94 protein-coding genes and 3 pseudogenes (1 of these 97 running past the window's edge) are annotated in these 115,343 nt (G+C 72.4%); 58 read left to right on the top strand and 39 right to left on the bottom strand.

The genetic code is table 11. The features are described from left to right. A protein-coding gene (locus IH48_RS0123800) for a GlxA family transcriptional regulator (protein ID WP_030908238.1) crosses the window boundary here: on the bottom strand, positions 1–875 show its 5' portion. Its footprint begins 376 nt before the window's first position; 875 of the gene's 1,251 nt are visible here — the first part of the coding sequence; its start codon is at positions 873–875; its stop codon lies off the left edge, out of view. A gap of 1,240 nt (positions 876–2,115) precedes the next feature. Here IH48_RS0123800 and IH48_RS0123795 point away from each other — a divergent pair. Then, positions 2,116–2,637: a universal stress protein gene (locus IH48_RS0123795; protein WP_030908235.1), complete on the top strand. Its 522-nt coding sequence runs from the start codon at positions 2,116–2,118 to the stop codon at positions 2,635–2,637. A 227-nt stretch (positions 2,638–2,864) separates the two neighbouring features. Beyond that, positions 2,865–3,455: an acetate uptake transporter gene (locus IH48_RS0123790; protein ID WP_030908232.1), complete on the top strand. Its 591-nt coding sequence runs from the start codon at positions 2,865–2,867 to the stop codon at positions 3,453–3,455. A gap of 169 nt (positions 3,456–3,624) precedes the next feature. Here the strand turns inward: IH48_RS0123790 and glmS are convergent, their stop codons facing one another. From glmS to IH48_RS0123735, 11 genes are all read right to left on the bottom strand, one after another. Next, positions 3,625–5,454: a glutamine--fructose-6-phosphate transaminase (isomerizing) gene (gene glmS, locus IH48_RS0123785; protein ID WP_030908229.1), complete on the bottom strand. Its 1,830-nt coding sequence runs from the start codon at positions 5,452–5,454 to the stop codon at positions 3,625–3,627. A gap of 76 nt (positions 5,455–5,530) precedes the next feature. Then, positions 5,531–5,806 carry a hypothetical protein gene (locus IH48_RS0123780; RefSeq protein ID WP_030908226.1) on the bottom strand — a complete coding sequence of 92 codons (276 nt, stop codon included), beginning with the start codon at positions 5,804–5,806 and terminating at the stop codon, positions 5,531–5,533. 134 nt (positions 5,807–5,940) lie between these two features. Further along, a complete protein-coding gene (locus IH48_RS0123775) occupies positions 5,941–7,740 on the bottom strand; it encodes an IucA/IucC family protein (RefSeq protein WP_030908223.1) in 1,800 nt (599 codons plus the stop codon). After that, complete coding sequence (locus tag IH48_RS0123770) at positions 7,737–8,324, bottom strand: GNAT family N-acetyltransferase (protein ID WP_030908220.1); 588 nt, start codon at positions 8,322–8,324, stop codon at positions 7,737–7,739. Before IH48_RS0123770 ends, IH48_RS0123775 begins: the two co-directional genes overlap by 4 nt. Then, positions 8,321–9,649: a lysine N(6)-hydroxylase/L-ornithine N(5)-oxygenase family protein gene (locus tag IH48_RS0123765; RefSeq protein WP_030908217.1), complete on the bottom strand. Its 1,329-nt coding sequence runs from the start codon at positions 9,647–9,649 to the stop codon at positions 8,321–8,323. Before IH48_RS0123765 ends, IH48_RS0123770 begins: the two co-directional genes overlap by 4 nt. After that, positions 9,633–11,090: a pyridoxal phosphate-dependent decarboxylase family protein gene (locus tag IH48_RS0123760; RefSeq protein WP_030908214.1), complete on the bottom strand. Its 1,458-nt coding sequence runs from the start codon at positions 11,088–11,090 to the stop codon at positions 9,633–9,635. The genes IH48_RS0123765 and IH48_RS0123760 overlap by 17 nt, the downstream gene beginning before the upstream one ends. Positions 11,091–12,352: 1,262 nt before the next feature. After that, positions 12,353–13,396: an ABC transporter substrate-binding protein gene (locus IH48_RS0123755; RefSeq protein WP_030908211.1), complete on the bottom strand. Its 1,044-nt coding sequence runs from the start codon at positions 13,394–13,396 to the stop codon at positions 12,353–12,355. Between the two features lie 203 nt (positions 13,397–13,599). Further along, entirely contained in the window at positions 13,600–14,760 is a 1,161-nt protein-coding gene (locus tag IH48_RS0123750; protein WP_030908207.1) for an acyl-CoA dehydrogenase family protein, read from the bottom strand. A gap of 8 nt (positions 14,761–14,768) precedes the next feature. Then, entirely contained in the window at positions 14,769–15,713 is a 945-nt protein-coding gene (locus IH48_RS0123745; protein ID WP_030908204.1) for a hydroxymethylglutaryl-CoA lyase, read from the bottom strand. Continuing rightward, positions 15,710–17,740 carry an acetyl/propionyl/methylcrotonyl-CoA carboxylase subunit alpha gene (locus IH48_RS0123740; RefSeq protein WP_030908202.1) on the bottom strand — a complete coding sequence of 677 codons (2,031 nt, stop codon included), beginning with the start codon at positions 17,738–17,740 and terminating at the stop codon, positions 15,710–15,712. Before IH48_RS0123740 ends, IH48_RS0123745 begins: the two co-directional genes overlap by 4 nt. Before the next feature lie 11 nt (positions 17,741–17,751). Continuing rightward, positions 17,752–19,368: a carboxyl transferase domain-containing protein gene (locus IH48_RS0123735; RefSeq protein ID WP_030908199.1), complete on the bottom strand. Its 1,617-nt coding sequence runs from the start codon at positions 19,366–19,368 to the stop codon at positions 17,752–17,754. Between the two features lie 98 nt (positions 19,369–19,466). On the opposite strand from IH48_RS0123735, the pseudogene IH48_RS0123730 reads away from it, so the two are divergent. Further along, a pseudogene (locus IH48_RS0123730) lies at positions 19,467–20,054 on the top strand (TetR/AcrR family transcriptional regulator); the annotation flags it as partial. Positions 20,055–20,284: 230 nt separating this feature from the next. Next, on the top strand, positions 20,285–21,073 hold the full coding sequence (locus IH48_RS0123725; protein WP_030908193.1) for a phosphatase: 789 nt from the start codon (positions 20,285–20,287) through the stop codon (positions 21,071–21,073). Positions 21,074–21,884: 811 nt separating this feature from the next. Here the strand turns inward: IH48_RS0123725 and tesB are convergent. Together tesB and IH48_RS0123715 are read right to left on the bottom strand one after the other, a co-directional pair. Next, a complete protein-coding gene (gene tesB, locus IH48_RS0123720) occupies positions 21,885–22,763 on the bottom strand; it encodes an acyl-CoA thioesterase II (RefSeq protein WP_030908190.1) in 879 nt (292 codons plus the stop codon). A 35-nt stretch (positions 22,764–22,798) separates the two neighbouring features. Continuing rightward, a complete protein-coding gene (locus tag IH48_RS0123715; protein ID WP_030908187.1) occupies positions 22,799–23,956 on the bottom strand; it encodes an acyl-CoA dehydrogenase family protein in 1,158 nt (385 codons plus the stop codon). A gap of 524 nt (positions 23,957–24,480) precedes the next feature. On the opposite strand from IH48_RS0123715, the gene IH48_RS0123705 reads away from it, so the two are divergent. After that, complete coding sequence (locus tag IH48_RS0123705; RefSeq protein WP_030908184.1) at positions 24,481–28,338, top strand: ABC transporter ATP-binding protein; 3,858 nt, start codon at positions 24,481–24,483, stop codon at positions 28,336–28,338. Then, positions 28,286–29,233 carry an NAD(P)-dependent oxidoreductase gene (locus IH48_RS0123700; protein ID WP_078849976.1) on the top strand — a complete coding sequence of 316 codons (948 nt, stop codon included), beginning with the start codon at positions 28,286–28,288 and terminating at the stop codon, positions 29,231–29,233. The genes IH48_RS0123705 and IH48_RS0123700 overlap by 53 nt, the downstream gene beginning before the upstream one ends. Positions 29,234–30,045: 812 nt before the next feature. Here the strand turns inward: IH48_RS0123700 and IH48_RS0123695 are convergent. Then, the gene (locus IH48_RS0123695) at positions 30,046–30,843 is read right to left on the bottom strand and encodes a sugar phosphate isomerase/epimerase family protein (RefSeq protein WP_030908178.1); all 798 of its coding nucleotides are present in this window, start codon (positions 30,841–30,843) and stop codon (positions 30,046–30,048) included. Then, the gene (locus IH48_RS0123690; RefSeq protein ID WP_051840452.1) at positions 30,840–32,000 is read right to left on the bottom strand and encodes a LacI family DNA-binding transcriptional regulator; all 1,161 of its coding nucleotides are present in this window, start codon (positions 31,998–32,000) and stop codon (positions 30,840–30,842) included. The genes IH48_RS0123695 and IH48_RS0123690 overlap by 4 nt, the downstream gene beginning before the upstream one ends. Before the next feature lie 141 nt (positions 32,001–32,141). Here IH48_RS0123690 and IH48_RS0123685 point away from each other — a divergent pair, with 141 nt between their 5' ends. The 5 genes from IH48_RS0123685 (at position 32,142) to IH48_RS0123665 (ending at position 39,295) form a co-directional block, all read left to right on the top strand. Next, positions 32,142–33,293 (top strand): Gfo/Idh/MocA family protein, encoded by a 1,152-nt coding sequence (locus IH48_RS0123685; protein ID WP_030908172.1) that lies wholly within the window; start codon positions 32,142–32,144, stop codon positions 33,291–33,293. Continuing rightward, positions 33,290–34,471, top strand: a complete 1,182-nt coding sequence (locus IH48_RS0123680) for a dihydrodipicolinate synthase family protein (RefSeq protein WP_030908169.1) — start codon at positions 33,290–33,292, stop codon at positions 34,469–34,471. The genes IH48_RS0123685 and IH48_RS0123680 overlap by 4 nt, the downstream gene beginning before the upstream one ends. A gap of 44 nt (positions 34,472–34,515) precedes the next feature. Next, a complete protein-coding gene (locus IH48_RS0123675) occupies positions 34,516–35,313 on the top strand; it encodes a sugar phosphate isomerase/epimerase family protein (protein ID WP_234434373.1) in 798 nt (265 codons plus the stop codon). Positions 35,314–35,437: 124 nt separating this feature from the next. Next, the gene (locus IH48_RS0123670; protein ID WP_078849975.1) at positions 35,438–37,816 is read left to right on the top strand and encodes an ATP-dependent RecD-like DNA helicase; all 2,379 of its coding nucleotides are present in this window, start codon (positions 35,438–35,440) and stop codon (positions 37,814–37,816) included. Positions 37,817–37,981: 165 nt separating this feature from the next. Further along, on the top strand, positions 37,982–39,295 hold the full coding sequence (locus IH48_RS0123665) for a citrate synthase (RefSeq protein ID WP_078849974.1): 1,314 nt from the start codon (positions 37,982–37,984) through the stop codon (positions 39,293–39,295). A gap of 476 nt (positions 39,296–39,771) precedes the next feature. On the opposite strand, the gene IH48_RS0123660 is transcribed toward IH48_RS0123665, so the two are convergent. The 3 genes from IH48_RS0123660 to IH48_RS0123650 all read right to left on the bottom strand — a co-directional run bounded on the left by IH48_RS0123660 (position 39,772) and on the right by IH48_RS0123650 (position 41,518). After that, a complete protein-coding gene (locus tag IH48_RS0123660) occupies positions 39,772–39,990 on the bottom strand; it encodes a heavy-metal-associated domain-containing protein (RefSeq protein WP_030908157.1) in 219 nt (72 codons plus the stop codon). Between the two features lie 71 nt (positions 39,991–40,061). Next, positions 40,062–40,259 (bottom strand): helix-turn-helix transcriptional regulator, encoded by a 198-nt coding sequence (locus IH48_RS0123655; RefSeq protein ID WP_030908155.1) that lies wholly within the window; start codon positions 40,257–40,259, stop codon positions 40,062–40,064. Between the two features lie 320 nt (positions 40,260–40,579). Then, complete coding sequence (locus tag IH48_RS0123650) at positions 40,580–41,518, bottom strand: sugar phosphate isomerase/epimerase family protein (RefSeq protein ID WP_051840450.1); 939 nt, start codon at positions 41,516–41,518, stop codon at positions 40,580–40,582. 160 nt (positions 41,519–41,678) lie between these two features. On the opposite strand from IH48_RS0123650, the gene iolC reads away from it, so the two are divergent. The 6 genes and pseudogenes from iolC to htpG all read left to right on the top strand — a co-directional run bounded on the left by iolC (position 41,679) and on the right by htpG (position 50,558). Further along, positions 41,679–42,665: a 5-dehydro-2-deoxygluconokinase gene (gene iolC, locus IH48_RS0123645; RefSeq protein WP_051840448.1), complete on the top strand. Its 987-nt coding sequence runs from the start codon at positions 41,679–41,681 to the stop codon at positions 42,663–42,665. Between the two features lie 89 nt (positions 42,666–42,754). Next, the gene (locus IH48_RS0123640) at positions 42,755–43,612 is read left to right on the top strand and encodes a Cgl0159 family (beta/alpha)8-fold protein (RefSeq protein ID WP_030908146.1); all 858 of its coding nucleotides are present in this window, start codon (positions 42,755–42,757) and stop codon (positions 43,610–43,612) included. 382 nt (positions 43,613–43,994) lie between these two features. Then, positions 43,995–44,891: pseudogene (gene iolB / locus IH48_RS0123635) on the top strand (5-deoxy-glucuronate isomerase); the annotation flags it as partial. After that, a complete protein-coding gene (iolD, locus tag IH48_RS0123630) occupies positions 44,891–46,840 on the top strand; it encodes a 3D-(3,5/4)-trihydroxycyclohexane-1,2-dione acylhydrolase (decyclizing) (RefSeq protein ID WP_051840446.1) in 1,950 nt (649 codons plus the stop codon). The pseudogene iolB and the gene iolD, both read left to right, overlap by 1 nt. Positions 46,841–46,895: 55 nt before the next feature. Beyond that, entirely contained in the window at positions 46,896–48,407 is a 1,512-nt protein-coding gene (locus IH48_RS0123625) for a CoA-acylating methylmalonate-semialdehyde dehydrogenase (RefSeq protein WP_030908140.1), read from the top strand. A gap of 195 nt (positions 48,408–48,602) precedes the next feature. Next, a complete protein-coding gene (htpG, locus tag IH48_RS0123620) occupies positions 48,603–50,558 on the top strand; it encodes a molecular chaperone HtpG (RefSeq protein ID WP_030908139.1) in 1,956 nt (651 codons plus the stop codon). Between the two features lie 45 nt (positions 50,559–50,603). On the opposite strand, the gene IH48_RS0123615 is transcribed toward htpG, so the two are convergent. Continuing rightward, a complete protein-coding gene (locus IH48_RS0123615; RefSeq protein WP_030908137.1) occupies positions 50,604–51,176 on the bottom strand; it encodes a TetR/AcrR family transcriptional regulator in 573 nt (190 codons plus the stop codon). A 114-nt stretch (positions 51,177–51,290) separates the two neighbouring features. On the opposite strand from IH48_RS0123615, the gene IH48_RS0123610 reads away from it, so the two are divergent. Beyond that, complete coding sequence (locus IH48_RS0123610) at positions 51,291–52,163, top strand: helix-turn-helix transcriptional regulator (protein WP_030908136.1); 873 nt, start codon at positions 51,291–51,293, stop codon at positions 52,161–52,163. 20 nt (positions 52,164–52,183) lie between these two features. Here IH48_RS0123610 and IH48_RS0123605 read toward each other — a convergent pair whose 3' ends face one another. Beyond that, positions 52,184–52,771: a TetR/AcrR family transcriptional regulator gene (locus IH48_RS0123605; protein ID WP_030908132.1), complete on the bottom strand. Its 588-nt coding sequence runs from the start codon at positions 52,769–52,771 to the stop codon at positions 52,184–52,186. Between the two features lie 176 nt (positions 52,772–52,947). On the opposite strand from IH48_RS0123605, the gene IH48_RS0123600 reads away from it, so the two are divergent. Beyond that, positions 52,948–54,000, top strand: coding sequence for an aldo/keto reductase (locus tag IH48_RS0123600; RefSeq protein WP_030908129.1), 1,053 nt, complete (start codon positions 52,948–52,950; stop codon positions 53,998–54,000). Positions 54,001–54,015: 15 nt separating this feature from the next. On the opposite strand, the gene IH48_RS0123595 is transcribed toward IH48_RS0123600, so the two are convergent. Both IH48_RS0123595 and IH48_RS0123590 read right to left on the bottom strand, forming a co-directional pair. Continuing rightward, entirely contained in the window at positions 54,016–54,228 is a 213-nt protein-coding gene (locus IH48_RS0123595) for a hypothetical protein (protein WP_051840444.1), read from the bottom strand. After that, positions 54,225–54,482: a hypothetical protein gene (locus IH48_RS0123590; RefSeq protein ID WP_051840442.1), complete on the bottom strand. Its 258-nt coding sequence runs from the start codon at positions 54,480–54,482 to the stop codon at positions 54,225–54,227. Before IH48_RS0123590 ends, IH48_RS0123595 begins: the two co-directional genes overlap by 4 nt. Positions 54,483–54,612: 130 nt before the next feature. Between IH48_RS0123590 and IH48_RS0123585 the strand changes: the two genes are divergently transcribed. The 3 genes from IH48_RS0123585 to IH48_RS0123575 all read left to right on the top strand — a co-directional run bounded on the left by IH48_RS0123585 (position 54,613) and on the right by IH48_RS0123575 (position 56,971). Continuing rightward, the gene (locus tag IH48_RS0123585; protein WP_107059357.1) at positions 54,613–55,455 is read left to right on the top strand and encodes a helix-turn-helix domain-containing protein; all 843 of its coding nucleotides are present in this window, start codon (positions 54,613–54,615) and stop codon (positions 55,453–55,455) included. Next, positions 55,436–55,660 carry a DUF397 domain-containing protein gene (locus IH48_RS0123580; RefSeq protein WP_051840440.1) on the top strand — a complete coding sequence of 75 codons (225 nt, stop codon included), beginning with the start codon at positions 55,436–55,438 and terminating at the stop codon, positions 55,658–55,660. The genes IH48_RS0123585 and IH48_RS0123580 overlap by 20 nt, the downstream gene beginning before the upstream one ends. A 264-nt stretch (positions 55,661–55,924) precedes the next feature. Continuing rightward, the gene (locus IH48_RS0123575; protein ID WP_051840520.1) at positions 55,925–56,971 is read left to right on the top strand and encodes a hypothetical protein; all 1,047 of its coding nucleotides are present in this window, start codon (positions 55,925–55,927) and stop codon (positions 56,969–56,971) included. Between the two features lie 42 nt (positions 56,972–57,013). On the opposite strand, the gene IH48_RS0123570 is transcribed toward IH48_RS0123575, so the two are convergent. Beyond that, on the bottom strand, positions 57,014–57,916 hold the full coding sequence (locus IH48_RS0123570) for an SCO6745 family protein (RefSeq protein WP_030908112.1): 903 nt from the start codon (positions 57,914–57,916) through the stop codon (positions 57,014–57,016). 145 nt (positions 57,917–58,061) lie between these two features. Here IH48_RS0123570 and IH48_RS0123565 point away from each other — a divergent pair, with 145 nt between their 5' ends. The 3 genes from IH48_RS0123565 (at position 58,062) to IH48_RS0123555 (ending at position 62,650) form a co-directional block, all read left to right on the top strand. Beyond that, positions 58,062–58,754: a GntR family transcriptional regulator gene (locus IH48_RS0123565; RefSeq protein ID WP_030908109.1), complete on the top strand. Its 693-nt coding sequence runs from the start codon at positions 58,062–58,064 to the stop codon at positions 58,752–58,754. A 201-nt stretch (positions 58,755–58,955) separates the two neighbouring features. After that, the gene (locus IH48_RS0123560) at positions 58,956–61,799 is read left to right on the top strand and encodes an alpha/beta fold hydrolase (protein WP_078849972.1); all 2,844 of its coding nucleotides are present in this window, start codon (positions 58,956–58,958) and stop codon (positions 61,797–61,799) included. Beyond that, positions 61,796–62,650 (top strand): ABC transporter permease, encoded by an 855-nt coding sequence (locus tag IH48_RS0123555; protein WP_030908103.1) that lies wholly within the window; start codon positions 61,796–61,798, stop codon positions 62,648–62,650. Before IH48_RS0123560 ends, IH48_RS0123555 begins: the two co-directional genes overlap by 4 nt. Before the next feature lie 28 nt (positions 62,651–62,678). Here the strand turns inward: IH48_RS0123555 and IH48_RS0123550 are convergent, their stop codons facing one another. Next, positions 62,679–63,143 carry a MarR family winged helix-turn-helix transcriptional regulator gene (locus IH48_RS0123550; protein ID WP_030908101.1) on the bottom strand — a complete coding sequence of 155 codons (465 nt, stop codon included), beginning with the start codon at positions 63,141–63,143 and terminating at the stop codon, positions 62,679–62,681. Between the two features lie 96 nt (positions 63,144–63,239). Between IH48_RS0123550 and IH48_RS0123545 the strand changes: the two genes are divergently transcribed. Further along, complete coding sequence (locus IH48_RS0123545; protein ID WP_030908099.1) at positions 63,240–64,205, top strand: quinone oxidoreductase family protein; 966 nt, start codon at positions 63,240–63,242, stop codon at positions 64,203–64,205. A 112-nt stretch (positions 64,206–64,317) separates the two neighbouring features. Here the strand turns inward: IH48_RS0123545 and IH48_RS0123540 are convergent, their stop codons facing one another. After that, positions 64,318–64,959, bottom strand: coding sequence for a DUF6624 domain-containing protein (locus IH48_RS0123540; protein ID WP_234434360.1), 642 nt, complete (start codon positions 64,957–64,959; stop codon positions 64,318–64,320). A 7-nt stretch (positions 64,960–64,966) separates the two neighbouring features. Then, entirely contained in the window at positions 64,967–65,485 is a 519-nt protein-coding gene (locus IH48_RS0123535) for an ATP-binding protein (RefSeq protein WP_158710342.1), read from the bottom strand. Between the two features lie 170 nt (positions 65,486–65,655). On the opposite strand from IH48_RS0123535, the gene IH48_RS0123530 reads away from it, so the two are divergent. The 4 genes from IH48_RS0123530 (at position 65,656) to IH48_RS0123515 (ending at position 68,508) form a co-directional block, all read left to right on the top strand. Next, positions 65,656–66,525, top strand: coding sequence for a helix-turn-helix domain-containing protein (locus tag IH48_RS0123530; RefSeq protein ID WP_030908093.1), 870 nt, complete (start codon positions 65,656–65,658; stop codon positions 66,523–66,525). Beyond that, positions 66,525–66,758 carry a DUF397 domain-containing protein gene (locus IH48_RS0123525; protein ID WP_030908091.1) on the top strand — a complete coding sequence of 78 codons (234 nt, stop codon included), beginning with the start codon at positions 66,525–66,527 and terminating at the stop codon, positions 66,756–66,758. Before IH48_RS0123530 ends, IH48_RS0123525 begins: the two co-directional genes overlap by 1 nt. 43 nt (positions 66,759–66,801) lie before the next feature. Beyond that, the gene (locus IH48_RS0123520; protein WP_030908090.1) at positions 66,802–67,620 is read left to right on the top strand and encodes an SAM-dependent methyltransferase; all 819 of its coding nucleotides are present in this window, start codon (positions 66,802–66,804) and stop codon (positions 67,618–67,620) included. Between the two features lie 84 nt (positions 67,621–67,704). Beyond that, the gene (locus IH48_RS0123515; RefSeq protein ID WP_030908088.1) at positions 67,705–68,508 is read left to right on the top strand and encodes an aminoglycoside adenylyltransferase domain-containing protein; all 804 of its coding nucleotides are present in this window, start codon (positions 67,705–67,707) and stop codon (positions 68,506–68,508) included. A gap of 190 nt (positions 68,509–68,698) precedes the next feature. Here IH48_RS0123515 and IH48_RS0123510 read toward each other — a convergent pair whose 3' ends face one another. Then, positions 68,699–69,388, bottom strand: coding sequence for a hypothetical protein (locus tag IH48_RS0123510; protein ID WP_030908085.1), 690 nt, complete (start codon positions 69,386–69,388; stop codon positions 68,699–68,701). 166 nt (positions 69,389–69,554) lie between these two features. On the opposite strand from IH48_RS0123510, the gene IH48_RS0123505 reads away from it, so the two are divergent. From IH48_RS0123505 to IH48_RS35915, 11 genes and pseudogenes are all read left to right on the top strand, one after another. Continuing rightward, the gene (locus IH48_RS0123505) at positions 69,555–70,796 is read left to right on the top strand and encodes an FAD-dependent monooxygenase (protein ID WP_030908084.1); all 1,242 of its coding nucleotides are present in this window, start codon (positions 69,555–69,557) and stop codon (positions 70,794–70,796) included. Positions 70,797–72,047: 1,251 nt separating this feature from the next. Continuing rightward, entirely contained in the window at positions 72,048–73,472 is a 1,425-nt protein-coding gene (locus IH48_RS0123500; RefSeq protein WP_158710341.1) for an ATP-binding protein, read from the top strand. Continuing rightward, positions 73,469–73,900 carry a roadblock/LC7 domain-containing protein gene (locus tag IH48_RS0123495; protein WP_051840434.1) on the top strand — a complete coding sequence of 144 codons (432 nt, stop codon included), beginning with the start codon at positions 73,469–73,471 and terminating at the stop codon, positions 73,898–73,900. Before IH48_RS0123500 ends, IH48_RS0123495 begins: the two co-directional genes overlap by 4 nt. After that, positions 73,897–74,277 carry a DUF742 domain-containing protein gene (locus IH48_RS0123490; protein ID WP_030908077.1) on the top strand — a complete coding sequence of 127 codons (381 nt, stop codon included), beginning with the start codon at positions 73,897–73,899 and terminating at the stop codon, positions 74,275–74,277. The genes IH48_RS0123495 and IH48_RS0123490 overlap by 4 nt, the downstream gene beginning before the upstream one ends. Positions 74,278–74,386: 109 nt before the next feature. After that, positions 74,387–74,962 (top strand): GTP-binding protein, encoded by a 576-nt coding sequence (locus tag IH48_RS0123485; RefSeq protein ID WP_030908075.1) that lies wholly within the window; start codon positions 74,387–74,389, stop codon positions 74,960–74,962. Continuing rightward, positions 74,959–76,266, top strand: coding sequence for a cytochrome P450 (locus tag IH48_RS0123480; RefSeq protein ID WP_051840432.1), 1,308 nt, complete (start codon positions 74,959–74,961; stop codon positions 76,264–76,266). Before IH48_RS0123485 ends, IH48_RS0123480 begins: the two co-directional genes overlap by 4 nt. Positions 76,267–76,422: 156 nt before the next feature. Further along, positions 76,423–77,514 carry a polyprenyl synthetase family protein gene (locus IH48_RS0123475; protein WP_051840431.1) on the top strand — a complete coding sequence of 364 codons (1,092 nt, stop codon included), beginning with the start codon at positions 76,423–76,425 and terminating at the stop codon, positions 77,512–77,514. Positions 77,515–77,659: 145 nt separating this feature from the next. Continuing rightward, the gene (locus IH48_RS0123470; protein ID WP_158710340.1) at positions 77,660–79,255 is read left to right on the top strand and encodes a prenyltransferase; all 1,596 of its coding nucleotides are present in this window, start codon (positions 77,660–77,662) and stop codon (positions 79,253–79,255) included. A 48-nt stretch (positions 79,256–79,303) separates the two neighbouring features. Next, positions 79,304–80,773: a cytochrome P450 gene (locus IH48_RS0123465; RefSeq protein WP_051840429.1), complete on the top strand. Its 1,470-nt coding sequence runs from the start codon at positions 79,304–79,306 to the stop codon at positions 80,771–80,773. Then, positions 80,770–81,717 carry a terpene synthase family protein gene (locus tag IH48_RS0123460; protein WP_158710339.1) on the top strand — a complete coding sequence of 316 codons (948 nt, stop codon included), beginning with the start codon at positions 80,770–80,772 and terminating at the stop codon, positions 81,715–81,717. The genes IH48_RS0123465 and IH48_RS0123460 overlap by 4 nt, the downstream gene beginning before the upstream one ends. Before the next feature lie 104 nt (positions 81,718–81,821). Continuing rightward, a pseudogene (locus tag IH48_RS35915) lies at positions 81,822–81,995 on the top strand (NAD(P)-dependent alcohol dehydrogenase); the annotation flags it as partial. Positions 81,996–82,096: 101 nt separating this feature from the next. Here the strand turns inward: IH48_RS35915 and IH48_RS0123450 are convergent. After that, entirely contained in the window at positions 82,097–82,876 is a 780-nt protein-coding gene (locus IH48_RS0123450) for a VOC family protein (protein ID WP_030908062.1), read from the bottom strand. Positions 82,877–83,299: 423 nt separating this feature from the next. On the opposite strand from IH48_RS0123450, the gene IH48_RS0123445 reads away from it, so the two are divergent. After that, on the top strand, positions 83,300–83,713 hold the full coding sequence (locus IH48_RS0123445; protein WP_030908060.1) for a VOC family protein: 414 nt from the start codon (positions 83,300–83,302) through the stop codon (positions 83,711–83,713). Positions 83,714–83,750: 37 nt separating this feature from the next. On the opposite strand, the gene IH48_RS0123440 is transcribed toward IH48_RS0123445, so the two are convergent. Beyond that, positions 83,751–85,181, bottom strand: coding sequence for a M1 family metallopeptidase (locus IH48_RS0123440; RefSeq protein WP_030908058.1), 1,431 nt, complete (start codon positions 85,179–85,181; stop codon positions 83,751–83,753). Between the two features lie 192 nt (positions 85,182–85,373). Here IH48_RS0123440 and IH48_RS0123435 point away from each other — a divergent pair, with 192 nt between their 5' ends. Then, positions 85,374–86,072, top strand: a complete 699-nt coding sequence (locus IH48_RS0123435; RefSeq protein WP_199809990.1) for a 4a-hydroxytetrahydrobiopterin dehydratase — start codon at positions 85,374–85,376, stop codon at positions 86,070–86,072. Between the two features lie 51 nt (positions 86,073–86,123). Here IH48_RS0123435 and IH48_RS35910 read toward each other — a convergent pair whose 3' ends face one another. After that, positions 86,124–86,618 (bottom strand): MarR family winged helix-turn-helix transcriptional regulator, encoded by a 495-nt coding sequence (locus tag IH48_RS35910; protein WP_158710338.1) that lies wholly within the window; start codon positions 86,616–86,618, stop codon positions 86,124–86,126. Between the two features lie 131 nt (positions 86,619–86,749). Between IH48_RS35910 and IH48_RS0123425 the strand changes: the two genes are divergently transcribed. From IH48_RS0123425 to IH48_RS0123405, 5 genes are all read left to right on the top strand, one after another. Continuing rightward, positions 86,750–87,811 carry an LLM class flavin-dependent oxidoreductase gene (locus IH48_RS0123425; protein ID WP_030908052.1) on the top strand — a complete coding sequence of 354 codons (1,062 nt, stop codon included), beginning with the start codon at positions 86,750–86,752 and terminating at the stop codon, positions 87,809–87,811. Next, on the top strand, positions 87,808–88,440 hold the full coding sequence (locus tag IH48_RS0123420; protein WP_078849968.1) for an NAD(P)H-dependent oxidoreductase: 633 nt from the start codon (positions 87,808–87,810) through the stop codon (positions 88,438–88,440). Before IH48_RS0123425 ends, IH48_RS0123420 begins: the two co-directional genes overlap by 4 nt. Positions 88,441–88,489: 49 nt before the next feature. Continuing rightward, entirely contained in the window at positions 88,490–89,143 is a 654-nt protein-coding gene (locus IH48_RS0123415) for an isochorismatase family protein (protein ID WP_030908049.1), read from the top strand. 198 nt (positions 89,144–89,341) lie between these two features. Continuing rightward, entirely contained in the window at positions 89,342–89,986 is a 645-nt protein-coding gene (locus tag IH48_RS0123410) for a ScbR family autoregulator-binding transcription factor (protein WP_030908047.1), read from the top strand. A gap of 149 nt (positions 89,987–90,135) precedes the next feature. Beyond that, positions 90,136–90,711: a CGNR zinc finger domain-containing protein gene (locus IH48_RS0123405; protein WP_324604329.1), complete on the top strand. Its 576-nt coding sequence runs from the start codon at positions 90,136–90,138 to the stop codon at positions 90,709–90,711. A gap of 12 nt (positions 90,712–90,723) precedes the next feature. Here IH48_RS0123405 and IH48_RS0123400 read toward each other — a convergent pair whose 3' ends face one another. Then, complete coding sequence (locus IH48_RS0123400) at positions 90,724–91,590, bottom strand: LysR family transcriptional regulator (protein ID WP_030908042.1); 867 nt, start codon at positions 91,588–91,590, stop codon at positions 90,724–90,726. 410 nt (positions 91,591–92,000) lie between these two features. Between IH48_RS0123400 and IH48_RS0123395 the strand changes: the two genes are divergently transcribed. The 6 genes from IH48_RS0123395 (at position 92,001) to IH48_RS0123365 (ending at position 99,761) form a co-directional block, all read left to right on the top strand. Next, positions 92,001–92,474, top strand: a complete 474-nt coding sequence (locus IH48_RS0123395) for a cobalamin B12-binding domain-containing protein (RefSeq protein ID WP_051840428.1) — start codon at positions 92,001–92,003, stop codon at positions 92,472–92,474. Further along, the gene (locus IH48_RS34505) at positions 92,471–95,668 is read left to right on the top strand and encodes an FAD/NAD(P)-binding protein (protein ID WP_051840425.1); all 3,198 of its coding nucleotides are present in this window, start codon (positions 92,471–92,473) and stop codon (positions 95,666–95,668) included. The genes IH48_RS0123395 and IH48_RS34505 overlap by 4 nt, the downstream gene beginning before the upstream one ends. Next, entirely contained in the window at positions 95,665–97,284 is a 1,620-nt protein-coding gene (locus IH48_RS0123380; protein WP_030908033.1) for an AMP-binding protein, read from the top strand. Before IH48_RS34505 ends, IH48_RS0123380 begins: the two co-directional genes overlap by 4 nt. 40 nt (positions 97,285–97,324) lie before the next feature. Next, positions 97,325–97,699, top strand: a complete 375-nt coding sequence (locus IH48_RS0123375) for a cupin domain-containing protein (protein ID WP_030908030.1) — start codon at positions 97,325–97,327, stop codon at positions 97,697–97,699. A 227-nt stretch (positions 97,700–97,926) separates the two neighbouring features. Then, on the top strand, positions 97,927–98,409 hold the full coding sequence (locus tag IH48_RS0123370) for a cupin domain-containing protein (protein WP_051840423.1): 483 nt from the start codon (positions 97,927–97,929) through the stop codon (positions 98,407–98,409). A 44-nt stretch (positions 98,410–98,453) separates the two neighbouring features. Continuing rightward, positions 98,454–99,761 (top strand): MFS transporter, encoded by a 1,308-nt coding sequence (locus IH48_RS0123365; protein WP_051840422.1) that lies wholly within the window; start codon positions 98,454–98,456, stop codon positions 99,759–99,761. On the opposite strand, the gene IH48_RS0123360 is transcribed toward IH48_RS0123365, so the two are convergent. The 5 genes from IH48_RS0123360 to IH48_RS0123340 all read right to left on the bottom strand — a co-directional run bounded on the left by IH48_RS0123360 (position 99,745) and on the right by IH48_RS0123340 (position 107,441). Further along, positions 99,745–102,765 (bottom strand): alpha-mannosidase, encoded by a 3,021-nt coding sequence (locus IH48_RS0123360; protein WP_030908021.1) that lies wholly within the window; start codon positions 102,763–102,765, stop codon positions 99,745–99,747. The two genes, IH48_RS0123365 and IH48_RS0123360, sit on opposite strands and share 17 nt — an antisense overlap. Positions 102,766–102,832: 67 nt before the next feature. Further along, positions 102,833–104,086, bottom strand: coding sequence for a glycoside hydrolase 5 family protein (locus tag IH48_RS0123355; protein ID WP_030908018.1), 1,254 nt, complete (start codon positions 104,084–104,086; stop codon positions 102,833–102,835). 96 nt (positions 104,087–104,182) lie between these two features. Continuing rightward, positions 104,183–105,028, bottom strand: coding sequence for a carbohydrate ABC transporter permease (locus IH48_RS0123350; protein WP_234434372.1), 846 nt, complete (start codon positions 105,026–105,028; stop codon positions 104,183–104,185). Between the two features lie 71 nt (positions 105,029–105,099). Then, a complete protein-coding gene (locus IH48_RS0123345) occupies positions 105,100–106,110 on the bottom strand; it encodes a carbohydrate ABC transporter permease (protein ID WP_030908012.1) in 1,011 nt (336 codons plus the stop codon). 20 nt (positions 106,111–106,130) lie between these two features. Continuing rightward, positions 106,131–107,441, bottom strand: a complete 1,311-nt coding sequence (locus IH48_RS0123340) for an ABC transporter substrate-binding protein (RefSeq protein WP_030908008.1) — start codon at positions 107,439–107,441, stop codon at positions 106,131–106,133. A gap of 303 nt (positions 107,442–107,744) precedes the next feature. Here IH48_RS0123340 and IH48_RS0123335 point away from each other — a divergent pair, with 303 nt between their 5' ends. Beyond that, positions 107,745–108,794, top strand: coding sequence for a LacI family DNA-binding transcriptional regulator (locus IH48_RS0123335; RefSeq protein WP_030908005.1), 1,050 nt, complete (start codon positions 107,745–107,747; stop codon positions 108,792–108,794). Between the two features lie 26 nt (positions 108,795–108,820). Here the strand turns inward: IH48_RS0123335 and IH48_RS0123330 are convergent, their stop codons facing one another. Continuing rightward, positions 108,821–110,920: an ATP-binding protein gene (locus IH48_RS0123330; RefSeq protein ID WP_030908001.1), complete on the bottom strand. Its 2,100-nt coding sequence runs from the start codon at positions 110,918–110,920 to the stop codon at positions 108,821–108,823. A gap of 262 nt (positions 110,921–111,182) precedes the next feature. Here IH48_RS0123330 and IH48_RS0123325 point away from each other — a divergent pair, with 262 nt between their 5' ends. Genes IH48_RS0123325 through IH48_RS0123315 form a run of 3 tightly spaced genes read left to right on the top strand, consistent with a single transcriptional unit; the run spans position 111,183 to position 114,669 of the window. Continuing rightward, on the top strand, positions 111,183–111,845 hold the full coding sequence (locus IH48_RS0123325; protein WP_078849964.1) for a response regulator transcription factor: 663 nt from the start codon (positions 111,183–111,185) through the stop codon (positions 111,843–111,845). Continuing rightward, on the top strand, positions 111,842–112,522 hold the full coding sequence (locus IH48_RS0123320) for a DUF4255 domain-containing protein (RefSeq protein WP_030907995.1): 681 nt from the start codon (positions 111,842–111,844) through the stop codon (positions 112,520–112,522). Before IH48_RS0123325 ends, IH48_RS0123320 begins: the two co-directional genes overlap by 4 nt. Then, complete coding sequence (locus tag IH48_RS0123315; RefSeq protein WP_051840420.1) at positions 112,519–114,669, top strand: ATP-binding protein; 2,151 nt, start codon at positions 112,519–112,521, stop codon at positions 114,667–114,669. The genes IH48_RS0123320 and IH48_RS0123315 overlap by 4 nt, the downstream gene beginning before the upstream one ends. A gap of 60 nt (positions 114,670–114,729) precedes the next feature. Here IH48_RS0123315 and IH48_RS0123310 read toward each other — a convergent pair. Beyond that, positions 114,730–115,343: RICIN domain-containing protein (locus IH48_RS0123310; protein ID WP_030907990.1), on the bottom strand; the 614-nt coding region annotated here is incomplete at its 5' end.

The following is a 115,343-nucleotide window of genomic DNA, read 5'->3' as shown; positions in this document are numbered from 1 at the left end:
AGCAGCCGCTGCGCCTGGAGCACCCGCTGGGTGATCAGCCACTGCAGCGGCGCGCTGCCGGTGAGCGACCTGAACCGGCGGTCGAACGTCCTGCGGCTCATGTACGCGCGGGCCGCCAGCGTCTCCACGTCGAACTGCTCGTGCAGGTGCTCCAGCGCCCAGGCGACGACCTCGGCGAGCGGGTCGGAGCCGATCTCCTCCGGTAAAGACCTGTCCAGGTAGCGCTCCTGCCCACCGCTCCTGCGCGGCGGCACCACGAGCCGCCTGGCGAGCGCGCCCGCGGCCTCGGAGCCGTGGTCCGTGCGGACTATGTGCAGGCACAGGTCGATTCCGGCCGCGGTGCCGGCGGACGTGAGCACGTCGCCGTCGTCGACGAACAGCTCCCTCGGGTCCACGTGGACCGACGGGTAGCGCTTGGCCAGCGTCGGCGCGTACATCCAGTGCGTGGTGGCGGGGCGGCCGTCGAGCAGGCCGGCGGCGGCCAGCACGAACGCGCCCGTGCACAGGCCGACGATCCGCGCGCCCTCCTCGTGCGCCCTGCGCAGCGCCTCCAGCGCCTCGGGCGGCGGCGGGGCGGTGATCGACCGCCAGGCAGGCACCACGACCGTGCCGGCCCTGCTGACGGCGTCGAGGCCGTAGGGCGCGGACAGTTCGAGCCCGCCGGTGGTGCGCAGCGGGCCGTCCTCGCCCGCGCACACCAGCAGGCGGTAGCGCGGGACGCCGGCGTCCTGCCGGTCGATTCCGAACACCGAGAGCGGGATCGAGCTCTCGAAAATGGGACCGCCGCTGAAGAGCAGCACTGCGACGACTTCCCGGCGGCGACGCCCGGAAAGCTTCCGTACTGACTCCTGTGTTGCGGTGGAGTCCTGGCTCATGGCGCTAAGCCCCCCTCGGTGTTCGCGTCTCCCCGTTCCTGTCCGGCCTCTCGCTCCTGCACGATTCCCCTCGGTCTTGCACGGATCCCCGGCCTTCGATGCTCATGATCGAATCTACTGTGTTCCGTGGTGCCGGCGTGACCAGATCCCCAGCCGCCGTTATGTCGACATGGCAACTTGGCGTGAAGCATTCGATCACGAAGCGTTGCACTCGCGAGCCCCTCAGGGAAGTACGCCTTCGGCCCATGGCCCGTCCGGGCGGGCGGGATTGGCGGGACGAAAGACGTTCGTGCCTGGTGGCGCGCGGGTTGGCGGGTGATTTCGCCAAGGATTCGGCAAGGTCCACAAGTTGGCTGAAAAGAGTCGGGTGAGCAGGTGTGAACTGCTCAATCCCCCGGAGTAGGACGATCAAACGCGTGTGAGCCCTCGTGCATTGGTGCGCTGGTCCATGCCCCCTTGTGCGCCCCCGTGCGCCGGGGGTCGGACGCGCGTTCCCGCGGCGGCGCGGCCGGCTCGGCGCGGCTTGATACGTACACCGGGCCCGCGTGCGCGTCCCCGGGGCGTCGCGGGAGGTTCGGCAGGAGCCGGCACGCGGCGGCCACGACGGCGAGGCACGCGGCCGTGGCCAGGCCCGCATACGGGGCACCCGCGCGCAACGTGCCCGGTACGTGGTGAGCGCGAGCAGGGCCGGCAGGCAGCACGGGACGACCCACCGCAGCAGCGCGTGCGCGCCCCCGACGCGGGCTCGGGCGCGTGCGGGGCCGTGGCGCGCAGCGGCCCCCGGGCACGTGACGCCGCGCGGATGGTGCGCGGCCCGCGGGCGCGGCTCCCGTGCGCCTGCGCCCGGGGGCCCCGCGGGCCGTGGAGGCGGCGCCGGCCTGGCGCGCCGTGGGTACGGGCACGGTGGCTCCTTCCGGGCGGCGACGTGACCGTCGGCCGACGAGCGGCGGGCCGTACGGACACCGGCCGTGCGCGACGGCGTCACCCGCGTGGGGCACAGGTCAGCTGTAGTGGCCATCGGGCATTGCGTTGCGCGGCGTGCTCGTGCATGCTCCCTGCAACGCCGCGTGCGAGCCGTGTGCGAGGCGTCACGTGTGGAATGCCGAAGCCTGGGCAGGAGAGGAGTGACGCCGTACCTTTGGGGTAAGGACCGGGAAAGACGATTCCCGGACACACCGCTCCCCGCCCTTCTTCGCCGCCGTTGTTCCTTCCCACGAGGACTTCCTTCGCCGAGACACCCATGGCCGGTCACGACATCCCAGAACCCGCTGACCGCAAGCAGCTGGCCGACCCCCTGGCCGAACTGCTGGCGGAGGAGCAGCCGAGCACGGCCTGCGACCCGGCCTTCCGCCACGGAGTGGTGGTCGGGTTCGACGGCTCGACGTCGAGCGAGCGAGCCCTCGCCTATGCCATCGGCATGGCCGTGCGCCTCGGCTCCGCGCTGATCATCGTCCATGTGGCCAACAGGCTCCCGACCACGGTGTGGGCGGGGTGCGAGCCCCCCGTGTTCGTGGACGTGCCGGACCACCGCACCGAGGTGCTCGGCCTTGAGCTCGCCTGCGCCGAACACCTCTCCGAGGTGCCATGGATCCTGGTCGAGCGCGGCGGGGACATCTGCCACGAGCTGGAGGAAGTCAGCCAGGAGTACTCGGCGGACGCGATCGTCGTGGGCTCGACCCACGGCCTCGTGGGCCGGATCTTCGGCTCGGTCGCAGGACGGCTCGCGCGTCGCGCGCGGCGACCCGTGGTTGTCGTCCCCTAGCGCTCGCCGCCCCGTTCGGCGGCCGGGCCCGTGTGCCCACGCCGGGTCACCCACAAGTGCCACTCGGGCCACTGGTGTTGCTCTGCGGCCCATCTGCGTGACTCCACGTCAGTAGTCCTGTACACGACGTGAATTCGCCCACCTCAAAAGGTGAATTGTGCCTATGTGAAGGGTACATAAACAGTGCTGGGACACAGCACCACCGCGCACAGTGAAGGGAGCCCGCCGTGGACAACGACGTCTCTGCGGGAAGCGCACCATCCACATCCACTTCCGCCCTCGGCCATCTCGCACTCGGACTGACCCTGCTCGCCTTCGGCCTCGGGCACACCGGGGTCATCTCCGGCGTCTCGGCGGCTGACGCCGTGACACTCGCGCTCTACGTGGGCGGAGTCGCCCTGTTCGTCGCCGGGCTGCTGGAGTTCAGGTCGGGCAGCGCGCTCACCGGCACGGCCTTCGCCGGCCTCGGCGCGTTCTGGTTCACGTGGGGCACGGCGTTCGGCGACCACGCGTCGGCGCACGCCGCCGGACTCTTCCTCGCCCTGTGGGCGCTGCTGGCCCTGACGCTCACCCTGGCGGCCAAGAGCGCGGGCGCGCTCGTGCAGGGCGCGTACGGGCTGCTGTGCGTGGCGCTCATCCTGCTCGCGGTGGCCGAGTTCGCCGGTACGAGCGGCATCGGCAAGGCCGGCGGATGGTTCGCCGCGGTGTCGGGCCTCGTGGCCTGGTACGCGGCCGCCTCCGCGCTCGCCAAGTGGCCGACGGCCCTGCCGGGTCGTGGCGCCCGCACCGCGCGGCGCGGGGCGACGGCAGCCGGCTGAACCGGCGGCCACCCGCCCGCCGGTCGCGTGCCAGGGGCCGGTGTCCAGGGCAAGCACCGGCCCCTCCGGGGGGCGCGGCGCCCGGTGCCAACGGGTGGCACCACCGGCCGCCGCGCCCCCGTCCAGCCGTGGACCGGGGCGCGGCGGCCCATCGGCCGTCCGGCTACGGCTACTCGACGGTGACGGACTTCGCCAGGTTCCGGGGCTTGTCGATGTCGCGGCCGAGCGAAAGCGCCGTGTGGTAGGCGAGCAGTTGCAGCGGGATGCCCAGCAGGATCGGGTCGAGTTCCGTCTCGTTCTTCGGCACCACGATCGAGTGGTCGGCCTTGGGCTGTTCCCGGTGCCCGACCGCGAGGATCCGGCCCGCGCGCGCCTTGATCTCCTCCATCGCCGCGCGGTTCTTCTCCAGCAGGTCGTCGTCCGGCACGATCGCCACCGTCGGCATCGCCGGTTCGATCAGCGCGAGGGGCCCGTGCTTGAGCTCGGAGGCCGGGTAGGCCTCGGCGTGGATGTACGAGACCTCCTTGAGCTTCAGCGACGCCTCGCGCGCCACCGGGTAGCCGCGCACGCGCCCGATGAACATCATCGACTTCGCCTGCGCGTACGACGCCGCAAGCTCGGCGATCCGCTCCTCGTCGCGGAGGATCTCGTCGATCTGCGCGGGCAGCCGCCGCAGCCCCTCGATGATCCGCTTGCCGTCCGCGACCGAGAGATCCCTGATCCGGCCCAGGTGCAGCGCGAGCAGCGCGAACGCGACCACCGTGTTCGTGAAGCACTTCGTGGAGACCACGCACACCTCGGGGCCCGCGTGCACGTAGAGGCCGCCGTCCGTCTCCCGGGCGATGGCCGAGCCCACCACGTTGACGACTCCCAGCACGCGCGCGCCCTTGCGCTTGAGCTCCTGCACCGCCGCCAGCACGTCGTAGGTCTCGCCGGACTGCGAGACGGCCACGTACAGCGTGTCCGGGTCGACCACCGGGTCGCGGTAGCGGAACTCGGACGCGGGCTCGGCGTCGGCCGGGATGCGCGCGATCTCCTCGATCATCTGGGCGCCGATCATGCCGGCGTGGTACGACGTGCCGCAGCCGAGGATCTTGATGCGCCGCACCCCGCGCGCCTCGCGCGCGTCGAGGTTCAGGCCGCCCAGGTGCACCGTCGAGAACCGGTCGTCGATCCGGCCGCGCAGCACCCGGTCGACTGCCTCGGCCTGCTCGGAGATCTCCTTGTGCATGTACGTGTCGTGGCCGCCCATGTCGTACGACTCGGCCTCCCACTCCACGAGCGTCGGCGTCGCCGAGGTGAGCGAGCCCTCCGTCGTATAGGTGCGGAAGTCGTCGGCCTTGATCGTCGCCATCTCACCGTCGCCGAGCGTCACGACCTGCCGGGTGTGGGAGACGAGCGCCGCCACGTCGGACGCGACGAACATCTCCTTCTCGCCGATGCCGAGCACGACGGGCGAGCCGTTGCGCGCCACCACGATCCGGTCGGGGAAGTCCGCGTGCATGACGGCGATGCCGTACGTGCCCTCGACGAGCTGGAGTGCCTGGCGCACCTTCTCCTCCAGCGTGGGCGCCTGGGAACGCGCCACCAGGTGTGTCAGCACCTCCGTGTCGGTCTCGGACAGGAAGGCGACGCCGTCCGCCTCCAGCTTCACCCGCAGCTCGGCGGCGTTGTCGACGATGCCGTTGTGGACGACCGCGACCCGGTTGTCCGCGTCCATGTGCGGGTGCGCGTTGGCGTCGCTCGGCGAGCCGTGCGTGGCCCAGCGGGTGTGCGCGATGCCGGTGGTGCCGGCGAAGCGCTTGGGCACCTTGGCCTCCAGGTCGCGCACCCGGCCCTTGGCCTTGACCATCCTCAGCGCGGCGGCCTTGCCGGCCCCCGGCTTCCCCGTGATCACGATCCCGGCCGAGTCGTACCCGCGGTACTCGAGCCGCTGCAACCCTTCGAGCAGCAGCGGGGCGACGTCGCGCTTGCCGATGTATCCAACGATTCCGCACATGTCAGGCTCTGCCCCTCCTGGTTTCCTGTGTGCCCGCCGTACGGGTGGCGCGACCGCCTCCCGCCGGTGCCGGCCGTCATCCGTAGACGATGCGGCGCAGCTGTCTCAGCGAGAGTTCCGGCGGCGCCACCGCGCGGTGCGGCAGCTCGGCCGCGATCCGCTCGAAGATCACCGGGTTGGTCTCGCCGCCGGCCTGGAGTTCCCGGTGACGGCGGCGGACGAACTCCTCGGTCGTCTCGTCGAAGTACGCCAGCACGTCGAGCACCACCCGGGCGGCCTCACCGCGCCGCAGCGCGGTGGAGGCCACCAGGTGGCCGATGAGGTCTTCGTGGGACGCGTGGCGATCGAGCACTCGTTGATATTGCAGATACTCGGAGGGTTACGCAACATCCCTGCCCGGAATCGGGCAGGATTCGCGCCGTTCTCGTGCGCCCCGGGGTCGAGCGTGTCCTTTGCCACATGCCGGCCCAGGCCCGGCGGCCTGGCTCAGAACGCGGACAGCGGGTTGCTGAGCGTGCCGGCGAGCTGGAGGGCGCCCGCCGGGTCCTGGAGGTCCACCATCTGCTCGTTGTCCCGCAGCTGCAGGCGGTTGAGACAGGACAGCGCGAACTCGTCCGCGAACAGGGAGTGGCGCGCGAACCTCGGCGCCAGCTCGGGGGACGACGCCTGGTAGGCGCGGACGCATTCGGCCACGGTGCGCCAGAACTCGTCCTCCTCCAGCACCCCCTCGCCGACGAGCGCGGGGGAGAGGAAGCGCAGGAAGCAGTCGAGCACGTCCGTGAAGACCGAGAGCAGCCGCATGTCCTCGGGCACATCGGCCCTGATGCGCTCGACCTCGGGCGGCAGCGGCGTGTCCTGCTCCATCACCGCTATCTCCTCCGCGATGTCCTTGAACACCGCGCGCCGCACCACGCCGTCCTCGATCACGAGGATGACGTTCTCGCCGTGCGGCATGAACACCAGGCCGTAGGCGTAGAAGCAGTGCACCACCGGCACCAGGTACGCGTCGAGGTAGCGGCGCAGCCACTCGGTGGGCGCGAGGCCCGACTCCGCGATCAGCGCGGCGGCCAGCGATCCTCCGGCGCGGTCCGTGTGCAGCAGGGAGGCCATGGTCGCGAGGCGCTCGCGGCCGGTGAGGGACGGCACCGGGCTCTCCCGCCACAGCGCGGCCAGCATCTTGCGGTACGGGGAGCCCTTCCCGGTGGCCGCCTCGTACGCCCGGTGGTGGTAGCCGATCGCCGCGCGCTCCCTGATGATCGAGAACCGGGCGGCACGCAGCACGCCGTCGCTTTCGATCAGCCCGGCGAGCCAGTCGTTGATGGCGGGCGTGGCCACCATGTAGGCGGCGGACAGGCCCCGCATGAACCCCATGTTCAGGACGGACAGCGCGGTCTTGACGTAGTGCTTCTCCGGATGGCTCGTGTTGAAGAAGGTGCGGATCGACTGCTGGGCCAGGTACGCGTCGTCGCTCTCGCCGAGGAACACCAGGCGCCGCTGCGCGATCTCGGCGGCGAACGTGACCGACAGCTTGTTCCACCACTGCCACGGGTGCACGGGCAGCAGCAGGTAGTCCGCGGGGTCGAGCCCCGCCTCGGTGAGGGAGGCCTGGAACCGTCCGTACTGGCCATCGCCCAACTCGCCGCGCATCAGGCGCTCGTGGTCGATCCCAGCTCCGGCCGTGAAGGTGGCGTGGTCGCGGTGCGCCGCGAGCCAGACGAGCCGTGTGCCGGCGGCCGCCTCCGGCGCGAAGGCACGGTACTCGTGCACGCCGAAGCCGAGCCGGCCGTTGTTGGCGACGAAGCAGGGGTGGCCCTCCGTCATGCCGGTCTCGATGTCCTGGAAGCCGGCGGCGGCCAACTCGGCCGCTGTGGACGGCTTCTTCGTGAGCTTGAAGGCGGTACCGGCGAGTGTCGCGGAGATCTCCTCCAGGTACACCGGGAGCACCGCCTCGCTCAGGCCGAGGGACGCACGTAGCTCGGTGACGAACTCCAGTGCGTCCAGGGGTATTTCGACGCCGCCCCGGTGCCGGGTGATGGACTCGCCCTCGACCTGCCAGTGGTCGAGGGCGAACCGCCGGGCACGGAAGCGGTACGAGGTCGCGCCGTCGTCGCTGACGACGCGGTACGCGTCCCCGCCGAGCGGCTCAGGAGCCAGGAGCCGCTCGTGTGAGAACTCGGCAAGTCCCTTGCGCACGAGCGCGCGCGTCGCGTCGGCCCAGAGCTCCGGGGCGAGGTGGGCGACGGCCCCGGCCGGCTGCCCGGGGTAGGGGGAAACGGGGTGGTTCATCGGGTGCCTCCCTGGGCGGCTGCCATGGTGTCCTGGAACCGCGCACGGGTGCAGAAGCTCAGCAGGGCCTCCTTCTCCGGCTTGGCGATCTTCCCGGCCACCTGGAAGCCCACCGTTTCGTTGAGCGCGTGCACGGCGGTGTTGCGCACATCGGGCTCGACCACCACGCGCCGTATCCGCTCGTCGGCGAAGAGGAAGGCCATCACGGTGGTGAGCACCGCCCTGGTGAAGCCGTGCAACGGACCGCCCGCGGGCGCCGGGTCGACGAGGAAGTGCATGCCGATGTCTCCCGGCTCCGCCGGGTACAGGCCCTTCAGCTCGACGTGCGCCGGGTCGTAGCGTTCGACGAGGAACGCCGGCACGCCCTCGCGCAGCCCGACGTACGCGTCGTGGTGCGCGGAGGCGGCGATGGACATGTACTCGCGCTCGACGTCGGTGAGCGAGGCACCCTGCATCAGCCAGAACCGCGCCTTGGGGTGGGTGACCCAGCGGTGCAGGGCCGGCGCGTCGGCGAGCGGGTCCACATCGCGCACGGCGAACGTGCCGAGGCGCGGATCGGTGCGGGTGAAACGGGTGTCGGTCATGCGGCGGTGCCTTCCGGGGCGGCGAACTGCTGGAACGCGATGGCCTTCTCCACCGGGTAGTGGGCGCGGCCGAGCAGTTCGCCGATGATGTACGCGTTGCGGTAGGGGCCCATGCCCAGGTCGGGCGAGGTGATGCTGTGCGTGTGCACGCCGCCGTTCTGGAGGAAGATGCCACGCCCCGTGGTGTCGATGGAGTAGTTGCGCGCCACGTCGAAGCGGCCGTGGCCGTCGAGCCTGATCCGGTCGGCGACGGGGGCGAGGAAACCGGGCGCCGTGTACCGGTATCCGGTGGCGAGGATCAGGCCCTCGGTGGTCAGCGAGAAGTCGCGGCCCTGCTCCTCCTGGCGCAGCCCCAGCGTGTACGTGCCGCCCTCGGCGCCTGCCGGGCCCACCTCGGCGTCGTAACGGGCACTGACAAGGGCGGTGTTGGTCATCAGCCTGGTGGCAACGGGCCCGTCCAGGCTCTTCTGGTAGAGCAGGTCGAAGATCTCGTTGACGAGCGCGGCGTCGATGCCTTTGAACAACCCCTTCTGCTCGCCCTCCAGGCGGTAGCGGGTGTCCTCGGGCAGCGCGTGGAAGTAGTCGACGTACTCGGGCGACGTCATCTCCAGCGTCAGCTTGGTGTATTCGAGCGGGAAGAACCGCGGCGACCTGGTGACCCAGTCGAGCCGGTAGCGGTGGCCGTCGATTTCCGACAGCAGGTCGCGGTAGATCTCCGCGGCACTCTGGCCGCTGCCGACGAGCGTGATGGACTCCTTGGCCTGGAGGTCCTTCTTCGCCTGCAGATAACGGGAGTTGTGGATGAGGTCGCCTCCGAGCCCGGCGCAGCACTCCGGCACGTACGGCGGGGTGCCGGTGCCGAGGACGAGCCGGCGCGCACGGTAGGCCTCGCCGGTCGAGGTGCGCACCGTGTACAGGCCGTCGGCGTCCTCGTACGTCACCTCCGTCACCGTCCGGCCGAACCGGACGGAGCGCAGCCGCGCGGCCGCCCAGCGGCAGTAGTCGTTGTACTCGGTGCGCAGCGGGTAGAAGTTCTCGCGGATGTAGAACGAGTACAACCGCCCCGATTCCTTCAGGTAGTTGAGGAAGGAGTACGGGGAGGTGGGGTCGGCGAGTGTGACGAGGTCGGACAGGAACGGCGTCTGGAGGTGTGCGCCTTCGAGGAACATCCCCGAGTGCCACTCGAAGTCGGGCTTGGCTTCGAGGAAGACCCCGTCGAGCTCCCCGATCGGCTCGGTGAGGCAGGCGAGGCCCAGGTTGAACGGGCCGAGCCCGATGCCGACGAAGTCGTGGACGGTGTGACGGGCTTCAGGAGGCGTGGGCAAGGTGCTCTCCGTTCTCGGTCGCGACGTACGCCTCCGCGTGCTCCGCGATCAGGTCGAGCACGGCGGCGATGTCCCGGGCGGTCGTCTCGGGGTTGAGGAGCGTGAACTTCAGGTACTGCCTGCCGTCCACGACCGTGCCGGCGACGACCGCCTCGCCGGAGGCGAACAGGGCCTTGCGCGCGTACAGGTTGGCCCGGTCGATCGTGGCGGGCGACGTGATGCGGCGCGGGACGTAGCGGAAGACCAGCGTGGAAAGCCGGGGCCGCACCACCACGTCGTAGCGCGGGTCGGCGGCGAGCAGCCGCCATCCCTCGGCGGCGAGGTCGCACACCTCGTCGAAGAGCTGCCCCACACCGTCCGCCCCCATCACGCGCAGGGTCATCCACAGCTTGAGTGCGTCGAAGCGGCGGGTCGTCTGGAGTGACTTGTCCACCTGGTTGGGGATGCGCTCGGTCAGCGCGCGGCGGGGGTTGAGGTAGTCGGCGTGGTAGGTGGCGTGCCGCAGGGTGTCCCGGTCCCGCACCAGGACGGCGGAGGAACTCACCGGCTGGAAGAAGGATTTGTGGTAGTCGACGGTGACGGAGTCGGCGCGCTCGATGCCGTCGAGGTGTCCCCGGCGGGTGGGGGAGACGAGGAGCCCGCAGCCGTACGCGGCGTCCACGTGCAGCCAGGTGCCGTACGTGGCGCAGACGTCGGCGATCTCGCCCAGCGGGTCGATCGACCCGAAGTCGGTGGTTCCTGCCGTCGCCACGACGGCCATGGGGGTGGCGCCGTCGGCGACGCAGCCCCCGATGGCGGCGGCGAGCGCGGCGGGGCGCATCCGGCGGTCGCGGTCGCACGGCACGGGCACGACGGCGTCCGCGGCCAGGCCGAGCAGGGTGGCGGCTTTCTGTACGGAGAAGTGCGCGCAGTCGGACGCGAAGACGCGGAGCCGGCCGCTGCCGGGCTCGTCCTTGGCCTCTTCGCGCGCGAGCAGAAGTGCTTGCAGGTTGGACTGTGTGCCCCCGCTGGTGAAGACACCGTCGGCGCCGGGCCCGAGGCCGATGCGGCCGGCCGTCCAGTCGATGAGCCGCCGCTCGATGAGGGTGCCGCCGGCGCTCTGGTCCCAGGTGTCCAGCGAGGAGTTGACGGCGGAGAGCACGGCCTCGCCGACGACGGCCGGGATGACGACGGGGCAGTTGAGGTGGGCGAGGTAGCGGGGGTGGTGGAAGTAGACGGCGTCGCGCAGGTAGACGCGCTCCAACTCGTCGAGCGCGGCGGCGCTGTCGCCGAGTGGGCGGTCGAGGTCGACCGCGTCGACCTCGGGGCCGAGGGCGTCGGGGGTGATGCCGGAGAACGGCGCCCGCACCGACGCGAGGCGCGAGGCCACCCGCCCGACCCCGTCGGCGACGGAGCGCCGATAGCGCTCTGCCGTGGTGTCGTTGAGCAGGTGAGAACGCATAAAGGGGTCCTTCCGGGCGAGTGGGGGTACGGAAGAGAGAGCCGCGGCCGCGGCGGGGAGCCCGCCGGGCGCTGAAGCGAGGTTAGCCTAACCTAACTTCCTGTGGCGGCCCAGGGTGCCGCGAGGTCGCGTCGCCCGAACGGTGCGCGGGAGCGCACGGCGCGCGCGTGCGTGAGATGCGCGAGACGCGCGCCGGTCGTGTTGCGCGCGTCCGGCGGCTCGCGTGACGCGCCGATGCGTGGGCGGCGCCCGGCCGCACGCCGGCGCGTCGGCCCGGCGGCCCGGCGGCCCGGCCGGCGGCGGTGCGGCGGCCGGGCCGCACGGCGGTGGGGCAGTGCGGTGGCAGCGCGGCGGCCCGGCCGGACGGCGGTGTGGCGGTGCGGTGGCCCGGCCCGGAGGCGGTGCCATGGCAGTGCGGCCGCTCGGCCGCACGGCGGTGCCGGCGGCCCAGCGGCGGTGCAGTGGCCCGGCCCGGAGGCGGTGCCGTGGCAGTGCGGCGGCTCGGCCGCACAGCGGTGCCGGCGGCCCGGCGGCGGTGCGGTGGCCGCGCGCCGGCGTGTCGGCCCGGCGGCCCGGCCCGGCGGCGGTGCAGTGGCCCGGCCAAGGCGGCGGTGCGTGGGCGGCGGCCCAGTCGCACGGTGGTGCGGCGGTGGTGCGGCGGTGCGGTGGCTCGGCCGCACAGCGGTGCCGGCGGCCCGGCGGCGGTGCAGTGGCCCGGCGGCGGTGCGGCGGCCGCACGGCGGCTCGGCCGCACGGTGGTGCGGCGGTGGTGCGGCGGCCCGGGGGCGGTCTGGCGGCCCGGCCTGGGCGGCTGTGCGTGGGCGGCGGCCCGGCCGCACGGTGGTGCGGCGGTGCGGTGGCTCGGCCGCACAGCGGTGCGGGCGGCCCGGCGGTGGTGCGGCGGCGGTGCAGTGGCCCGGCAGCGGGTGCGGTGGCCGTGGGGCGGCCCGGCGGCGGTCTGGCGGCCCGGCTTGGGCGGCTGTGTGTGGGCGCGGCCCGGCCGCACGGCGATGCGGTGGTGCGGCGGTGCGGCGGTGCGGCAGGCTCGTGGGCTTTCGGGCGGGCGGGTGCGAGGTCGGCGCCGCGCGCGGGCGCCGTCAGCCGCCGCACGGGCGCTCGCGCAGATGCCCTCCGTCATCTGCCGTCGCCCGTAACAGACCGCGCTCGCACGGCGGATGACGCCGGCCGGCCCCGCGGGGCGCCACCCGGCGCCACCCGGCGCCGCCGGACGGCGCGTGCTCGCGGCGGACGCCGTGAATGCCTCAGTGGACCTTCTTCGCCTTCTCGATGGCCTGCGCCAGGTCGTCCAGGATCGGCGCGCACTTGTCGTAGGAGTAGATGGGCTCCGTGACGCGCGGGATGACCTGGCCCGCCTTGACCGCGGGGAGCTGACGCCACGTCGGCTTGGAGGTGAGCGCGGACGGCTGGAGGGCCGAGGAGCGGTTGTCCATCATGATGATGTCCGCGCGGTACTTGCCGACGTTCTCCCAGCTCAGATCCTCGAAGTAGCCCTGGGAGTCGACCTTCGGTGTCACGAATCTGACGCCGAGCTGCTGGAAGTACGAGGTGTCCGCCGACATCTTCGCGAGCGACACGTAGAAGAGGTCCTGGCTCGCGGAGCCGATCAGCACCGTGATCTCGGGGCGCGCCTTGGCCGCGGCGCGCAGCCTCGCGGCGGCCTTCTCGAAGCGGGCCTTCGCGTCCGTGACCTTCTTGGACTTCAGGTCGGCGCCGAGCGATCCGGCGAGGTCCTCGTGGCGCTGGATCGCCTTGGGGATGGTGGTCTGGGACGCCTCGAGCGCGACCACGGGGGCGAGCTTGGTGATCTGGGACTTGGACTTGTCCGGCACGTACCAGAGCGAGCCCTTCTGCCACTGCTCCGTGGCCAGCAGGTCCGGGTTGAGCGCGGCGTACTTCTCGACGTTGAACTCGCCGTAGACGTTGCCGATGATCGTGACCTTGCTGATGTCGAGGTCGCCCGCCTGGACGTCCGCGGACCCGTCCTTCTTCTTCGTCGGCCCGAAGACGCCCTTGACCTCGATACCGTAGTCGTGGAGCGCGGCGGCCGTGCCGACGAAGGCCACGATGTTGCGCGGGGTCGAGTCGGCCTTCGCGACGACACCCCGGTCGTCCTTGAACGACCAGGGGCCCGTCTTGCCCGAGGCGCCGCCGGAGGCGTCGCTCTTCGCGCTGCCGCTGCCGCTGCCGCCGCCGCATGCGGCGAGCGCCGCGCCGAGGCCTAGCGCGCCGCCCGCGGCGAGCAGGCCGCGGCGGCCGACGGGATGGGCGGTACGGATCTCGGGCATGGCACAGTCCCGCTTTCGTCGCGCCGACCGGGCCGTGCCGAACCGGCGATGAGCAGTTCAAAGTAGGTTAGCCTAACCTCATCTGCCCTGCGGGTGGCGGGGTCACACCGCGGACCGCGGTGAGGAAGCTCACCGCGGTCCCGCCGCGCGCGAAGGCCTCGCCTCAGCCGGTCGGCCGGTCGGCCGGTCGGCCGGTCGGCCCGTCAGCCCGTCAGCCCGAGTTCGCGGGCGATCAGCATCCGCTGGACCTCGCTCGTGCCCTCGCCGATCTCCAGGATCTTCGAGTCCCGCCACATCCTGGCCACCGGGTACTCGTTCATGAAGCCGTACCCGCCGTGGATCTGCGTCGCCTCGCGCGCGTTGTCGACGGCGATCGTGGAGGAGTAGAGCTTCGCCATCGCCGCCTCCTTCTTGAAGCGTTCGCCGCGCAGCAGCCGGAACGCCGCGTCGCGCCAGCCGACGCGCGCCATGTACGCGCGCATCTCCATGTCGGCGATCTTGAACTGGAGTGCCTGATTGTCGCCGATCGGCCTGCCGAACGCGTGCCGCTCCTTCGCGTACTTCACCGACTCGTCCACGCAGCCCTGCGCGAGACCCGTGGACAGCGCGGCGATCGCGATCCTGCCCTCGTCGAGGATCCGCAGGAACTGGGCGTACCCGCGGCCCTCCTCGCCCAGCAGGTTCGCCGCCGGGACGCGCACGTCGGCGAACGACAGCTCGCGCGTGTCCGACGCGTTCCAGCCGACCTTCGAGTACGCCGGCGCCACCGTGAACCCCGGCGTGCCGGACGGGACGATGATCGACGAGATCAGCGGCCTGCCGTCGTCCGTGCGGCCCGTCACCGCCGTGACCGTCACCAGCCCCGTGATGTCCGTGCCCGAGTTGGTGATGAAGCACTTCGTGCCGTTGATCACCCACTCGCCGCCTTCGCGCACCGCCGTCGTGCGCGTGCCGCCCGCGTCGGACCCCGCGCCGGGCTCGGTCAGGCCGAAGGCGCCCAGCATCTCGCCCGAGCACAGCCGCGGCAGCCACGTGCGCTTCTGCTCCTCCGTGCCGAAGCGGAAGACGGGCATCGCGCCCAGCGAGATCCCCGCCTCCAGGGTGATCGCGACGGACGAGTCGACCCTGGCGAGCTCCTCAAGGGCGAGGCACAGCGCCAGGTAGTCGCCGCCCATCCCGCCGTACTCCTCGGGGAACGGCAGCCCGAACAGGCCCATGCGGCCCATCTCGCGCACGATCTCGTACGGGAACTCGTGCCGTTCGTAGAAGTCGCCGATCTTGGGGGCGACCACATCGTGCGCGAACTCCTCGACGGTGCGCCGGAGTTCCTCGTGCTCCTCGGAGAGTGTGTAGTCCTTGGACATCGTGTGGTTCACCCCTTGTGGGTCAGGGCCCGTACGGTACGGGAGGGACTCGGTCGGCCGAGGCGGTCGGCCATCCAGCTGCTCGTGGCGACGAGCCGGTCGAGGTCGACGCCCGTCTGGATGCCGAGGCCACGCAGCATCCAGACGAGGTCCTCCGTCGCCAGGTTTCCTGTGGCGCTCTTGGCGAACGGGCAGCCGCCGAGGCCGCCCGCCGACGCGTCGACCGTGGACACGCCGCACCGCAGGGCCGCGTACGTGTTGGCGAGCGCCTGGCCGTACGTGTCGTGGAAGTGCACGCCGATCGCCTCCGTGGCCACCCCCGCCTCGCCCAGCGCGCCCAGCAGGGCGCCCACATGGCCGGGTGTCGCGACGCCGATGGTGTCGCCGAGGCTCAGCTCGTCGCAGCCGAGGTCCATCAGCGCCTTCGCGACCCGGACGACCTGGCCGACCGGTACCGGCCCCTCCCAGGGGTCGCCGAAGCACATGGACAGGTAGCCGCGCACATGCATCCCGTGCTCGCGGGCCTGGGCGACGACCGGGTCGAACATCGCGAGCGACTCGTCGACCGTGCGGTTGAGGTTGGCCTTCGCGAAGGACTCCGTCGCGCTGCCGAACACGGCGACCCGGCCCACGCCCAGTTCCGTGGCGCGCGCGAGGCCGCGGGCGTTGGGCACGAGGACCGGCAGGTCGACTCCCGCGATGTCGGACAACTGCGGGAAGAGCTGCTCCGCGTCGGCCAGTTGGGGGACCCACTTCGGGTGGACGAAGCTCGTGGCCTCGATCGTCGTGAGGCCCGCGGCCGCGAGGCGGTGGATGAACTCCGCCTTCACCTCGGTGGGGACGACGGCCGACTCGTTCTGCAGCCCGTCGCGCGCGCCCACCTCGTGGATCCGCACGCGCGCCGGGAGGCCCGGCGCGGGCACGTCCATCGGCAGGCCTGTCGTGCCGGTCATGATTCCTCCCGCGGTGTGACGACGGCCAGGACCTGGTCCATCGCGACGGTCGAGCCCGGCCGTACGTCGAGCTGCGTGACGGTGCCCGCGTGTGGTGCGGAGATGACGTGCTCCATCTTCATGGCCTCCACCACGAGGAGGCTCTGCCCCGCCGTGACGTCGTCGCCGCTCGCGACCTTGACGACCGTGACCGTGCCGGGCATCGGGGCCGTGAGCGAATCGCCGCCCGCGGCCGCACCCGCCCGCCCGGCCTCCACCGGGTCGTGGTCGCGCGGCTCCCAGCTGTCGCCGTCCCGGCCGAGCCAGAGGCCGTCGGCCGACTCGGCGACCGCGAACCTGTGCGTCGTGCCCGCGTACTCGACGTCCGCGCGGCTCACGCCCTGACCGGCTGCCCGGCCGTCGTCCACCGCCTCGACGAGCCGGGCCGCGACGGGTGGCCCGTCGCCCACCCGCACCTCGCCGCCCCGCAGCCGCACGGTGACGGGTTCCTCGCCCGGCAGGCGGAAGTGGTGCGGCACCCAGGCGGGCGTGCCGCCGAGCCGCCACCCGTCCGTCGCCGAGAACGGGTCACGCCAGCCCGCCTGCCCCGCCTGCGTGTTCCGCCCGTACGACGCACCTCGGGCCGCCCGCAGCAGCGCGGCCGCCGCGTACATCTCGGCCGGCGCGCCGTCAGGCAGCAGGCTCTGCGCGTCCTGCTCGACGAGGCCGGTGTCCAGGTCGCCCGACACGACCCTCGGGTGCGCCAGGAGCCTGCGCAGGAACCCCGCGTTGGTCGTCACGCCGAGCGTCACCGTGTCGGCCAGCGCGCCGCGCAGCCTGCGCAGCGCCGTCGCCCGGTCGGGACCGTACGCGATGACCTTGGCCAGCATCGGGTCGTAGGCGCTGCCCACCTCGGAGCCCACCGAGAGCCCCGAGTCCGTGCGCACGCCGGGGCCCGCCGCCTCGCGCAGCGCCAGGACCGCGCCGCCCGTCGGCAGGAAGCCGCGCGACGCGTCCTCCGCGCACAGCCTGGCCTCCACCGCATGGCCCGTGAGCCGCACGTCCTCCTGCGCGAACGGCAGCGGCTCGCCTGCCGCGACCCGCAGTTGGAGCTCCACCAGGTCGACGCCCGTGACCAGCTCCGTCACCGGGTGCTCCACCTGGAGGCGGGTGTTCATCTCCATGAAGTAGTACGAGGAGGGGTCGGCGCCCGGCACGATGAACTCGATGGTGCCCGCGCCCACATACCCGCAGGAGCGTGCCGCCGCGACCGCCGCCTCGCCCATCGCCGCGCGCGTGCGCTCGTCGAGCAGGACCGAGGGGGCCTCCTCGATCACCTTCTGGTGGCGCCGCTGCAACGAGCACTCGCGCTCGCCGAGATGGACCACCGAGCCGTGGGCGTCGGCCATCACCTGGATCTCGATGTGGCGCGGCCGGTCGACCCAGCGCTCCACCAGCAGCGTGTCGTCGCCGAAGGACGATCTCGCCTCGCGCCTGGCGGCCGCGATCTCGTCCGCGAGCGCCGCCTCGTCGCGCACGAGGCGCATGCCCTTGCCGCCGCCGCCCGCCGACGGCTTGAGCAGGACCGGCATGCCGATCGCGCGCGCCGCATCCGCCAGTTCCGCGTCGCTCAGGCCGCTGCCGGAAGAACCGGGGACCACCGGCACTCCGGCTGCCGACACCGTCTCCTTCGCCCGGATCTTGTCGCCCATCAGGTCGATCGCGGATGCGGGCGGGCCGATGAAGACGAGCCCGGCCTCCTCGCACGCGGCGGCGAAGCGCGCGTTCTCCGCGAGGAAGCCGTAGCCGGGGTGCACCGCCTGCGCGCCCGTGCGCCGCGCCGCGTCCAGCAGGCGATCGATGGACAGGTAGCTCTCGGCCGCCGCCGCCGGGCCGATCCTGACCGCCGTGTCGGCCTCGCGCACATGGCGCGCGTCCGCGTCCGCGTCGCTGAAGACCGCGATCGAGCGCAGCCCCATCGCCCGCAGCGTACGGATCACGCGCACCGCGATCTCGCCCCTGTTGGCGATCAGCACACTGTCGAACATGGTCATCTCCCTCACATCCTGAAGACGCCGTAGCCCGGCTCGCCGAGCGGCGCGTTCGCGCAGACCGTCAGCGCCAGGCCCACCACCTGACGGGTGTCCAGCGGGTCGATCACGCCGTCGTCCCACAGCCGCGCCGTCGCGTAGTACGCGTTGCCCTGCTCCTCGTACTGGGCGCGGATCGGCGCCTTGAAGGACTCCTCCTCCTGCGCGGGCCACTGCTCGCCGCGGCCCTCCAGCTGGTCGCGCTTGACCGTCGCCAGCACGGAGGCGGCCTGCTCGCCGCCCATCACCGAGATCTTCGCGTTGGGCCACATCCACATAAAGCGCGGGCCGTAGGCGCGGCCGCACATCGAGTAGTTCCCCGCGCCGTACGAGCCGCCGACCACCACCGTCAGCTTCGGCACGCGCGCGCAGGCCACCGCCGTGACCATCTTCGCGCCGTGCTTGGCGATGCCGCCCGCCTCGTAGTCCTTGCCGACCATGAACCCGGAGATGTTCTGCAGGAACAGCAGCGGGATGCCGCGCTGATCGCACAGCTCGATGAAGTGGGCGCCCTTCTGGGCCGATTCCGAGAACAGGATGCCGTTGTTCGCGACGATCCCCACCGGGTGGCCGTGGATCCTGGCGAACCCCGTCACCAGCGTCGTGCCGAACTCGGACTTGAACTCGGCGAACCGGGAGCCGTCCACCACGCGCGCGATGACCTCCCGCACGTCGTACGGAGTGCGGGAGTCGACCGGGACCGCGCCGTACAGGCCGAGCGGGTCGGCCTTCGGCTCCTCCACCGGCTCGACCGACCAGGGCAGCGGGCCGCGTTCCGGCAGCGTCGAGACGATCGTGCGCACGATGCGCAGCGCGTGCGCGTCGTCCTCCGCGAGGTGGTCCGTGACGCCCGAGACCCGGGAGTGGACCTCGCCGCCGCCCAGCTCCTCCGCCGTGACGACCTCGCCCGTCGCCGCCTTCACCAGCGGCGGGCCGCCGAGGAAGATCGTGCCCTGGCCGCGCACGATCACCGCCTCGTCGCTCATCGCGGGGACGTACGCGCCGCCCGCCGTGCACGAGCCGAGCACCGCCGCGATCTGCGGGATGCGCGCACCCGACATCCGCGCCTGGTTGTAGAAGATCCGGCCGAAGTGCTCGCGGTCGGGGAAGACCTCGTCCTGCAGCGGCAGGAACGCGCCGCCCGAGTCGACCAGGTACAGGCAGGGGAGCCGGTTCTCCAGGGCGATCTCCTGCGCCCTGAGGTGCTTCTTGACGGTCATCGGGTAGTACGTGCCGCCCTTGACCGTCGCGTCGTTGGCGATGATCATCGCCTCCCGGCCGGAGACCCGGCCGACGCCGGCGATCACACCGGCCGCCGGCGCGTCCCCGCCGTACATGCCCTCGGCCGCGAGCGGCGCGACCTCCAGGAAGGGCGAGCCCGGGTCGAGGAGGGTGTCCACCCGCTCGCGCGGCAGCAGCTTCCCGCGCGCGGTGTGCCGGGCGCGGGCGCGCTCGCCGCCGCCCCTGCGGGCCGCGGCGAGGCGGCCGCGCAGCTCCTCTGCGAGCGACTCGTGCGCCGCCTCGTTGACCCGCCACGCCTCGGAAGACGGGTCGGCGGTGCTCGCGAGCACCGGTGCCTGTCGCATGTGCGGGGACCCCCCGACGATCGACGGAATGGTTAATGAGCGTTAACGTCAGGACTCCAGGTTAACGACCGCTAACAACTCTGTCTACAATGAATCGGATGACGACCAGAACGGCGGCACCGACGCGCAGGGAACAGATCCTGCGGCACGCGGCACGCCTCTTCGCGGAGCGCGGCTTCCACGGCGTGGGGGTCGACGAGATAGGCGCGGCCGTCGGGATAAGCGGCCCCGGCCTCTACCGGCACTTCGCGGGCAAGGACGCGATGCTCGCCGAGCTGCTCGTGGGCATCAGCGAGCGGCTGCTGGAAGGCGGCAGGGTGCGCGCGCGTGCCGCGGCGGGCGGTGGCCCGGCGGCCGTGCTCGCCTCCCTCGTGGAGGGCCACATCGACTTCGCGCTCGATGATCGCCCCCTCATCACCCTGCACGACCGGGAGCTCGACCGGCTGCGGGACAAGGACCGCCGGATGGTGCGCCAGCTCCAGCGGCAGTACGTGGAGCTGTGGGTCGACGTCGTGCGCGGGCTCTACGAGGACGTGCCGGAGGCCGAGGCCCGCGCGGCGGTCCATGCCGTCTTCGGCCTGCTGAACTCGACGCCGCACTTCGGCTCGCACCGCGGCGGCCTGCCCGACCGCGCGGGCACGGCCGAACTGCTGCGCACGCTCGCGCACGGCGCGTTCGCCTCGCTCGGCGCGTGGCCCGCGGAGCGGGTCCCGTCCGGCGGGCCAGGCGCGGTGGACGTCGCGGTCGACGTCGAGAGCCTGCACGGCGCGGACGGGAGCGGCCCCGCCGAGCGCTGACCGCCCGGCCCGCCCGGTCCAGCCCTGGCCCGGCCCGGTCCGGCCCCAGGGCCCGCGCCCCGCTGTCCACGGGACGGGACGAGGGGCGCCGCCCGCGCGCGTGACGGCACAATGGCCTCATGCCGATACCCAGCCGCGCCGAGCTCGCCGAGCACCTCATCAAGACCCGGATCGCCGGGGACGTCGCCACACCGCGGGACAACAACCTCTCCCACTACAGGAAACTCGCCAACGGCGACCGCCACTACTGGCTCGGCCTCGAACTCGGCGACCGGTGGACGGACGAGCAGGACGTGCTCGCGGTGATGGCCGAGCGCTGCGGCGTCGTCGACGACCCGCGGTTCAGGTCGGGCCAGGACACCATCGATCCCGAGCTGACGATCGACGCGCTGGAGCGGATGGCGGAGCGGCTGCGCAAGGCCGCGGCGGCGCAGGAGCGCGTGCTGTTCGCGACGGGCCACCCCGGCGGCCTCCTCGACGTGCACCGGGCGACGGCCGACGGGCTGCGGGCGTCCGGCTGCGAGATCGTGCGGATTCCCGACGGCCTGATCGCCGACGAGGGCCTGGTCGTCCAGTTCGCCGGCGTCTCGATGCTGGAGCGCGGCGCGACGCTGTGGCACACCCACTCGCCCGAGCCGATGCGGGCGGTCCTCGACGCCCTGGAGCGCGAGGGCAGGCCGCTGCCGGACCTGGTCGTCGCCGACCACGGCTGGGCGGGGTACGCGGGTCAGCGCGGCCTCGACTCGATGGGCTACGCCGACTGCAACGACCCGGCGCTGTTCATCGGCGAGGCCGAGTCCACGATGCTGGTCACGATCCCCCTGGACGACCACGTGACGAGCCCGCGCCACTACGACCCCATGACGGCCTACCTCCTGCACGCGGCGGGCCTGGACCCCTCGGCCTGACACGCCCGAGTGGGGCCGCACGGCCGGGGCGCCGCCGCCCCGCGGACGGGTGACCGCGCTGCTCGCCGCGTGCGTCGGCCCCCGAGGACGCGGTCGGCCGCCGACATGACCGCCGCACGAGTCGGCCGCAGATGCGGACCGGAGGGGGCCCCTGACCTCGGTGCGGGGGCGACCGCACTGCCCGCCGCGGCCGCGGCACACGTGCGGGCGGCAGGCGCGGGCGCGACGGCAGGACCGGAACGCGGGCGCGGCCCCCGCGGGTGCGAGGCCCGCACCCTCGGGGCGCTGCCCGGGAGCGCCGGACGCGCACGGTGCGCAAGGGCGCCCGAGGTCGCTCCACAGACCGGGCGGATGCCCGTCCCGCGCACGGGACCGGAACGCGGCGGGCGCGGCCCCCGCTGGGTCGGCGCAGGCGGTCGTGGCGGCGCGGGCCGGAGCGTGGTCCGGATGGCGTCCGGGCGGATGCCCGTCCCGCGCACGGGACCGGAACGCGGCGGGCGCGGCCCCCGCTGGGTCGGCGCAGGCGGTCGTGGCGGCACGGGCCGGAGCGCGGCGCGGATGGCGTCCGGGCGGATGCCCGTCCCGCGCACGGGACCGGAACGCGGCACGCGCGGCCCCCGCGGCGTCGGCGCAGGCGGTCGTGGCGGCACGGGCCGGAGCGCGGCGCGGATGGCGTCCGGGCGGGCGCCCGTCACGCGGGACGGACGGGGAGCGGGGCCCGCACGCGCGGCCCCCGCGGCGTCGGCGCACGCGGGCGAGGCGGCGCGGCCCGCACGCGCGGCCCTGGAACGCGGCCTGCGGCCGCGACGGATCACGCGCGCGGGACGCGCATCACGCCTTCCTGGATCACCGAGATCGCCAGCCTGCCGTCCCGCGTGTAGATGCGCGCCTGCCCGAGGCCGCGCCCGCCCGAGGACGACGGCGACTCCTGGTCGTAGAGCAGCCACTCGTCGGCCCTGAACGGCCGGTGGAACCACATGGCGTGGTCCAGGCTCGCGCCGACGATGTCGCCGACCGCCCAGCCGCCGCGCCCGTGGGCGAGCAGCACCGAGTCGAGCAGCGTCATGTCGGAGACGTACGTGGCGAGGCACACGTGCAGCAGCGGATCGTCCGCCAGCTTGCCGTTCGTGCGGAACCACACCTGCGAGCGCGGCTCGCGCGGCCGTCCCACCGTCGCCCACGGCGGCTCCTGCACGTAGCGCAGGTCGACCGCCGCGCGCACCTCCAGCAGCCGATCGACCACGGCCGGGTCGAGGATCGAGTCGTCGGCGTACCTCGGCAGCAGTTCCGTGCCCGACGGAAGGCTCTCCGGGTCCGGCGCGGCCGGCATCTCCGACTGGTGGTCGAGCCCCTCCTCGTGCTGCTGGAACGACGTCGACAGGTGGAAGATCGGCTGCCCGTGCTGCACGGCCACGACGCGGCGCGTCGTGAAGGAGCGGCCGTCCCGGATGCGGTCCACCGTGTAGACGATGGGCGCGCCCGGGTCGCCGGGGCGCAGGAAGTACGAGTGGAGCGAGTGCGCCGCGCGATCCCCTGGCACCGTGCGGCCCGCGGCGACCAGCGCCTGCGCGGCCACCTGGCCGCCGAAGACGCGCGGCACGACGGACGAGTGGCTCGCCCCGCGGAAGATGTCCTGCTCGATCCGCTCCAGATCGAGCAGGCCGAGCAGGGTGTCGAGTTCACTGTTCATGGGACGAGTCTGGCCCAGGCGCTCGCGCGGCCCCGTCACAGGCCCATGGACTTGGCGATGATCATCTTCATGACCTCGCTGGTCCCGCCGTAGATGCGGTTGACGCGGTTGTCCGCGTACAGGCGGGCGATCGGGTACTCGTTCATGTAGCCGTAGCCGCCGTGCAGCTGGAGGCACCGGTCGATCACCCGGCTCGCGACCTCCGTGCAGAACAGCTTCGCGGACGCGGCCTCCGCCGCCGTCAGCTCGCCCGTGTCGTGCGCCTCCAGCGCACGGTCGGCGACGGCCTGCGCCGCGTCGACCTCGGCCTGGCAGGCAGCGAGCTCGAACTTGGTGTTCTGGAAGGACGCCACCGACTTGCCGAAGACCGTGCGGTCGGCCACGTACTCCTTGGTGAACCTGACGGCCGCCGCGGCCTGCGCGTACGCGCCGAACGCGATGCCGAGCCGCTCCTGCGGCAGGTTCTGGCCGAGGTAGGAGAAGCCCTTGTTCTCCTCGCCGAGCAGGTCGGCCACCGGGACCTCGACGTCGGTGAACGACAGCTCGGCGGTGTCGGACGTCTTGAGGCCGATCTTGTCGAGCTTGCGCCCGACCGCGTACCCGTCCGACTTCGTGTCCACGACCAGCAGCGAGATGCCGAAGCGGCGGTCGTCGGCCGACGGCGGCGCGGTGCGTGCGCAGACGATGACGCGGTCCGCGTGCACGCCGCCCGTGATGAACGTCTTCGAGCCGTTCAGCACGTAGTGGGTGCCGTCCTCGGACAGCTTGGCCGTGGTCTTCATGCCCGCCAGGTCGGAGCCGGTGCCGGGCTCCGTCATGGCGATGGCGAACATGTTCTCGCCGCTGATGAAGCCGGGCAGCCAGCGCTTCTTCTGCTCGTCGGTCGCGTACGCCTTGAGGTAGGGCAGGCAGAGGGCCACGTGCACGCCGGAGCCGCCGAAGGAGACGCCCGCGCGTGCGGTCTCCTCCGAGACGAGCGCCTGGAACTTGAACGACTCGACGCCGGCGCCGCCGTACTCCTCCGGCACCTCGATGCCGAAGACGCCCAGCTCGCCCAGCTTGTAGTAGAAGTCGCGCGGCACCTGGCCGGCCGCGAGCCACTCGTCGTAGTGCGGGACGACCTCGCCCTCGATGAAGGCCCTGAGGGTGGCCCTGAACGACTCGTGGTCCTCGTTGTAGACGGTGCGACGCATTGACGGGCCCTCCTCCGCGGCGATCCGCCGCCTTCGGTGACGCGCGCGAGCCGGCGAGCGACAGCTCTAAGCGCTTGCTCAGTCCAAGTTACCGGGCGGTCAGTTCGTGTGTCCAGGGTGGCCCCGCTTGACGAAATGTGTACCGCGCCGAGGGAGACCGCGCGCCGAACGCCTCGTATGCTCCCGCCATGAGCAGGTACCCCACCAGCGCCCGCACCGCCAAGGGCCGCTTCCTGACGGTCGTGACCGCGCTCATGGTCGTCGTCCTCGCGGCCTTCGTCATGGCCTACGTCCAGTAGCGGCGCCCGCGCCCGGTAGCGTCGCCTCCGCCTCCGCCCCCGGACCTGGTCCGCAGGTCCCGTCCACGTTCGGTCCAAAGCCCTGACTTGCGTTTCCGCCCCCGCCGGCGCGTCCGGCGGGATGAATTCCGCGGGGCGCGACGTTGGTGGATGCGGCGGGATCGGCGAGTGGTCATGGCCGGCCCGTATCCGCGGGGCACGGCGACAACGGGAGGCGCATCACCAGTGGCGGCGGGGAAAGACACCTGGGCACGGCGGCTGGCGGGGTACGCGTGGCGCTATCGCGGCCGGGTGATGCTCTCGCTCGGCGCGTCCCTCGCAGGCATGGGCGTCATGGCGCTCGTCCCGCTGATCACCAAGCTCGTCATCGACGACGCCATCGGCGCACAGGACGGCTCGCTCTACACCTGGACGGGCCTGCTGGTCGCGTCTGCCGTGGTCGTCTACCTGGCGACGTACGTCCGCCGCTACTACGGCGGCAGGCTCGCCCTCGACGTCCAGCACGACCTGCGCACCGACATGTACACCTCGCTCACCCGGCTCGACGGCAGGCGCCAGGACACGCTGAGCACCGGCCAGGTCGTCGGCCGGGCCACCAGCGACCTCCAGCTCATCCAGGGGCTGCTGTTCATGCTGCCCATGACGATCGGCAACATCCTGCTGTTCGTCGTCTCGCTCGTGATCATGGCGGTACTCTCGCCGCCGCTCACGCTCGTCGCGCTCGCCGTCGCCCCCGCCGTCTACTGGATCGCCCGCCGCAGCCGCTCCCGCCTCCACCCGGCCACCTGGTACGCGCAGACGAGGGCCGCCGACGTGGCCGGCGTCGTGGACGGCGCCGTCACGGGCGTGCGCGTCGTCAAGGGCTTCGGCCAGGAGGAGCAGGAGACCGACAAGCTGCGCGGCGCCGGCAGGAAGCTGTTCGCGGGCCGCCTGCGCACGGTGAAGCTGAACGCGCGCTACACCCCGGCGCTGCAAGCGGTGCCCTCGCTCGGCCAGGTCGCCATGCTGGCGCTCGGCGGCTGGCTCGCCACCAGGGGCGACATCACGCTCGGCACGTTCGTCGCGTTCTCCACGTACCTCGCGCAGCTCGTCGGCCCGGTCCGCAGCCTCGCCGTCGTCCTCACCGTGGGGCAGCAGGCGCGCGCCGGGGTCGAGCGCGTGCTCGACCTCATCGACACCGAGCCCACGATGAGCGAGGGCACGAAGGAGCTGCCCGCCGGGGCGGAGGCGTCCGTCGAGTTCGACGACGTCGCGTTCGCCTACCAGGAGGGCAGGCCCGTACTCGACGGGTTCTCGCTGCGCGTCGAGCCGGGCGAGACCGTCGCGCTCGTCGGCTCGTCCGGCAGCGGCAAGTCGACCGTCTCGCTGCTCCTGCCGCGCTTCTACGACGTGTCGCACGGCGCCGTACTCGTCGGCGGCCACGACGTGCGCGAACTGACGTACGGCTCGCTGCGCGACGCCATCGGGCTCGTGCCCGAGGACAGCTTCCTGTTCTCCGACTCCGTGCGCGCCAACATCGCCTACGGCCGCCCCGGCGCGACGGAGGAGGAGATCCTGCGCGCCGCGCGCGCGGCGCAGGCGGACCGGTTCATCAGCGCGCTGCCCGACGGCTACGACACCGAGGTCGGCGAGCAGGGCCTCACGCTCTCCGGCGGTCAGCGCCAGCGCATCGCCCTGGCCAGGGCGATCCTCACCGACCCGCGCCTGCTGGTGCTCGACGACGCGACGTCCGCCGTGGACGCGCGCGTCGAGCACGAGATCCACGAGGCGCTGCGCGGCGTGATGGCCGGCCGCACCACGCTGCTGATCGCGCACCGCCGCTCCACCCTCGGCCTCGCCGACCGGATCGCCGTGCTCGACGGCGGCCGCCTGGCCGACATCGGCACCCACGAGGAGCTCCAGCTCCGCTCGGCGCTCTACCGGCGGCTGCTCACCGACCCGGACGAACTGGGCGACGCGCCCGTCGAGCCGCGGATCGGGGACGCGCGTGCGTGCGACGACGGCGAGGAGTCCGCACAGGGCCGCGCCGCCGGGGCGCGCCGCGCGGCACGGGAGGAGGCGGCCCGCGAGTCCATCGACGCGGAGTTCGACGCCGACTTCGACGCCGAGCGCGGCATCACGCCCACCCTGTGGGCGCGTGACGAGGTCGTCGAGGAGGAGGGCGCGTCGGGCGCCACGCCCGAACTGCTCGCCAAGGTGGCCGCGCTGCCCCCCGCCACGGACGTCCCCGAGGTGGACGAGGCGCGCGCGGTGACGCCCGAGAGCTCCTACGGACTGCGCAGGCTGCTGCGCGGCTTCGGCAGCGCGCTGGCCGTCAGCCTGCTGTTCGTCGCCGTGGACGCGGGCATGGGCCTGCTGCTGCCGATCCTGGTCAGGCACGGCATCGACCAGGGCGTGGACAAGGTCGTGCTCGGCGCCGTGTGGACGGCGGCCGGGCTCGGACTCGCCGTCGCGCTCGTGCAGTGGATCGCGCAGATCGGCGAGGCCCGGATGACCGGGCGCACCGGCGAGCGCGTGCTGTACGCGCTGCGGCTGAAGATCTTCGCGCAGCTCCAACGGCTCGGCCTCGACTACTACGAGCGCGAGCTCACCGGCCGGATCATGACCCGGATGACGACGGACGTGGACGCGATGTCGACGTTCCTGCAGACGGGCCTCGTCACGGCGCTGGTCGCCGTGATCACGTTCCTCGGCATCCTCGGGGTGCTGCTGGCCATCGACGTGCAGCTGGCGCTCGTGGTCTTCGCCTCGCTGCCGCTGCTCGTCGTCGGGACGGTCTTCTTCCGGCGCAAGAGCGTGCGGGCCTACACGCTCGCGCGTGAGCGCATCGGCGTCGTCAACGCCGACCTCCAGGAGACCGTCGCCGGGCTGCGGATCGTGCAGGCGTTCCGGCGCGAGCGGGACGGCGGCGAGCGGTTCGCCGGCCGCAGCAGGGACTACCTGAAGGCGCGCACGCGCGGGCAGTGGCTGATCTCCGTGTACTTCCCGTTCGTGCAGTTCCTGTCGTCCGTCGCCGCGGCCGCCGTGCTGATCGTCGGCGCCGACCGGGTGCAGTCGGGCACCCTCACGACGGGCGCGCTGGTCGCCTACCTGCTCTACATCGACCTGTTCTTCGCGCCGGTGCAGCAGCTCTCCCAGGTGTTCGACGGGTACCAGCAGGCGACCGTTTCGCTGACGCGCGTGCAGGAGCTGCTGCGCGAGCCGACGTCGACGGTCCCGGCGAAGGACCCCGCGCCGGTGGGACGGCTGCGCGGCGAGATCGCCTTCGAGGGCGTCGACTTCCGGTACGCGGCGGACAGCCTGGGCGGCGAGGAGCAGGAGGACGCGCCGGAGGCGGCTTCCGCGCACGGGGCGGACGGCGCGGACGGCGGGGCGAGGAAGAAGGACGCCGCGCTCAGCTCGGTGCGGCTGCGCATCGAGGCCGGGCAGACGGTCGCCTTCGTCGGCGAGACCGGCGCGGGCAAGTCGACGCTCGTCAAGCTCGTCGCGCGCTACTACGACCCGACGGGCGGACGCGTCACGGTCGACGGCCGTGACCTGCGAGACCTCGACCTCGCGGCGTACCGCCACCGGCTCGGCGTCGTGCCTCAGGAGGCGTACCTGTTCCCCGGCCCGGTGCGGGACGCGATCTCGTACGGCCGGCCGGGTGCGAGCGACGCGGAGGTCGAGGCGGCCGCGCGTGCGGTCGGCGCGCACGACATGATCGCCACGCTCGACGGCGGTTACCTGCACCAGGTCGCGGAGCGCGGGCGCAACCTGTCGGCGGGGCAGCGCCAGCTGATCGCCCTCGCCAGGGCCGAGCTCGTCGACCCCGACATTCTGCTGCTCGACGAGGCGACCGCGGCACTCGACCTGGCCAGCGAGGCGGCCGTCAACCAGGCGACGGAACGCCTCACCGGCCGCCGCACCACGCTGGTGGTCGCGCACCGGCTGACGACGGCGGCACGGGCCGACCGCGTGGTCGTGATGGACCACGGCCGCATTGCCGAGGACGGCACCCACGAGGAGCTGCTGGCCCTGGACGGCCGCTATGCGCGCCTGTGGCGCAGCTTCGTGGGGGAGGAGGAGCCGGCCGCGGCCTGACGCCCGTCGCCTGCCGCACGCCGTTGACAAGGGTATGACCAAAGAGCCAATGTGGCCTCCGGTCGGTGAGAGGCGGCGGAGGATGAAGACGGTCGGTCTGATCGGGCTCGGCGCGATGGGGCTCCCCGCGGCGCGGCTGCTCGCGGCGGCGGGGGTGCGGACCCACTGCTACGACGCGGACCACGCCGCGGTGGAGCGGGCGGTGGAGCGCGGCGTCCACCCCGCCTCCTCGGTCGCGCAGCTGGCCGCGGTGAGCGATGTGGTCCTCGTCATGGTCCCGACCGACCAGGACGTGCTGGACGTGTGCACGGGCCAGGACGGCGTGCTGCCGGCCGCGCGTGCGGGGGCCGTGGTCCTCGTCTGCTCCTCCGTCACACCCGCCACCTGCCGGGAGGTGGCGCGGGCCGCCGCACAGCGCGGGATCGACGTCCTGGACGCTGCCCTGACGGGCGGGGTGCGCGCGGCGGAGGCCGGCGCGATCAACCTGCTGGTCGGCGGCGACGAGCACGTTCTCGACGCGGTGCGCCCCGAGCTGGCGCCGTGGACGGCGACGGTCCACCACCTGGGCCCGCTCGGCTCGGGCCAGGTCGGCAAGACGGTCAACAACCTCTGCCACTGGGGCCAGCTGGCCGCCATCGTGGAGGCCCTGCGGCTGGGCGACGCGCTCGGCGTTGCACCCGCGAAGCTCCGGGCGGCCGTCCTCGACGGGCCCGCGGCGAGCAGGACGCTCGCGGAGATGGAGCTGATGCGCCTGACCTGGCACCGCAAGGACCTGGCCAACGCGGCGCGGATGGCGGCCGAGGCGGACCACGCACTCCCGGTGGTGGCGACGGTCCGCGAGGCGATGGAACACGTCACGGTCGAGGACATAGCGACGCTGTACCGCCGCGAGTGACCGCCGCGCGGCGGCCCACCTCGTGTGCTGTGCGCCCCCGGCCCCGGGAGGGGGCCCGCGCCTGCGTGCGGCGCCGCCCGGGCGTTCGCCGCGAGCGCCGTGCCCTGCGCGTACCGCCTGAACGGAGATGTGCCAGGTGTCCCTCGCCCGCGCGCGTGCGGCACAGTGCGTCGGCCGCCTGCGGCGGCGCCCTGGCCCGGACGTGCGGTACCGCGCGGCGGTTCTCCGCGTACGTGCCCTCCGGGCCGGGCCCGAACCGAGATCGCGCGTCGGTTCGCGGGTGGCCGCACGCCGGTCACTCCCCAACCGCGTGCCCGGCCCGGGCGGGACCCGCGCTCCGTGTACTCGCACGTCCGGCGCCGCACGGGCGGTTTCCCCCCGGGCGGGCGTCTTGCTCGTACCGGCTCGACGCAGGCGTGCCGCGCTTCCCCCGGCACGCGCGTGCGCGGTAGAGCGGGCGCCGGCCACTGACGGCCTGCGGCGCCGTACGTGCGGTTTCCGCGCCTGCGTGCCACGCGCGTACAGCCTCGTCGGAGGCGGCCGGGCTGCCCGCCCGCGCCTGAGTGCGTCGGCCCGCCTCGTGCGCCATGCACTCCGTCAGACCACGGCGCACCGGCCTGGCGGCCCCCACTCGGGTGCATGCGCCGGGCTGTCTGCGCGAGCGCGGCACGGCGCGCGGCGACCCCCCGCGCCGGCCCGCCGGGCACTGGCCCGCACGGCGGGCAGGGCCCGCGCACGCGCGTCGTCTCACCGGCGGCCGCGTGCCGTCGTGCGGCAGGCGCGCCCGGCCCCGGCGGGACCGCGCCCGGCGCTCAGCGCGCGCGAGCGCGTGCGGCGAGGTCTGCCAGGTGGCGGGCGCCCGCGGGCAGCAGGTCAGGCAGCGGGGCCGCGCGCTCGTACCAGCGCTTCTCGTACTCCCAGCACACCCAGGTGTCCTCCGGCAGCGTCCCCACGCACTCGGCCAGCGGCAGGACGCCCGCCCCCAGCGCCAGCGGGGTGGTGTCCCGTGCCGACGCGATGTCCTTGACCTGCACGTACCCCAGGTACGGGCCGAGCGTCGCGCTCGTGACCTCCGGGGGCTCGCCGCCCAGCCACGTGTGCATGACGTCCCACAGCACGCCGACCCGCGGGTGCCCCACCGCCGCCACCACGCGCTCGGCGTCCGCGCCCGTGCGGTGCGAGTCGTGGGTCTCCAGCAGGATCCGCACCCCGAAATCGTTCGCCACCTCGGCCGCCGCACCCAGGCGGCGCGCCGCCGTCTCGTCGGCCTCGGGCCCGGCCGCGTCGCCGCCCCCGGGGAAGACCCGCACGTAGGACGCGCCCAGGTCGCCCGCCAGCCGCAGCAGGCCGTCGACCTCCGCGCGGAACGCCTCGTCCGTCACCCCCGCGTCGGCCGCGCGCGCGTACCCGGCCACCGTGAGGATCTCGACGCCCGCGCGTGCGAACTCCTCGGCCACCGCCGCGCGTACGCCGGGACCGACGCCGGGGTGGACGGGCTCCTCCGGATGGCAGCGCAGCTCGACGCCCTGGTAGCCGGACGACACCGCCAGTTCGACGACGTCGGGGATGGGCATCCCCGGTACACCCAGTGTGGAGAAGGCCGACTTCACGTGCGCGTTCCTCCTTGTCGGTCGGCGTGTTCGTGTCCCGCTCGCGGCGGGGCCGTCGACGCGCGTGCCATCAGCTCCGCCCCGATCGTCGCGATCCCGCCGGGCGGTGGCGCCTCCGTGCCCATCGCGAGCCTCCCCGCGCGCGCCCCCGCCTCCTGCAGCGGCAGCCGCACGGTCGTGAGCGCGGGCACGGCGTCCACCGAGAACGGCAGGTCGTCGAAGCCCGCGACCGACACGTCCCGCGGGATGCGCAGGCCCTCGTCGCGCACCGCGGCGCACGCGCCCAGGGCGACGGTGTCGTTCGCGGCCACCACCGCCGTCAGGCCGGGGTGCCTGCGCAGCAGTTCGCGCGTCGCCTCGTACCCGGAGCGCCGCGTGTAGGGGCCGTGCAGCGTCAGCGGGTCCTGGCCGCCGCCCGATCCGCCACCTGACCCGGCCGCAGGCACCCCGGCGGCCCGCAGGGCCTCGCGGTGGCCCTCCAGGCGGTGGCGCGTCGTGGTGCGCTCCAGGGGTCCCGCCACGTAGCCGATCGTGCGGTGCCCGAGCGCGACCAGGTGCTCGGCGAGGCGCCGGCCCCCGCCCCGGTTGTCGAACGCGAGCGCCGCGACCGCCACGTCGTCGTCGGGCAGCGGCGGCCGCCCGCACAGCACGACGCGCGTGCCCGCCGCCGCGAGCCGCCGCAGGGCGGCCGTGACCGCCGCGCCGTGGTCCGCGTCCTCCAGCGCGCCGCCCGTGAGGATCACGGCGGCCGCCCGCTGGCGCTGGAGCAGCGTGAGATAGGTCAGTTCGCGCTCGGGCGACCCGACCGTGTTGCACACCACGGCGAGTTTCTGGCCGCCCGCGCGCCTGCGGCTCGCGCCCGGCGCGTCCCCCGCCGCGTCCGGTGCGTCCTGGATGCCGATCTCCGTCTGCGCGGCGCCCGCCATGATCCCGAAGAAGGGGTCGGCGATGTCGTTGACGAGGATGCCCACCAGGTCCGACGTGGCGGCGGCGAGCGAGCTCGCGGGGCCGTTGAGCACGTAGTCGAGCTCGTCCACCGCCCGCAGCACGCGTTCCCTGGTGGCCGCCGCGACCGGGTAGTTGCCGTTCAGCACCCGGGAGACGGTGGCCGGTGACACCCGGGCGCGCGCCGCCACATCCGCCAGGGTGACTGTCATCGCTTTCCTCCGCGTGGTCGTGCGAGTGCGCCGGCGTCGCTGATCCCGGCCGTTCACGGCCCCGGTCTTGTCCGGCCACGCGTCGCAGGTTAGCTTCATAGCCGTAGAAAGCGCTTGCTAGGGCTGTATGGAGGGAACTTCGTGGCACGCAGAACAGTCCGGATCGCCATGAACGGCGTCACGGGCCGGATGGGGTACCGGCAGCACCTGCTGCGCTCCGTGCTCGCCATCCGGGAGCAGGGCGGACTCGACCTCGGCGGTGGCGACACCCTGTGGCCCGAGCCCGTGCTCGTCGGGCGGCGCGAGCACGCGCTGCGGGAGATCGCGGAGCGTCACGGCCTCGCGGAGTGGTCGACCGACCTGGACGCGGTACTCGCCGACGCCACCGTGGACGTCTACTTCGACGCCCAGGTCACGTCCGCGCGCGTCGAGGCCGTCAAGAAGGCGATCGCCGCGGGCAAGCACCTGTACCTGGAGAAGCCCACCGCGACGGACCTCGACGGAGCCCTCGACCTGGCCCGCCTCGCCGACGCCGCGGGCGTCAAGCACGGCGTCGTCCAGGACAAGATCTTCCTTCCGGGGCTGCTGAAGCTCAAGCGCCTCATCGACGGCGGCTTCTTCGGCCGGATCCTGTCCATCAGGGGCGAGTTCGGCTACTGGGTCTTCGAGGGCGACTGGCAGGACGCCCAGCGCCCGTCGTGGAACTACCGCGCGCAGGACGGCGGCGGCATCACCGTCGACATGTTCCCGCACTGGGAGTACGTGCTGCACGAGCTGTTCGGGCGCGTCACGGCCGTCCAGGCGTACGTCACCACGCACGTGCCGCGGCGCTGGGACGAACACGGCGAGCCGTACGAGGCGACCGCCGACGACGCCGCGTACGGCATCTTCCAGCTGGAGGGCGGCGCGGTCGCCCAGATCAACTCCTCCTGGGCGGTGCGGGTCAACCGCGACGAGCTCGTAGAGTTCCAGGTCGACGGCACGCACGGGTCGGCCGTCGCCGGGCTGCGCGAGTGCCGCGCGCAGCACAGGAGCGCCACGCCCAAGCCGGTGTGGAACCCGGACCTGCCCGCGACCTACGCCTTCCGCGAGCAGTGGCAGGACGTGCCGGACAACGCCGCGTTCGACAACGGCTTCAAGGCCGAGTGGGAGCTGTTCCTGCGCCACGTCGCCCTCGACGAGCCGTTCGCCTGGGACCTGCTGGCGGGCGCGCGCGGCGTGCAACTCGCCGAGCTCGGCCTCAGGTCGCACGCGCAGGGCCGCCGCCTCGACGTTCCGGAGCTGACGCTGTGACCCGCGCACCCGCCCCGCTCGGCCTGCCCGACGCGCGCGGCTCCGTCCGCGCGTACACCCCGCGCGCCGAGCCCGCGGCCTTCCTCGCGTCCGCTGACGGCGCCCCCGCCACCTCACGCACGGTCTTCGCGGCGGCGCACGTCGTCGCGGACCCGTACGCCGACACCACGCCCGACGCGCCCGCCGCGCTCGACTGGGACGCGACACTCGCCTTCCGCCGCCACCTGTGGGCGCAGGGCCTCGGCGTGGCGGAGGCCATGGACACCGCGCAGCGCGGCATGGGGCTCGACTGGGCGGGCGCCGCCGAGCTGATCCGCAGGTCGGCCGCCGAGGCCAGGGCCGTGGGCGGACGCATCGCGTGCGGCGTGGGCACCGACCAGCTGGCCGCGGGAGCGCACACCGCTGCCGAGGTGCTGGCCGCCTACGAGGAGCAGCTCGCGCTCGTCGAGGACACCGGCGCCCAGGCGATCCTGATGGCGTCGCGCGCGCTCGCCGCGGCGGCCGACGGCCCCGACGCGTACCTGAAGACGTACGCGGAGCTGCTGCGGCAGGCGCGCGAGCCGGTGATCCTGCACTGGCTCGGCCCGATGTTCGACCCCGCGCTCGACGGCTACTGGGGCAGCACCGACCTCGACGCGGCGACGGCCACGTTCCTCCAGGTCATCGCGGACCGTCCGGACAAGGTCGACGGCATCAAGATCTCGCTGCTCGACGCGGAGCGCGAGATCGACGTGCGCCGACGCCTGCCGGAGGGCGTGCGCTGCTACACGGGCGACGACTTCAACTATCCGCGGCTCGTCGCGGGCGACGCGCACGGCTTCAGCCACGCGCTGCTCGGCGTCTTCGACCCGCTCGCACCGCTCGCGTCCGCCGCGCTGCGCGTTCTCGACACGGGTGACGTGGCGGGCTTCAGGGCGCTCCTCGATCCCAGCGTCGAGCTGTCGCGGCACCTGTTCGAGGCCCCGACGCGCTTCTACAAGACCGGGGTCGTCCTGCTGGCCTGGCTGGCGGGCCACCAGGACCACTTCGCCATGGCAGGCCACCAGCAGGCGGCGCGTTCGCTGCCGCACCTCGCGCGCGCCTACGAACTCGCCGACACGCTCGGCCTGTTCCCGGACCCCGCCCTGGCGGCGGACCGCATGCGCAGCCTGCTGCACGTGTACGGGGTGGCGCGATGAGCGGGCGCGTGAGCGGCGACCTGAGCCGCTTCAGCATCAACCAGATGACGGTGAAACAGCTCTCCCTGCCCGAGCTCGTCTCGGCGTGCGCCCGGTTCGGCATCCCCGGCGTCGGCCTGTGGCGCGAGCCGGTGCGTGCGTACGGCGTCGAGGCCGCGGCGCGGCTCGTACGGGACGCCGGGCTGCGCGTCACCACCCTGTGCAGGGGCGGTTTCCTCACGGCCGGCGAGCCGGAGGCGCGCGCGTCGGCACTCGCCGACAACAGGGCGGCGATCGACGAGTGCGTGGCGCTCGGGACCGACACCCTGGTGATGGTGTCCGGCGGGCTCCCCGCCGGTTCGAAGGACCTGCCGGCGGCCCGCGAGCGGGTGGCGCGGGCGCTCGGCGAGCTCGCGCCGTACGCGGGGGCGCGCGGGGTGCGGCTCGCGGTCGAGCCGCTGCACCCGATGTTCGCCTCCGACCGGTGCGTCGTCTCCACCCTGGACCAGGCGCTTGAACTGGCCGAGCGGTTCCCCGCCGGGCAGGTCGGGGTGGTCGTCGACACGTACCACATCTGGTGGGACGAGCGTGCGCCGGACGCGGCGGCGCGCGCGGGCGCGCAGGGCAGGATCCACTCGTTCCAACTCGCCGACTGGGAGACCCCGTTGCCGGAGGGCGTGCTCAACGGGCGCGGCCTCATCGGCGACGGCTCGGTGGACCTGAGGCAGTGGCGCGAGCGTGTGGACGCGGCCGGCTACACCGGGCCGATCGAGGTGGAGCTGTTCAACGACCGGCTGTGGGCGCGCGACGGCGAGGAACTGCTGCGGGACGTGGCGGAGCGCTACGTGCGCCACGCCCTGTAGCGCCGCCCGGCGGGGTCGCCACTCGGCCGGGCCGCCACTCGGCCGGGTGGCCCGGTTGTCCACAGGCGGCGGGTTGTCCACAGGGCCTGGACGGGTTGCCGCCGGTCGGCGGTAGCGTCGGAGCATGTCCAGCCGCACGCCACAACCGGCCACACCCCACGGGGCGGTGCACCCGCAGACGGCAACCGAGCAGGCAGCCACCCAGCGGGTGGCGCCCACTCGGCCCGCGCCTCAGCAGGCCACGCCACCGCAGCGGGCCTCTCAGCGGCCCGCCGAGACGCGCTCGCTCGCGGTGCTCGAAGCCGTGCTCGAACGGGTCACGTACGCCAACGAGGAGACGGGCTACACGGTCGCGCGCGTCGACACCGGCCGCGGCGGCGACCTGCTGACCGTCGTCGGGTCGCTGCTCGGGGCCCAGCCGGGCGAGTCGCTGCGCATGGAGGGGCGTTGGGGCTCCCACCCGCAGTACGGCAAGCAGTTCACCGTCGAGAACTACCGGGTCACCCTCCCGGCGACGATCCAGGGGATTCGGCGCTACCTGGGCTCGGGCCTGGTCAAGGGCATCGGTCCGGTCTTCGCCGACCGGATCGTGACGCACTTCGGCCTCGACACCCTCGACGTCATCGAGCAGGAGCCGAAGCGGCTCGTCGAGGTGCCCGGGCTCGGACCCAAGCGCACGGCCAAGATCGCCGCCGCGTGGGAGGAGCAGAAGGCCATCAAGGAGGTCATGGTCTTCCTCCAGGGCGTCGGCGTCTCCACGTCCATCGCCGTGCGCATCTACAAGAAGTACGGGGACGCGTCGATCGGTGTCGTCAGGAACGAGCCCTACCGCCTCGCCGCCGACGTCTGGGGCATCGGCTTCCTCACCGCCGACAAGATCGCCCAGTCCGTCGGCATCCCGCACGACAGCCCTGAGCGCGTCAGGGCGGGCCTCCAGTACGCGCTGTCGCAGTCGACGGACCAGGGCCACTGCTTCCTGCCCGAGGACCAGCTCATCGCCGACGGCGTCAAGCTGCTCCAGGTCGACACGGGCCTCGTCATCGAGTGCCTCGCCGAGCTCGCCGCCGACGAGGAGGAGGGCGTCGTGCGGGAGACGGTACCGGGGCCCGAGGGGGAGCCGGTCACGGCGGTCTACCTGGTGCCGTTCCACCGCGCCGAGCTGTCATTGGCGTCACGCGTGCGCCGGCTGCTGCGCACCGACGAGGACCGCATGGCGTCCTTCCGCGGCGTCGACTGGGACAGGGCGCTGGGCTGGCTCGCCCGGCGCACCGGCGCGTCCCTCGCGCCCGAGCAGGAGCAGGCGGTCCGGCTCGCGCTCACGGAGAAGGTCGCGGTGCTCACCGGCGGCCCCGGCTGCGGCAAGTCGTTCACGGTCCGCTCGATCGTCGAACTGGCGCGCGCCAGGAAGGCGAAGGTGGTGCTCGCCGCGCCGACCGGCCGCGCGGCGAAGCGGCTGACCGAGCTGACGGGCTCCGAGGCGTCCACGATCCACCGGCTGCTCGAACTCAAGCCCGGCGGGGACGCTGCGTACGACGCGGACCGCCCGCTCGACGCCGACCTCGTCGTGGTCGACGAGGCGTCGATGCTCGACCTGCTGCTGGCCAACAAGCTGGTCAAGGCGGTCGCCCAGGGCGCGCACCTGCTGCTCGTCGGGGACGTGGACCAGCTGCCGTCCGTCGGCGCGGGGGAGGTGCTGCGCGATCTGCTCGCCGAGGGCGGCCCGGTGCCGCGCGTGCGGCTCACCCGCATCTTCCGGCAGGCCCGCCTGTCCGGTGTCGTCACCAACGCGCACCGGATCAACTCGGGCGTGCCGCCCGTGACGCAGGGCCTTTCGGACTTCTTCCTGTTCGTGGCCGACGAGACTGAGGAGGCCGGCCGCCTCGCGGTGGACGTGGCGGCGCGCAGGCTCCCCGCCAAGTTCGGCCTCGACCCGCGCAGGGACGTGCAGGTGCTCGCGCCCATGCACCGCGGCCCGGCCGGCGCGGGCGTGCTCAACGGCCTGCTCCAGCAGGCCATCACGCCGGCGAGGCCCGGCCTGCCGGAGAGGCGGGTGGGCGGCCGGGTCTTCCGCGTCGGCGACAAGGTCACGCAGATCAGGAACAACTACGAGAAGGGGGAGAACGGCGTCTTCAACGGCACGGTCGGCGTCGTCACGGCCATCGACCAGGACGAGCAGCGGCTGACGGTCCTCACGGACGAGGACGAGGAAGTGCCGTACGACTTCGACGAGCTGGACGAGCTGTCCCACGCGTACGCCGTCACCATCCACCGCTCGCAGGGCAGCGAGTACCCGGCCGTGGTCGTGCCCGTCACGAAGAGTGCCTGGATGATGCTCCAGCGCAACCTGCTCTACACGGCGGTCACGCGCGCCAAGAAGCTGGTCGTGCTCGTCGGGTCCCGTCAGGCGATAGGCCAGGCGGTGCGCGCGGTGTCGGCGGGGCGCAGGTACACGGCGCTCGACCACCGGCTCGCGCTCGGCCTCTCGGGTCGCGCGGGGTCGTAAACATCACGTAGGGCTTTCGGAACCGGGGCGAAGGGGGCAGGATGAGGAAGTTGGCGGCACTCAGTGCCGCCAATGAGCCCAATGGTCGACCCCGAGTGCACCTTCCTGCGCCAAATGGGGGATGGTAGGGACATCAGGGCACCTCGAAGAAGAGGCACTACGTCGGTGAGGGATGACGTGAGCGAGAAACGCGACAACGACGCGGTAGTACTGCGGTACGGCGATGGCGAGTACACCTACCCGGTGGTCGAGAGCACCGTCGGTGACACTGGCTTCGACATCGGCAAGCTCCGCAATCAGACCGGTCTCGTGACCCTGGACAGCGGCTACGGCAATACCGCCGCCTACCAGTCGGCGATCACCTATCTGGACGGCGAGCAGGGCATCCTGCGCTACCGCGGCTATCCCATCGAGCAGCTGGCCGAGCGGTCCAGCTTCGTCGAGGTGGCGTACCTGCTGATCAACGGCGAGCTGCCCACCGTCGACCAGCTCTCCACGTTCAAGAGCGAGATCACCCGGCACACGCTGCTCCACGAGGACGTCAAGCGGTTCTACGACGGCTTCCCGAAGGACGCCCACCCGATGGCGATGCTGTCCTCCGTGGTCAGCGCGCTGTCGACGTTCTACCAGGACAGCCACAACCCGTTCGACCAGCGCCAGCGCGACCTGTCGACGATCCGGCTGCTCGCCAAGCTGCCGACGATCGCCGCGTACGCCTACAAGAAGTCGGTCGGCCACCCCACCGTCTACCCGCGCAACGACCTCGGCTACGTCGAGAACTTCCTGCGGATGACGTTCTCCGTGCCGGCCCAGGATTACGACCTCGACCCGGTCGTCGTCGCGGCGCTTGAGAAGCTGTTCATCCTGCACGCGGACCACGAGCAGAACTGCTCGACCTCCACCGTGCGCCTCGTCGGCTCCTCGCAGGCGAACATGTTCGCCTCGATCTCCGCCGGCATCAACGCCCTCTGGGGCCCCCTGCACGGCGGCGCCAACGCGTCCGTGCTGGAGATGCTGGAAGGCATCCAGGCCGGCGGCAGCGACGTCGACACCTTCATCCGCAAGGTGAAGAACAAGGAGGACGGCGTCAAGCTGATGGGCTTCGGCCACCGCGTCTACAAGAACTTCGACCCCCGGGCGAAGATCATCAAGGCGGCGGCGCACGATGTCCTCTCGGCCCTCGGCAAGTCGGACGAGCTGCTCGACATCGCGCTCAAGCTGGAGGAGCACGCGCTCGCCGACGACTACTTCGTCGAGCGGAAGCTCTACCCGAACGTGGACTTCTACACGGGCCTGATCTACCGCGCCATGGGCTTCCCGACCGAGATGTTCACCGTGCTGTTCGCGATCGGCCGGCTGCCCGGCTGGATCGCCCAGTGGACCGAGATGATCAAGGAGCCCGGCTCCCGCATCGGCCGTCCGCGCCAGATCTACACGGGCGAGGTCCAGCGCGACTTCGTCCCGGTCGAGGCCCGCTGACGCGGTCGCCCCACCGGGTGGCGCCCCGCCGCCCGCTCGTGCGCCGCGCCGCACGTGCCACGCCGTAGGCACCATGCGAAAAGCGCCCCGCCACCGATCCCCCCACGGGTCGGTAGTCGGGGCGCTTTCCGTATCCCCGGAGCGGATTCCCCCCACGGGATCCGGGCCGGGCGTCTGCCGTAACCAGCGGCGGTTACCGGTGCGGTTCGACCGGGGTACGTACGGGAGGGCCGCTCAAGCTCCCCGATGCACGTGCCCCGGCCAATCGCTTGCCCGAGATGTCCCCCAAGACATCTCGTGAACGTCCCCCAAGACGTTCTCTGGCATCGTCCTCTATGACACACGAGCTGCCCGGATGGTTACCCATAAATCTATGTGATCTAGCTCTCGCTGTGAAGGACTCGTGGCCCCTGTGAAGGACGGGCAACCGTAAAAAACTGGTCAGCCGCCCTGGCGGGGGTGGGGGAGTGCCGCGCTCAGGCCTGTCCGGCGAGTTCGTAGCCCGCCTCGTCGACCGCCGCTCGCACGGCGCTCTCGTCGAGCGGGGCCTCGGACTCCACCGTCACCCGGCCGCTGTCGGCCGCGGCCTGGACGGAGACGACACCCTGGATGCCGGAGATCTCGCCGGCGACGGCCCCCTCGCAGTGGCCGCAGCTCATGCCGGTGACCTGGTACACGGTGGTGACGTTGCTCATTGCGTCCTCCTCGTCGGACGTGGGTGGCATTGCATCGCCCACCCTACCCCCAGGGGGTATGAAGCGGCGGCTCACCCCCGTCGCCCCCTGTTGCCCGGCCGGTTCGCGACCCACGTGCGGATGGTGTCCGCGTACCAGTAGGGCTTGCCGTTCTCGACGTGGTCGGGCGCGGGCAGCAGCCCGTGCTTGCGGTACGAGCGGACGGTGTCGGGCTGGACCCGGATGTGCGCGGCGATCTCCTTGTAGGACCAGAGCCTGGTGTCGGTCATGGGTGTGCGTGCCTCCCTGTGGCGCGAGCGGCTGATGGATCACCGCCGAGCCTGTGTCCATTCAGCGACTCGGTGTGAGGAGGTGTCGACGCCTGTCGCGCGCCTGTGGCCCGAAACCCGTACAACGGAGATATCCGTGACCAATGATCGACTTTTGTGACAGAAACGGTTCTCTGGGGTGTGCGTCAACACTTGCGGCGAAACGTCATTCGTGGAAGTGGCGCGCCGGCGCGAGGCGTTGACTGGGTGCGTCCCCCGAGGGCGCATCCGCGAGGGCGCGTCCGCGAGGGCGCATCCGCCGGCGCTCGGCGTGCGCGCGCTCAGACCCCGCAGCCGCGCAGGAAGTGGCGCGTGCGCCGGGCGATCGGCAGCGGACGGTCCGGCGGGCAGGGGTACATGTCCTGCTCGACGATCGCGAAGAGGTCGACGCCGAGCCGGGCCGCCGCCGCGAGCACCGGCTCCAGGTCCGGCACCCCCGCGGGCGGCTCGCACATCACGCCGCGCGCGACGGCGGGCCCGAACGGCAGCTCCTCGGTGACGACGTCCGCCAGGACGCGCGGGTCGACCTGCTTGAGGTGCAGGTAGCCGATCCGCTCGCCGTACGTCTCGATCAGCTCGACGCTGTCGCCGCCGCAGTACGCGTAGTGCCCGGTGTCGAGGCAGAGGGAGACTGCCGCCGGGTCGGTGGCGTCGAGGAAGCGCGCGACGTGCTCGGCGTTGTCGATGTGCGTGTCCGCGTGCGGGTGTACGACGATCTTCAGGCCGAAACGCTCCCGTACCTCGCGGCCGAGGCGTTCCGTCAGCGACGTCAGGTCCCGCCACTGCCCGGCCGTGAGCGTGGAGTCCTCCAGCACCTCGCCGCTCTTGTCGTCACGCCAGAACGCGGGGATGACCACGAGGTGTTCGGCGCCCGTCGCGCGCGTCAGCTCCGCGATGGAGGCCACATGCTCCCAGGTCTCCTCCCACACGCCCGGGCCGTGGTGCAGCCCCGTGAAGACCGTCCCCGCCGAGACGCGCAGACCGCGGCGGGCCGTCTCCCGCGCGAGGCGCGCGGGGTCGCTCGGCAGGTAGCCGTACGGGCCGAGCTCGATCCACTCGTAACCGGCCTGCGCGACCTCGTCGAGGAAGCGCCGCCAGTCCACCTGGCGGGGGTCGTCGGGGAACCACACGCCCCACGAGTCGGGGGCCGAACCGATCCGGATGCGCGGCGACGGCGACGACGGGCGCGGCGACGGCGACGGGGGCACGGAGAGGGCCATGACCGCCAGCCTCGGGCCGCCGGGAAGCGCTGTCAAGGCTACGTCCGAATGTCCGGACATAACGTTGACAGGGTCCGGGAGGGGCAGTAGACAGGTTCCGGCCGCCGCGGGCCGCCGCCCGCGCGAACAGGCCCGATTCCGACGCAGAGGGGCGGCGCCCATGGCTCCCGGGCCGTACGACGTGATCACGATGGGCAGGATCGGCGTCGACCTCTACCCGCTGCGCACGGGCGTGCCGCTCGACGAGGTCGACGGCTTCGCCAGGTTCCTCGGCGGGTCGGCGGCGAACGTGGCGGTGGCCGCGGCCCGCCTCGGCCTGCGCACCGCCGTCGTCACCCGTACGGGGGCCGACCCGTTCGGCGGGTACCTGCACAGGCAGCTGCGCGAGTTCGGCGTCGACGACCGCTGGGTGAGCCCCGTCGAGCGCTACCAGACGCCCATCACCTTCTGCGAGCTGTTCCCGCCCGACGACTTCCCGCTGTACTTCTACCGCAGGCCCAAGGCGCCCGACCTGGAGATTCACCCGCACGAGCTGGACCTCGACGCGATCAGAGCGGCCCGCGTCTTCTGGATGACGGGCACGGGCCTGTGCGCCGAGCCGAGCCGCACCGCCACGCTGACGGCGCTGCGGGAACGCGCGCGCCGCGGTACCACGGTCTTCGACCTCGACTGGCGGCCGATGTTCTGGGAGGACGACCCCCGCGAGGCGTACGCGGCGGCATTGCGGCACGCGACGGTCGCGGTGGGCAACCTCGACGAGTGCGAGACGGCGGTCGGCGTGCGCGACCCGCATGCGGCCGCGCGGGCGCTGCTCGCCGCGGGCCCCGAGCTCGCGGTCGTCAAGCAGGGGCCCGCGGGCGTGCTCGCGGTCCACCGCGACGGCACGACGGCCCAGGCGCCGCCCGTCCCCGTCGACGTCGTCAACGGGCTCGGCGCGGGCGACGCGTTCGGCGGTGCGCTCTGCCACGGGCTGCTCGCGGGACTGCCGCTGGAGCGCACGGTGCGCGCGGCGAACGCGGCGGGCGCCATCGTCGCCTCACGCCTCGCCTGCTCGTCGGCGATGCCGTACGCGGACGAGGTCGCGCGGGTCGCCGAGGGCGGCACGATCCCGCCCGAGCGGGCACCCGGGCCGGGGGACCCCCGGTGAGCAACGTGCCAGGCCCGCCCGGCGCCTGGGGCGCGCCCGGCCCCTCCCGGCTTCCGCCGGGCCACGTCGACGTCGCGGCCCTCGCTCGGCTGCGGGCCCGCCGGCCGGGGGCCGTCGCCGAGGCCGCGGCGCGCCGGCGGCGCAGGCCGCTGCTCGGCGACTCGGGACGGCTCATGATCATCGCTGCCGACCACCCCGCACGCGGTGCGCTCCGCGTCGGCGCCGACCCGCTCGCCATGGCCGACCGCGCCGACCTGCTCGAGCGCCTGTGCCTCGCGCTGTCCAGGCCGGGCGTGGACGGGGTGCTCGGGACGGCCGACGTGCTGGAGGACCTCCTCCTGCTCGGCGCGCTTGAGGACAAGGTCGTCGTCGGCTCCATGAACCGCGGCGGCCTCGCGGGCGCCGCCTTCGAGACCGACGACCGCTTCACCGGCTACCGGGCCCAGGACCTGGCGGCCGCCTCGTTCGACGCGGGCAAGCTGCTGCTGCGCGTCGACTACGCCGATCCCGGGCCCGGCTCGGCCGCCACCCTGCTGTCCGCGGCACGCGCCGTGGACGCCATGGCCGCCCACCGGCTCCCCGTCTTCGTCGAGCCGTTCATCTGCCGCAGGGAGGCCGACGGACGGCTGCGCAGCGACCTGAGCGCGGCGGCCGTCGTCCGGTCCATCACCATCGCGTCCGGGCTCGGCGGGACGTCGGCGTACACCTGGCTGAAGGTCCCCGTCACGCGGGACCCGGAGGAGATGGCCCGCGTCATGGCGGCCTCCACGCTCCCCGCCGTCCTCCTCGGCGGGGAGGTCGGCGACGACCAGGAGGGCACGTACGAGAAGTGGCGTGGCGCGCTGCGACTGCCCACGGTGCAGGGCCTGGTGGCCGGCAGGTCGCTGCTGTACCCGGCGGACGGCGACGTCGCGAAGGCGGTCGACACGGCCGTCGGGCTGCTGTGAGGGGCACACGGGGTACGGGTAGGAGGCAGACATGGCGGCAGAGGAACGGCGGGCGGCGCGGCGCGGGGCCGCCGCCCGGGACGACGACCCGGCGCGGACGCACGCTCGCGACGCCGCCCCTGAGGGCGGCCCCGCCGCGGGCCGCCCGGCCTCTCTGGCCGATGGCCCTGCGGCCGGTCGCGACCCGGCCCCCGCGCGTGGCCAGGCGGCGTGCGGCACGGCGGCCGCTGGGGGCCGTGGCACCGACCCGGCAGGGGTCCGTGGCGCAGGCCCCGCGGGCGGTCGCGAGTCGGGACCGGCGGGCGGCGCCACACGGGACGCGGGCACCACGGCGCCGGACGGGCGAGCCCCGGCGGCAGGCGGGACGGCGGCCGCCGGCGGGCGGCTTCACGTCCGTGCCGGGGAGACGGCCTCCGGACCATATGCCCTCGACATCGGGCCGGAGCGCGCCGGTTGGACGTACTGCTCCCTGCGCGTCCTCGACCTCCCGCCCGGCGGCAGCCACGCCTTCGCGACCGGCGGCAGCGAGTGGATCGTGCTGCCGCTGACCGGCGGCTGTACGGTGCACACGGAGGGTGAGACCTTCACGCTGCACGGACGCGACGACGTGTTCCGCGGGGTCTCCGACTTCGCCTACGTCCCGCGCGACGCGCACGCCCAGATCGCCTCCGGTGCGGGGGGCCGGTTCGCTTTGGCAGGAGCGAAGTGCGAGCGACGACTCCCCGCTCGCTACGGCCCCGCGCCGGAGGTTCCCGTGGAGCTGCGCGGTGCGGGCACCTGCTCGCGCCAGGTCAACAACTTCGCCGCGGCGGACGTGTTCGCGTGTGACCGGCTCATCGCCGTCGAGGTGCTGACGCCCGGCGGCAACTGGTCCTCGTACCCGCCGCACAAGCACGACGAGCACCGGCCGGGCGCCGAGTCCGTGCTGGAGGAGATCTACTACTTCGAGGTCGAGGACGACGGCCTCGGCTACCACCGCGTGTCGCCCTCGCGGGAGGGCGGGACGGATGTGCTCGCCGAGGTGCGCGGCGGCGACACCGTGCTCATCCCGGACGGCTGGCACGGGCCGTCCATCGCGCAGCCCGGGCGCACCCTGTACTACCTGAACGTCATGGCGGGTCCTGGCGAGACGCGCGAATGGCTGATCAGCGACCATCCGGACCACCGCTGGGTCAGGGACACCTGGCCCGCGCAGGCCGTCGACCCGCGCCTGCCCCTGTACACGGCCGCGGCCGCGGCCGGCCGTGACCGCGCCCCCGGCCGCCGAGGAGGCTCCTGATGCCCGAACCGGACCCCACGCCCCCGCCCCCGCCCCCGCCTGCGCCTGCCCCTGCGCCCACGCGCCGTCTCACCGTCGCGCAGGCGCTGATCGCCTTCCTCGCCCGCCAGTTCACGGAGCGGGACGGCGAGCGCCACCGCCTCATCGACGCCGTGTGGGGCATCTTCGGCCACGGCAACGTCGCCGGCCTCGGGCAGGCGCTGGTCGAGGCAGGCGGCGCGATGCGGTACGTGCAGGGCCGCAACGAGCAGGCCATGGTGCACGCGGCCGTCGGCTACGCCCGCCAGAGCGGCCGCCTCTCCGCGCAGGCCGTGACCACCTCCATCGGTCCCGGCGCCACCAACCTCGTCACGGGCGCGGCGCTCGCGACGATCAACCGGCTGCCCGTGCTGCTCCTGCCCGGCGACACCTTCGCCACCCGCCCGGCCGACCCGGTGCTGCAGCAGCTCGAAGCGCGCGCCGCGGGCGACGTCTCCGTCAACGACGCGCTGCGGCCCGTCTCCGCGTACTTCGACCGCGTCACCCGCCCCGAGGCGCTGATCCCCGCCGCGCTCGCCGCCATGCGGGTCCTGACCGACCCGGCGGAGACCGGCGCCGTCACACTCGCGCTCCCGCAGGACGTACAGGCGGAGGCGTACGACTGGCCCGCGGAGTTCTTCGCCGAGCGCACCTGGCGCGTGCGCCGCCAGGCGCCCGACCCGGACGAGCTGGCCGACGCGGTCCGTCTCGTGCGGGCGGCCCGGCGGCCGCTGCTCGTCGCGGGCGGCGGGGTGCGCCACAGCCGTGCCGAGTCGGCCCTCGCGGCGTTCGCCGACGTGACGGGCATCCCGGTCGCGACCACCCAGGCGGGCAAGGGCGCGCTGCCGTACGACCACCCCTGCGAGGTCGGCGGCGTCGGGCACACGGGCACGGCGACGGCCGACGAACTCGCGCGCGCCGCCGACCTGGTGATCGGCGTCGGCACGCGCTGGTCCGACTTCTCGACGGCGTCGGCGACGCTGTTCTCCGACCCGGCCGTGCGCTTCCTCAACATCAACGTGACCGGCTTCGACGCGCACAAGCTGGCCGCGCACCCGCTGGTCGGCGACGCGCGCACGGCGCTCGAAGCCCTCACCGACGGGATCGCCGCGGCGGGCGGCCACCGCGTCGACCCCTCGTACGCGGCCGGGTACGCCGAAGGAAAGCGGCGCTGGGAGGCCCGGGTGGACGCGGCGTTCGCCGCCGACGACGACCTGGCCGTGCCCACCCAGGGGCAGGTCGTCGGCGCGCTCGACGCGCTCGTCACGGCCGACGACATCGTCATCAACGCGGCCGGCTCGCTCCCCGGCGACCTGCACAAACTGTGGCGGGCCAGGTCGCTGGACCAGTACCACGTGGAGTACGGCTACTCCTGCATGGGCTACGAGATCCCCGCGGCGATCGGCGTGATGACGGCGGCGTCGCCGGGCCGGCCCGTGTGGGCGCTCGTCGGCGACGGCACGTACCTGATGAACCCCACGGAGATCGTGACGGCGGTGCAGCAGCGGCTGCCGCTGAAGCTGGTCGTCGTGCAGAACCACGGGTACGCGTCGATCGGCGGCCTGTCCGAGTCGGTCGGCGCGGAGGGCTTCGGCACGGCGTACCGCTTCCGCGCCGGAGCGCGGGCAGAAGGCGCCTTCACGGGCGACCCGCTCCCCGTCGACCTGGCCGCGAACGCCGCGTCGCTCGGCATGCGGGTGCTGCGCGCGAAGACCGTACGCGACCTGCGCGAAGCACTGGCGGCCGCGCGGGAGGCCGACACCCCCACATGTGTCTACGTGGAGACCGGAACGGCAGACACTGTGTCCGCCGTTCCGCCGGCCCAGGCGTGGTGGGATGTTCCCGTGGCGGAGACGGCGGGCCGCCCGGCCGCCGTACGGGCGCGCGAGGCGTACGACAGCAACCGGGCGAACCGCCGCCGCCACCTGTGAGACCCGACCCGTGCCACCGCCCTGTGCGGCCGCAACCGCGAAGGAGATCCCGCCGATGAAGACCGTGAACCACTGGATCGGTGGCAAGTCCGTCCCGGGTGTCGCCGGCGCGCCCGACCGCTACGGCGAGGTCACCGACCCGGCCACCGGCGAGGTCACCACGCGCGTCGCCTTCGCCGCCGCCGGCGACGTGGACGCGGCGATCGCCGCCGCGAAGGACGCGTACGCCACCTGGCGCACGACGTCGCTCGCGCAGCGCACCGCGATCCTCTTCCGCTACCGTGCCCTGCTGGACGCGCACCGCGACGACATCGCCGCCCTGATCACCGCCGAGCACGGCAAGGTGCACTCCGACGCGCTCGGCGAGGTGGCGCGCGGCCTGGAGATCGTCGAGCTGGCCTGCGGGATCGCCAACTCGCTCAAGGGCGAGCTGTCGACGCAGGTCTCCAGCCGGGTGGACGTGTCCTCGATCCGGCAGCCGCTCGGCGTGGTCGCGGGCATCACCCCGTTCAACTTCCCGGCGATGGTGCCGATGTGGATGTTCCCGGTGGCGATCGCGTGCGGCAACACCTTCGTGCTCAAGCCCAGCGAGAAGGACCCCTCGGCGCCGGTGCTGCTCGCGGAGCTGGCGTCAAAGGCCGGCCTGCCCGACGGCGTGTTCAACGTCCTGCACGGCGACCGCGAGGCGGTGGACGCGCTCCTGGTCCACCCGGACGTGGCGGCGGTGTCGTTCGTCGGCTCCACGCCCATCGCGCGCCACATCCACGCCGAGGCGACGGCCGCGGGCAAGCGCGTCCAGGCGCTGGGCGGCGCGAAGAACCACATGCTCGTCCTGCCGGACGCCGACCTCGACGCGGCCGCCGACGCGGCGGTCTCGGCCGCGTACGGCTCGGCGGGCGAGCGCTGCATGGCCATCTCGGCGGTCGTCGCGGTCGGTTCCGCGGGCGACGAGCTGGTGTCCAGGATCGTCGAGCGCGCCGGAAGGATCACCATCGGCCCCGGCGACGACCCGGCGTCGGAGATGGGCCCCCTCATCACCAGGGCGCACCGCGACAAGGTAGCGTGGTACGTGCGTTCCGCGGCCGGCCAGGGCGCCGAAGTGGTGCTCGACGGCACGGACTTCACCGTCGAGGGGCACGAACAGGGCCACTGGATCGGCCTGTCGCTGCTCGACCGGGTGTCCACCGACTCGGACGCGTACCGGGACGAGATCTTCGGCCCGGTGCTGTGCGTGCTGCGCACGGAGACGTACGAGGAGGCGATGGCCCTGATCAACGCCTCGCCGTACGGCAACGGCACCGCGATCTTCACGCGCGACGGCGGCGCGGCCCGCCGCTTCCAGCTGGAGGTCGAGGCGGGCATGGTCGGCGTGAACGTGCCGATCCCCGTGCCCGTCGGCTACCACTCCTTCGGCGGCTGGAAGGACTCCCTGTTCGGGGACCACCACGTCTACGGCAACGACGGCGTCCGCTTCTACACGCGCGGCAAGGTCGTCACGACCCGCTGGCCCGACCCGGCGGACACCCCGGCGGGCGTGGACCTGGGCTTCCCGAGCGAGCGCCACTAGCGCGCTCCGGTCGGGCGCGGCGCGCCTGGCGCGGCTCGCCCTGTGCGGCAGGTGGACCCCGCGGTGCCACCCACCGCGGCCGGGTGTCCACGGGGCGGACGGACAGGACAGAATGTCGGCGGCCGGGTCGAGTGAACACGTGTCAGCCGACCCGGTCGTCAGGCCGCCCGGCAACCACAGGAGGAACGCACGATCATGTCGGCCGAGACTTTCGAGTTTCAGGTGGAAGCACGCCAGCTGCTTCAGATGATGATCCACTCGGTCTACTCGAACAAGGACGTGTTCCTGCGGGAGCTCGTGTCCAACGCCTCGGACGCCCTGGACAAGCTGAGGTTGGAGTCACTGCGGGACGACGCGCTCGGCGAGGACGTGTCCGACCTGCACGTCGAGATCGAGCCCGACGCGACGGCGCGCACGCTCACGATCCGCGACAACGGCATCGGCATGTCGCACGAGGAGGTCGTGCGGCTCATCGGCACCATCGCGAACTCGGGTACGGCCAAGTTCGTCCGCGAACTCAAGGAGGGCGGCGGCCAGGCGGAGAACCTCATCGGCCAGTTCGGTATCGGGTTCTACGCCGCGTTCATGGTGGCCGACGAGGTCACCCTGCTGACTCGCCGCGCGGGCGAGGCCGAGGGCACCCGCTGGTCGTCGTCCGGCGAGGGCACGTACACCGTCGAGAGGGTGGACGACGCCCCGCAGGGCACCAGCGTCCTGCTGCACCTCAAGCCGGAGGACGCCGAGGACCAGCTGCACGACTACACCAGCCCGTGGCGCATCCGGGAGATCGTCAAGCGCTACTCGGACTTCATCACCTGGCCGGTCCGGCTGATCGACCGGTCCGCCGCGGGGGCCACGGACGGCGCGGCGCAGGACTCGGGCGCGGACGGCGCGGAGGCGAAGCCCGCCCAGCCGGAGCCCGCCGAGCCGGAGACGCTGAACTCGATGAAGGCGTTGTGGGCCCGTCCGCGTGACGAGGTCGGCGACGACGAGTACCACGAGCTGTACAAGCACATCAGCCACGACTGGACCGACCCGCTGGAGACCGTACGGCTCCAGGCCGAGGGCACGTTCGAGTACCAGGCACTGCTGTTCATCCCCGCGCACGCGCCCCAGGACATGTTCATGCAGGGCTACCAGCGCGGTGTCCAGCTCTATGTCAAGCGCGTCTTCATCATGGACGACTGCGAGGCGCTGGTCCCGTCCTACCTGCGGTTCGTCAAGGGCGTGGTGGACGCGCAGGACCTGTCGCTCAACGTCTCGCGCGAGATCCTCCAGCAGGACCGGCAGATCCAGCTGATGCGCCGCCGGCTCGCCAAGAAGATCATCTCGACCGTCAAGGAGATGATGGCGAACTCGCCCGACCGCTACGCCACGTTCTGGCGGGAGTTCGGCGCGGTGCTGAAGGAGGGGCTGCTCGGCGACGCGGACAACCGTGACGCCATTCTCGCCGTGTCCTCGTTCGCCTCCACGCACGACCCGGAGAAGCCGGTCACGCTGCGGGAGTACGTGGACCGCATGCCGGAGGGGCAGAGCCACATCTACTACCTGACCGGCGAGTCCCGCGGCGCCATCGAGAACTCCCCGCACATGGAGGCGTTCCGCGCCAAGGGCGTCGAGGTACTGCTGCTCACCGACCCGGTCGACGAGGTGTGGGTGGAGGCGGTACCCGAGTTCGAGGGGCACGCGCTGCGGTCGGTCGCCAAGGGCGAGGTGGATCTCGGCTCGGAGGAGGAGCGCAAGGAGGCGGAGAACGAGCGCGGCCGCCGCCAGGAGGAGTACGCGTCGCTGCTGGCGTGGATGACCGAGCGCCTCGGCGAGCAGGTCAAGGAGGTGCGGCTGTCCTCACGCCTCACGGTCTCGCCCGCCTGCGTCGTCTCCGACACGCACGACATCACGCCCGCTCTTGAGTCCATGTACCGGGCGATGGGCCAGGAGGTGCCGCACGTCAAGCGCATCCTCGAACTGAACCCGGACCACGGTCTTGTCGGCGGCCTGCGGTCGGCGCACGGCGAGCGGGCCGACGATCCGGCCGTCGCGGAGACGGCGGAGCTGCTCCTCGGCATGGCTCTGCTCGCGGAGGGCGGGAGCCTCACGGATCCGGCGCGCTTCGTGTCGCTGGTGGCCGGGCGCCTGGAGAGCGCCCTCTGATCGACCGGGCCCTCGACCTGGCACCGGTTGGGGCGCTGCCCGAGCTCAGCCGAGCTCGGGCAGCGCCCCCTGCAACCGGTCGAGGCCCGCGCGGGCCAGCGCGCCCAGCTCCTGCTCGTTGTCCGGCTTGACCCACGCGGCGAACGCGTCCTTGAACGCGAGCATGCCCATCTCGGCCGCCAGCGTCGCGGCCGGGTCGGGCACGCCGCGTGCGCGCAGCGCGTCCGCCATGGACGCGGCGAGGCCGACGTGCTTGAGCTGGTCGCGCTCCCGCAGCTCGGCGCTGGTCGCGATGACGGCGCTGAGCCGTGGCCCCAGCTCGCGGTTGAACGGCGTCATCGCCTCGGCCGCTCGCTCAAGCCCTGCGGCGACGGCGGTCAGCGGAGTGGCGCCTTCGGGCGCCGCGGCGATGCCCTCGGTCATGAGCCGTGACAGCGTCTCCTGACCAGCGGCGAGCACCTCCCGCTTGTCCGGGAAGTGCCGGAAGAACGTGCTCTTGGTGAGCCCGGCGCGTTGCGTGATCTCGCTGACGGTCGTCGCGTCGTAACCCTGCTCGGAGAACAGGTGCAGTGCGGCGGAGACGAGCCGCTGTCGCGCGTCGGGTTCCCATCGGGGCATGCACCCGATCATAACAATGCGACGATTGTCCCATCACCCGTCGAGCCTTCCCACGCGGTCCCTGGGATCAGCGGTACCAGGCACATCGGCCGGCAGGTGGTGCACAGTGGTGGCATGGCGGCTACGGAGTTCGGGCGGACGGTTCGGCGCTGGCGCGACCGCGTCCCGCCCGAGGTGGTCGGACTGCCTGCCGGCGGGCAGCGGCGGGCGGCCGGGCTGCGCCGTGAGGAGCTGGCGCTGCTTGCGGGGATCTCCGTCGACTACGTCACCCGCCTCGAACAGGGCCGGGCGTCCAACCCGTCGGAGCAGGTGGTCGAGGCGCTGGCCCGAGCGCTGCGGCTGTCGCAGCCCGAGCGCGCCCACCTGTTCAATGTCGCGGGACTCGTCCCGCCGGGGCGCGGCACCGTCCCCGCGTCCATCACCCCCGGCGTCCAGCGGATGCTCGACAGGATGACCGGCACACCGGTCGCGGTCTTCGACGCGGCGTGGACGCTGCTGCTGGCGAACCCGCTCTACTCGGCGCTGATGGGCGACCAGTCGCTCTTGCGGGACAACGAACGCAACGGGGTCTGGCGCAACTTCCTCGGCCCGGCCGGGCGCGTGCGCCACACGGAGGAGTCCCGGCGTGCGCTCCAGGAGGCGATGGTCGGCGACCTGCGCGCGACCGCGAGCCGCTACCCCTCGGACGGGCGGCTGCGCCGCCTCATCGCCGAACTGCGCGCGGGAAGCGGCCGGTTCGCCCAGCTGTGGGACGCCGGTGTGGTCGGCGGGCAGCCGGAATCCCGCAAGACCATCGACCACCCGCAGGTGGGCGCGCTGACACTGGACTGCGACGTGCTCACCGTCCAGGGCGCGGACCTGCGCATCATGGTCTACACGGCGGAGCCGGGCACGGCGGACGCCGACCGGATCGCATTGCTCGCGGTACTCGGCACGCAGACGCTGGGCGGCGAGCACCGGGTGGCGCCGGAGGCCGCCCGGCCCTGACGTCCACCCGTCTGGCCCGATCAGCCCGCGCGCCAACCTGTCGTCCGGGTGAGGCCGTCCATCAGCAGGTCCAGCAGGCGCTCGGCTTGCTCGCGCTGGTGGTCGGCGCCTGCGGCGAGGGTGACGCCTGCGAGTGCCGTGAGGATGTCGGGGGAGGGGATGCCCTCCCGGATCAGCCCCCCGGCGGTTCCGGCGGCGCGGAACTCCTCGACCGCGTCCGTCAGTTGCCGGCGCGTCTGCGAGCCCAGGTTCGCGTCGTCCCGCAGCAGGGCCCCCAGTGTGTCGGCCATGCCGTGCTTGGTGGCCAGGTAGTCCAGCACCTCCGACATCCACGTCCGCAGGGCCCGGTCGGCGGGCAGTTCGGCGAGCAGTGGCGCAGGGCGCGTGGCGAGCCGCGCGGTCTCGTAGCGGTAGGTGGCGTCGACGAGTTGCTCGCGGCTCGGGAAGCGGCGGTACAGCGTGCCGATCCCGACGCCCGCGTCCTTCGCGATCTGCTTCAGCGTCGCGCCGGCGCCGTCCCGGGCGAAGGCGGCGGCGGCCGCGGCGAGCAGCTTGTCCTCGTTGGCGCGTGCGTCCGCCCGTGGCGGGCGGGCGGTGCGACCGGTCATGCGTGCCTCCCTCTGGGCCGCTGCTTGCGGCGCCGCTTGCTATGCGGAGCCGACTCCGCTTATCGTGGTGGAGAGTAAGCGGAGCCGACTCCGCCTACTGAGACGTTAGCAGGCGGCCGAGGGCCCGTCCCTTCGCGCTCGTCGCGCCGCCGCGTACACGAAAGGGCGTCCACACCATGCGATACCGCACGCTGGGCGGCACAGGGGTCCAGGTCAGCTCGTTGTGCCTCGGCGCGATGATGTTCGGGAAGTGGGGCAACCCCGACCACGACGACTCGATCGCCCTCATCCGCACCGCGCTCGACGCGGGCGTCAACATCGTCGACACCGCCGACGTGTACTCGGACGGCGAGTCCGAGACGATCGTCGGCAAGGCCATCGCCGGAAGGCGCGACGAGGTCGTCCTCGCGACCAAGGTGTCGAGTCCGATGGGCCCCGGCATCAACGAGCGCGGGGCGTCGCGGCGCTGGATCGTCCAGGCCTGCGAGGCGAGCCTGCGCCGCCTGGGCACCGACCACATCGACCTCTACCAGGTGCACAGGCCCGACCCCCACGCCGACCTGGACGAGACCCTCGGCGCCCTGTCCGACCTCGTCCGTGCGGGCAAGATCCGCTACGCCGGCTCGTCGACGTTCGCCGCCTCGACGATCGTGGAGGCCCAGTGGACGGCGGAGCGGCGACAGCGCGAGCGCTTCGTGTGCGAACAGCCGCCGTACTCGCTCCTGACCAGGGGTATCGAGACCGACGTGCTGCCCACCTGCGAGGCCCACCGAATGGGCGTGCTCGCCTGGAGCCCGCTCGCCGGGGGCTGGCTGTCGGGCCGCTGGCGCCGGGGTGCGGCGGATCCGTCCAGCCACCGCACCGGCACGATGCCGTTCCGGACCACCACCGCCCATTACGACCTGGACGTCCCCGCCAACCAGGCGAAGCTCGACGCCGCCACGGAGCTCGCCGGTATCGCGGACGAAGCCGGCCTGACGCTCGTCCAGTTGGCGCTGGCGTTCGTCACCACGCACCCGGCGGTGACGGCGGCGATCATCGGCCCCCGCACGGCCGAGCACCTGCGGGGCCAGCTCGACGCGGCGGACGTCGAGCTGGAGCCCGCCGTACTCGACCGCATCGACCGCGTGGTGGCGCCCGGCGTCGACCTCAACCCGGACGACACGCGGTACAACGCGGCACTCCTCGCGGACCCGGCGCGCCGCCGCAGGGTTGTGGGCGCGCGGTGAGCCGCCCGCCGGGCGTCACTTCCCCCATGTACGCCGTGCGTTGACGAGCGCGAGCCGCGCGCTGAGGGCCTCGCGCATCGAGAGTGCGCGGACGTCCGTCACCGCAGCCGCCCAGCACGTCCCGTCACGCAGGGGCAGCAGGCGCACGGACTCGACCGTGCTGCGCAGTACGAGCCCGAGCCGCCCGGTCGCGGTGTCCCGCACGAGCGTTCCGGGCTGCGGCCTCACGTCGTCCGCCTGTCGGTGGCGTCCTGCTCGCGGCACGTGAGGGCGCCGGCGAGCGCGATCGCCACGTCCGGCCGTACGCGGCCGAGTTCGACCAGGTTCACACCGGCCACCGGCCCGAGCGGATCGGGCCCGAGCGACGGCAACACGATCCCGCGCTCGGACAGGGCCCATTGGAGCGCGCTCGTCGCGGCCGCCGCGTCGTGCCATGCGGCGGCGGCGCCGTCGTCGGGGAGGTGTGCGGTGTGTTCGGGCATGAGGAATCCGTCGCCTTCCGTGCTCTGCGTGAGCTGTCGCTACGTTTCGTGTTCATGCTGGGGCAATCGCCGCTACGCTCAACAGGGATGACACGGGCACAACGCATCTGCACGATGGAAAGGGTCAGGCATGACCACGAGCGACAAACCGTCGATGTTCCCGCGCCCGAGGTTCGGCTGGGAGTTCTTCGGTTCGGAACTGCGCCGCAGGCGCGAGGCGGCGGGCCTGAAGCAGCAGGAGTTAGGGGACCGCGCGTACTGCTCGGGCTCGTACATCGGCCAGTTCGAGCAGGCGATCCGCAAGCCGCAGCTTGAGCTGGCGCAGCGGTTCGACGAGGTACTGGGGACGGACGGGTACTTCGGGCGCATGTGCGAGGAGCTCATCAATCGCACCGTCTTCGAGAGCTACTTCACGCAGGTCCAGTACCTGGAGAGCCTGGCTGTCTCGCTGCGCGAGTACGAGTCCGTCTTCGTGCCGGGGCTCCTCCAGACCCCGGAATACGCACGGTCGTTGTTCCTTGCCGCGCACCCCGCGCTGCCCGAGGGCGTTGTCCGTGAGTGGACGGAGGCTCGCATCAGCCGTGCGGAGATGCTGCACGATCCGGCCCAGCCGACCTATTGGGCGGTCATCAGCGAGGCTGTGCTTCGCCAGCAGTGCGGTGGTCCGGCGGTGATGCGGCGGCAACTGCTGCACATCGCCAAGCTGATCAAGGCGCGGCGCATCGGCTTGCAGGTGCTCCCGTTCGCGGCTGGGGCACCGCCGATCGGCGCCTCGCTCAAGCTCATGACCTTCGATGACGCTCCACCCGTGGCCTACTCGGAGGCGCACCAACTGGGCGAGTTGATCGATGATCCGGCAACAGTGCAGGAGGCTGATGTGACTTACAATCTCGCCAGGTCTGCTGCGCTGTCGACGCAGGAGTCCCTGGCCCTGATCGAGTCGGCAATCGAGGATGGCGCAAGTGCGGATTGAACAGCCTCTGGACCCGGCCGTTTGGCGTAAGAGCTCCTACAGCTCCGGGAATTCCGACAACTGCGTCGAGGTCGCGGACAACATCCTGGGTGTTGTGCCGGTCCGCGACAGCAAGGCCGTCGCCCCCGGCGACCCCGTCCTCGCCTTCGCGCCCCGCGCGTGGGCGGCCTTCGTCGCCAGAGCCAAGGGCGGCCTCGGCGGCTGATCACCGCCGCGTACAACAAGCCGGCTGTAGGGCCGTTGACCTGCCCTTCCCGCCTGTTGGCCTCGTAGGGTGAAGCTCTAGTCACTCAGAGAAACGAGGAGGCGCCATGTCCGATCACCGCAAGCCCGAGCCCGACACCTCTCAAGGCAAGCCGCCGCCCGGCAACTCGGACAGCAAGGTTCCCAACCCACCGCCGCCCACCGGCAAGCGGAGGAAGTGAGCCCCTTGTCGCTGCCCGCCGCGCGGCGGCGGATGGTGGACGCCATGGATGACGGGGGCCTCTGGCCCCCCGATTCCCCCTGGGTCCGCCAGGCCGTGCTCCGCACTCCCCGTGACCGATACGCCCCCGCCGCCGTCCGCGTCTGGGACGGCCACGCGGCCGTCTACACCACAGTCGACCGCGACCGCGACCCCAGCGCGTGGGCCGACGCCGTCTACCCGGACCCGTACGACGCGACCGTCATTGACGTCGTCGACGGGTTCGCGGCATCCAGCATCTCGTGCGTGTCGGTCGTCGCGGACATGCTCGACTCCCTCGTCGTCGAGCCCGGCCACCGCGTCCTCGAACTCGGCACCGGAAGCGGCTGGAACGCCGCGCTGCTCGCCGCGCGCGCCGGGGACGGGCTCGTCACCAGCGTCGAGGTGGAGCCCGGGCTCGCCGGCGCCGCGAGGGACCGGCTCGACGGCCGCGCGGAAGTGGTGCTTGGCGACGGGGCCGTTGGATGGCCCGACGGCGCACCCTATGACCGGCTCGTCTCCACGTACGCCGTGGACGAGGTGCCCTGGGCCTGGGTCGAGCAGGTGCGGCCCGGCGGGCGGATCGTCGTCCCGTGGGGACGGCTCGGCCACGTCGCGCTGACGGTGGCCGAGGACGGGCGTTCCGCCACCGGCTGGATGCAGGGCCTCGCCGCGTTCATGCCGGCCCGGGGCACGGACCAGGGGCAGACGTTCTCCCAAGTGCAAGCCGCTGCACCCGACTTCGTCGAATCGGCCACCGAGTGGGATTCCACCCCGCTGCACCTCGACGGCAACACCCTCTTCGCGGTCCGAGTGCTGCTGCCCGAGGTGCGGGTGACGACCGAGCAGCGAGACGGCAGCGGAGGCATCGTCGCCCGGCTGCACGACGGGCGCGCCTCATGGGCCGTCATGAACGGCGCCCGCACACGCCAGGGCGGATCCCGCCGCCTCGCGGACGAGGTCAGGGAGGCGTGGCGGCGGTGGCAGGACGCCGGAGCGCCCTCCGTCTACGAGTTCGGGCTGACCCGTACGCCGCACGGCCAGCACCTGTGGGGGCCTGACGGGCGGATGTGAAGGGCACGCCGCCCGGATGCGGCGTGGGCAGGGCACGGTCGCTCAGGCGAGACCAGGCCGTCCATGGACGGCCTCAAACGTCCCGGCCTCCGTGAACGCGTTGGCGATCGGTGCGATGAGCGAGGCGAATCGGCGGGCGCCCGTATTGCCGATCGGCGCCCACAACGCGGCGCAATGCTCGTCCGTTTCCATTTCGATGCGCTCGCGTGCCGCACTGCCGGCCTCGGTGAGTACAGCGTCGGAGTCGAGCCAGCCGCGCGCGATGAGGCGTGCCGTCGCCCCGCTCCACTCCTCGTCGTCCCACTGGCGGGTCGTTCTCGCGAGAGCTGTCGGGAGGCGACCCGTCGCGGTGTGCAGAACAAGGCAGTCGCACGGCCCGAGGCCGTTGTCGGCGAGTACGACGAGATGGGCGTCGCCGCGCCACTCGCGCACCACCGTGATCTGCTGCCAGAGCGCGACAAGAGGATCGGAGGGAAGCGCGACCGAGGCATTCGCGGCGGCCAGCACCTTGCCGGCGTAGTCGGCGCCGGAGACGACCGGATCGATCAGCGAACGCGCCTCGGCGAGGCGGTTGTCACTGAGACGCGCGTTGACGCGCCGCATCGCACGGCCGGCGGCCGCGAAGCGGGCCGCCTGCCACCGCTCGGGCGATGCGGCGTCCCATACGCCCGCCATGGCCCGCACTGCCCGCGGGCTGAAGTTGTAGAAGGCCGCGAGCGTGACCTGCCACGGAACCGGGCCCATCGCAGCCGACCGGAATGCCAGGTATGCCGGCCCGCGGTCGGTCACGCCGAGCCCGGCCGCCTCCTCGGCGGTCTCGGGGCAGAGGTAGATGAACAGGTGGGCGGCGCTGACGGCGCGGCTGACGTCCCGGACGGCGTTCAGGTCCATCGGACCGTCGCCGGTACGGGCGGAGTCGGGAGCGGGAAGGGTGTCGTCGTGCATGGCGGTGGCGTCTCCGAGGGGTGGGCCGCGCTGTCAGGCGGGCGTTTCGGCACTGGTCTTTTCCGGGCGAGGATGTCCTCCCGACCACAAGAATCGACTGTAGCAGTAATAATCGATTATTCGGGCGATCGTCTACGATGACCCCATGGCTCGAACGGTGCAGTCCTCGACCCCGCCGGGGAAGCAGATGCTCTCCGAACAGGTCTACGCACATCTGCGGGACGCGATCATGCGCGGGGACCACTCTCCTGGCAGCCCCCTCAAGCCGCAGGACCTTGCCAAGGAGCAGGGTGTGAGCCTGGCTGTGGTGCGTGAGGCACTTGTACGGGTGGTCGGCGAGGGGCTCGCCGACCGGCTGCCCAACCGCGGTTTCGCGGTCCCGGCCTTCTCCGACCACCGCTGGCAGGAGATCGCGGAAGCCCGCCGGAGCATCGAACCGGTGGTACTGCGTATGTCCATCGAGCGCGGCGATGTCGACTGGGAGGCACGTGTGCGGGCTGCCCACCATCGTCTCGTGCGCACTCCGGCCTACGTGCCGGAGGAGGGCGCGCACTACACCGGCGCTTGGGCCGAGGCCCACAGGGCCTTCCACCGCACGCTGCTTGACGGATGCGGCAACCGCGCGCTGCTGGAGACCTTCGACCGGTTGTGGACCGCGAGCGAGCTGGCTCGCCGTTGGTCGGCGCACCGCAACCCCGGCCGCGACGGCGCCGAGGAGCACCGCAGCCTGGAGGAGGCGGCGCTGGCCCGCGATGCCGACACCGCGACCGCCGTCCTCGTCAGGCACCTCACTTTGACAGCGGCAGTTCTGACCGATGGTCAAGGCCGGAGCACCTAGGCCCACGCCACAACGGCGAGTCGAGGGAGACCAGGCTCAGCTCGAACCGGCCGTAGGAGTCCCCGCGGGTGCTCGCCTCCACGTACTCCGCCTGCGGTACGCGCACTTCGGGGGCGTACGCCGATGGGAGGGCCCGAGCGGCCGCCGGGTTGCGACCCGGGTACGTCGTCACTGTCAGTGGCGGCCCGTACAGTCGTCGGCATGGAGATCCGAATCCCTCGACGGCTCGGGCTGCGCACGCGGTGGACCGCGATGCTGGTGGCCGTCCTCGTCGTGCTCGTCGGCGGCGGGACGTGGACGGCCGTCGCCGCTACGGGCGGTGGCGGCGCGCCGGTCGTGCACCGGTCGGACCGGTTCATGGACATGCCGGGGGCCCGGATCGACACCTCCTACTTCGTCGCGGACAGCGATCAGGGTGGCGGCGGGCGGCGGCCCGCCGTGCTGCTGGCGCACGGGTTCGGCGGCAGCAAGGCGGACGTGCGGGGCGAGGCCGAACGGCTCGCGCGTGACGGGTACGCGGTGCTGACGTGGTCGTCGCGCGGGTTCGGCAGGTCCACCGGGAAGATCGGCCTGAACGATCCCGCGCATGAAGTCAAGGACGTCTCGCGGCTGATCGACTGGCTCGCTCGGCAGCCGCAGGTCGAGCTCGACGGGCCTGGCGATCCCCGGGTCGGCGTCACCGGCGCCTCGTACGGCGGGGCGATCTCCCTGCTCGCGGCCGGATACGACCGGCGCGTGGACGCGATCGCGCCGGAGATCACGTACTGGAACCTCGCGGACGCGCTGCTGCCCGGCGGGGTGTTCAAGAAGCTGTGGGCCGGGATCTTCTTCTCCTCGGGCGGCGGCTGCGGGCGCTTCGAGGCGAGCCTGTGCGAGCTGTACCAGCGCATCGCCGTGGCGGGGAAGGAGACGCCCGCCGACCGGGCGCTGCTGGAGAAGCGCAGCCCGTCGGCCGTCGCCGACCGTATCGACGTGCCGTCGCTGATCGTGCAGGGCCAGACGGATTCGCTGTTCCCGCTCGGCCAGGCGGACGCGATGGCGAAGGCCATCGCGCTGGGCGGCGCGCCCGTGTCCGTCGACTGGATGTCGGGCGGCCACGACGGCGGAGATCAGGAGACGAGCCGTGTCGAGGGGCGGGTGTCGGCTTGGTTCGACCGCTACTTGAAGGGTGACAAGAGCGTCGACACCGGGCCCGCGTTCCGGGTCACGCGCACCGGCGGCATCGACTCCACCGACGGCGCGGCCGAGCTGCGGGGCGCGGAAGCGGACCGCTACCCGGGGCTGCGCGGCGACCCGAAGCGCATCGAGCTGACGGGCGGCACGCAGTCGTTCGCGAACCCGGCGGGCGGCAACCCGCCGTCGATCTCCGCGGTTCCCGGGCTCGGCGGACTCGGCGCGTTCGCCACCGGGGCGGGTTCGGGCTCATCGGGGAACGGCTCGTCCGGGGGCGGCGCGTCCGGTGGCGGGGCCGGTGGCTCCGGCGACGGCGGTGGGTCCTCGGGAGGTGCGGCCGGGCAGCTGGCCGCCGCCGGGCTCGGGCTGTCCTTCGACTTCCCCGGGCAGTACGCCCGGTTCGAGTCGAGGCCGCTCACGCACTCGCTGCGGATCACCGGGTCGCCGACCGTGCGGGTCAAGGTCGCCTCGTCCACCGGGCAGGCCGTGCTGTTCGGCAAGGTGTACGACGTCGCGCCGGGCGGCGGTCGGGTGCTGCCCTCGCAGCTGGTCACCCCGGTGCGCGTCGACGGCGCGAAGCACGGCAGGACCGTCACCGTGACGCTGCCCGCCGTCGACCACCAGGTGCCCGCCGGGCACCGGCTGGAAGTCGTCCTGGCCGCCACCGACCTCGGGTACGCCTCGCCCGCCGCCCCCGCCACGTACACGGCCTCCCTCGCGGGCGGCTCCCTCTCCGTGCCGACCGACCCCGCCCTGACGACCGGCGCGGCGCCGCTGCCCTGGTGGGTGTGGGGGCTGCCGGCGGCGGGGCTGGTCGTCGCGGCGGCGCTGCTGCTGGGTGCGCGGCGGCGGGGCGCCGTCCCGGCGCCGGATCCCGCGCTCGCCGAGGTGCCCCTGCAGATCACGGGGCTGACGAAGCGCTACGCGAAGTCGGCCGATCGGTACGCGGTGCGCGACCTGTCCTTCCGCGTGGAGAGGGGCCAGGTGCTCGGGCTGCTCGGGCCCAACGGCGCGGGCAAGACGACCACGCTGCGCATGCTGATGGGGCTGATCGCCCCCGACGCGGGCGAGGCGAGGATCTTCGGGCACGCCGTGCGGCCGGGCGCGCCCGTGCTCTCGCGCGTCGGCTCGTTCGTGGAGGGCGCGGGGTTCCTGCCGCACCTGACGGGGCGGGCCAACCTGGAGCTGTACTGGCGTGCCACGGGCCGTCCCGCGCAGGACGCGCACATCGAGGAGGCGCTGGAGATCGCCGGTCTCGGCGACGCGCTGGCGCGTGCCGTGCGCACGTACTCGCAGGGCATGCGGCAGCGGCTCGCCATCGCGCAGGCCATGCTGGGCCTGCCTGATCTGCTGATCCTCGACGAGCCGACGAACGGCCTCGACCCGCCGCAGATCCGCGAGATGCGCGACGTGATGATCAAGTACGCGGCCGACGGCAGGACGGTGATCGTCTCCAGCCACCTGCTGTCGGAGGTCGAGCAGTCCTGCACGCATCTGGTCGTCATGCACCGCGGGCAGCTCGTGCAGGCGGGCCCCGTCACCGAGATCACCGGGTCGGGGGACACGCTGCTCGTCACCACCGAGGGCCAGGTGCCCGATGCCGCGGTCGGGGCGGTCGCCGCGCTGCCCGGCGTCGCGTCCGCCGTGGGTACGGAAGCGGGCCTGCTGGTGCGGCTCGCGGGCGCGACGACGAACGCGCTGGTGACGGAGTTGCTGCGGCTCGACGTGCGGCTGACGGGCCTGGGCCCCCACCGCCGCCTTGAGGACGCGTTCCTCACCCTCATCTCAAACGGGGGCGGCACGGCGGACGACGCCGGCAGCGCCGGTGCGCGCGTCCACGAGGAATCCACGGTCCCAGGAGACCAGGCATGAGCGCGCTCACCCAGTCGGCCCCCGGCTACCGTGCCCGCCGAACCCTGCCGTTCAGGGTCGAGACGGTGCGGCAGCTGAAGCGGCGCAGGACGCTCGTGATGGGTCTCGTGCTCGCGCTGCTGCCGTTCGTCCTCGCCGCCGCGTTCGCCGTCGGCGGCACGCCCGGCGGGGCGGACGGGCAGCTGACGCTGATGGCTACGGCCACGCGCTCGGGGGCCAACTTCGCGGCGACGGCCCTGTTCGTGTCGGCCGGGTTCCTGCTCGTCGTGCCGGTCGCGCTGTTCTGCGGGGACACCGTCGCCTCGGAGGCGGGCTGGTCGTCGCTGCGCTACCTGCTCGCGGCCCCCGTGCCGCGGTCGCGGCTGCTGGTGAGCAAACTGCTGGTGGCGCTGTGGATGAGCGCCGCCGCGATGGTGGTGCTGCCGCTCGTCGCGCTGGCCGTCGGCACCGCCGCCTACGGCGGGGGCCCGCTGGAGCTGCCCACGGGAGGCCAACTGTCTCTTGGACAGGCGCTGCCCCGGCTCGCCCTGGTGGTCGCGTTCGTGTTCGTGTCCCAACTGGTTACGGCGGGCCTCGCGTTCTGGCTCTCCACGAAGACGGACGCGCCACTGGGCGCGGTCGGCGGCGCGGTCGGGCTGACCATCGTCGGCAATGTGCTCGACGCGGTGACCGCGCTCGGCCACTGGCGGCAGTTCCTGCCCGCGCACTGGCAGTTCGCGTGGATCGACGCGCTCCAGCCGCAACTGGAGTGGTCGGGGATGCTCAAGGGCTCCGCGGTGTCGGTGGCGTACGCGCTGGTGCTGTTCGCCCTCGCGTTCCGCGGGTTCGCACGCAAGGACATCGTGTCGTAGGCAGGATCGGCCGGCCGGCCCGAAGCCGTCAGAGAACTCCCGCGCCGGCGACGAGCATGCCGGCGAGGCAGGACAGTTGCGAGCGCTGCGCATCGGTGAGGTGCGCGGTGAGGGCGAGGATCCGGCGGCCCGCCTCGTCGGTGGCGGCCCGGGCGAGCTCGTGCCCCTGGGGGGTCAGCGATACCCGCACCGCACGTTTGTCGTGCGGGGCCGGGGTCCTGCGCAGCAGGCCGCGCCGCTCGGCCCGGTCGGCCAGCCCCGTCATGCTGGACTTGTCCAGGCCCAGGTGATCCGCGAGTTCCCGCATGCCGGGCTCGCGGTCGCGCAACACGCCGAGCAGCCGCAGTTGGACGAGGGACAGCCCGTTCTCCGCAGCGACACTCCCCAGCTCGCCCTGCACGGCGAACGACAGCCGGGCCAGGGCGTCGACGATCCCGAGATCGGCCGATTCCGCTGGATGGGTGGGCGAGGAGGGGACGGCGTCGTCAGGCATGGCCCCATCGTACTTGACGTAGTACGTGGCACAAACTAATTTGGTTTGTGCCACGTACTAAAACCTGGCAAGCCCATCCGTATTCCAGGAGCCGCCATGTACGCCGCAGTCGTCCGTTCGTTCGATCGGCCGCCCCGCTATGAGCAGTTCGAGACGCCACGCCCCGCGGACGGCCAGGTCCTGGTGGACGTGGAGGCCGCGGGCCTGCACCCCCGGGTGCGCTCAGGCGCCGCTGGGACCCACTACACCAGCGACGGTCGGCTGCCCCTGGTGCCCGGTGTCGACGGTGTGGGACGGCTGCCGGATGGGCGGCGCGTCTACTTCGTGGCGGACGACGGAGTCCCTGGGACAATGGCCGATCAGGCACTTCTCGATCCGCGCAGGTCCGTTCCGCTGCCGGAGGGCGCCGACCCCGTGGTGATCGCCGCCGCCATGAACCCGGCCATGTCCTCGTGGGTTGCGCTGCGCCGCCGGGTCGCCTTCAGGGGCGGGCAGAGCGTGCTGGTGCTCGGCGCGACGGGCAGTGCGGGCCGGATGGCCGTACAGGTCGCCCGCCACCTCGGCGCGGCCCGCGTCGTCGCCGCGGGACGCGACCCCGGGCGTCTGGAGGCGCTCGCCGGGCTCGGCGCCACGGATTCGGTCTCCCTCGCGGGCGACCCGGAGGAGGCGGCCGTCAGGTTGGGTGTGGCTGCCGCGGACGTCGACGTCGTGATCGACTACACGTGGGGGGCTTCGACGGAGCGGGCCATGTCCGCCCTGATCACCCACCGTAGTGACCGCAGCATGCCGCTGGACTGGATTCAGATCGGCTCGACGGCCGGGCCGGAAATCACCCTCCCCTCCTTCATGTTGCGCGCCGCGAACTTGCGGATCATGGGCAGCGGCCAGGGCTCGGTCACCGCCGCCGGGATCGTCGCCGAACTGCCGTCCCTGATGGAGCGGCTGGTGGCCGGCGCGTTCACTGTCGACGCCCGGGCGGTGCCCCTGGCGGACGTCGAGGCGGCCTGGACCGCTACGGAGGCCCCGGGGCGGCGTGTCGTCTTCCTTCCGTTCACCGGCTGACCGGCCCAACGGCCCAAACGGGCGTGAGGCGTTCCGGGGCCGCCGGAAGAATGAGGTCCGCCCGCGTCGGGCAGAGGTGCCAGGCGATGCGGTCGGGCGGCGGGGGCAAGCGTCAGGCGGAGGCGCGGCTCAGCCGGCGGAGCTGGATCTCGGCCAGGGCCTGCTGCTCGGCCGCCATCGTGCGCAGCCCGATCGCGACCCTGCGCGCGTCGACCCCTTCCGGGTCGGCCACCGGGTAGGGCCTGCCGAGCGGCGTGTAGCGGGTGCCGTACGGCTGGGGCCTGCCCAGTTCGACCGCGCAGTGGTCGGTCGCGTAGGCGGCGTGGATCGGCGGGCACTGCCCGCGCTCGACCGCGTCGGTGATCAGGTCGCGGCACGAGAGCTTGAGCGCCAGGTCGTCGGCGTGCAGGAGGATCATCAGCGCGGCCGTCGAGGCCTCCTCGCCGACCAGCTCCGCCGTCGGCCAGCCGGACTCCTCGACGATCTCGTGCAGCGCCGCCGCGTTGATGGCACGGCAGCGGGCGACACGCCTGCGCATCTGGGCGCCGGGCAGGCGCTGGGCCTGTGTGGTGAGACGCCCGTCCCGCGCGATCCTGTCCACCAGCTCACGGGCCAGTCCGCGCCAACCGTCGTAGCCGTCGGATCCGTCGGGCCCATCGGCTTCGCCGGACGTCGCCTCCTGCTCGCGCCGCTCACCCGGCACATCGCGCTCAGCGCCGCCGCGCGGCACGTCCGCGTTCGGTCCGTACGCCACTCGTGCGTCACCCATCCCGTCGCCGCCCGTGTCTGAGGTGTGCGCCGTCCGCCCGGGCCGGATCCGCGGCGGACGCGTCCGCGAGGGACACCGTCGCCCAGACCGTTCGTCCCCCGCCGTTCCTGTCCGGCTCGGTGCCCCAGGCGTCGGCCACCCTGTCCACCAGGAACATCCCGTGTCCCGCGGACAGCGAGCCCGCCGCCACGCCCTCGTCCCTGACCTCCACGCGCACACCGCGCGCGCAGACCCGCACCGCGCAGCCCACGACGGCGCTGTCCGTGCGCAGCACGGCGTTGGTCAGCAGCTCCGACACGACGAGCGCGGCCATGTCGCACAGTTCCCCCGGCACCCCGCCGCGCAGCAGCTGCGCGTGGAGCCGGCGCCGCGCCGCGGTGACCGACGCAGGCCTGCGCGGGAAGACGTACGAGTACGCGCACGAGGCAGCCGGTAACTCGCCCGGCCCGGACGCCCCGGCCGGCCGCACAGCGCGTTCCTGGTCCGCGACATGTTCCTTGATACGAGCCACGACGCTCACTATGCGCGCTCACTCGGTCACGCCGCAACCGACTCCCTGATAATTTCAGAATGCTCGCCAACTCCCTGGATAGCTCAGCAAGCACCTGGCAGACTCGGCCGGGTGAAGCGGTGTCAGGTGGTGACGGTGTGGTGAGTGAGGCGCGGTCCACGGTTCCGGCGGTGTCCTCGGCCTCGGCCGGGAGCGGCAGCTCTCCCACCGTGCTGCGCATCGTCCTCGGCAAGCGGCTGCTCGCCCTCAGGGAGGGCGCGGGCGTGACCCGGGAGGCGGCGGCGGGCGTGCTGGACGTGACGCCCCTGACCGTCCGGCGGATGGAGAACTCGGAGGTCGCCATCAAGCCGCCGTACGTACGGCTGCTGTTGCAGCTGTACGGCGTGGGCGGGGGCGAGGTCGAGCAGTTCATCGAGCTGGTGAAGGCCGCCAACCGCCCGGGCTGGTGGCACCGCTACCGTGACGCGGTCCCCGGCTGGTTCAGCGCGTACGTGAGCCTTGAGGACGAGGCAAGCCTGATACGCACGTACGAACCGCACTACGTGCCGGGCCTCTTGCAGACCGAGGACTACGCGCGCGGTGTCCTCGGCGCGGGCGCGCACAAGAACGCCGAGGAGCTCGACCGGCGGGTGGCGCTGCGGATCAAACGACAGCAGCTGCTGTCGAAGCAGGGCGCGCCGATGCTGTGGATCCTCATGGAGGAGTCCGTGCTCAGGCGCCCCGTCGGTGACACGCCGGGCGTGATGAGGGACCAGGTGGACCACCTCCTGGAGGCGACCGCGATCCCGAACCTCACCCTCCAGCTGATGCCGTTCGCGATCGGCCCGCACCTGGGGGCGTTCGGCCCGTTCCACCTGTTCCGCTTCGATGTCACGGAGCTCCCGGACATCGTCTACACCGAGAACCTGACGGGCGCGGTCTACCTGGACCGCCGCCCGGACAGCGCCGCGTACCTGGAGGTGCTCGACAACCTGTCGGCACGCGCGGCGTCGGTGCACGAGACGAAAGCCTTCCTCCAGAACATACGCAAGGAGTTGTGATGCACGAGATCCACAACGGCATGCCGGCCGACGACCTGGGCGCCGAGGGCTGGGAGAAGCCCTGGAGCGGCCCGAACGGCGGGAGTTGCGTCGAGACGAAGAAGCTCGACGGCCGCCGTGTGGCGGTGCGTCAGTCCACGGATCCGTCCGGCCCCGCGCTGATTTGTTCCGACGATGCCATGGCGTCCTTCGTCGAAGGCGCGAAGAATGGGCTCGCCGACTTCCTGCTGTAGGCGAAGGCGTATACGCACCGATAAACGGACGGACGGACCAGGGATGACCGACCTCGACCAGGTGTCACTCGACGAGATCGACACCAGCAAGCCGCACCCGGCGCGCATGTACGACTTCTACCTCCAGGGGAAGGACTACTACGAAGCAGACGAGATCGCCGGGCAGAAGGTGCTCGAGGTCTTCCCGACCATCAAGATCACGGCCCGGGTCAACCGCTCGTTCATGCACCGGTTCACGCGCCACCTGGCCACGGAGAAGGGCGTGCGCCAGTTCCTCGACATCGGCACGGGCATCCCGACGCGCCCCAACCTCCACCAGGTCGCGCAGGAGGCGGCCCCCGAGGCGCGCGTCGTGTACGCCGACTACGACCCGGTCGTGCTGCGCCACGCGGAGGCGTTGATGCGCAGCACGCCCGAGGGCCGCACCACGTACATCCAGGCGGACGTGCGCGAGCCCGAAACCATCATGGCCGCGGCCGAGTTGCACGAGACCATAGACCTGAAGAAGCCGGTGGCCCTTTCGCTCAACGCGCTGCTGCACTTCGTCCCCGACGAGAACAAGCCGTACGACATCGTGCGGTACCTGCTCGACCGGCTCGCGCCCGGCAGCTACCTGGCGATCTCCCACTGCACCGCCGACTTCGCGCCGGAGATGTGGGCGGGCGTCGCCGAGGTGTACCACCGCGGCGGGATCCCGCTGCAACTGCGCTCGCGTGACGAGGTCGCCGCGTTCTTCGACGGGCTCGACCTGGTGGAGCCGGGTGTCGTCACCCCGCACAACTGGCACCCCGACGGCGAGACGGTGCCCGGCACCAGCGACGACTCGGTGTCGATGTACGCGGCGGTGGCCCGCAAGCCGTAGCCGCGGCCCTGCGGCACACGGCGTGCCGCCGCGCGCCCCTGCCGCGCCCTTCTCCGGGAGGGGCGCGGGTGGCAGGGTTGCGCCGTGACAGTTGATCCGCTCGTGCGCGAGGTGGCCGGCGCGTACCTCACCCTCACCGACGCCGCCGTGCCCGGCCTCGTGCAGGGGCTGTACCTGACGGGCTCCGTGGCGCTGGGCGACTTCCGGCGCCGCGGCGGGGACATCGACTTCGTGGCGGTCTCCGCGCTGCCGCCGTCACCGGCCCAGACCGCGGCGCTGCGGCAGGTGCACGCGCGCCTCGCGGGCCATGTGCGCCGGCCCTTCTTCGAGGGCCCGTACGTGACGTGGGACGAGCTCGCCGGCGACCCCGCCGACGCGGCCCCCGGCCCGTACGCGCACCGGGGCGGCCTGCTGCCTGCGGTAGCGCACGGCAGGCAGCCCGCCACGTGGCAGGTGCTGTCGCGCCACGGCGTGGCGCTGCGCGGGCCGTGCGCGCGGGACCTGACGGTCGACACGTCGCCCGGGGAACTCGTCCTGTGGGCCCGGGAGAGCCTGACCCGCTACTGGCGCCCGTGGTGGGAGCGCGGCTCCCGGCTCCTCACGTCGGAGGGCCTCGCCTGCCTGGGCGCGGAGGCCGCCACCTGGGGCGTGCTCGGCGTCGGCAGGGCACACCGTGCGCTCGCCACGGGCGAGGCGGTCTCCAAGACGGCGGCGGCGCGGTACGCGCGCACCGCGTTCGGCCCCGAGCACCACCGCGTCCTGGACGAGTGCCTGCGCATCCGCGGCGGCGAGACGGGCGGACGGCTCTACGCGAACCCGCTCGCACGCCGCAGGGACGTGCTGGCGTTCGTGAACGCGGCGATCGAGGACGCGCCGGCGCACGGGTGACGCCGCGGACGCGTGCCGCGCCGCGTCCTCGTGCGGGGCTGCACCCGCGTCCAGGGTCGCGCCCGTGGGGACGGCGTCCCCGACGCAGTGGCGCCCAGGCGCGAGGCTCAAGGAGCGTCGGCGCCGCTCGCGCCGCCGGGGAAGGCCGTGAACGCCGGGACGGCCCGGCGCGTGGGTGTCCCCGGGAGGGTCACGCGTTGGCGTCGTTCTTCGCCTTGGCGTCCGCCTCGTCCTTCTCTTCCGTCTCCGGCGCCGTCGAGTCGTCCTCTGCGCCGGCGCCCGCCTCGGCCCCAGCGGTGTCCGCGTGTGCGGGCTCGTCCTCCTCGGAGGCGCCCTCCTCGAAGTACGCGTCGAGTACCGCGTCGAGCTCGTCGCTCCACCTCTTGAGCGCGGCGCGGTTCGGCGCGTCGACCTCGGTCTCGTACCAGCGGCGCGCGCCGACGTGCACGATCACGCCGAACCGCTTGCCGAAGCGCGGGGTGGCGATCTCGACGGCGCCGATCTCGTCCCACCGGAAGTCGGCCTCCTGGTCGTCCAGGGTGAACCGGACGCCGGTGCCGTCGGCCACGACGGAGCCCCGCCGGTCGGACGCCTCGAACGACGGGCCGTCCCCGGCCGCGGAGGGCTCCTCGGCCTGGGCGGCCTCACCCGCCTCGCTCTCCTCGGCGGCCTCGGATGTCTCCGATGCATCGGGCGTGTCAGGGGCGTCGGCCGGGCCCTCCTGCTCGGGTCGGGCGGACGGCACGGATGTGTCCGTCGCCGCCTCCGGCTCCTCGGCCTCGGGGGCGCGGACGTTCACGAGACCGGGCACGTAGGCCGGATCCACACCGGCCCCGGCGGTCTGCACGGGCTGGATGTTCGTATCGCTGCGCTGCTCCACGGCGGGAAGTATGGCGGAACAACCTGTGCGGCGGGAAGCCGCGCCGGGCGGCGGCGCCCGGCCGCCGCGCACCGCGCGCCACACGCCGCGTGACCGCCGCCACTCCTGCTACGGTGCGTCACCGGGTCCCTGCCCGAAGTGACCGCGACGTAACCCGGGAGTGCGCGTGAAGGTCGTCTGTGTCGGCGGTGGGCCCGCCGGCCTCTACTTCTCGATCCTGATGAAGCTGCGCGAACCGGCCCACGACGTCACCGTCTACGAGCGCGACGCCGCCGGGTCCACCTACGGCTGGGGCGTCACGTACTGGGCAGGCCTGCTCGACAAGCTGCGCGCGGGCGACCCCGAGTCCGCGCGCGCCGTCGAGGACGCCTCGGTCCGCTGGAGCGACGGCGTCGCGCACGTCGGCGGCGCGACGACCAGGCACCACGGCGACGAGGGGTTCGGCATCGGCAGGCACCGGCTGCTCGCCATCCTCGCCGGCCGCGCCCGCGACCTCGGGGTGCGCGTCGTCCACGAGCGTGAGGTCGAGCCCGGGACGGAGGCGGGGCTCGACGACGCCTTGGCAGACGCCGATCTCGTCGTCGCGGCGGACGGCGTGCGCAGCGCGCTGCGCGGCCGCTGGGCCGGACATTTCGGCACGGAGGTGTCCGTCGGCCGCAACCCCTACATCTGGCTCGGTACGACGAAGGTCTTCGACGCCTTCACGTTTTCTTTCGTGGAGAGCGAACATGGCTGGATCTGGTGCTACGCCTACCGCTTCTGCGAGGACGCGAGCACCGTCGTGGTGGAATGCGCGCCCGGCACCTGGCGCGGCCTCGGCCTCGACCGGGGGAGCGAGGCGGACGGCCTGCGCCGCCTCGAAGGACTCTTCGCGGGGCTGCTCGACGGTCATCCGCTGACCGGCAGGGGCGGCGGGCGGGAGGCCCCCGCCCAGTGGCTGACCTTCCGCACGCTCACCAACCGCACGTGGCACCGAGGCAACGTCGTCCTGCTCGGCGACGCCGCCCACACCACGCACTACTCGATCGGCGCGGGCACGTCCCTGGCCCTGGAGGACGCGCTCGCGCTCGCCGGCGCCCTGCACGCCGAGCCGGCAGCGGGGGCCGCCGGGCTCGACGCGGCGCTCACGCGCTACGAGAACGTCCGGCGTGCCGAGCTGCTGTCCGTGCAGAGCGCGGCGCGCTTCAGCGCGCGCTGGTACGAGGAGCTGCCGCGCTACCTGCGGCTGCCGCCCGAGCGGATGTTCGCGCTGCTCGGGCAGCGCCACTCGCCGCTGCTGCCGTACGTGCCGCCCCAGCTCTACTACCGCCTGGACCACGCGGCGGGCCGCCTGGAGCCGCTGCGCAGGCTGAAGCGCTGGCTGGGCCCTCGCCTGGCCGGCACCCTCCACGCCCGCACCCGGTCCTGACGCCCCGCCGTACGCCATACGCCTCACGGCCCGTCCGGGCGGTCCTCCCTCCCGCCGGGTCGCCGGGTGCCCTGAGGCGGCCCCGACCGTGCCGGCCGGCCACGCGCCAGGCCACCGGGCGGCCGTCACGCCCCGGCCGGCACGGGTGCCGCCGGCCCGTTCCGCACCGGCGCCCGTGACCCGGCGGCCTCGGCGGCGCCCGCGACCCGGCGCTCGCAGCGGGCCGTGCCCGAGGCCACCCGGCGGGCGGGTCCCTCGCCCGGGGGACGCCGGGTCCTGGCGGGCGCGCCGCTGCCTGGCGCCCGGTGGCTCCGGCGGCCTCAGCGCCTGTGCCCCGCGGGCGGCCCTCGCGCCCGGCGGGCGGGCCTCTCGCCCCGGGCGACGGCCCGGGGCCCGGGGCCCGGTGTCCGCGTTCCGGTGGCCTCGGCGGCGCCCGCGACCCGGCGCCCGCAGTGGGCCGCGCCGGAAGCCGCCTGGCGGGTGGGTCCCTTGCCCGGGCGACGGCCCGGGGCCCGGCGTCCGTGTTCCGGCGGTCTCGGCGGCGCCGGCGACCTGGCGCCCGCGGCGGGCCGCGACCGAGGCCACCCGGCGGGCGGGCCCCTTGCCTGGGGGACGCCGGGTCCTGGCGGGCGCGCCGCTGCCTGGCGCCCGGTGGCTCCGGCGGCCTCAGCGCCTGTGCCCCGCGGGCGGCCCTCGCACCCGGCGGGCGGGTCCCTCGCCCGGGGCGACGGCCCGTGACCCGGCGGTCTCGGCGGCGTCCGCGTCCCGGCGCCCGCAGCGGGCCGCGACCGAGGCCACCCGGCGGGCGGGTCCCTCGCCCGGGGGGACGCCGGGGCCCGGCGGGCGGCGCCAGTGCCCGGGGCCCACGGCTGGCCACGACCGAACCCCGCGCCGGACGGCGGGTTTGCGCCGAAGAACCGTCAGGAGGCGTGCACGCCGCCGCCACACACCCGTCACATCCCCCACGTACCGTGGGGCCGACCTGACGCACCGTCGCCATCCGCTCACGGTGTGGTGACGCATCGTCGGATGCCTACGGCATCACTACGCGGACGAGCGGTACGGGCGGTGCGTGAGAGGATCAACGTCCGTACACTGGCGTCCGTTTGACGTAGGGCATTCAGGGAGTCGAAAGCGCTTGCACACGAGGAGAGCCGTGGCTCCGGACGCCTTGCATCGTCGCCGTCCACCGCTTGGCCCCTGGTCAGGGACGACCGGAAGCTCAGCCCCAACCCTCTAGGATCCTCACTAGTGAGCTCGATATCCGTAGCCGCCGTACTACTCGGCGTCGCGACTGCCGTCATGGTCGTCGTCGCGCTGGTGCTCGCACGCTCGCGCCGCCGACAGGTGCGCAGAGCGCAGGAACTGGCCTCGTCCGCCCAGGCCGCCGACGCCAGGACGCTGGCCGCCGAGGCCAGCAGCCGCACGGCGGAGGCCCGCCTCAAGGCAGCGGAGACCCGTGAGCGCGAGTTCCGCGAAGAACTCGACCACCTGGTCTCGCGCAGGCTCCCCGCCCTCGCCCTCCACCTCATCAGCTCGCACCACCCCGTCCCCGGGCCGCTGCACGAGGGCGGGCAGCAGGCGGGAGGCGGCTCGGAGCCGGGCGAGAGCGCCGACATCTTCGCGCCCGTGCTGGAGAGCTTCTCCACCACGTCGCTCAAGGAGCGCCGCCGCATCGACGCCGCCGCCCGTGCGGCCCTGCGCGGCGCGTGCCAGGACATGCAGGCGCTCTCGTACCGCCTGCAGACGGAGATCGACGCCCTCCAGCACGAGTTCAGCGCACCCCGCAGCCTCACGAAGCGCCTGCTCGCGGCCGACCACCTCAACGAGCAGAACCTCCGCCTGATCCAGAAGGCGGCCATCGTCTGCGGCGCCTGGCCCGGGCACGTCCGCAAGGACACCTACGTGGCCGAGATCGTCACGGGCGCCTCCTCGCGCCTGCGCGGCTTCGACCGCATCAAGATCAGCTCGCGGCTGCACGCCGCGGGCACCGGCATCGTGGGCCGGGCCGCCGAGCCCGTCGCCGTCGCCGTGGCCGAGCTGATGGCCAACGCGCTGGAGCACTCCCGTGACGACCTCGTCGTCGACGTCAGCCTGATCGAGACCGAGAACGGCAGCGTCTGCGTCACCGTGGACGACGCCGGCAAGGGCATGACCGCCGAGGCGGTCGCCCGCGGCACCAAGCTGATCTCCGGCGCCGAGCAGCAGAACATCATGCTCACCGAGCTCGGCGACCCGCCGTCGCAGGGCTTCGCCGCCATCGGCAGGCTCGTCGCCGACTACGGCTTCCACGTCTCGATCGCCAACCCCTCCCCGTACGGCGGGGTGCGCGCGGTGCTGTCCATACCCCCGAACCTGCTGACGACGATCGACGAGGAGGCTGAACCCCTCTCGGCCATGGCACCCCTGCCCGCAGTACCGCCCCAGGTCCCCAAGCGCCCCGAAGCCCCGGAGCCCGCGGCCCCGGCGGCCCCCGCCCCCGTGCCGACGGCCGCGGCCGCCGCCCCTGAGCTGCCGCAGCGCCGCCGCCGCGAGCCCGCCCGTGCCGTGCAGGCCGACGTCGCGCCGCCCACCGCCCGCGACCTGGACCCCGAGCGCGTCCGTGACACCTGGAGCCAGTTCGAGGAAGGGCTCGCCAGCGGCCGCGCCCACAACGACCCGGAGGAGACTCTGTGAGCACCCCCCACCAGCAAATAGGGCAGTCTGCCTGGTACCTCAACCCGATCTCCGAGATCAAGGGCGTACGGCACGCGCTGATCATGACCCTGGACGGCATGGTCGTCGCGCGGTCCTCGGAGCTCCCGGTGGACGAGGCCGACGGCATCGCCGCGATGACCTCCGCGCTGCACGCGGCCTCCCGCTCGGCCGCCAACACGGCGCTCGGAGCGCCCGAGCAGACGCCCGTGGAGACCGTCACCGTGCAGAACGCGTACGGCACGTACATGGTGATGCCCGCCGGAACCAGGACGAACACACTGATCGCGGTGTCGGGGGACGCCGAGATGCCGATGGGTGTCGTCGCGCACACCATGGCGCGCCAGGCGAAGAAGCTGGGCGAGCAGCTCATGTCCGTTCCCCTGCGTACCGATGACAGTGCGTCATGAGCCGCGGCCAGGAACGGCGAAGGCTGCTGCCCGCTTATCTGGCGACCGGTACCGGCGGCGCCACCGCCGGCAGCACCATTGACACGCTGACGGCCCTGCGCGCCACCGGGCTGCCGCTCGCGCCCTACCACACGGCGGTCCACCAGCGCGTGGTCGAGCTGCTCGACGGCGGCTCCCTGACCGTCATGGAGATCGCCGGCTACCTCGGCCTCCCGGTCAGCGTCGGCATCGTCGTCGCGGAACAACTCGTCACCGACGGTCAGCTCAAGGGCAGTGTCCCGGTGTCGGACGCCGCCACCGTCGCCGCGCAAGCGGACCGCCCGTCCAAGGAAGTCATGGAAGAGGTTTTGAGTGGACTCCGAGCACTCCTGGTCTAGCGCCCAGGCCGCACCGGCGGGGCAGTCCGCCGCGGCGGGACAGCAGGTCGCGGTGGACCCGGCCGCGTGGGCGGGGGCGGCCGCCCCCGCGGGTCGGCGCCCCGTCTACCTGCCCGAGGGCGCGCACCGCCGGGTGAAGATCCTGGTCGCCGGCCACCTCGGGGTCGGCAAGACCACCGCCATCAGGACCCTGTCGGAGATCCCGACACTGCACACCGAGGAGGTCATGACGGACGCCGCGGCCGACACGGACGACCTCAGCCTCGTCGGCCTGCGGAACAAGACGACGACGACCGTCGCCATCGACTTCGGCAGGCTCACGCTGCCGGGCGACAAGATCGTGCTGTACCTGTACGGCACCCCGGGCCAGCGGCGCTTCCTGCCGTTGTGGAAGGGCATCGCGCTGGGCGCGCTCGGCGCGCTGGTGCTGGTCGACACCCGGCGCCTGGACGCCTCTTTCGAAGTGATGGATCTCATCGAGGAGCGCGGTTTGCCGTACGCCGTCGCGGTGAATGTCTTTCCCGACTCGCCCGATTACAGTCTGGAGATCCTCAGGTCAAAGCTCGACCTCGCACCGGACACTCCGCTCGTCATCTGCGACGCCCGGCAGACGAACAGCAGCCTCAACGCCCTCATCGAACTCACTGCCCACTCCATATCGCGTGCCGGAGACGAGACGTCGTGACGACCACCACACCTGACATGGCACCCGTGCGCCTGTACGGGGCCGAACACGCGGCGGACCCCGAGCGCAGCTACGAACTGCTGCGTGCCCAGGGCCCCGTGGCCCTCGCCGAGGCGGCCCCCGGCTTCGTCGTCCACCTCGTCACGGACTACCGCGCGGCGCTCGACCTGCTGCACGACACGGAGACGTGGTCGAAGGACACCAGACCCTGGCAGGGCAGGGTGCCGGAGTCCAGCTCCATCAGCCAGCCGACGCAGTGGCGGCCCAACGTCATCTTCGCCGACGGGGAGAACCACGCCCACCTGCGCAGGGTCATCACGGACTGCTTCGGCCTGCTCGACCCGCACGAGGTGCGCACGCTGACGTTCCGTCACGCGGACACGCTGCTCAGCGCGTTCGCCGACACCGGCACCGTCGACCTGGTCGCCCAGTACGCCACCCAGCTGCCGCTCATGGTCTTCAACAGCCTGTTCGGCATGCCGGACGAGTACGGCCCCCAGCTCGTCGAGATGCTCTCCGCGATGGTCGGCTCCGACCCGGCCAAGGCAGGAGAGGCCGCCCAGGCGTTCGGCGCCTACCTGGCCGGGCTCTACGAGACCAAGGCGGCGCAGCGCGGTGACGACCTGACGTCCTGGTTCATCGACCACCCCAACGGCCTTGACAGGGAGGAGGCGACCCAGCAGATCCTGCTCACGCTCGGCGCGGGCAACGAGCCGACGGCCAACCTCATCGCCAACACGTGCGTGCGCATGCTCAGCGACGACCGCTACTTCGGCACGCTCACCACCGGATCCCTGCCCGTGCAGCATGCCATCGACGACGCGCTGTGGAACGACTCGCCGGTGGCCAACTACAGCTTCCACACGGCACGCAGGGACGTCACGTTCCACGGCACCCGCATCCCGGCGGGCTCGCCGGTCATGATCTCCTACGCCGCCGCCAACACCTGCCCGCACCAGGGCGTGCCGGCGGACGGCTTCCGGTCGGGCAACAAGGCCCACCTGGCCTTCGCCGCGGGGCCGCACGCCTGCCCGGCGCGCGATCTCGCCCTGCTGATCGCCACCGCCGCGATCGAGCGCCTGGCGACCTACCTCCCCGACATCACACTCGCGGTGCCGGCGGAGGAGCTGACGTACAAGGAGGGGACGATCCACCGGACCCTCACCGCCCTCCCGGCGCGCTTCACCCCGCTCGCCCCCGACGCGGACGGCGCCACGCCCTGGAGCCGCAGCTCCGCGGACCGGGGGAGCGCCGGCTCACCGCAGACAGCACCGCAGACAGGCGCCATGGCTTCCGCGCCCTGACCCGCACACGCTCGTCGCGATGACACGGTGCCGGCCGCACAGGGTGCGTACGGCCGGCACCACGACGGCCTGCCCAGGGAACGCCCGTGATCCCTGGCCTGTCCTCTGCACGAGTGGAACCGCCGCACGGTTCTTGACTGAAAGGGGATCGATCCGTTGACGACCAAAACCCTGCCTGGCTCACGCCTGCCGGAAAACGCCTCGCTCAGACGCATGGTGGACGAGGCGCTCACCGGCTTCCTCGACGCGAAGGACCGCGGGGCACCGGGGGGCGAACTGCCCTACCTCACCACGACCCTGCGCCACATGCTCACCGGCGGCAAGCGCCTGAGATCACTGCTGTGCGTCTACGGGTGGCACGCCGTGGACACACCACCAGGTCCCGACTCGACGGTGATACATGCCGCCGCGAGCCTCGAACTCTTCCAGGTCTTCGCCCTCGTGCACGACGACGTGATGGATGACAGCGACACACGCCGCGGCCAACCGTCCGCACACCGTGCTTTGGCGGCAGCCTACACCGCCGGGGGCGGGCCCGGTGCCAGGGCCGAGGCACACGGCATGGGTGCCGCCGTGCTCCTCGGGGACCTGGCGCTTGTCTGGTCTGATGAACTCTTGCACACCGCGGGCCTGGATGCCGGGCGACTCGCCGAAGTCCTGCCACTTGTCAGCGAGATGCGCAGTGAGGTCATGTACGGGCAACTGCTCGACCTGCGGGCGACGGGGCGTGCGCTGTCCGGTGACATCGACTCGGCACTGCACGTCATCCGCTACAAGACAGCCAAGTACACGATGGAGCGGCCGTTGCAGATCGGCGTGGCGCTGGCCGGCGGCTCCCCCGAAGTACTCGATGCCTGCTCGGCGTTCGGGATACCGCTGGGCGAGGCGTTCCAGTTGCGCGACGACCTGCTCGGTGTGTTCGGCGACCCGGTGCGCACGGGGAAGTCCGCGCTCGACGACCTGCGCGAGGGCAAGGCCACGGTGCTGATGGCACACGCTGTCCGTGCGGCCTCCGCGAGGCAGTCCGCGACGTTGCGCGAGCTCGTCGGCCGGTCCGACCTGACCGAGGAACAGGCCGCGGTGATACGGGAGATCCTTGTGTCGACCGGGGCGCGCCAGGCGGTCGAGGAGATGATCGCCGAGCGTCGCGACGCCGCTCTGGCGGCGCTGGAGCGGGCGCCGTTCGCGCCGGAGGCGGTCGAGGGCCTGCGCGGGCTCGCGCGCGCGGCGACGAGGCGGCAGGTGTGAGCGCGGCAGGTGTGAGCGCGGACAAGTGGGAGTGCGCCGCGGGCGCCGAATGGGAGGGGCAGCAGTCATGACCACCGCACGGACGACAACGGTGTCAATGTCAACGGCGGCGAAATTGCGGGGGCTTCGGGACGCGGGAGAGGCGGTGCACCCCGCCGACCAGTTGGTTGCCTCAGTCGACCAGGATCCCTGGGGTGCTGTTCGCCCCTCGCTCTACGAGACGGCCCGCGTCGTGTCGTACGCTCCCTGGCTCACCGGCGACGAGAGGCGCATCGCCTATCTGCTCGACGAGCAGGCATCGGACGGAAGTTGGGGCGAGGGCCCGGTACGCTACCGGCTCGTCCCCACGCTGAGCGCGGTGGAGGCCCTGCTGGCCGTGGCGCGGCGCGGCACGGCGTCCGGTGTGCTGACCGCCCGCGTGTCCGCCGCCGCGGGGCGCGGACTCGGTGCGCTGCGCGCCCTGCCCGAGGGCGGTCCCTGGCCCGACACGGCGGCGGCGGAGATCCTCGTGCCCGCCCTCGTCGCCGCCGTCAACCACCACCTGGCGGAGGGCGGGTTCGCCGCGTCCGAGACGCTCGGCCCCTGGCACCGGGGCCCCGGGATCCCCGTGCCGGGCGGCTACCACGCCGCCGCGCCCGAGTATGTGGCGAAGAAGTACGCGGCCGCGGGCACGCTGCCGATCAAGTTCCACCACACCTTCGAAGGCATCGCGAACTGCCTGCCGGACGCGCTGATACCCGCGTCCGGAACCGGGCACGGCCTGCTGGGCAGCTCGCCCGCTGCGACCGTGGCATGGGCGGCACGCGGCATTCCGGCGGGCGCCGGAGCAGCGGGCGGCGCAACGGCACCTGCGGGATCCGGCCCGTACCTCCCGCCGGGCGCGGCGGACGAACTGCGTGAGGTGGGACGCAGATACGGCCACCTCTTCCCCGAGGCCGCGCCCATCCTCGTCTTCGAACGACTCTGGGTGGCCGCCGCGTTGGCGTCCGTGGGGCTGCTGACGCCCGGGAGCGCGGGCACCGCGCGGGGCTGGGCGGACCGCATCTACGACACCGCCGGCGTACGGGGCGCGCCCGGCCTCATGACGGACGCCGACGACACCGCGATGGCCGTCCTCGTGGCGGCCCTCGTGGACCGGCCGCGCAGCCCCGAGCCGCTCGCGCGGTTCCACAACGGCACCCACTACGACTGCTACGTCGGCGAGGACACCGGCTCCGTCACCGCCAACGCCCACGCCCTGCGCGCCCTGGGCGCCTACGCGCGCCACCACCCGGAGGCCAGGGTCACCCTCGCCGCCGAGACGGCGGGCCAGGTCGAGTGGCTCGTCGGGGCCCAGACGGCGGACGGCGACTGGCCGGACAAGTGGCACGCCTCGCCCTACTACGCGACGGAACGGTCCGTGTCCGCACTCGCCCTGCACGGCGGCGAGCGCGGCGCAGGCGCCCTCGCCAAGGCCGCACGCTGGGCCGCGGGCAACCAACTGGCCGACGGCTCCTGGGGTGTGTGGGGCGGCACCGCCGAGGAGACCGCCTACGCGGTGCGCATCCTGCTGCGTGCCGGCGAGCCCGGCCACACCGAGGCCCTCGACCGGGCGGAGGCCTATCTCGACGCCGTGTACGCGCCGGGGCGCGCCCACCGCCACCCCGCCCTGTGGCACGACAAGACCCTGTACGCGCCGGAAGCCATGATCGAGGCGGAAGTCCTCGCCGCGCGGGCCCTGCTGGCCGCCCGGCACGCGTGACCGCACTGCCCGACGCAAGCGTGTGACACGAGAGGGAGAGAACACGACATGACGGAGCGAACCCAGCACCAGCCCGGCGGGGCCGCCGCCGGCGCGCACACCGCGCCGGGCGCGCGCACCCCGGGCGGCGGCAGTCGTACAGCGGACGGTGCCACCGCACCGGGCGGCACGAGCGTCCCGCCGCTCGCCCCCGGCAGGCTGCCCCTCGTCGGCCACGTCGTCCCACTGCTGCGCGACCGGCTCGCGTTCATCCGCAGGCTGCGCGAGGGCGGTCCGGCCGTCCGCGTCTCGTTCGGCCCGAAGAAGATGCTCGTGGTCAACTCCCCGGACATGATCCACGAGATGCTCACCGTGAAGTCCGGCCAGTTCAGCAAGGGCCTGCTGTTCGAGAAGCTCAAGCTGTTCGGGAAGGACGCGCTGCCCGTCGCCGAGGGCAGGGCGCACCTCACCAGGCGCCGGCTGATGCAGCCGAAGTTCCACCGCGAGAAGATCGGCGGCTACATCACCGGGATGCGCGACACGATCGAGCCGTCCGTGGCCGCCTGGCGCGACGGCGAGACGCTCGACCTCAAGACGGAGATGCAGCTCATGACGCAGGGTGTCGTCATGTCGGTGCTCTTCTCGTCCAACCCGCCGCGCGAACCCGCGCTGACCATCCTGCACAGCGTCGACTCCGTCTTCATGGCCGCCATCAGGCGCGCCCTGCTGCCGGTGCCCCTGCTCGAGCACCTGCCCACCCGCCGCAACCGGCGGGTGCGGGAGGCGAGCGAGGTGATGAGGGGCGCCGTCGCGGAGATCATCGAGGAGCACCGGACCAGGCCCGACGCCTACGACGACGTCGTGTCGCTGCTGCTCGACGCGCGGGACGAGGTGGGGCGGCCGCTGGCGGAGGACGACATCCTGTCCGAGGTCACGGGCATCCTCGCGGCCGGTTCCGAGACCACGGCCGTCGTGATGGCGTGGCTCTTCCACGAGCTGGGCCGCAACCCCGACTTCGAGCGGAGGCTGCACGAGGAGGTCGACTCCGTACTCGGCGGCGAGCGCATCACACTGGACCACATCGGCCGGCTCCCGTTCACCCGCATGTGCGTGAACGAGACCCTGCGCATGTACAGCCCCGGCTGGCTCGTCACCCGGCAGGCCACGGCGGACGTGCGCCTCGGCGATGTGGAACTCGCGGCGGGCACGGACGTCATCTGGAGCCCGTACGCCCTGCACCGCGACCCGGCGATCTACCCGGACCCCGACCGCTTCGACCCGGACCGCTGGGGCCCTGGGCGCCCCCAGCCGCCCAAGGAGGCGTTCATCCCGTTCGGCTCGGGGAAGCGCATGTGCATGGGCGACGCGTTCGCGCTGACGGAGGCGACGATCATCGCCGCCCTCGTCGCGCAGCGCTGGCGGCTGCGGCCGCGCGAGGGCGAGGACGTCCGCCCGGTGGGCGAGATCACCGTGCACCCGTCGTCGCTGCACATGACCGCCGAGGCCCGGTGGCCCGCGGTGGCGAGGAGGGCGGCGTGAGGCGCCTGCCCGACCTGGCGGACTCGTTCCCGGGACCGTTCCCCGTGAGCCCGCACGCGCCGCACGTACAGGCCCGGTTGGACGAATGGCTGACGCGCTACCCGCTGATCGGTTCCGAGCGGGCGAGGCGGGCGCTGTGCGACATCACGGCGCACGGCATCGCCCGCACGTTCCCCACCGCCGACCTGCCGGGCCTGGAGATCGCCGCTGACCTGCTGCTGTGGCTGACGGCGTTCGACGACGCGCACGCGGAGGCGGCCGGCGCGCGCGACCCGGCGGCCCTGGTGCGCAGGGTCGCGGGCTTCCTGCGTCTGGGGGACGGCGCCCAACCGCCGCGTGACACCGACCCGTTCGGCGCGGCGCTGGCCGACGTCCTGGCGCGTGCCCGCCGGCGGGCGGCGCCGGAACAGTACGTGCGCCTGACGAACTCTCTGCGGGACAGCCTCTACGGCCTGGTGTGGGAGGCGCACGAACTGGCGGGCGGCGGACACGTCGAGGTGGCCGACTACCGCGCGATGCGCCCGCACACCGTCTTCGTGCGGACGGTGGTGGCCACGGCGGAGCCGGTGCTCGGCTACACGCTGACCCCCGACGAGCGCGACGCGCGGCCGGTGCGCGAGTTGGAGTCGGCGGTGGGCGACCTGGCGGGCTGGATCAACGACCTCGCGTCCTACGAGAGGGAGCGCAAACGCTCCGGCGGCCGCGACCCGTTCAGCCTGCCGACGCTGCTGACGGCGGAACGCGGCTGCGACGTGGACAAGGCGTTCGAGATCATCGCCGCGATGTGCGAGGAGGAGGCGCGCCGGGCGAGGGCGCGCATCACGGAACTCACCCAATCCGTGCCGGATCGCTCGGCCACTGCCACGGTGACGCACGCGCGTGCGCTGGAGTCCATCGCGGCCTCGTACGTGTGGCACATCGGCCACGGCAGGTACGGCGGGTAGTTCGGCCGGTGGCCGGGGGCGCTTCGTCCTCCGGCCACCGGTGGCCCCGCCGGTGATCAGGGCGCGACGGCGCGTGCCACGCAGTCGCGCAGCAGTGCCCGGCGGGCGGCCTCCGGCACACGGCAGAGATGCTGGAGTTCTGCGCGGCCCACGCGATCACCGCGGACGTCGAGGTGCTGCCCTCGACCCGCGTCCCGGAAGCCCTCGCGCGACTGGACAAGGGCGACGTCCGCTACCGGTTCGTCCTGGACATGTCCGACCTGGACCAGCCTCGCTGAGGTGTCCTGCACGGATGCGCGCCGTGCCTGCCTGCCCGCGATCCACTGGCGGCAGCGGGTTGACGGCCGGCCTCCCGGCCGGCCCGCCCCGTACGGACCTGTTACGCCGGCATCGGCTTGATCATCGCGAACGCGGCGCCCTGCGGGTCGGCGACCACCGCCATCCGCCCGGCGATCATGTCGAACGGCGGCGCGAGTACCGTGCCGTCCCGCCTGACCAGGGCGTCCACGGTGGAGTCGACGTCGTCGACGGAGAAGTAGGTCAGCCAGTGCGCCGGGGTGCCCGGGGGGTCGTTCGCCAGCAGCGTGGCACCGCCGACGCCGCGCCCGGCCACGCGCAGCTCCCAGTACGCGTCCGCTCCCTCCATCGGCACGATGTCCATGCCGAACACCTCCCCGTAGAAGGCGGTGGCGCCGGGGATGTCGCTGGTGTGCAGCTCGTGCCAGGTCACCGCGCCCGCCTCGTTGACCACGCCGGCTCCGGGGAACGAGCCGGACTGCCACACCCCGAACACCGAGCCCTGCGGATCGGCGGCGATCAGCATGCGGCCGAGGCCGGCGACGTCCATCGCCGGGACGAGCACGGTGCCGCCTGCGGCGGCGACCGCGCGCTGGGTGGCGTCGGCGTCGTCGCTGGCGAGGTACGTCGTCCACACGGTCGGCGGCTCCGACATCCCCTCAGGGGCCGAGGCCCGGCCGATGCCGGCCACGGCCTTGCCCCGCAGCTCGCACACCGCGTAGCCGCCGTACTCGTCGGAGCCCGGCCGGCCCTGCCAGCCCAGCAGGTCACGGTAGAAGTCCAGCGCGGCCTGCTGGTCCTTCGACATCAGATCGACCCAGCACGGCGTACCGGCCGTGTACGGGATGGTGGCGTCAGGCATCGTTCGTCCCTTCTGGTGCGGTTTGCTCGATACCCTGCGTCACGGGCGGGTGTCCCGTCGCTCGACACGCCGCCGGAGGCGCGGGCGCCGTCACCCCTGCGCGCACTCCGCCCACACCGTCCTGCCCGGCCCGCACCGCTCGCGCCCCACCGGTCGGCCATCGCATCGACGAGCACGAGGCCGCGTCCGAGCGTCACGCGGTCGTGTGCCACGGGCGATGCCCCAGCCGGTCAACTGCTGTGCGGCGAGCAGCCGGTGGCAGGTACGCCGCCGATACGGATCACGCTGTACCGGCTGACCCTGTGGACCGGGTGGGTCACTATCGTGAGCATGGTTTCACTCGAAGGACGTCACCCGTCCGCACATGACCGTCTCCGCCGGCGCCTGGGGCGCCTTCACCGCCTCGGCGGGCCGAGGCGACCTGTGAGCCACGGGGCCCTGCACCACGTCGAGTTGTGGGTGCCCGACCTCGCCCGCGCATGCGACTCGTTCGGCTGGTTGCTGGGGGAGCTGGGTTACGCCGTCCACCAGGACTGGAGCGGCGGACGGAGCTGGCGGCTCGGGGCGACCTACCTCGTCGTCGAGCAGTCACCCGCCCTCACCGCCGACCGGCACGACCGCTGCCGTCCGGGGCTCAACCACCTGGCCTTCCACGTCGAGGACGCGGCCGCCGTCGACAAGCTGACCGTCGACGCCGCCCTCCACGGCTGGCAGCTGATGTTCCCCGAGCAACATCCGCACGCCGGCGGCGAGGAGCACTACGCCGCCTACCTGGAGAACGACGACGGCTTCGAGGTCGAACTCGTCGCGATGACAACGCACGGAGGGTCCCGGTGAGGCGGCCAGACACCCCACCGGGACCCTCACGCCGGAGTCAGTGGCCGGACGGGAAACTCGCCGGCTTTGACGGGGTGTAGAGCCACGTCCGGAAGAAGTCGTCCAGGTTCTGGTGGGAGATGCGCTCGGCCAGGTGCCGGAACTCGGTGATCGTGCCGTTGCCGTAGCGGTGCTGGGCCGGCCAGGCCTTCAGCAGGCGCAGGAACGCGTGGTCGCCGATCGTGTCGCGCAGTGCCTGGATGGCGACGGCGCCCCGGTCGTACACGGCGTCGTCGAACTGCTTCGACGGGCCCGGGTCGCCGGGCTTGACCGTCCAGAACGGGTCGTCGGCCGGGTGGCTGTCGTACACCTTCTGCGCCGACTCCTGCGGAGTCGACTTGCCCTCGTGCTCGGCCCACAGGTACTCGGCGTAGCCGGCGAAGCCCTCGTTGAGCCAGATGTCGGACCAGCGCTTGAGCGACACGTCGTCGCCCCACCACTGGTGGGCCAGTTCGTGGGCGACGACCGACGTGTCCGGCGCGCTGTCGAAGAACTTCGGGCTGTAGAAGACGCGCGTCTGGGACTCGAGCGCGAAGCCCGACTTGACGTTCGGGACGTAGCCGCCCGCCGCGTCGAACGGGTACGGGCCGAAGTAGCCGCTGAGGAAGTCGATGATCTCGCCCGTGCGCTCCACGCTGGCCTCGGCGTTCGCCTTGATCTTCGGGTCGAGCGCGGTGCTGTAGGCGTTGATGATCGGGACGCCGGTGCGGGTGCGGCTGTGCGTGATGTCGAAGTGGCCGATGGCGAGCGTGGCCAGGTAGGTGGCCTGCGGGCGGTCCTGGCGCCAGTGGTACACGGTCGAGCCGTGCCGGGAGCGGGACGACAGCAGCAGGCCGTTGCTGATGGCCTGTTCGCCCTTGGGCACGCGCACGGTGACGTCGTACGTCGCCTTGTCCAGCGGGTGGTCGTTGCTGGGGAACCACCACCAGGCGGACTCGGGCTCGTTGGCCGCCACGCCGCCGTCGGGGGTGCGCTGCCAGGAGGTGAAGCCGTACTTCTCCACCGTGGACGGGACGCCGGAGTACGTGACGGAGACCGTCATGCGCTGGCCGCGGTGCAGCGTGCGGGCCGGCGTGATGACGAGCTCCTGCTCCCCGCTGGTGGTGAACGCCGCCGGACGGCCGTTGACGCGCACGGAGCTGACGTCGAGCCCGAAGTCGAGGTCGAAGCGGGTCAGTCCCTGCGTCGCGTGCGCCGTGATGACGGCGGTGCCGGACAGCCGGTCGGTGGAGGGCTGGTAGTCCAGGCCCAGGTCGTAGTGCGAGACGTCGTAGCCGCCGTTGCCGTACGTCGGGTAGTACGGGTCCCCGATGCCCGGCGCCCCCGGCCCGGCGTGGGTGCCGGCGGCGGTCGCCGAGGCGGTGGTGGCGGGAACGGCCAGGCAGAGGCCGATGGCGAGTGAGGTGGAAGCGATGACTCTCTTGCGCACGGAAGGTTCCTCCAGCGTGGTCTGGCACCCGTGGTGACAGGTGCACGCCGAGACCCTAACGCGGGCGCACCGCGCGTACCAGAAGGCGCCGTCGGCATCGTCTGTCAGTGGCCCGTGCCAGAATCGGCGACCCCGACGGCTTCCGCTGGGAAGCCGCCCCGCCTCCGAGCCGATGGACAGAAGGTGACGTGAGTGGGCTACAAACCCGGTACCCCGCCCCACCCGAGGCGCAAGCTGACGGAACGGGATCTGGCCGGCGAAGACCTGCCCGACTGGCGGATGCTGATCGACCGGCTGCACGCGAGCTACGACACCGGCGACTTCGTCACCGCGGTCAGGCTCGTCGACGCGATCACGCTCGCCGCCGAGGAGATGGACCACCATCCCGACCTCGACCTGTCCTACGGGCGACTCGACGTCCGGCTGATCAGTCACGACGTCGGCGCGGTGACCCCGCGCGATGTCGCGCTGGCCCGGAGGATCAGCGAGCTGGCCCTGGCCGCCGGGGCCACGCCGCACCCGGAGCGCACCTGCGTGCTCGAACTCGGCCTCGATTCGGCCGACGAGGCGGAGATCAGGCCGTTCTGGGCGGCCCTGCTCCACTACGACACCTTCGAGGCCTGGGGCGAGATCCAGATCCGCGACACCACCGGGCGCCGGCCGACGATCTGGTTCCAGCCCACCGGGGCCCACGACGTTCCCCGGCAGCGCTGGCACCTCGATCTGCGCATCCCGCCCGAGGTGGTCGAGGGCCGCATCGCCGCCGCGATCGAGGCCGGCGGCGAACTGGTCGACGACACCGCCGCGCCGGCGTTCTGGGTGCTCGCCGACCCGCAGGGCAACCGCGCGTGCCTGACCACCTGGCAGGGCCGCGAGTCGCCAGCGGCGTAAGCGGCCCCGACGGCCGGCCGGCCGCGATCCTCCGGCGTCGGGGGCGAGGGGCTACGAGGAGCCCTCGTCCGCGGCCCTGTCGCCGTCGCCGTCGCCGTCGCCGTCCTCGTCCGCGGCGAGCCGCGCCCAGACCTCGGTCAGGGCGCGCAGGTGCTCGCCGTCCAGCCGGTCGAAGAAGAGTGCGCGCAGGTCGCTGTGCTGCCGGCGCCACGCCTTGCGCAGCAGCGCCCTTCCCTCGCGGGTCAGGACGGCATTGAAGCCGCGGCCGTCGCCCGCCGACCTCCGCCTCTCGATCAGCCCGCGGCGCTGCAGCCGATCGGCAAGCCGGGTGAACCCGCCGCTCGTCATCAGGGCGCCCTCGGCGAGCTCCGACATCCGCATGCCGTCCCGGCCCGCCTCGCCGAGCAGCGCCAGCACGCTGTACTCGGCCATGCTCACGTTCAGCGGGGCGATCCCGGCCTCTATCGCCCGCCAGATCCGGTCGTGGGTGACCAGGAACCCGCGCCATGCCCGGTCCTCGAGCTCACCCAGCTTGTCGGTCGCCATGGCGAGCACGCTATCCGCACGGCGTTCCCGGAACCAATCCGTGTGTCTGACTGTGCAGAGGAAATATTTATCTGCACAGACAGGTTGTTGGGGGTGTGCCTGCCCACAGACAGCCGTAGAGAGGAACGACCATGCCATTCGAGATCGGCATCATGACGTTCGCCGAGGTCGCGGCGGACCCGTCCACCGGTGTCCTGCCGTCCCCGCGGCAACGTGTCCGAGAGACGATCGAGCAGGCGCAGGTCGCCGACCAGGCCGGACTCGACGTGTTCGGCGTCGGCGAGCACCACCGCGGCGACTTCGCCGGCTCCGCGCCGACCATCCTGCTCGCCGCCGCCGCGGAGAGGACGGAGAACATCAGGCTGACGAGCTCGGTCACCGTGCTGAGCTCGGAGGACCCCGTACGCGTCTGGGAGCAGTTCGCCACGATCGACCTGCTGTCCGCCGGACGCGCCGAGATCATCGCCGGGCGCGGCTCCTACACGGAGTCCTTCCCGCTGTTCGGCTACGACCTCAAGGACTACGCCGACCTGTTCCGCGAGAAGCTCGACCTGCTGCTTCGGATCCGCGAACAGAACCCGCTGACCTGGCAGGGGCGTTTCCGTGCGCCGCTCGTGGACGCCGACATCGCGCCGCGTGCCGACGGCGCGACCATCCCGGTGTGGGTGGGGGTCGGCGGATCGCCCGCCTCGGCCGTCAGCACCGGCAGGCTCGGCCTGCCCATGGCGCTTGCGCTGCTGCTCGGGCCGATGACGTCCCACAGGGAGACCGTCGAGCTGTACCGGACGGCGGCGGCGAAGGCCGGTCACGGCGCGGACGCGATGCCGGTCAGCATCAACGCGCACGGGTTCGTCGGGCGTACCAGCCAGGATGCCCGGGACACCATGTACCCGTACTTCGCCCACGGAATGATGGAGAACAACCACCAGCGCGGCGTCGGGCACCCGCTCTCCCGAGCCGTGTTCGACGCGCAGTCGTCGCCCGCGGCCGGGCTGCTCGTCGGCAGCCCGCAGGAGGTGATCGACAAGCTTCTCGGCTACCACGAGCTGTACGGCCTGAACCGCGCCATCATCCAGATGGGCTTCGGCGGAATGCCGCAGAAGGAGCACCTCGCGGCGATCGAGCGCCTCGGCACCGAGGTCGCACCGGTCGTGCGACGGGAAGTCGCCGCGCGGGAAGGGAGCGCGTCATGACGAGCGTCGTGAGGACGCTGCCGTCCACGGACACCGACCCCGCCCTGCGGGTCGTGGTCGTCAACGGCAGCCCGAGCCGGCCGTCCAAGACCATGGGGCTCGTCAGCGCGGTGCTCGACACGCTCGGCGGGATGCTCCCGGTCGAGGTGTCCCGTATCGACGTCTACCGCCTCGGCCCCGGCTTCACCGGCACGATCGAGCGCGACGAGGCCCCGGCGGACGTGGAGGCGAAGCTCCGCCTCGCCGAGGAGGCGGATCTGCTCATCGCGGCCGTGCCCGTGTACCGCGGCTCGTACCCGGGCATGTTCAAGCACTTCTTCGACCTGGTGGACCAGTACGCCCTCGCGAACAAGCCCGTCCTCCTCGCCGCGACCGGCGGCGGCGACCATCACGCCCTGGTCCTGGAACACGCCCTGCGCCCGCTGTTCGCCTTCTTCCAGGCGCTGACCGTCCCGGTGGCGTTCTTCGCGTCGGCCGGGGACTTCGACGGCACGACCCTGCTCAACCCGCGCGTCCACGGACGCATCGAGGTCGGCCTCGCCGACGTCGTGGACCTGCTCAGAGCCCGGGCGACGGGCCGTCCGCAGGCGCACGCCGAAGTGCCCAGGCCGGCGCAGCTCTTGCATTAGTTGTCTGCACAGACAGATATTTGCACCACCACTCGACGAAGGAGACTCGATGTCAACGACACCTCTCACCAGGGAGAACAGCGCGGTCGTCCTGATCGACCACGAGGTCGGCTTCTCCAACCTGGTCGGGTCCCACCGGCTCGCGGAGACGATCGGCAACACCGTCGCGCTGGCCAGGACCGCCCAGGTCTTCGGCCTGCCGCTGGTGGTCACCGCCGCACGCGAGAGCGACCCGGCGGGGCCGTTGTACCCGGAGCTCAAGGAGGTCCTTGGCGATCACCACGTCATCCACCGCGCGCCGGTCTTCGACGCGTTCGACAACGAGGAGTTCGCCGCGGCGATCGAGGCGGCCGGGCGCGAGAAGCTGGTGATGGCGGGCATCCAGACCGATGTCTGCCTCGCGTTCACGGCGCTGACGGCGCTGAACCGCGGCTACGAGGTGTACGTCGTGGTGGACGCCTCGGGAGCCACCACGAAGGAGACGCACGACACCGCCGTCATGCGGCTCGTCCAGGCCGGCGCGGTCCCGGTGAACTGGCTCGCGGCCGCCTCCGAGCTGCTGCGCGGCTGGGTCGACCAGCCCCTCGCACCGGCCATCGGCGAGATCGTCTACGACAACCTGCCCCCGTGGCACCACCAGCACGTCCTGACGGCCTCCGTGGCGGAACTCGCCGCCAAGCAGCCGGGGCCGGCCCGGACGTAGCGGATGCGGGGGCGCTTCGGGCCGGCGCGCCCAGGCCCATCGCCGCGCTGCAGCAGGTGCTGCTGCAGCGCGGCCCGATGTGCCCTTGCGCTGCTGCACTTGCCCATGCCGGGCAATGAAGCCGCAAAATAACGTATGGTCACTCTGTTTTGCGGCGTGGCCGCATCGCGATCGTTCTGTTGTGTGCGAAGGAGCCCAGTGACACCGAGGCCGAGGCCCAAGCAGGAGCGCGCTGTGCAGACCCGGCACGGAGTCCTGCACGCCGCCGCCGAGGTGTTCGAGGAGCGAGGCTTCGCCGGCGCGAGTATCAGCCAGATCATCCAACGTGCGGGCGTGACCGCGGGAGCGTTGTACTTTCACTTCGCCTCCAAGGACGAACTCGCGGAAGCGGTCAAGCACGCTCAACCGGACGCGGTCATCCCGCATCTGGAGGCGGCGGGACTGCAGCGCCTCGTCGATCTCACCTTGGTGTGGTCTTTCCAGATGCAGGCCGATGTCGTACTTCGCGCGGGCGTCCGTCTGGTGACCGAGGACTCCTTCTCGTCGGGGGACCCGAGCTCCTACGACGAGTGGGTCGCGATCATGGCGGAGTGCCTGGAAGAGGCTCGGGCCCGTGGGGAGCTCCAGGCCGGAGTGGAGCCCAGGGAAGTGGGCGCCTGCGTGGTCGCCACCTGTACGGGGTTGCAGCTGTACTCGGCGGCGGCCAGCGGCCGCACCGACCTGCCGGAGCGTGTGGTCAACATGTGGCACATCATCCTGCCGGGCATCGCCGTGCCGGCCGTCGTGGCGAGGACGGTCGTGAACCCCGAACGCGTCAGGCGGGCGCTGACCGAGCTGGACTGACCCGCCCGCCCATCGCGGCAAGGTGCTCCTGCCTCAAGGTGTGGGAAACGGCGGCGTAATCCCCTAGACTGATTACGTGTGTGGCGCTCGGGCGGCCCTTCCAGGTCGCCGGCGTTCCTACGACGAGGGAGACGACGATCTTGGCTGCCGTGAACAGGCTGCGGTTCGATACGGGACGCGTCTGCCTCGACCTGCTGGCGACCGTCGGCGGGAGGCTCTCCTCGAACCCCGTGGAGCGCTTGACGGGGCCGGCTCGCCTGGCCGACTGGCTCGACCGCGCGGGCGTGCACCCCGGAGCCGTGCCGGACGACGTCGACGACGTGTTGCTGCGTGACTTCCAGGCCCTCCGCAGCCGGCTGCACCGCATCCTGCACACGGACGTGCTGGGTGAGCAGGTCGGCGACAGCGACCTCACTCAGCTCAACCGGGTCGCCTCGGCCGGCGGTCCACCGGTGCTTCTTGCCCGCGACGCTTCAGGAGCATGGCGGCGGCGTCTGGTGGAACCGCCACGCCCCGAGCAGCTGCTGGCCGCGGTCGCGGCGGATGCGATCGACCTGCTGGGGTCCCCGGTGCGCGCGGACCTGCGCGAGTGCGAGGGCGAGACCTGTGACCTCCTGTATCTCGACACCTCGCGTGGCCGGCGGCGCCGTTGGTGCTCTGCCGCTGCCTGTGGGAACCGGCATCACGTGGCCTCTCTCAGGGCGCGACGGCAGACCCAGGGCTGAGCCGGGCGGCGGTCAGGCCGCGGTCGCCGCGACCACTGCGGCGGCCGGACGCAGCCTCTGCAGTTGCACGGTGACTGCCGATGGGCATTGCCGCTGGTTCCAGACGACATCGGTGACGACGGTGCGGGGGGTTCGCAGGGGCAGCTCGACCAACTGCCCTGAGTGGAGATGGGCCTTGGCCGCCGTCATGGGCAGGAGCCCGACTCCCATTCCTGACAGGGCGGATGCCTTCACGCCGGACAAGGAACCGACCTGCACCATCTCCGCATGCGGCAGTCTGGGCAGGAAGTCCTGCTCCGTCAGCGTGCGGTAGACGCAGCCCTCTCGTGTCGTGAGCACCCGCTCCACGGTGCCGCGCAGCGAAGGCCCCCCGACCAGCACGACGTTCTCCTCCCACAGACGCCGGCGCCCCACCTCGTCGGTGCGCAGAACCTTCTCGTCCGAGATCGAGTTGGCCAGGGCGACGTGCAGGGCGCCGGTCAGGACCTGTCGCTCCAATTCGGCGGGGGTACCGGTGCGCACCTCGGCCTTGAGACCAGGCAGGAGCCTGGTCAGCGTGCGCAGCAGCATCGGCAGTCGGTACTCGGCCAAGGACTCGGTCACCCCGACGTTGAGGGCAGGACTGCGCTGGTCGCAGGCTTTGACCGCTTGTCGCGCACGGTCGACGCCTTCCAGTACGGACTCGGCATGGGGAAGCAATGTGCTGCCGGCCGAGGTGAGCCAGCCGTCCCCCGCCCGGACGAACAGCCGGGTACCCAGGCTGCGTTCGAGGGATTGGATGTGGCCGGTGACCGTGGATCGGGCGTACCCGAGTGAGGAGGCCGCCGAAGCCATGCTGCCTCCTCTGGCGGCAGCGGCGAACGTCTCGAGCCAGCGCATTTCCACTGTGACAACCCCCAGTACTCGCCATGTGGACGGACCGAGCGGTGCTCGCGTCAAGCGGGTCCGTGCGAGCTCCCGGCCGAGGCCTCCGCTGTCCAGGGTGACCTTCAAACAAAATACCGAACATTCGCTATTTTAGTCAACCGGACGTGTTGGTGTGCCTCCAAATGGCGATCGGTGCGTTCATCTCGGGGATCGAACGCTTGAACAAACCGATCGGTCGGTTTTGTTTGGTCCAAGGGTCTGTCTTTACGCGGACGGCCATAGCGACCGTCGGGCGTTTGTTTCGGGGGGCGCGAAGGTGACGTTCGGAGTTCCCGCACTGCGATATCGCGCGCTCGTCTGCGGCGACAGGGTGTCCCTGTCCTTGCCAAGCCGGTTCCTTCCACTCACCCGGGAGCATCCCCGTGACCTCCGTCCTGCGCCGTCAGCCCCGCATCGTGCTGTCGACCGTCTCCTCCGACTCACACACCTGGAACCTGGTCTTCCTGCAACTGCTGCTTCAAGAGGGCGGTTACGAGGTGGTCAACCTGGGATCCTGCGTCCCTGACGACACCCTCGTCGACGCCGTCCGCACCCACTCCCCGGATGCGGTCGTCATCTCCTCCGTGAACGGCCACGGACACATCGACGGCTCCCGGCTGATCGCCCGTCTACGGCGGGACGAGGACGCCGAGGTCGCCACCGCGCGCGTCATGATTGGCGGCAAGCTCGGCGTCCAGGGCGAGACCGGCGCCGCGCAGATGGCGAACGCCCTTCTCGCCGAGGGCTTCGACGCGGTCTTCACCGACAGCGCTGATCCGGCGGAGCTCCGGGAGGCACTGGACCGCGTTGTCACTCAGCGCGCACTCGCCCAGACGGCCGTGGCGGTGCGTGGATGAACCAGGCCAGTGATTTCGAGAGCCACGTCGAGCAGGCCGCGGCACTCGGCAGACTCGTCGTGCAGCCCCGGATGGGCATGTCCGACCCCGGCGCCATGGCTGATGGCCTGCGGGCCGTCTCACGGGCGCGTGCCACCACCGTGGGAACCCTGACGATCGACTCCTACACCCGAGTGGAGGACATCGACGGGGCCCGGCGCGCCCTGGAACAGGGCAAGCCCCTGAACGGCTTCCCGATCGTCAACCACGGGCCGGTGGTCACCGGCCAGGTCGCCGCCGCCACCGGCGGCCACGTCCCCGTCCAGGTGCGCCACGGGTCCGCACGGCCAGGACACATCTTCGAAACCATGGTGCAGGCCGGCCTTTCCGCGTCGGAAGGGGGCCCGATCTCCTACTGCCTGCCCTACTCGCGCCTGCCCCTCTCGGAGTCCGTACCCGCCTGGGCGGACGCCTGCGACCAATTCGTCGAGACCGCCATCGCCGCCGGCATGCGCCCCCACCTCGAAACCTTCGGCGGCTGCATGCTCGGACAGATGTGCCCGCCCGCGCTGCTGATAGCCATCAGCGTGCTGGAAGCAGCTTTTTTCGGCCGGCACGGACTCGAGTCGGTCTCCCTCTCGTACGCCCAGCAGACGCACGCGGTCCAGGACGTCGAGGCGCTGGCGGCCCTTGCCCGGCTGGCCCGGGAATTCCTGCCCGGTTCCGTGGCACGCCACATCGTCCTCTACACCTACATGGGGGTCTTCCCGCAGACTGAGCCAGGTGCCAGGCTGCTTCTGGACTCGTCCGCGCGGATCGCGGTGCGCGGCGGCGCCCACCGCCTGATCGTCAAGACAGTCGCGGAGGCGCACCGCATCCCCACCGTGGCGGAGAACGTGGCCGCGCTGGAGCGAGCGGACCGCGAGGCCAGGGCCGCCTACGACGAGAAGTGCCCGCTGCCTTGGGCGTGCGAGGTGGACCATCAGGACGTCTACACCGAGGCACGAGCCCTGATCGAGACCGTCCTTGGCCTCTCGGACGACATCGGCCTGGGCATGCGACGGGCCTTTCAGCGCGGCCTGCTGGACGTTCCCTTCTGCCTCCACCGCGACAACGCCGGCCAGGCTCAGGGGGCGGTGAGTGGCGACGGACGACTGGTGTGGGCGAAGACCGGAGCCATGCCGCTGCCGGGAAAGCGCGGAAGCAACCGGTCGGTCACCTCTGCCGGGCTGCTCAGTATGTTGCGGCACACCGCCGACACGCACGATCGCAGGGCGTCCGAACTCCTCGCCACTGCACAGCGAACGCATCGCATCGCCATTGTCGGCTCCGGTCCTCGCGGCCTCGCGGTCGCCGAACGCCTTGCCGCTCGTCTCTCGGAAACACCCCCCGAGCACCCGGTCGAAATCACCCTCATAGACAAGGACCGGGTCGGCGCGGGACGAGTATGGCGCGCCGACCAACCCTCCCACTTCCTGATGAACACGGCCTGCGGAGAGGTGACGATGTTCTCCGGTCCGCAGGAGCCGGGGCGGCCGGCCAGAGCCGGCGCGGGCCCCTCTCTCGGACAGTGGTGGGGACACGTCGACTCCACGGGTTGTTATCCCGGGCCCAACGCCTACGCCCCGCGAGCCTTGTACGGCGACTACCTGGAGTTCGTCCTCGATACGATCACTGCGTCCCTGCCCGAGAAGGCAGTTTTGCACGGCGTCGCCGGTGAAGTGGTCGCCGCTGAGCGCGGCAACGGTCGTGGATGGGTACTGACCTTCTCGGACGGCACGAACCTGCAAGCCGACCAAGTCCTCCTCGCCACCGGTCACCCCAGGGTGAGCCTGGCAGGCCGACAGGCCGCGCTGCAGGAGTCCGCCACCGCACACGGCCTCACCTACCTGCGCGGCGACAGTGCGGCCGACATGCCGCTCGACTCGATCCTGCCCGGCGCGGACGTCGCGGTTCTCGGCATGGGCCTGTCGTTCTACGACGTGGCCGCCGCCCTCACCGCCGGCCGGGGAGGAGTGTTCGCGGAACTGCCCGACGGGAGCCTGCGCTACCGGCCTTCCGGGAAGGAGCCGCGACTGCTCGCCGGGTCACGTTCCGGTGTGCCCGTACCCGCCAGGGGGCGCAACCAGAAAGAACCCTTGTGGCGCTACGAGCCCGACGTGTTCACCACGGAACGCGTCGACGGGCTGCGGGCTCGCGGACCGATGAACTTCCGTGCGGACCTCTGGCCTTGGCTCGACGCCGAGATGCAACTCGTGTACTACACGACCGCAGTGCGGGAGAGTCTTGGAAGCGGACCTGCCGACCGGTTGCGCACCCGGACGGCCGCACAGCTGGAACAGGCCGGTCCGCACGGGGCCGAGGGCATTCTGCGTACCGCGGTCGCCGGCCTCGGACTTCCGCCCCTGCCCGAACTGGATGTGCCGGCCCTGGCCCGGCCCTTCACCGCCTGTCGCTTCGAGTCCACCGCTCAGTTCGACGCGGCACTGCGCCGGGTGCTGGAAGACGACATCGCCCACGCCGCCCTGGGGAACTTCCGGGGTCCGCGCAAGGCGGCCCTCGACGTCCTGCGTGACGTGCGTGGCGTCATCCGCCGTGCCGTCGACAACGGAGGTCTGACCGCCCGATCACATCGTGACGACTTCCTCGCCTGGTTCGTTCCGCTCAGCTCCTTTCTCGCGGCAGGACCACCGGTCCGGCGCTTGAAGGAGACTCTGGCTCTCATGGACGCGGGCATCCTGGAGATGGCCGGGCCCGCGAGTACCTTCGCCACGGACGATGCGACGGGTACGTACACCATCGCCTCTCCGCAGGTCTCCGGCTCGACGCGGCACTGCACCGCGCTGATCGACGCGCGCATACCCGGCCCCGATCTGCTACGGGACGAGAGCCGGCTGACACGGCAGTTGGTCGGTGCCGGCACGTGGACGGCCTGGCGCAACACCGCCGGCGAAGCGGAGATTTTCGAGCCGGGAGGCGTGAGCGTTGCCGCGGCCTCCCCCTATCGGGCCATCGGAACGGACGGCCGCCCGGCGGACGGCCTGTATGTGCTGGGAATCCCCTGCGAAGGCCAACGCTGGTTCATGCAGGTCGGCTCCGCGCGCCCGGGCCCCTGGACGGAGTTCACACGCGACGCGGACGACATCGCCGCCGGCCTGTTGGCCCCACTCGGCGCGCCGGCTGCCGACCGCCACCTGGAGGGCGCACGCTCATGACCGCTCTGGACGATCCCTACTTCACTCACCGCCGCACGGCCGCTCATGACGCGTTCCGCGCCGCACGCGATCTCCTGCTCGACCTGCGTACCGACATCGACGCGGCCCGGCACTCCTTCGTATGGCCCTCTCCGACCACCTTCAACTGGGCGCTGGAATGGTTCGACGTCATCGCCCACGACAACCATCGCACCGCCCTCGAGTTCGTACAGGCCGGCGGGGGAACGACGTGCGTCACTTACCACGAGCTGTCCACTCGCTCCGACCAGGTCGCCAACTGGCTTTCCTCGCAAGGGGTTCAACGTGGTGATCGGGTCATGATCGTGCTGGGGCAGCAGCGGGAACTGTGGGAAACCCTGCTGGGCTGCCTCAAGCTCGGCGCGGTGGCGATCCCCACCTACACGACATTGACGGCCAGCGAGGCGGCCGACCGGGTCGGACGCGGCCGTGTACGGCATCTGGTGAGCCGAAGCGACCTCACAGGGCGGTTCGCGGGCCTGCCGCTCACGAACCGGGTGGCGGTGGGTGAGCCCACCGGCGGCTGGAGCGACTACAGCGGAAGTCTCGCCGCAGCGCAGCGCTTTCGGCCGACGGGGCCGACCCGTGCGGGAGACACCGCGTTCGCCTACTTCACGTCCGGCACGACGTCGGCTCCGAAGCTCGTGCTGCACACTCACACGTCGTACCCCGTCGGACACCTGTCCTCGCTGTACTTCAATGCTCTGCTCCCCGGGGATCGCCACATGAACATCTCGGCGCCGGGGTGGGCCAAACACTCGTGGTCGAGCCTCTTCGTGCCGTTCGCCGCCGAGGCGACTCTCGTCGTCGCACCTGACGGGTTGCCGCTTGCCGACCTGCCCAGGCTTGCCGAGGCACGTGGACTCAGCAGCCTGTGCGCGCCGCCTTCGGTGTGGGCGCAGCTCGTGCCCCACCTGGAAACGGCCCAGCCGCGGCTGCGGGAGGCAACCACCGCGGGTGAGCCCCTCATGCCACAAGTGGCGGAAAGCGTACGGGCGAGCTGGGGTGTGTGCCTGCGCGAAGGCTACGGTCAGACCGAGACCACCGCCTTGGCCGGTACCACGCCGGGTGCCAAGACGCGGGCCGGCAAGCTGGGCAGGGCCCTGCCGGGGTGGGACCTCTTCCTCCGCGAGGGTGAGCTGTGCGTCGATCTCGCCCGGGGCCCGGCCGGCATGATGTCAGGCTACGACCGGGACCCGGAACGCACTGCCGCGGCCCTTGCCACCGGCTCGTACGCGACTGGTGACGTCGCGGAGATCGACGACGACGGCTACCTGCGCATAGTGGGGCGCAGTGATGACGTGTTCAAGTCGGGTGGCCACCGCATCTCGCCTTACGAACTCGAGGCCGTTCTGCGCTCCCACCCCGATGTGCGGGACGCGGCCGTCATCCCCGTGAGCCACCCGACCCTCGGGAAAGCCGCCCACGCGGTCGTCGAGACGCACCAGGGCCGGCGACCGGACAGCTCGGCCCTGCTTGCCCATGTGGATCAGCGCGTCACCCCTGATCTACGGGTCCACAGCCTGGAGTTCACCACGCGGCTGCCTCGAACGGTCACCGGGAAGATCCGTCGGAGTGCGCTTAGAATGCACACCTGACAGCCGGTACGACCGCGGAGGCGCTGGTCCAGTGACAGACATGGCCGCACTGTTGCCGGAAGCGCTGATCCGTGTGAACGAAGCCGGTGCCGACGCACAGACCCTGGATTTCGCGCCGCTGACCGCCGACGGACGCTGCGGCGTGGAGATGCACCAGCTGTACGGGCCGCAGGAGACCGGAGAAGGAGGGCCTGCGGCCGGTGTGGTGCGATACCGGCCCGGTGCCCGGACACAGGCGCATCGGCACGGAGGCTTCGAGATCATCTATGTTCTGGATGGCCACCTGCAGACCGACGCCGGCGACCACCAGGCAGGCAGTCTGCTGTGCATGGAGCCGGGCTCCGTCCATGCTCCCCGCTCGGACGGTGGAGCTCTGCTCCTCGTGATCTGGGAGCAAGCGGTTCACCTCGTATAACGTCAGCCAGGCCTGAGCCCGGTCCGCTTGCGGACCGGGCTCAGGCGTTTTTGCCGCCACCTTCCGCGTTGTCAAGCGGTGTTCACGGAATCCGAACTGCCCGACGGTGCGACCGCTCCCGCGTTGCCGTCCGGGAAGCCCCGCATCATGCTCGAAGTAATCGTTCTAAGGTATTACTCGAAGGGCGATGTAATGCTTCAAACGGCAAACAGGAGAGAGGTAAGACCATGTGGGGCCTCAGCCACACCCCTCAGCAGCGCCGCATCGAGGTAGTCACGGAAGTCTTCGGAGGCATCAGGGACGGCATCACCTGGCAGCCCTACATCCAGCCCGGCCGCGACGCTGTCGATGTGCACTGGCTCTACACCGCACAGGACACGGGTCCCGACGGCGCCGAGGCCTACATCGCTCGCTTTCGGCCGGGTGCCCACGGGGATCTTCATGAGCACCTCGGTTACGAGCTGATGGTCGTGCTCGACGGTGAGCTGATCAACGACAACGGAGACCAGTACCTGCCAGGGACCATCGTCGTCGAGCGCCCGCACAGCATTCACCGGGTGACCAGCCCGGGCGGCTGCGAACTGCTGGTCGTGCGGGAGAAGCGCACCGTTCCCCTACCGCCGGGTGCGACACCCGACGACGGGCTGGCACTGACCGCGGTCAGGAAGCCCGTGGCTCTCGACCCCGTGGCGCCGCAAGCCACGGCCTGACTCCGGCCCTCGTGCCTCGCCCCACTCGCTTGCAGGAGACACTCGTGTCCGAGCAGACCATTCTCACCCCCCAGTCCTCGCCCGCCCCCGCCGCTCCCACCCCGCCGGCCGACGTCCTGGTCGGGCAGTCGGGCAAGGCACACACGCCCGGCTACAAGTGGGCCATCCTCGCGATCGGCATCGCGGCCCAAGCCGCCTTCAGCGCGCTGTTCCAGGGGATTCCCACGGCAGGGAGCCTCCTGCAGACGGCCTACGGGCTGACTGCGGCCCACCTCGGCATCGTCCTGGCCGCCGTCACCTGTGGTGCCTTTGCCACTGATGTTCTGTGGGGGATGCTTTCCGACCGCATCGGCGAGCGGAAGGTGCTGATCGCCGGCCTCAGCGGTATGACCCTGTGCCTGGCCGCCCTCATGATCTTCCTGGTGCCGGGCGGAGGCAGCACGCCGGGCTTCTGGCAACTGTCGGGGATGCTCTTCCTCGCCGGCGTCCTGGGCGGGTGCGTCAACGGGGCGTCGGGTCGTGCGGTCATGGGCTGGTTCCCCAAGAACAAGCGCGGCTTCGCCATCAGCCTCCGGGTCGCGGCCGTCCCCGCCGGCGGCGCGATCGGGGCCGCCGTGCTGCCCCCGCTGGCGATGGCGGGCGGATTCCGCTGGGTGTTCCTCTTCCTGACGGCTTTCTCACTCCTGGCAACGGTCGCGGTGATCCTGTGGCTGGACGAGCCGCCCCTGGCCAAGACCGGCCCCAAGGGGGCCCGAACCGGCGTGACCATCCGCAACCCGCTCAGGCGCTGGGACATCTGGCGCATGACGATCACGGCCTTCCTGCTGGACCTGCCCCAGTTCACCGTGCTGACCTTCGGTTCGGTCTACCTGCACACCGTCAAGCACATGGCGCTGAGTCACATCGCCACTCTCCTGGTCATCGTCCAGGTCTTGAGCGCGGTCTCCCGCGTCTGGGGCGGCCGCTGGACCGATCGGCGCGGCGGGCGCAACCGGCGCACGCTCGTCACGGTGTACAGCTGGGTCATCGCAGCGGGCTTCGTCGGCATCGCTGCCCTGCAGTCCGCCCCGGCTCCTCTCGTCGCCGCGCTCCTGGTCGTCTCCGGCATCCTGGCGTGCGGCTGGCACGGAGTCCACTACGCGGAGGTGGCGACGATGGCGGGCGCGGAGCGGTCCGGCACCGCACTCGGTCTGGAGAACACGCTCGTCTTCGGCGGTGCCTTCATCACACCGCTCCTCATCCCCGCCCTGCTCTCGGCGTCCTCCTGGCCGGTGGTCATGCTCCTCATCGGTGCGGCCCCCGCCGTCGCCTCAGCCCTGATCATGCCCCGCGAGATCAAGAACGCGGCGTGAAACGCAGCGTGCGCAGCTCGAAGGGGCGCAGTGACACCGTCACCGCGCCCCCCGTGCGCTCGGGGGCAGGGGGGTCCGCCAGGGGGCGCTCAAGCAGGTCCGTCGCGACCGCGCCGGCCACCGGGAAGCCGGCCGTCAGGGTCGCCGTCGCCCGCCCGCCGCGCGCCTCGTGGAAGCGCACGACCACGTCGCCGCTGCCGTCGTCGGCCAGCTTGACGGCCGTGACGACCACCGCGTCGTCGGTGACGGCGAACAGCGGTGCCACGTCCTGCCCGCCCTCGACGCGCCGCTCGGGCAGGTTGACGCGGTAGCCCTCGCGCACCGCGTCGCCGACCGTGGCGCCCGGCACCAGCGCGTGGTGGAAGCGGTGCACGCCCTGGTCCGTCTCCGGGTCGGGGAAGCGCGGGGCGCGCAGCAGGGACGCGCGCACCGTCGTCGTCGTGCCGCCGTCGTCCTCGCGCACCGTGCGCGTCACGTCGTGCCCGTACGTGGAGTCGTTGACGAGCGCGATGCCCCAGCCCGGCTCCTCCAGGTGGACGAAGCGGTGGTTGCACGCCTCGAACTTTGCCCACTCCCAGCTGGTGTTGGTGTGCGTGGGCCGGTACACGTGCCCGAACTGCGTCTCGGACGCGTAGCGTTCGGCGTGCACGTCGAGCGGGAAGGCCAGCTTGAGGAACTTCTCCGTCTCGTGCCAGTCCACCTCGGTGGCGATGTCGAGCCGGCCGCTGCCCGCCGCGAGCGTGAGCGTCTGGGTGGCCTTCGACGCGCCGAACGAGCGCACGATCCGCACCCCGGAGCCGTCCGGCAGCGCGGCCAGCTCGTCGACGTCCGTCAGGTCGGCCCCCGTGTTGCGGTAGAACGCGTCCACGTCCCACGCGTCCCACTGGTTCGGGAAGTCCGGGTGCAGCTGGAGCAGGTTGGCCGCCCGGCCGGGCGCCACCGCCTCGCGGCCCGACGCGATGTCGTACGCCGACACCACGAGACCTCGCTCGTCGACCTCCACCCGCAGCAGCCCGTTGTCGAGGACGAAACCGCCCTCCGCCCTGCTGCCGACGGCCGCGCCGCCGTCGAGCGCGGGCGACGAGGCCCCGCCCGCGGCCACGCCGTCACGGGTGTGCGGGGCGCCGTTGAACACCAGCGTCCTGGTGCCCTCGCCCGCGAGCGCGCGCTGCGCGGCGTCGATGATCCCGGTCAGCTCCGCCGCGACGGCGGCGTAGGTGGCGCGGGCCTCGCGGTGCACCCACGCGATGGACGAGCCGGGCAGGATGTCGTGGAACTGGTGCAGCAGCACCGTCTTCCAGATCCGGTCCAACTGCTCGTAGGGGTAGGGGTGTCCGGCGCGCACCGCCGCCGTGGCGGCCCACAGCTCGGCCTCGCGCAGCAGGTGCTCGCTGCGCCGGTTGCCCTGCTTGGTGCCCGCCTGGCTCGTCAGGGTGGCGCGGTGCAGCTCCAGGTAGAGCTCGCCCACCCACACCGGCGGGTCCGGGTACTCGGCCTCGGCCTTGGCGAAGAAGTCCGCCGGCTTCTCCCAGACCACCCGCGCGGAGCCGTTCAGGTCACGCAGCCGCGCCGCCTTCGCGACCATCTCGCGCGTCGTGCCGCCGCCGCCGTCGCCCCAGCCGGTGGGCGCGAGCGAGTGCCGTGCGACGCCCTTGTCCTTGAAGTTCCGCTCGGCGTGGGCGATCTCGCTGCCCTTCATCGAGCAGTTGTAGGTGTCGACGGGCGGGAAGTGCGTGAAGATCCGTGTGCCGTCGATGCCCTCCCAGCGGAAGGTGTGGTGCGGGAACTTGTTCGTGGTCGACCACGAGATCTTCTGCGTCAGCAGCCACTTGGAGCCGGCCGCCTTGATGATCTGCGGCAGGCCCGCCGCGAAGCCGAACGTGTCGGGCAGCCACGCCTCGTCGTTCTCGACGCCGAACTCGTCGAGGAAGAACCGCTTGCCGTGCACGAACTGCCGTGCCATCGCCTCGGAACCCGGCATGTTGGTGTCGGACTCCACCCACATGCCGCCCGCCGGCACGAACCTGCCCTCCGCGACGGCCTCCACGACCTTCGCCCACACCTCGGGCCGGTGCTCCTTGACCCACGCCCACTGCTGGGCCTGCGACATGGTGAAGACGAAGTCCGGCTCGGCGGCCAGCAGCGCCGTCATGTTCGACGTCGTACGCGCCACCTTGCGCACCGTCTCGCGCAGCGGCCACAGCCACGCCGAGTCGATGTGCGCGTGGCCCACCGCGCTGATCCGGTGCGCGGCCGGGTGCGCGGGCTCGGCGAGCACGCCTTCCAGCTCGGCGCGCGCGGCCGACGCCGTGCCGTTCACGTCCTGGAGGTCGACGGCGTCCAGCGCACGGCCCACGGCGCGCAGGACCTCCCAGCGGCGGCTGCCCTCGACGGGCAGCTCGGCCATCAGCTCGCCGAGCACCTCCAGGTCCATCACGAGCTGCCAGACGGTCTCGTCGAAGACCGCCAGGTCCATGCGGGCGAGCCGGTACTGCGGCTCGTCGCCCGCCGTCTCCTTGTCGCCGAGCCGCGTCGGCAGGAACGGGTGGTAGTCGAGGACGACGGGGTTGGACGCGGCCTCGACATGCAGCCGCACCTGCTCGCCGCCCTCGGCGCGGTCGGCGACGCGCACCCACTGGTTGCGCGGGTTGAGGCCCTTCACCGGCGTCCCGTCGGGCCGGTAGACCAGGCCCTCGCACTGGAAGCCCGGCATGTTCTCGTCGAAGCCGAGGTCGAGTACGGCCTCCACGGCCCGGCCCGCCCACGCCGCCGGCACGGTGCCCGTCACCCGGAACCAGCTGGTGCCCCACGGGGCGCCCCAGCGGTCGCCCACCGCGATGGGGGAGACCTCGGCGGCCAGGCCCTCGGCCACGGGGACCGGTTCGCCCGGCGCGGTCCACACGGCCACGTCGAGCGGCACGGCCTCGGGGTATACGGCGGGCCTGATGCGCTCGTCGAGTACGCGCTTGAGGCGGGCCTCGACCAGAGAGCGGTCGTCATGCATGAGAGGTGGCTCCGTTGCTGCTGGTGGTGGTACTGGTGGTCGTGCCGGTCCGGGTCGTGCTGACGGCTCAGCCTGTCACAGCGTCCGGCGTGACGACCTCGGTGATCCCGCGCCCCGCCAGGTGCTGCTTGTCGTCGGCCCGGCTCGCGAGCACCGTCGTGGGCCGCGCCCCGTCCTCGCTCAGCCGGGCGAACGCCTCGAAGACGCGGCCGCCCGGCGCGCAGACCGACCGGTGCGGCGCCGTGTCGTCGTCGCCGACGTCCACGACCAGCGCGGTCGTGCGGGGCTTCGGGGCCGGCGGCGTGGCGCGCGCCTCACGTGCGGCGCGAGCGACCGCCTCACCGGCCGGCTTGACGGCACCGTCCGAGGCCAGCAGGCCGAGCCCGTACTCGAGCTCGGGGAAGTCGGCGAGCGAGCGCGACACGTCGTGCGAGCACCACCAGGTGACGCCCCACAGGTCAGTGCAGTCGAGTGCGCCCGCGATCGTCGCGGCCGTGAAGCCGGCCGCGTGCTCGGGCGGGATCAGCGGCGCGGGCGCGCCGACCTCCTGCAGCCACACCGGGCGGTGCGGCTCGTCCGCCCACGCCTTGGACAGCTCGATCAGGTAGGCGGCGTGCCCGGTGGTCGCCGCGCCCGCGCGGCCGTGGCGCTGCGCCGCGCCGTTGAACACCCAGGAGTGGACGGCCGTCATGGCGCCGAGGCGCGCCGCGTGCGCCGGTGTGAACGGCTGGTCGTCCTGGTACCAGGAGGCGTCGTACTCGGCGTGCAGGTGCGCGGCGCCGGGCGCGCCCTGCGCGCAGGCCGCCAGCATCCGCTCCAGCCAGGCGCCGGCCTGCCCGGTGGTGATGCGGTCGGGGTCGGGGTGCGGGCCCGCGGCGAACTGCGCGACCTCGTTGCCGAGCGTCATGCCGATGAAGTTGGGCCGGTCGGCGAGCGCGGCGGCCAGCGTGCGCAGGTAGGCGGCCTGGCCCTCGACGACGTCCTCGTCGGTGAACAGGTTGCGGCGGTGCCAGGTCCGCGTCCACGCGGGCAGGAAGTCGAAGCTGGACAGGTGGCCCTGGAGGCCGTCGACGTTGACGTCGAGCCCGCGTTCCGCGGCCGCGTCGGCGAGCGCGACGAGCTGCTCGACGGCGCGGCGCCTGATCAGCGTCCGGTTGGGCTGGAAGTACGGCCACACCGGGAAGACCCTGATGTGGTCGAGGCCGAGCCCGGCGATCGCGTCGAGGTCGGCGCGTACGGCGTCGAGGTCGAAGTCGAGCCAGTGGTGGAACCACCCCTGGCTCGGGGTGTAGTTGACGCCGAAGCGGACGGCAGGGGGCATGGACGGTCCTGGTCTCGTGGTGCGGGGGTGGGGGAGTGCGGGCCGGGGTGGGGGAGCGCGGCGTGCGGGGGCGGCGGGACGGTCGTCCCGGCCTCGTCAGCCCTTGACCGCGCCCTCCCCGACGCCCCGGAAGAAGAACCGCTGGAGGCAGGCGAACAGCACGATCAGCGGCACGACGGCGATGATCGTTCCCGCGGCGACCAGGCGCTGGTCGTCGGCGAACGTGCCGTGCAGGTAGTTGAGGCCGATGGTGAGGGTGAACTTGGACGAGTCGCTGAGCACGATCAGCGGCCACAGGAAGTCGTCCCACGACCCCATGAAGGCGAAGATCGCGACGACGGCGAGCGTGCCCTTGACCGAGGGCAGCGCGATGCGTGTGAACCGCTGCCAGGCGTTCGCGCCGTCGACGATGGCGGCCTCGTCCACCTCCTGCGGCAGGTGCAGGAACGCGTTGCGCATCAGCAGGATGTTCATCGCGCCGACGCACCCGGGCAGCACCACACCGAGCAGCGTGTTGTTCAGGCCGAGCGAACGCATCGTCTGGAACTGGGCGATGACGATGCCCTCGACCGGCACGAGCATCGCCACGATGAACACCAGCGTGAGCAGCCTGCGCCCGCGGTAGCGCAGCCGGGCGATGGCGTACCCGGCGAGCGCCGCGCCGAGGCAGTTCGTCACGACGTTGGCGACCGCGACCTTCAGCGAGTTGAGCGCGTAGTTCCACACCGGGATGGTGTCGGAGACGCGCGAGTAGTTGTGCAGGGTGGGGTGCGAGGGCAGGAACTTCGGCGGCGTGCTGAAGATGTCCTCCGTCGGCCCCTTCAGGGATGTGGACAGCTGCCAGACGAACGGGCCCACGGTCAGGGCCAGTACGGCGACGAGCAGCAGGTAGCGCACGACCAGCTCCCACGGGGCGATCCGGCGCCCGTGCTCGTCGGTCAGGCGCGAGCGGCGGGCGCCACGGGCCCGGCCCTTCGTGCGGGGCGCGGCGGCGGTGCGGTCGTCGACGGTGGTCACGCGTCCTCCTTGCGGTCGGCGCGCAGCACGAGCAGCATCAGGCCGAGTGTGATGACGAAGACGACGACGGAGATGGCGGACGCGTAGCCGACGCGGCCGGTCAGGCCGGTTCCGGTGCGCTCCACGAGCATGACGAGCGTGGTGTCCTCGCCCGCGGGGCCGCCCTTGGGCCCCGCCATCACGTAGACCTCGGAGAACACCTTGAACGCGGCGACCGAGGAGAGCGCGCCCACCAGGACCATCGTGGAGCGCACCGCGGGCACCGTCACGGTCAGGAAGCGGCGGAACGCGCCCGCGCCGTCGACCGACGCTGCCTCGTGCAGCTCACGCGGCACGTTCGCGAGCGCCGAGAGGTAGATGATCATGTAGTAGCCGAGGCCCTTCCACACCGTCACGAACATGGCGCTCAAGAGGAGCAGCCACTGGTCGCTGAGGAAGCCGACCTTGCCGATCCCCACTGCTTCGAGCACCGAGTTGATCAGGCCGCGGTCGTCCAGCATCCACACCCAGATCAGCCCGACCACGACGATCGAGGCGACCACCGGCGTGTAGAAGGCGCTGCGGAAGAACCCGATGCCCGGGATCTTCTTGTGCACCAGCAGGGCAAGCAGCAGCGGCAGCACCACCAGGGCGGGGACGACCACGACCATGTAGAGCGCGCTGTTGCGCAGCCCGATCCAGAACGCGTCGTCGTGCAGCATCTCCGTGAAGTTCGCCAGCCCCACCCAGTGGCCCGCCACCAGGGCGCGGCGGTCGGTGAAGGAGTCGACGAGCGTGGAGACGAACGGGTAGAGGACGAAGGCGCACACGACCACGAGACCGGGCGCGGCGAACAGCCACGGCGTGGACGGGAGATGGCGCCGCGCGCGGCGTGCGGCCGAGGGGCCGCCGGGGGCTCTCGGCCCGAAGCGGCGGCCGGACGCGGGGCCTGCGCCGGCCCTGCGGCCCGCCCCCGCGCCGGCGGCGGATCCGGCGGCGGTGGCGGGCCTTGCGGTGGGGCTGCTCATGTCGAGGGACGCTCCCGCCCTCAGGACTGCTTGAGCAGCTGGTCGCAGGACTTGACGGCGGCGTCGAGCGCGGCCTGCGGGGACTCCTTGCCCTGCAGCGCCTTGGCGACCTCGTTGCCGAGCTCCGTCTTCATCTGGTCGCTGAAGACGACCGGGGTGTAATTCACCGCCGTCTTCAGTGACTTGGCGGCGGCGACACGGACACGGGCGGTGTCGGTGCCGTCCTCCTTGGTGAAGTACGGGTCGTCGAGCGTGCCCGCGGTGCTCGGGAAGATCGCGGCCTTCTTGGCGAACGACAGCTGGTTCTTCGCGTCGGTCACGTAGTGCGCGAACGCGATCGACGTGGCCTTGTTCTTGGTCTTGGCGTTCACCATCAGGCCCATCACGTACATGTTGACCTTGCCGGTGCTGGTGATCTGCGGCGTGATGCCGATGTTCTTGTAGAGCGACGGGGCCTGCGTCTTGAAGTGGCCCAGGTCGAGGGCGCTGCCGGGGTTCATCGCGACGGCCTGCGTCAGGAACTTCTGGCCCGCCGAGTCCGGCGTCGCGGTCAGGGCCTGCGGGTCGAGCGCGTGCGCCTTGTAGAGCTTCACGTACTCGGTCAGCAGCTTGACGCCCTTGGACCCGTTGAAGGTGAAGCCGTCGCCCTTGCTGTTCATGATCTTCACGCCGTAGCGGCCGAAGTCCTCGATGGTGGGCACGTTGGCGAGCGTGGCGACCTTGCCGCCGCTCTTCTTCGCCATCGTCAGCGCGTCGCTGAACATCTGGTCGTACGTCAGCGGCGGCTTGTTCGGGTCGAGCCCGGCCTTCTTGAACAGCGCCTTGTTGTAGAACATCGGACCGGTGTTGAGGTACCAGGGGAAGGCGTAGGTGCCCTTCATGCCGGGCACCTGGCTGCTCTGCCAGGCCCCCGGCAGGTACTCCTTCTTGTACTTGGCGGCGGCCGGGTCGCTGTCGAGGTCGAGCGCGAGGCCGGCCTTGGCGAGCGGGGCGCCGAGGTCGGGGGAGACGTTGACGACGTCGGGGAGCGTGCCGCCCGAGGCGTCGGCGCTGAGCTTGTCGGCGTAGTTGTCGGCGGGCTGGTCGACCCACTTCACGTGCGTGCCGGGGTACTTCTTCTCGAAGCCGGCTATGAGGGTGTTGAAGTACGACTTGTAGCCCGTCTTCAGGTTCCACGTCTGGAACGTGATCGACCCGTCGATCTTGCCGGAGCCGGAGGTCGAGGAGCCGCCCGAGCCGCCGGATCCGCCGCAGGCGCTCAGGGGCAGGAGGACGGCTACCGCGGCGGCGGCGACGGCCGCCCTCTGGGGGACTCTGCTGGAAAAGCGCACGGCAAACGGCTCCTTTGCTCAACCCGGGCGTGACGCGGCATCCGCTCGCCGGGCTCTGGCCCCGCGGCGGCGAATTGCTGCGGGGCAGACCTTGCACGGCTCGGTGGTGAAAAGTCAATGGATTCGCGGGGCGAGAAAGTGCACCTCTGGTAAACATGCAGGTCAGAGCCGTATGTTGGTCTCAAGAGATCATGAACTAATGCGCTTTAGGCACGAGTGGACCGCTCGGCGACTCAAGCGCTTTAGTATCGGAAGAGGCATGCGCTAGGCTGGCGCTTCCGACGGTCACCCAGGGGGACACGCATGGCGGTTCGACGCACGTCCCCGCGGCGTCCGACGATGAAGGACATCGCCCAGCGCGCCGGGGTGTCGGAGAGCGCGGTGTCGTTCGCTCTCAACGACCGCCCCGGCGTCTCGGAGGTCACCCGCGACCGGGTGCGGCGCGTCGCGAGCCAACTCGGCTGGCGGCCGAGCGCCGCCGCCCGGCAGCTCTCCGGCGAGGGGTCCGCGACGGTGGGCCTCGTGGTGGCCCGTCCCGCCGACACCCTGGGCGTCGACTCGTTCTTCCTGCAGCTCATCTCCGGCATCCAGGAGGGGCTGGCGTCCCGTCATCTCGGCCTGCTGTTCCAGGTGGTGGACGGGGTGGAGGACGAGTGCGAGGTGTACCGCAGGTGGTGGGCCGAGCGCAGGGTGGACGGTGTGCTCGTGGTCGACCCGCGCACCGACGACCCGCGCCCGCAACTGCTCGCCGAACTCGGCCTGCCGGGCGTCATCATCGGCGGTGTGCCCGGGCAGCACGGGCCGGGTCTGTCGACGGTGTGGGCGGACGACGCCGGCGCGATGGCCGCCGTCGTGGACCGGCTCCACGCGCTCGGCCACCGCCACATCGTGCACATCGCGGGCCTGCCGGGGCTCGCGCACACCGAACGCCGCATCAGGACGCTGCGCGGCGAGGCGGAACGGCTCGGCCTCACCGGTGTGCGGTCCCTGACCACCGACTACTCGGACGCGGAGGGCGCGGCCGCGGCCCGCAGCGTGCTCGGCGCGCCCGACCCGCCGACGGCGCTCGTGTACGACAACGACGTGATGGCCGTCGCCGGGGTCGCCGCGGCCTCGGCGCTCGGGTTCTCCGTGCCGCGCGATGTGTCCATCGTCGCCTGGGAGGACTCGGCGCTGTGCCGGATGGTCCACCCCTGGCTGTCCGCGCTGACCCGGGACACGCTCGCCTTCGGCCGCACGGCGGCGACGGAACTGCTCGCTCTGCTGGACGGTGGCCCGGCCCGCACCGTCCAGGTACCGGTGCCTCGGCTGATCGAGCGGGAGTCCACGGGGGTCGCGAAGGACGCGGAGTAGGACGCGGAGCAGGGGCGGCGGGCGCGTCAGCCGCCGGGGCGCGCGTCGCCGTGCCACAGCAGTTCGCAGACGCGCGCGAGGCCGCGTGCCAGGTGGCGTCGGTACGTGCTGAACGGTATGCCGAGCCGCTCGGCCGCCGCCTCCTGCGTCACCGGGCCCTCGAAGAACGCGGCCGACACGGCTCGGTGCAGCTTGTCGCCCTGCCGGTCGCCTCGCAGCCGGTCCACGGCGCGCGCCAGCAACCCGCGCAGGGACTCCGCCCTGTCGGCGCCACCGGCAGCGTGGGGGCCACCGCGCGCGAGTGGATTGGCCGCCAGCGCGTCCGGCCGGTGCCAGGAGCGCAGCGCGTCGCGCACGGCCGCGTCGAAATCCGGGCGGGCCATCGACTGCCCCGGGCCCGCGGGCCGCCGGCCGTCCGCCGGGCGCCGCTCATCGGGCGCGTACGTCATCTGCCGCATCCGGCTGAGGACTTCATCGGTCGACAGCGCGCGCCGGTCGGAGGCGAGGAGCCCGTGCAGCCGGTCGCCGACCCGCACAGGAGGCAGCGTGGCCAGCCCGGCGAGGGGCGCGGACCGCTGAAACGCCCCGCTGTCCCCGACCACGAAGTACGTCCAGGCGAGGCCGGGACCGCCGAGGAACTCGGCCACCACCCGCGCCGACATGAGGAGCTCCTCCGCCGACGGGTCATCGGCGCGCCGCACGGCGAACCTGGCGATCGCCAAGTGCTCGCCCGCCGCAGGCGGCACCGTCCGCACCGCGTGCGCCCAGGCGCGCGCCGCCACCGGGTCGGCCGCCGTGTCCGCGGCCCGGGGCCCCGGCAGCCGCAGCCATGCCATGAACCCGGTCAGCTCGCCCGTGGCCGTCGAGCGGTACACGGTGAAGGCGCCGGGCTGGACGCCGAGCCAGTGGCGGGCGACGGCCACCTCCTGTGCACCGCCACGGTCCGCGAGCAGGCCGAGGACGGCGGCGCGGTCCTCGGGGCGCAACGCGTCCTCGTACGCCTCGTGCGGCCGCGTCGCGCAGGGCCGGCCGCGGAACGTCTCGCGCCGGAGGCGGAGCACCGCCGCCGACAGGGCGCGGACGGACGCGGCGCCGGCCGGTCCCGGCACGGCCTGCTGCCGCAGCCGCTCGGTGAGGTGGGCGAGGATCCGCCGGCCCATCGCGTCGTGGCGCTGCGGGTCGCGCCACCGCAGGTCGGCGTCGAGGATTTCGCGCACCACGTCGTGCGGCCCGAGCCCGTGCGGGCCCGCCTCGATGAACGGAAGTCCCCGCAGCCACGCGAACAGGGCGGAGGCGTCGGCCCCCGGCAGCGCGGCCCGCAGCAGCTCCTCCGTCGTCACCTGCACGTAGGCGCAGACCTCCAGCGCCCGGCGGTGCTCGGGCGAGGGCACCTCGCCCACGATCCGGGACACCAGGGTGGTGATCAGGCCCTGCGCCGGGGACCACGCGCCGGGCCGCACCGCCTCGTCGGGTCCGGCCGCCTCGCCGGGACCGGCCGCCTCGTCGGGTCCGGCCGCCTCGGCCGCCAGCGAGAGGGCCAGCGGGTTGCCGCCGGCGAAGGAGACGATGCCGGGCTGCCGGTCACGCGCCACGCCGCGCGCGTCCAGCAGCGCGAACGCGTCGGCGCGCGGCAGCCCGGACAGGGCGAGTACGCGCAGCACCTCGTGCCAGCCCGGGTCGCCCCGCCAGGCGTCCCCCGGCGGCCTGCGTCCCGCGATGACCACCACCACGCCGGGTGGCAGCCGGGGCAGGAACTCCTCGCGCAGCCAGTCCTCCAGACACGGGCGCGACTCCACCGCGTCGACCAGCAGAACGGTGCCGGCCTCGGTGAGGACGCGGGCCGCGCCGGCTTCGAACGACGCCGGGTCGGCCCCGCCGGTACGCGCGTCGACACGGACCACCGCGCGGCCCGCCGCACGTGCCTCGCCGGCGTAACGGCGCAGCAATGCGGACTTCCCGATTCCGCCTGGCCCGGTGAGGAACATCACGTTGAATTGGTGTGCAGAACCCGTGAGTACGGAGCGGAAAAGGGCCAACTCGCGGGCGCGCCCGACGAAGGCCCTGGAGCGGGCGGCGTCGAGGTGCTCACCCAGGCTCGCGGGCGGCCGGCTGCCGGTCGGCGCCATCTGAAGTTCCCTCCCTGGTCTCCCCATTTGAACACGGGCCGGGTGGGGCCGACGGGGCGGGGGTGCTGCGGCACGCGGCATGTGTTTGGCTTCATGGGCGGGTGGTGAGCGTGTCGTGAGCAGTGGAGTGAGCGGTCCTTTGAGCGGGTTTGTGGGCAGTTTCGAGGTAATTCCTTGGCGATATCGCAACCGCAAAGGCCATTTCCCGCGTCCGTGTCGCCGTATCGGGCTGACGTACGATCTCGCTTGACAGGGAGGGAAATTGCACGGCTCTTTGCGGTCGACCACGACGGAACCCGAGAAGCGGATCCCGGTAGTCGTCCACGCGCCCGACCCGATCTCGCGCGAAGGGACGATCAGCCAGCTCAGACAGCACCCGGTGCTCGACCTGGTGGACGAGGCCGACGCCCAGGGCGACGGTGTCGCCGTGCTGCTCGCCGAGTCCCTCGACCCGGCCGTCCTGGCGCTGCTGCGCCGCCTCATCCGCTCCAACGGCCTGCACGCGGTGCTGGTCGTCAGCCTGATCCGCGAGGCTGAGCTGCTCGACGTCATCGAGTGCGGGGTCGGCACCATCGTCTGGCGCCACGAGGCCACCGGCCAGCGGCTGCTGCGTGCGGTGCTCGCGGCCCACCGCGGCGAGGGCGACCTGCCGTCCGACCTGATCGGCCGCCTGGTCAGCCAGGTCGGCACCCTCCGATCCAGCGCGGCGGGCGCCTCCGGCGTCCAGCCGTCCGGCCTGACCCCCCGCGAGATCGACGTCCTCAGGCTCGTCGCCGAAGGCATGGGCACCGGGGAGATAGCCGGCAAACTCTCCTACTCCGAACGGACCGTGAAGAACATCATGCAAGGAGTGACCACGCGGCTCGCGCTGCGCAACCGGGCGCACGCGGTGGCCTACGCCCTGCGCGAGGGGTACATCTCGTGATCCACGAAGTGGACGACCTCCTGAAGAAACTGCTCAAGGGCGGCGCGCTCACCGGCGCCGACGTCGAGATCTCCTTCGAGGCCCCCACCCGCGACTGGGCGGCCCGCCGCAACGCCCCCGTCTTCGACGTCTTCCTCTACGACGTGCGCGAGGACGTGAAGCGCCGCGAGCGCGGCATCACCGACGTCCGCGACGAGCGCGGCGTCGTCGTGCGCAGGCGCAGGCCGCCCCGCTGGTTCCGCCTCTCCTACCTGATCACGGCGTGGACGAAGCGGCCGGAGGACGAACACCGCCTGCTGTCGGCCGCGTTGGCGACTCTGCTGCCGCACGAACTCGTGACGCCCGAGGCACTTCCCCCCTCGCTCCAGGCGGTCGGCTACAGCGTGCCGCTGGCCGTCTCCGGCATACAGGCGGAGACGCGTTCGCTCGCGGAGATCTGGTCCGCGCTCGGCGGTGGGCTCAAGCCGTCGCTCGACCTCGTGGTCACCGTGCCGTTCCCGGCCTACCCGGACTACGACGCGGGCCCGCCGGTCACCGAGGGCGCGATCGTGCGCGCGCGGGAGATCGACGGACCGCTGCGGGACGACGAGCGCATGCACCAGTCGCGCCACTTCACCGCGGGCGGGCCCGAGCCGCTGCGCGCCGGGCCGGCGCTGCCGGAGGGAGGCTCGCGATGACGGACGGCGCCGACGCCCCCGCACCCGCCGACGCCCCCGAGGTTCCGCTGCTGGCCCGGCTCGCGCGGCTGCGCGAGCGGGTCGCCGCGCTCGTGGAGGCGCGGTCGGCCGACGACCCCACCGCGGCCGACCCGCTGCGCGGGCTCTACCTGTCCGACGAGGCCGTGCGCCACCATCTCCAGCGCGCGGCCGGTCCCGGCCCGGCGGAGCGGGACACCCCCGACGCGGGTGCCACGGCGGACGAACCGGCACGGGACGGCGAGCGCGCGGTGGACGCCCCGGCAGGACCCGGCGCCGAGGACCGCCTGCACCGGCTCGCCCTGCGCCTCGGGCTCACGTCCTTCGACGTGTCCGTCCTGCTCATCGCCGTCGCCCCCGACCTCGACCGCGGCTTCGAGCCGCTGTACGGGTACCTCAACGACGACGTCTCCCGCCGGCGGGCCACCGTGGGCCTCGCGCTCGACCTCTGCGGGCTGCCCACGACCCACGCGGACGCGCGGGACGCCTTCCACCGCACGGCGCCGCTGTCCGCATGCGGGCTGCTCGTCGTGGAGGACCCCGAACGCCCCTTCCTCAGCCGCTCGTTGCGTGTCCCGGACCGGGTCGCCGCGCACCTGCTCGGCGACGACACACCGGACGCCGCGCTCGACGGGTACGTGCGCGGCCTGCCGCCCTTCGCCGGCGGAGCCCTCTTCGGCGACGGCGAGCAGGCGGCCCACCAACTCGCCAAACACCTCGCCGCGGGACCGCTCACCGTCTACCTGCGCGAACAACGCCAGGGCGACGGCCTGCTGTTCGCGGCAGCCGCGCTGAACGCGGCCGGTCGGGACGCGCTGCACTTCACCCCCGACTCCGGCGGCGAGCGGCCCGACGGAGGGGACCAGCGCCCCGACGACCCCGACACCACCGGCGGCGGCCGGCCGGGCAGCCACGGCCCCGTGGCCGAACTCCTGCGCGAGGCACGGCTGGTGGACTGCGCGGTCGTCGTGTCACCGCTGCCCGAGCGGCCGGGCCCGCTGCTGCGTGCACTCGCGGCGCGCGACGTCCCCGTGGTGCTGGCCGGGCCGAATCCGTACGACCCGGACTGGTGCGAGCGCGACCCGCTGGTGCTCGACGTGGACCGGCTGCCCTCCGGCCGCGCGGAGACATGGTCCGCGGCCCTCGGCCTCGGCGCCGGCGAGGACCCCGGGTTCGACCTCGCCGAGACCGTCGGCCCCTACCGCCTCGGCGGCGACCGGATCGCCCGAGCCGCCAGGGCCGCCCTGGACCGCGCCGCCTACGACGGCTCGCCGGTGACCCCCGACCACCTGCGCCTGGCCGCGCGCCAGCAGTCGGCCTCAGGACTCGAACGGCACGCCCGCAGGATCAGGCCGGCCGTCGGCTGGGACGACCTCGTGCTGCCGGACGGGCCCCTCGGCCACCTGCGGGAACTGGCCCTGCGCGCCCGCTTCCGCGACCGGGTGCTCGGAGACTGGCGTCTGAGCGCCGGCGGCGGGCGCGGACGCGGCGTCCTCGGCCTGTTCGCCGGGGACTCCGGCACGGGCAAGACGCTCGCGGCCGAGGTGGTCGCCGCCGACCTCGGCCTCGACCTGTATGTCGTCCAGCTCTCCTCCGTCGTCGACAAGTTCGTCGGCGAGACCGAGAAGAACCTGGAGCGCATCTTCACCGAGGCCGACCGCACCGACGCCGTGCTGCTCTTCGACGAGGCCGACGCCGTCTTCGGCAAACGCTCCGAGGTCAAGGACGCCCACGACCGCTACGCCAACATGGAGAGCGCCTACCTGCTGCAGCGCCTGGAGGCGTTCGGCGGCATCGCCCTGCTCACCACCAACCTGCGGGCCAACATCGACGACGCCTTCACGCGCCGCCTCGACCTCGTCGTCGACTTCCCGTTCCCCGACGCCGAGCAGCGGCTCGCGCTGTGGCGGCACAGCCTCGTCCACGTGCCGTGCGCGGACGGCATCGACCCGGGCGAGTGCGCCCGCGACTTCGAGCTCGCGGGCGGCTCGATCCGCAGCGCGGTGGTCACCGCCGCGTACACGGCCGCCGGCCGGCGCGAGCCGGTCACCACGGCCGACCTGCTGGCCGGCGCCCGCCGCGAGTACCGCAAGGCGGGCCGCCTGGTGCCTGGCGAGATGGGCTTCTGAGACGGAAAGCGCCCCGCGAGCCCTGGCTCGCGGGGCGCTCCCTCCGCCCTCGGGGATCCCTCAGTTCTGGTTGTCGTCGGCCTGCTGCTTGACGAGGTTCCAGCCCTGGTCGTCGTTGTCGCTGCACGGGTAGAGGGTCAGCACCGTGCCGGGGGCCTTGTCGTCGCCCGAGCTCTTGAAGCCGGAGACGTCCAGGCACAGCCCGTTGCTCTTGTAGTTGCGGATCCAGTAGAGGTTGTCCGTGTCCTTGCCCTTGTGCAGGTACCAGAGCTGGTTGTCGTCCATCGTCTTGGTGCACGGGTACAGATCGAGGTGCGTCCCGTGCGCGTCGGCACCGTTGCCCGGCACGTCCAGGCAGTTGCCGCTCTTCAGATTGCGGATCTGGACCAGGTCGGCGTTGCCAGGACCCTGGCCCTTGAACACGGTCTCCACGCCCCACACCTGGGTCTCGTCGGTGGGGACCTTGCAGTCGTACTGCCGGACCTGCTTCAGGTCGCCGTCCTTCGTCTGGGGTTCCGGGGCGGCGCACTCGTTGGTCGTCCCGTTGGCGAGGAGTACGCGGGCGAGTGGGTTGGTCTTTTTCTTTTTCTTGCCGCCGCCGCCTCCGCCGCCTGTGGAGTTGCTGGTGTTGGGGGTGGGGCTTGGTGGTGCTGAGGTGGGGGTGGGTGGTGAGG

This window comes from Streptomyces sp. NRRL F-5126, assembly GCF_000721265.1.
Classification (GTDB): Bacteria; Actinomycetota; Actinomycetes; order Streptomycetales; family Streptomycetaceae; genus Streptomyces.
The sequence above is the reverse complement of the archived record's forward strand: the minus strand, read 5'-3'. Positions and strand labels throughout refer to the sequence as shown.

Coding starts and splice junctions, on each gene's coding strand:
- IH48_RS0123795 (WP_030908235.1), top strand. CDS start 2,116: ATGGCCGGTCACGACATCCCAGAACCCGCTGACCGCAAGCAGCTGGCC.
- glmS (WP_030908229.1), bottom strand. CDS start 5,454: ATGTGCGGAATCGTTGGATACATCGGCAAGCGCGACGTCGCCCCGCTG.
- IH48_RS0123775 (WP_030908223.1), bottom strand. CDS start 7,740: ATGAACCACCCCGTTTCCCCCTACCCCGGGCAGCCGGCCGGGGCCGTC.
- IH48_RS0123770 (WP_030908220.1), bottom strand. CDS start 8,324: ATGACCGACACCCGTTTCACCCGCACCGATCCGCGCCTCGGCACGTTC.
- IH48_RS0123760 (WP_030908214.1), bottom strand. CDS start 11,090: ATGCGTTCTCACCTGCTCAACGACACCACGGCAGAGCGCTATCGGCGC.
- IH48_RS0123755 (WP_030908211.1), bottom strand. CDS start 13,396: ATGCCCGAGATCCGTACCGCCCATCCCGTCGGCCGCCGCGGCCTGCTC.
- IH48_RS0123750 (WP_030908207.1), bottom strand. CDS start 14,760: ATGTCCAAGGACTACACACTCTCCGAGGAGCACGAGGAACTCCGGCGC.
- IH48_RS0123745 (WP_030908204.1), bottom strand. CDS start 15,713: ATGACCGGCACGACAGGCCTGCCGATGGACGTGCCCGCGCCGGGCCTC.
- IH48_RS0123740 (WP_030908202.1), bottom strand. CDS start 17,740: ATGTTCGACAGTGTGCTGATCGCCAACAGGGGCGAGATCGCGGTGCGC.
- IH48_RS0123735 (WP_030908199.1), bottom strand. CDS start 19,368: ATGCGACAGGCACCGGTGCTCGCGAGCACCGCCGACCCGTCTTCCGAG.
- IH48_RS0123725 (WP_030908193.1), top strand. CDS start 20,285: ATGCCGATACCCAGCCGCGCCGAGCTCGCCGAGCACCTCATCAAGACC.
- tesB (WP_030908190.1), bottom strand. CDS start 22,763: ATGAACAGTGAACTCGACACCCTGCTCGGCCTGCTCGATCTGGAGCGG.
- IH48_RS0123715 (WP_030908187.1), bottom strand. CDS start 23,956: ATGCGTCGCACCGTCTACAACGAGGACCACGAGTCGTTCAGGGCCACC.
- IH48_RS0123700 (WP_078849976.1), top strand. CDS start 28,286: ATGCGCGCCTGTGGCGCAGCTTCGTGGGGGAGGAGGAGCCGGCCGCGG.
- IH48_RS0123690 (WP_051840452.1), bottom strand. CDS start 32,000: ATGACAGTCACCCTGGCGGATGTGGCGGCGCGCGCCCGGGTGTCACCG.
- IH48_RS0123675 (WP_234434373.1), top strand. CDS start 34,516: ATGACGGTGAAACAGCTCTCCCTGCCCGAGCTCGTCTCGGCGTGCGCC.
- IH48_RS0123670 (WP_078849975.1), top strand. CDS start 35,438: ATGTCCAGCCGCACGCCACAACCGGCCACACCCCACGGGGCGGTGCAC.
- IH48_RS0123660 (WP_030908157.1), bottom strand. CDS start 39,990: ATGAGCAACGTCACCACCGTGTACCAGGTCACCGGCATGAGCTGCGGC.
- IH48_RS0123655 (WP_030908155.1), bottom strand. CDS start 40,259: ATGACCGACACCAGGCTCTGGTCCTACAAGGAGATCGCCGCGCACATC.
- IH48_RS0123650 (WP_051840450.1), bottom strand. CDS start 41,518: ATGGCCCTCTCCGTGCCCCCGTCGCCGTCGCCGCGCCCGTCGTCGCCG.
- iolC (WP_051840448.1), top strand. CDS start 41,679: ATGGCTCCCGGGCCGTACGACGTGATCACGATGGGCAGGATCGGCGTC.
- iolD (WP_051840446.1), top strand. CDS start 44,891: ATGCCCGAACCGGACCCCACGCCCCCGCCCCCGCCCCCGCCTGCGCCT.
- IH48_RS0123625 (WP_030908140.1), top strand. CDS start 46,896: ATGAAGACCGTGAACCACTGGATCGGTGGCAAGTCCGTCCCGGGTGTC.
- htpG (WP_030908139.1), top strand. CDS start 48,603: ATGTCGGCCGAGACTTTCGAGTTTCAGGTGGAAGCACGCCAGCTGCTT.
- IH48_RS0123615 (WP_030908137.1), bottom strand. CDS start 51,176: ATGCCCCGATGGGAACCCGACGCGCGACAGCGGCTCGTCTCCGCCGCA.
- IH48_RS0123610 (WP_030908136.1), top strand. CDS start 51,291: ATGGCGGCTACGGAGTTCGGGCGGACGGTTCGGCGCTGGCGCGACCGC.
- IH48_RS0123605 (WP_030908132.1), bottom strand. CDS start 52,771: ATGACCGGTCGCACCGCCCGCCCGCCACGGGCGGACGCACGCGCCAAC.
- IH48_RS0123600 (WP_030908129.1), top strand. CDS start 52,948: ATGCGATACCGCACGCTGGGCGGCACAGGGGTCCAGGTCAGCTCGTTG.
- IH48_RS0123590 (WP_051840442.1), bottom strand. CDS start 54,482: ATGCCCGAACACACCGCACACCTCCCCGACGACGGCGCCGCCGCCGCA.
- IH48_RS0123585 (WP_107059357.1), top strand. CDS start 54,613: ATGACCACGAGCGACAAACCGTCGATGTTCCCGCGCCCGAGGTTCGGC.
- IH48_RS0123580 (WP_051840440.1), top strand. CDS start 55,436: ATGGCGCAAGTGCGGATTGAACAGCCTCTGGACCCGGCCGTTTGGCGT.
- IH48_RS0123575 (WP_051840520.1), top strand. CDS start 55,925: ATGGATGACGGGGGCCTCTGGCCCCCCGATTCCCCCTGGGTCCGCCAG.
- IH48_RS0123570 (WP_030908112.1), bottom strand. CDS start 57,916: ATGCACGACGACACCCTTCCCGCTCCCGACTCCGCCCGTACCGGCGAC.
- IH48_RS0123565 (WP_030908109.1), top strand. CDS start 58,062: ATGGCTCGAACGGTGCAGTCCTCGACCCCGCCGGGGAAGCAGATGCTC.
- IH48_RS0123560 (WP_078849972.1), top strand. CDS start 58,956: ATGGAGATCCGAATCCCTCGACGGCTCGGGCTGCGCACGCGGTGGACC.
- IH48_RS0123555 (WP_030908103.1), top strand. CDS start 61,796: ATGAGCGCGCTCACCCAGTCGGCCCCCGGCTACCGTGCCCGCCGAACC.
- IH48_RS0123550 (WP_030908101.1), bottom strand. CDS start 63,143: ATGCCTGACGACGCCGTCCCCTCCTCGCCCACCCATCCAGCGGAATCG.
- IH48_RS0123545 (WP_030908099.1), top strand. CDS start 63,240: ATGTACGCCGCAGTCGTCCGTTCGTTCGATCGGCCGCCCCGCTATGAG.
- IH48_RS0123525 (WP_030908091.1), top strand. CDS start 66,525: ATGCACGAGATCCACAACGGCATGCCGGCCGACGACCTGGGCGCCGAG.
- IH48_RS0123520 (WP_030908090.1), top strand. CDS start 66,802: ATGACCGACCTCGACCAGGTGTCACTCGACGAGATCGACACCAGCAAG.
- IH48_RS0123490 (WP_030908077.1), top strand. CDS start 73,897: ATGAGCCGCGGCCAGGAACGGCGAAGGCTGCTGCCCGCTTATCTGGCG.
- IH48_RS0123465 (WP_051840429.1), top strand. CDS start 79,304: ATGACGGAGCGAACCCAGCACCAGCCCGGCGGGGCCGCCGCCGGCGCG.
- IH48_RS0123450 (WP_030908062.1), bottom strand. CDS start 82,876: ATGCCTGACGCCACCATCCCGTACACGGCCGGTACGCCGTGCTGGGTC.
- IH48_RS35910 (WP_158710338.1), bottom strand. CDS start 86,618: ATGGCGACCGACAAGCTGGGTGAGCTCGAGGACCGGGCATGGCGCGGG.
- IH48_RS0123425 (WP_030908052.1), top strand. CDS start 86,750: ATGCCATTCGAGATCGGCATCATGACGTTCGCCGAGGTCGCGGCGGAC.
- IH48_RS0123420 (WP_078849968.1), top strand. CDS start 87,808: ATGACGAGCGTCGTGAGGACGCTGCCGTCCACGGACACCGACCCCGCC.
- IH48_RS0123415 (WP_030908049.1), top strand. CDS start 88,490: ATGTCAACGACACCTCTCACCAGGGAGAACAGCGCGGTCGTCCTGATC.
- IH48_RS0123400 (WP_030908042.1), bottom strand. CDS start 91,590: ATGCGCTGGCTCGAGACGTTCGCCGCTGCCGCCAGAGGAGGCAGCATG.
- IH48_RS34505 (WP_051840425.1), top strand. CDS start 92,471: ATGAACCAGGCCAGTGATTTCGAGAGCCACGTCGAGCAGGCCGCGGCA.
- IH48_RS0123380 (WP_030908033.1), top strand. CDS start 95,665: ATGACCGCTCTGGACGATCCCTACTTCACTCACCGCCGCACGGCCGCT.
- IH48_RS0123375 (WP_030908030.1), top strand. CDS start 97,325: ATGGCCGCACTGTTGCCGGAAGCGCTGATCCGTGTGAACGAAGCCGGT.
- IH48_RS0123370 (WP_051840423.1), top strand. CDS start 97,927: ATGTGGGGCCTCAGCCACACCCCTCAGCAGCGCCGCATCGAGGTAGTC.
- IH48_RS0123360 (WP_030908021.1), bottom strand. CDS start 102,765: ATGCATGACGACCGCTCTCTGGTCGAGGCCCGCCTCAAGCGCGTACTC.
- IH48_RS0123355 (WP_030908018.1), bottom strand. CDS start 104,086: ATGCCCCCTGCCGTCCGCTTCGGCGTCAACTACACCCCGAGCCAGGGG.
- IH48_RS0123345 (WP_030908012.1), bottom strand. CDS start 106,110: ATGAGCAGCCCCACCGCAAGGCCCGCCACCGCCGCCGGATCCGCCGCC.
- IH48_RS0123335 (WP_030908005.1), top strand. CDS start 107,745: ATGGCGGTTCGACGCACGTCCCCGCGGCGTCCGACGATGAAGGACATC.
- IH48_RS0123330 (WP_030908001.1), bottom strand. CDS start 110,920: ATGGCGCCGACCGGCAGCCGGCCGCCCGCGAGCCTGGGTGAGCACCTC.
- IH48_RS0123315 (WP_051840420.1), top strand. CDS start 112,519: ATGACGGACGGCGCCGACGCCCCCGCACCCGCCGACGCCCCCGAGGTT.